Below are 113,385 nucleotides of genomic sequence, written 5' to 3'. Positions count from 1 at the left end.
CCGAACCACGTCAAACGGTGGATCGCCTACCGCATCGCCACGACCAGTCCGGGCAATGCGAACAACAATTACCGGGCACTGAGTGCGTGGTTCAATTGGCTCCTGGCCGAGGAAGAGATCGAGCACCACCCGATGGCTCGTATGAAACCACCGCACATTCCGGACCAGCCGATCCCCATCACTCCGGTGGAATTCATCAAGCAGGTGCTCCGGAACTGCCAAGGCCGCGACTTCCACAGCCGCAGGGACGAAGCGATCATCCGACTGATCTGGGACACCGGCGGCCGCCTCTCCGAAATCGCCAACATCGACATGGAACGCGACCTCGATCTGACCCCGTCGCGTCGTCAATGTCCTCGGCAAAGGCGGGAAATGGCGCGCACTCCCCTTTAGCGCCGCTACTGGCAAATCCCTCGGCCGTTACCTCCGCGTCCGTGCTCGCCACCCCTACGCCGACACGACCACCAGACTGTGGCTCAGCGACCACCGCCGCAGCACGCCCCTCTCGCCGAACGGCATCAAGATCATGCTCCGCCGCCGCGGCAACGACGCCGATGCGCGCAGCGTCCTCGGCCGCAATCTCCACACACACCCCCTCCGACACTTCCAGTCGCACACCTTCCTCAAATCCGGCGTCAGCGAAGGCGACCTGATGCTCCTCAACGGCTGAGCCACCCCGCAGATGGCCCGGAAGTACGGGGCCAGCGCTGCCACCGGACGAGCCCACGAGGCCGCCAGGAAAATTCGCGTTGGAGATGCACTGTGAATCAGTGGCTGTGACCGCGCACATCGCGCCGCTCTTTGCGATGCCGGGCCTGCCCGACGAGTTGACGGACTCGTTCTTCTCGATCACTCGTTCTGTGTTGTAGAACTTCGGGAGGGCAGTGCCGACCTCTTGGTCCTGCCGCTGCTTGTGCTCAGGCGGCCGAGCCATGTTCGCTGCCTGCCTTGATGTCTGTCAGCGCAGATTTGCCGGCTCGTGCTACGAGGGCGATGCGGACTTTGCCGACGCGTGGCCGACGATCCGCGGGGCGAGGTGGGCAGCGTCGTGGCCGACGTAGCCGATGAGCGCCGAGCCGGCGGTTCGTTGCCAGGGCTGCCCGAGGACGTACAAGCCGGGTGTGGGTGTGATGCCTTCGCGGTGGCGGAGTACTGATTCGTCGAGCGCGCCGGGGATGTCGACCCACGAGTGGTCCCGGCGGAATCCTGTCGCCCAGACGACCGCTTCGACGTCGGTGCGCGTTTCGTCGGCGAACACCGCAGTGCTGTCCAGGGCGTTCGTGAGTCTGGGTGCGAAGCTGATTCCGAGGCGGCGCAGGTCGCGGAGCGAGTGGCCGATCACGGTGCCTTCGCCGCGGCGCATCCAGCGACCTCGCCGGGAGTCCGCAGGTGCGGTGATCAGCCCGGCGCGGGTCTGCCACCAGAAGATGTCACGGCGCAGGATGCGTTGCGGGACATGGACATTGCGGGTTCCGGTCGAGAGCGTCACCGCGGCGACGTCCGGGTCGGCGGCGAGTTCGGCGGCGATCTGCACGCCGGAGTTGCCCGCGCCGACCACCAGGACCCGGCGGCCGCGGAACGGGTCCGGGTCCCGGTAAGCGCTGCTGTGCTGTTGCAGGATTTCGGGTGCGAATGCTTCCGAGAAGGCCGGGACGGCCGGTTGCTGGAACGGCCCGGTCGCGACGACCACCTGCCATGCCCACACCGGTCCGCGGCTCGTGGTGAGGTGGTAGCCGTCGTCGTGCCGTTCGAGTGCGGTGACGGCGGTCGACGTCTTGACAGGCAGGTCGAAGGTGCTGGCATAGGTCGCGAGGTAGTCGGCGACCTGGTCTTTCCCGGGGTAGGCATCAGGCGGGCCGGGGAACGTGAGGCCGGGCAGAGCGGCGTATCGCGCCGGTGTGAACAGGCGCAGGGAGGTCCAGCGGTTGCGCCAGACGTGGCCGACGTCCGGGCCCGCGTCGAGGACCACGAAATTCAGTCCTGTGTCGGCGAGTTCGTGTCCCAGAGCCAATCCGGGCTGGCCGCCGCCCACGATGGCGACGTCGTAGCCGGTCATGTCGCCGACGGGGCGACGGCACCCAGGATGAGGTCGGCGACGCGGACGAAAGCGGCCATGTCGTCAGGCGGCACGTCGCAGAGGACTGCCCGGGCACCGCTACGCCGGCTGTCGTTGATCCACTGTGCGGTGGCGGAGCCTTTGGGGGTCAAGGAAACCGCGACGGCGCGTCGGTCGTGAGGATGGGGCAGCCGCCGCACCAGGCCGGCGTCCTGCAACTGGTCGACGAGGCTGGTGACGTGGCGAGGCGTGCATCGCAACGCATCGGCGAGCGCGCGCTGCATCAGCTCGCCGTCGCGGGCCAGCACGTAGATCACCTCCGCGCGGCTGGGGGTGAGGCCTCGCTCAGCCAATGCCCCCTGCATCGTCTCGGCCAGCCGGGCGGCCAGCTCGAAAGCCTTGTCGAACGCCTCCTCCGGACTGCCGGTCATCTCACCCCTCCTCCTTTTAGTGTCCAAAGTACATAGTGACGTGAGTTCAGTAAATGTGCTGCCCGACTGTCGGCAGCGCTGGGCCCGACTCCTGTCGCAGCGGTCACAGTCGGCCTGTCGCCGCTGGTCACAGGCCACACGCGCGGGTGTCACGACGGAAGTTCGGACGCGCTTGCGGGCCGGAAGTGTGACACTATTGGCATAGATCCAGAAAGCTTTGGAGAAGCAGAACGGGACGGTGCCCCATGTCGGAGAACCCTGGGCCGCAAGAGGTGTTGTTCGAGCAGTTCGCCCGTGTCGGCAAGGCGCTCGGCAGCCCGAAGCGGCTGGAGCTGCTGGACGTGCTGGCTCAGGGGGAACGCAGCGTGGAGGTGCTGGCGCGACGCACCGGACTGAAGCTGACGACCGCGTCCGCGCATCTGCAGGCGCTCCGGCAGGGCGGGCTGGTGCGGACCCGCAAGGACGGCACCCGGGTGTTCTACCGGCTCGCCGGGGACGAGGTCGCCCGGCTGTGCCTGAGCCTGCACGAAGTCGCTAAGGCGCACCTGGCCGAGACCCGGCAGGCCGCCAACGAGCTTCTGGGAGAAGATGAGGTCGAGGAACTCGGCCGCGACGCCCTGATGGACCGGATCGAAGCCGGTGACGCGCTCGTGCTGGACGTGCGCCCGGAGAACGAGTTCGAGGCCGGGCACATCGCCGGTGCGGTGTCGGTGCCCTTGGACGAACTGGAAGACCGGCTCTCGGAGCTGCCCGCGGATCAGGAGGTCGTGGCCTACTGCCGGGGCGAGTTCTGCGTGCTGTCCTATAAGGCGGTGCGGTTGTTGCGGGCGCGCGGGCGCAAGGCCCGCCGGATGTCGGGCGGGATGCTCGAATGGCGTTCGGAAGGGCGGGCGATCGCCGCGTAGACGCCGGGCCGGCGGGCCTTGTACGGGCAGGGTTTCGATTACATGAAGTTGCGGGTGTGCAAAGAGGACAGGTCCGCGGCTTCGTCGGCGGGGAAGCCGAGATGGACCAGCCGCCGCTGCCGGCCGTCGTCCATTTCGGACTGCAGTTTCATGACCTTGTCGTAGCCGCGGGCGATCGCCTCCGGCGTCCACTGCCCGGCGGCCATGACGACGAGCGAGTCGAAAACGTCCTGGTTGAGCCCGGACGTGTCGACCAGTGCGTCGTAGCGGCGTTCGACCGCGGACCGCAGCCGCCCCCGCAGGGCCGGGTCGATCTGGGACTGGTGCTGCAGGTGGGCAACCCCGAAAGCGACGTGCCGGGCCTCGTCGCGGCGGGCGAGGCGGGTGACCTGCCGGGTCACCGGGTCCGGGGCGTGTTTGTCCAGGAACTCGAGCAGGTTCAGGAAGCTGCCCTCGCCGAGGACCGACAGCAGGAACGAGGCGAGGGAGAATTCGGCTTCGGTCAGCAGCGTGGCCAGTGATTCCCGGCCGCTGGCCGAGGACGTGCCCATCTCGCCGCCGCGCAGGAGCGCGCGGCGGGTGAAGACTTCCATGTGGCGGGCTTCGTCGGCCGCTTGCACGGCGAGCAGCTGGAGCACTTCCCGGAAGTGGGGGTGGATCCGGCCCAGCAGCCGCGCGGGGATGACCAAGGCTGCCTGCTCGTTCTCGATGAGGTAGGTCATCACCTGGACGACCGCTTGTTCCACCTCGGGCGCGAGCGTGAATTCCGCTTTCCAGTCCACTTCGGTGTCGGGGTTCCATTGGGCTGAGGCAGCGTGCGCGTAGAGCGAGGGCGCGATCTCGGCCCACACCAGGTCGCGGTGGGTGATGTCGAACGGCGGTGTCGGGCCGCCTTGCTCGATCAGCGCGCCGCGCGCGGCCAGGCCCCAGTCCGGAGCCGGGTCGCTGACGATCCCGCTGGGATGCGGCCCGCCGGCCCGCTGGGCGCCGGCCCACCGGTCGAGATCGGCGCGGCCCCGGATCACCCAGGCTCGGACGCCGAAGTCGGTGTCGAGGGCCGGGCGGACGCCGTGCCCGTTCTGGCGGCACCAGGTTTCCAGGTGCACGACCAGCGCGGGGTCGCCGCCGGTGACGCCCAGTTCGTCGCCGGGCCGCAGCCCGCGCAACGCCTGCTGCACGAGCAGGTGGGCGCCCCGCTCGAAGCTGAGCGTCTCCAGGTCGAGAATGCCGGGCGGCGCGGTCGTCATGGCCGGTACTCCCGGGCGGTGACCCGGCCTTCGGCATCGTAGAAGGCCTGTTCCTCCACGGCGGCGTCGAGCAGGGCGTACCCGCTGCTGCGGCCTTCGTGCCATGCGGTGAGCCCCTCCAGATCGAACAGGGGCCGGACCTCGGGGTCGGTGTACGACATCGACAGCAGCAGCTGGCCGAGCTTGCGGACCTCGTCTTGGGGCGCGTCGTCGACGACGCTGAGGTTGCAGTGGTCGTAGGCGGGGGTCTGGGCGAGCACGCGGGTGCTTCCGGCCGGGAGCGTGCCTTCCTTGCCGAAAAGCAGGTGGTTCATGTCGATGATCGCGGCCGCCTCGATCTCGCCGGCCAGCAGCGCTCGCGCGGCGTCGCGTTCGCCGCCGATGTGGTCGCCGTGCAGGCCGACGCCCACGTCGAACCGGCGGACCGTGAGGTTCTCGCCCGGGACGAGGCCCGCCTCCCTCAGGAACGAGCACGGGATCAGCGTGGCCTGCGGCGAGTCGACGGCACCGACCCCGACAGTGACGCCTTCCAGGTCGGCGACCTTCTCGTAGGGCGAATCGGCGCGGACGATGATGACCGACGTCAGGTTCCGGTCGGTGTCGCGCATGACCAGCGGCGTGAGCCGCCTTCCGTTGGCGCTGGCCAGGCGTTGCGCGCGCAGCCAGGCCAGCGGCGAGTTCCAGGCGGCGTGGATCTTCCCGGCCGCGAGGTCCTCGACCTGGCGTTCGTAATGGGAGTACAGCACAAAATCGAACGAGAGCCCGCGGTTTTGCAACCAGGACCGGAACCCGTTCCAGATCGTGACGACTTTCGGGTCGTAGGCGACTGCGCCCATCAGCAGAGTCATGACATCCCCTCCGTAGTCAGAACAGCGGCAGGCCGAGGCTGGCCCGGCCGACGAAATCGCGCAGTGCTTCCGTGGTCGGCGCCATCACCCTGGCCGCCAGCGAGTCGCGGAAGTGCCGTTCGACGCCCAGTTCCTTGCGGAACGCGGAGCCGCCGCACAGCCGCATCACGCCGTCGGCGACCTCCGAGGCGCCCTCCGCGGCGACGGCTTTCACCTGCAGCACCCGCAATGTCGCGTCGTCGCGTCCTTCGGCCAGCGCGGCGAGCGTGTCGCGCAGGAAGGCGCGGACCTCGTCGGTCCGGGTCAGCAACCGCGCGAACCGTTCGCGGTGCTGCGGCTGCTCGGCCAACGTCTGGTCGAGGTGGGCGAGGCGGGTTCCGGTCAGGTGAGCCGACGCCTTCGCGATCAGCGACTGCATCAGGCCCAGGGAGAAGGCCGCGTTCAAGACCAGGAAATGCGGAAGAGCCGACTGCAGCGCGAGGTCCAGGCCCGCGCCGTCGCTGCCGAGCATCGCCGAGGAAGGCACCTCCACCGCCTGGCCGGCGACGGGGTTGGAGGCGTTGCCGCGCAAGCCCAGCCCGTCGAACTTCCCCCGCACCGTCAGTCCCTTGGCGTCGCTGGAGACCAGCCACAGCGTCATCGGTCCCTCGGCCGCCACCGGGCGGCTCGACCACACGTAGCTGTCCGCCTCCCCGGCCGCGGTCACCCAGCTTTTCTGCGCGTCGAGAACGACCCGGTCGCCGTCGTTCGCGGTCGCCGACCCTTGCGGGGCCCAGAAATGGCTGCGGGAACCCGTTTCGGAGAACGCGAGAGTGCTCAGGTGGCGTCCTTCGCCGATGGCCCGGCGGGTGTCGCGGTCGCCGTGGGCTTCGATCAGCGCGGTGGCGGCGTAGTGCATCAAGGTGACCATCGCCGTCGACCCGCACGCGCCCGCCAGTTTCTCGATCACGTGCGCGGCGTCCGCGAGGGAACCTCCGGCTCCGCCGACGTCGCTCGCGCTGATCAGCCCGAGCAGTCCGGCCTTCCCGAGGGCGTTCACGCCGTCGCGGGGGAATTCGCCGGACCGGTCGACCCGGTCCGCTTGCGGGGCAACGGTTTGCTCGACCACGGAGGCAACAGCGGTCGCATGGTCAAAAGACATCAGGCTTCCTCCCCATCACGCCCTCGGACCGCAACGGCCTGCCGCGTGGCGCCCCCCGGAGAGCGTCCGACCCGCCCCAGCCCTCAACGCTTCAATACTCCATGGTTATTTGGACAAAGGCCACGGTAGCGAGTTCCGACCCAGCATGTCCAGAGCCAGTTGGACGGTAAGTAATCGATTTTGCGTGCAGTGTCACGGGGCGAGCGCGTCGGCACGCGGGCGGGGCGGCGCGACCCGGTCGAGTTCGATGCGCAGTCGCCGTTTGCCTGTGCCGCGGGACTGATTGGCGGTGACGCGCAGCGCGGCGACCTCGCGAGTGCTGGCGACATGAGTGCCGCCGTCGGCTTGCCGGTCCAGGCCAGCGATCTCCACGACACGGATTCTGTCGAGTCCGGCGGGGACACGGTTGGTTTTCGTGCGGATCAAGTCGGGTCGGCTGAGGAATTCCTCCGGTGGCAGAAAGGACACGCTCACCGGCCGGGCCGCGGCGATCTCGCGGCGCAGAGCCTCTTCGAGCCGGTCGCCGAAGGACTCGCCCGAGACGGTCTCGTCGGCGGCGGCCAGTTCGAAGTCGACTCGTCCGCACAGCGGCTGCATGCTGCGGCTGAGGATGACGCCGCCGTAGTCGCGTCCCACCACGCCCGCGAGCAGATGCAGGCTGGTGTGCGTGCGCATCAGCGCGTAGCGGCGGTCCCAGTCGAGAACGCAGCGCACCTGTTCGCCCTCGCCGGGCTGCGGGCCGTCGAGCAAGACGGCTATCCCGTCGTCGTCGCGCCGGAAGCCGGTCACCTCGGCGGTTCCGGCCTGTCCGGTCACCGCGCCGGTGTCGGCGGGCTGCCCCCCGGCGCCGGGGAAGAAGGCCATGCGGTCGAGGCGGACGCCGCCGTCGGTGCGCTCCAGCACGCGGGCGGTGAACTCCGCCAGATACGGCTCGGTCTGGTACAGCAGCGTCGTCACGAGGCGGCCCGCCGTCCCGCGCGCGACGCGGGTACCGACCAGCCGTCCGGCACCAGCAGCGGACCGTCCGGGAGCGGACGGCGGGCCATCGGCGCGGACCAGTCGCCGATAGCGGGACGGCCGCAAGCAGACCAGGCGGAGCACAGATCCGCCAGGTCGTCGGCCAGCGCGGCGGCGTTGGGGCCGGTCGCGTGCACCGCGCCGCCGCGTTGGACGACCGCCGCCCCGGCGGCGTCCTCGGCCAAGAGCGCAGCCGTTCCGTCGGCGGGATCGAGCCCGGCGAAATGTGCCTGTGTCATCCGGGTGCTGCGCGAGGCGAGGAAGAACCACAAGTCGCCGTAGTCGTCACCGGTCATCCGCGGCAGGACCTGCTTGCTCACGATCGGCTCGGGGAACGGGCCCTGGGCGAAGCGGGCCGGGTGCGCTCCGGGGAACGGCTGGTACAGCGCCCCGCCCGCGAGCATGAAGTCGGTCCAGGGCCCGACGCCCGTCGCGCGCAATCGTCCGCGTTCACGACGGAATCGCACGAGCGGGTGCGCGCCGCCGTGCGCGAAAGGAGCCAGGACGAACCCGCCTGGGGCGAGTTGCTCGCCCCAGGACGGAGGAACGCCGCGGATGCCGCAGCTGGCAAGGATGCGGTCGTAGGGGCCGCGCGCGGGATGCCCGTCGTAGCCGTCGCCCACTACTGTCACGACACCGTCGACGCCGCACCGCCGCAGCGCCTCCTCGGCATCGGCGATCACGTCCGGCTGCACGTCGAGCGAGACCACCTCGGCTCCGGTGACGGCCTGGATCAGGGCGGCGTTGTAGCCGATCCCGGCACCGATCTCCAGCACTCGCGTTCCCGGCGACAACTCCAGCGCGCCGAGGATCCGCGCCAGCAGGGACGGCCGCGTGGTCGCGCTGACCAGCTGCCCGCTGTCCTCGTTGATCTTGAACGCCAACGGGTTGTCTCCGTAGACCACGTCGAGGATTTCCTCCGGAACCGGGCCCTCGGACGGCATCTCGTGCCACTGCTGGTGCCGGAACCGGGCCAGGAAGAGGTGGCGGGGAACGGTTGCGAACGCGCGCTCGACTGCGTCGTCCCCGATCGCCCCGGCCCGGCGCAGCATCCGCGCGTAGTCCGCGAGCCGGTCGGCCGGTCCTCGCGCGAGTCGGTGCGGGGCCGCCGCGGCCGCAGCTGGTCGATCATCCATCCGTCCAGTCAAACCGACAATCCCGCAACAATCCAGAGATGTCTGGAATATTGCGAGAGAATCGGGGGCACGGGCCGAAGGCTGGCCGCAGGGAGCAGCGTGCGTGCCCGCCCGGGCCCTCCGGGGCTCGATCTGGGCGATGTTCACCAGGCTGTTGCCATGATTCATGGAATTATGGTTTATCTCGTGCGGGACCCGTCGCGGGCTTCCGCTCCTGCCGGAACCCGCCGAACCTCGAGGAGCCGTGGTGGTCACAGTGGTCGATGTCCGTGCCGTGCAGCGCCGGACCATCCGGGTCCTGATCGGGGCGCAGATGGTCTTCGCCGTCGTGATGGCGATGGCCTCGCCAGTCGCGGCGCTCCTCGCGCAGCAGATCACCGGGTCGGCCGGACTGGCCGGGCTCGCCCAGGCGGCCACCGTCGCCGGAGGCATGCTGGCCTCGGTCCCGCTCGCCGAGTTCACCGCCCGCAGGGGCCGGAGGCTCGGGGTGGCCGCGGGGTATCTCGTCGGCGCCGTCGGGGCCGCGGCCGTGGTGCTGGGCGGGGTCGCCGCCAGCTATCCGCTCCTGTTCGCCGGGTCGCTGCTGACGGGCACCGCGGTGGCGGCCGGGCTGCAGGCGAGGTTCGCCGCGACGGACCTGGTCGAGCCGGAACGGCGCGGGCGGGCGATCGGGACCGTGGTGTGGGCCTCCACGATCGGGGGCGTGGCGGGCCCGTCCCTGGCCGGGCCGTCGGACTCGGCTTCGGCGGTGCTGGGCCTCCCGCAGTTCACCGGCCCGTTCCTGGTGATCGGGGCGGGACTGGTGCTGACCGCGGCCGCGACGTTCGTGTGGCTGCGGCCCGATCCCCTGCTGCTGGCCCGTTCCCTGCGCGGGGAAACGCACGGCCCCCGGGGGCAGGGCGTCCTGCGGACCGCTCGCGCACTGGCGGGCAACCCCGCCGCCCGGCGGAGCCTGGTCGCGATCGCCGTCGTGCACGCGGTCATGGTGTCGGTGATGAACATGGCGTCGCTGCATCTGCACCACGGCGGCAGCACCCTGCGCGTCGTCGGGTTCGCGATCAGCGTCCACCTGGCGGGGATGTTCCTGCTGGCCCCGGTGTTCGGCTGGCTGTCCGACCGGTTCGGCGGCCGCCGGGTGCTCGCCCTCGGGCTGCTGCTCCTGCTCGCCTCCGCCGCGGTGCTGCAGAGCACGAGCGGGCACGACACCGGCCTGGTGATGGCCGGCCTGCTGCTGCTGGGCCTGGGCTGGTCGGCGGGCTTCGTCGCGGGTTCGAGCCTGCTGACCGCGTCGGTCGAAGAGGAACTGCGCCCCCGGGCGCAGGGCTTTTCCGACCTGCTCATGCAGGCGGCCGCGGCGGCCGGCGGCCTGCTCGCCGGCAGCGTCGTCGAATTCTGGGGCTATCCATGGCTGGCGCGCATCTCCGCCGTCCCGGTCGCCCTCGTCGCGATCTGGCACCTCCTCGCCGGGCGGCACGCCGCCCGGACCGCGTGACCCGGCCGGTCGTCTTCCCTTCGACCCGAACCCCTGCTACGTTCCCTATATCTAATCCTCCATAAAACTTTGGAGAATAGTATGGTGGCTGCGTCCGAACGCGTGAGACTGACCGAGCTGTCCACGGGGGCCGGGTGTGCGTGCAAACTGCCCCTGGAGAAGCTCGACGACCTGTTCTCGTCGTTCCGCGAGGGCCTGGCACCGGCATCGGACGATCTGCTCGTCGGGGCGCTCGACGGCGACGACGCGGCGGTCCTGCGGCTGGACGCGGAGCGGGCGCTGGTGCTGACCACCGACTTCTTCACGCCGATCGTGGACGACCCCTACGACTGGGGCCGCGTGGCGGCGGCCAACGCGCTGTCGGACGTCTACGCCATGGGCGGGCGCCCGCTGATCGCGGTCAACCTCACCGCGTGGCCCGGCGAGGTACTCCCGATGACGCTGTTGAACGACGTGCTCCGCGGCGGCGCCGATCTCGCCGCGACCGCGCAATGCCAAGTCGTCGGCGGGCATACCATCGACGACGCGGTGCCCAAGTACGGCATGGCAGTGCTGGGCATCGCCCACCCCGAACGGCTGCTGGCGATCGACCGCCTGCGCCCCGGCGACCATCTGGTGCTGACCAAGCCGCTCGGCACCGGGGTGATCACCACGGCGTTGAAGAACGCCGCAGCCGACGACGCGGTCGTGCGCGGGGCCGTGGACTCAATGACCACGCTCAACGCCGCGGCCAGCGACGTCGCCCTCGCGGCCGGGGTCCGCGCCGCCACCGACATCACCGGCTTCGGACTGGCCGGGCACCTGCACCGGATGTTGCGCGCGAGCGGCGCCGCCGCCGAACTCGACGCAGCGAGCGTGCCACTGCTGCCGGGCGCGCTCGAACTGGCCGCCCGGTTCGTTCCCGGCGGCACCCGGGCGAACATGGCCTACCTCGCCCCGACGGTCGACGTCGACAGCGACGTGCCCCACGACCTCGCGGTGCTGCTGCACGACGCGCAGACCTCCGGCGGCCTGCTGCTGGCCGTCCCCGACGACCCGGCCAAGCTGATCGCGGCGCTAGCCGCGCGCGGGATCGACGCTCCGGTGATCGGCAAAGTCGTCGAGGGACAGCCCGGCCGGGTGCGCATCCGCGGCGGTGCCGCGACACGATGACCGGCCTCCGTTCGTCCCGACTGCTCGGTTCCGCGCTGCTGGCCGCGGCCTTGCTGACGTCCTCCGGGTGCGGCACCGCCCGCGCTCCGGGTCCCGCAGGCGTGCCCGACCCGCTGCGGATCGGGCTGAGCCCCAGCATCCTGCCCGCGCTGCAGCGCGAGACCTACCAGCCGCTCGCCCAGTATCTGCATCAGCGGCTCGGCGTCGAGGTGGTCTTCTCCGCTCCCGTCGACGAACCCGCGGCGTTGCGGGCGCTGCGCGACGACGCGGTCGACGTGGCCCGCCTCGACGCGCTGACCTACGCCGGAACCGATCCTCAGGATTCGCTAGCGCCGCTGGTCACCGAAGTCGACGCCGAGACCGGAAACCCGCGGTACCTCTCCGCGCTCGTCGTCCGGCACGGCAGCGGTGTGCGCAGCGTCGCCGACGTCGTCCGCGCCGGAGCCCGGATCGCTCTGGGCGGCCCGCACTCGGCGGCCGGCGACCTGTACCCCCGCGCCATGCTCCGCGACGCCGGCGCGGCGTGCCCCGGTCCGCCGCCACAGCAGTGCGTCGCCGCGGCGGCAACGCTCGTGACTGGCACCGGCTACAACACCGCGCGCGCTGTGCTGGACGGCACGGCCGGCGCGGGCGGGCTGGCGTTGCGGACCCTGCACCGGCTCGAACGCGACCGCGCCGTCCCCGCCGGAGCATTCGACGTGCTCCGCACCCACCTCGTGCCGGGCAGTCCGTGGGTCGCTCGCCGCGGGCTCGGCGCCGCCGCTCAGAACGCGATCGCCGCCGCGTTCGAGTCGATCTCGGCCCCCAGCCTGCTGAACCTTCTGCAGGCGCACGGCTACGTCCCGGCTCACCCAGCGGACTACCGGGAGCTGCGCGCCGACGCCGAGCGCCTCGGAACCGGGGAGGCCACGCCATGACCGCACCCGACCCGCGCCGCGCACTGCCCAAAGTGGACACGCTGCTCACTCATCCGCTGCTGGCCCCGTATCGGGACGAGTGGGGCAGGGCACCGCTCGCGGGCGCCGCGCGGCACGTGCTCGACGCCTGCCGCACCGCGATCGGCCGCGGGGAACCGGCACCCAACGCCGATCTGCTGGCCCAGCGCGTCGTCGAGCACCTCGACCTCACCGGCGCGCGCCGGGTGCGTGCCGTCATCAACGCCACCGGCGTGGTGCTGCACACCAACCTCGGCCGGTCTCCGCTTTCCTCCGCGGCGCGCGAAGCCGTGCTCGCCGCCTCCGGATACTCCACTGTGGAATTCGATCTCGCGACCGGTGGGCGCGGCAAACGCGGCCAAGCCGCCCACGCGATGCTGCGCACGCTGACCGGCGCTCCCGGCGCGCTGATCGTCAACAACGCCGCGGCGGCGCTGCTGCTGAGCCTCGGCGCACTCGCCCGCGGGAAGGAAGTCGTCGTCTCCCGCGGGGAACTCATCGAGATCGGCGGGGAATTCCGGATACCGTCCATCATGGAGGCAGCCGGCGTCACCCTCGTCGAAGTCGGCACCACCAACCGCACTCATCTGCGCGACTACGCCGAGGCGATCACCGATCGCACCGCGCTGCTGCTGCTGGTGCATCCGTCCAATTACCGCATCGAGGGATTCACCGCCTCGCCTTCGCTGCCGGAACTGGCGGCACTCGCCCGCCAGCACCGGATCCCGCTACTGCACGACATCGGCTCCGGCCTGCTGCGCGGAACGCTGGGCGAGGAACCCACCGTCGACGACAGCCTCCGCGACGGCGCGGATCTCGTCGTCTTCTCCGGCGACAAGCTCTTCGGAGGCCCGCAGGCCGGCATGGTCGTCGGCGCCGAGGACCTCGTCGCCGGGCTCGCCCGCCATCCGATCGCCCGCGCCGTCCGCATCGACAAGCTCACCCTCGCCGCGCTCGAAGCCACCCTCCTTGCGCACCTGTCCGGCAGGCGGGACCAGGAACTTCCCGTCTGGCGCTCGCTGCGCATGGGCTGGGACGATCTCCACCCGCGAGCGCAGCGACTCGCCGCCCGCCTCGGACCAGGCGCCGAGGTTCGGGAGGGGGCCAGCACCCCGGGCGGCGGCAGCCTCCCCGGCCAGACGATCCGGAGCCCGCTCGTGCATTTGACTCCCCGAAGCGACAGCGAAGCGGCGACGATGGCCCGGCTGCGCCACGGTGATCCCCCGGTTATCGCGCGTACCGAAAAAGGCCGTCTCGTCATCGACCTGCGCACCGTCGACGAAGACGACGACGACACGCTCGCCGCCGCACTGCTGCGCGCGCTGCAGACTCCGCCCGCGCTCGGCAACGGCTCCGGACCGGCGACCACCGCATCGACAGAAAGCGAGGACCGAACCCAGCACGCGACCTCGTGAGATCGCACAGGGAGGTGAGGAGTCCTGGTGGACTCTCCGCGGCCACGCCGCGGAAGGCGCTCTGCGCCTGGCGGGTTCGATTCCCGGCCACCTCCGCCACTCTCCCGATGGCGCCGAATCCGGAGAATTCTCAGTCATGCGCTGCGGAAATAACCCCTCAGAACACCACGCGGAGATTCTTTTCCAGCAGTCGCGCACAGTGCGCTACTCCTTTGCGGGCAACCCTGTTCGGGCACTCTTCTCGCGCCTGCCCACCGCTGCTAACGTCCACTACTACCGAAATCCAGTTATTTATGGATAAATCGCAGGCGGCGGGGGCCGTCGCGCGAACCGTGGTGTCGCGAGGAGAAGTCCCATGAGCACACGGACCGACCCGACGTTCTACCGCACGGCGAGCCACGCCATGTCCGGCCCGCCTGAACGGCATGGCTACGTGGTCACGCTCGACCCCAGCGGAAACCGGCCGGACGCGTTGAGCGTGCTGGACCTCGACCCGGAGTCGGCGACCTACGGGCAGCTCACCGGACGGCTCGACATGCCGAACGTCGGGGACGAACTGCATCACTTCGGGTGGAACGCCTGCAGTGCGCACCTGTGCCCCGGTTCGCCGCACCATGACGTCGAGCGCCGATACCTGCTCGTGCCCGGCCTGCGCTCGTCGCGGATCCACGTGGTCGACACGAAGCCCGACCCGCATCGGCCGCGCCTGGCGAAAGTGATCGAACCGGACGCCGTCGCAGCGGGCTCTGGCTACAGCAGGCCGCACACCTTCCACTGCGGTCCCGACGGAATCTACGTCAGCGCCCTGGGTTCGCCCGACGGCTCCGGCCCCGGCGGCCTCTTCCGGCTCGACCACGAGACGTTCGACGTCCAGGGGCAATGGGAGACCGACCGGGGCCCGCAGTACCTCGCTTACGACTTCTGGTGGCACCTCGGGCACAACGTCCTGGTCAGCAGCGAATGGGGCACGCCGGAGATGGTCGAGAACGGTCTTGACCCACAACGGCTGCTCGCCCACGAATACGGCCACCGCATCCATCTGTGGGACCTGCGGACGGGACGGCACCTGCAGCAGCTCGACCTCGGAGCCGAGCACCAGATGGTGCTGGAGCTGCGCCCGGCGCACAATCCGTCGAAGACGTACGGATTCGTCAACGCTGTCGTGTCCACAAAGGACCTTTCGTCGTCGGTCTGGGCATGGCACCGCGACAACGGGAACTGGGCGATCCGCAAAGTGATCGAGATCCCCGCCGAACCGGCTGACGCGGACCGCCTGCCTCCGGCGCTGCAGCCGTTCGGCGCGGTCCCCCCTCTGGTCACGGACCTGGTGCTGAGCCTGGACGACCGCTATCTCTACGTCGCCTGCTGGGGCACCGGAGACCTGCGCCAGTACGACGTCGCCGATCCCTTCGCGCCGAAGCTGACCGGCACGATCAGACTCGGCGGCATCGTCTCGCGCGCCCCGCATCCCCGCGGCGGCGGCCCTCTCAACGGCGCGCCGCAGATGGTGGAACTCAGCCGGGACGGACGCCGCCTGTACTTCAGCAATTCGCTGTACTCGTCGTGGGACGACCAGTTCTATCCCGACGGCTTGCGCGGATGGATCGCCAAGGCCGACATCGCCGAGGACGGCCGCATGACCCTCGACGAGAACTTCTTCGTTCCCTTCGAAGGAGAACGCCCCCACCAGATCCGGCTGGAGGGCGGCGACTCGTCCTCCGATTCCTACTGCTACTCGTGAACGCGGCCCCGGCTCGTCCGCCTGCATCCTTTGTTCGCCGCAACGCAACGGAGCGTCTCGCATGGACACCATCATCATGGTCGGGATTTTCGGGTTATTCCTCGCCGCGACGAGAAAATGGTCACGGCCGAAACTGATCGGACTGTGGGCTGTCGCCGTCGTGGCCTGTCTGCTGCTGTTCTGGCATCACGCGACCTCGCCGCTCAACCTCAACTTCTGACCCGAGGGAGCCTCGCCATGACTGCGACAGCCACCGCGGCCGCGCCCACTCGCCCGGCAAACCGTCTCGGCTTCGTCCTGCTGCACATCTACGTCCTGGGCATCTGCGCGGTCCTGCTCGGCGGCTTCCTCGTCCAATTCGGACGCGGCGAATACCCGTGCCCGCTGTGCATCCTGCAACGGATGTTCATGATGCTGGCCGCACTCGGACCCGTGTTCGTCATCGCGCGCTCGCGCACCCAGGCCGTCACCACCCGCGAATTCGCCGCCGGGTACGGGATGAGCATCGTGGCCAGCGTGTGCGGAGCCGCGGTCTCGGCCCGCCACATCATGCTGCACATCAAGCCGCCGGACGCCGGATACGGCAGCACTGTCTGGGGCCTGCACCCCTACACCTGGGCCTTCATCACCTTCACCGTCGCGATCCTGGCCGCCGGCGGCAGTCTCGCGCTCGCGCGCGAACTCGAACCGTTGGACAGCCGCAGCACCGCCCTGTCCACGACCGTGCTGTGGATCTTCGGCGCGATCGTGCTCGCCAACCTGCTGGCGGTGTTCGCCCTCGAAGGACTGCACTGGTTCCTCCCCGGCGACCCCGTCCGCTACCAGCTGCTCTACGACCTCGGGATCGCCTCCTAGGCAAAAAGCGCGTCCGCGCAATCCGGGAACAGCCGCGTGGGAGCAACCGGGCAATTCGCCGCCCGGTTGCTCCCACATGCGGATTCGCCACCTGCGAATACCGCAGAAAATTTGATACGGCACAGCCTTACTGGAATCGCGACATGCCCCAAACGTAGGTACGGTCATTTATTTGCCGTGCGGGTTGCGGGGGCGGTGCACAGAGCGGCATACTGGCGAAAAACGAGCTGTCAGCTCACGTTTTGATCACTGGGGTCTTGGGGAACATCCCGCACTGGTCTCGCCCGGAATCGCGGGCGGTCGCATTGAGGGAATGGGGGGAGGTGAATCACGTGAAGGTCATCATCAAGCCGGTCGCCAAGCCGCAGCTGTCGAAGATCGCCGGTTCCACCCGTTGTGGCTGACCTCGCGGTCACTCGTGACCGGCCGCTGACGACCGGTCATCGCCGCTGCGGTGCGGGCATACCGCGCTCGCACCGCAGCCTTGCCGTCTCGCACTTTCCGGAGGCTCACCGTGACGTCCACACAGGACCTCGACTTCAAACCCAGGCTGCGGCACTGCACTTTCTTCCAGCCGGAGGAAGGCCCCGTCATCATGATCGTCGGGGAGCGGCACTTCGAGATCGAGCAGAAAGGCGCCGACTTCGACACCTTCCTCAACTTCAAGCGCTATCTCGACGGCCGCCACACGATCAAGGAAATCTCCGAAATCACCGGCATTTCGCCCGAGGATGCGATCGGGATTGTCAACGGATTCGCCGAGCAAGAGCTGATTCGTGTCGAAGACGAGTCGCTCGACAAGATTCCGGTTCCGGTCTTCCTCGACCAGATCGACCGCTCCACCGGGATGTGGAGCGAGCAGATCGGCTTCCACCGGTTCTGGTCGAGCCTGGAGAACCAGCGTTACCGCAAAGAGGTCTTCCTCGGGTTGATTCTGGAGACCTACCACTACATCAAATCCGCCAGCCGCCACATCTCCACCGCGATCGCGCACTGCACGGACCCGGCATGGGAACACCAGCTGTCGGAGTACCTGTCGGAGGAATACAACCACGCGTGGATGGCGCGCGACAGCCTGCTGCGCATGGGCCTGTCCCGGGACGAGGTCGAGAACGCCCATCCCGTCATCGGGACCTGGTCGCTGATCAACAACCTGTGCGAGATCGCCCGCGGCGACACCCTGGGCTACCTCGCCTGCACCAAACTGTTCGAAGCACGGGACTCCGAGACCCTGGACGGCGCGAACGACCTGCAACGGCTGGCCGTGGCCTACGGCTATCCCGAAGACTGCCTGGAACCGTTGGTGTCGCACGTAGCCGAGGACGTCAACGCCAACCACACCGGCTTGCTCGAGGAAGCCCTGGAAGGACGCGACTACGTTCCCGCCGCCCAGGCGCACCGCGCGGTGAACAACCTGCACGACCTGAAACACTCGTTCGACCAGTACTACTACGGCATCGCGCAGTACTACTCCGACATCTCCAACTACATCCCCCGCCTGAAGGTCGACTACTTCAGCCTGTGAACGATCGCCGCCGCCCGCGTCCCGGACCCCCGCTCCGGGACCCGGGGAAACCACCGCGCACCGGCATGGGCAGCAGCTTCTGGCGGCTGTTCGGCGCGTACGCGATCAACACCGTGGGCGACGAGTTCTACGCGCTCGCCCTGCCCTTGGTGCTGCTCGCATCCGGCTACCCAGGCGCGTCGGTCACGTTCCTGTTCGGCGTCCTGACCGCATCGACCGTCGCGGCCGGATTCGTGGTCGGCTACCTCGTCGACCGCTATCCGCCTCGCGGCATCCTGACCACCTCGTACCTCGCGTCCGCCGCGATCCTGTCCCTCGGCGTCGGCGCGGTGGCAGCGGGCGCAGACGGCTACGCGGTCGCGTTGGCCGGAGCAGCGGTCCTCGGAGTGTTCGCCGCGCTGTCGGCCGCCGCGGTCGACGCCGGCATCCCCCGCACCGTGGCGCGCGAAGGCCAGGCCGGCCGCGGCTACTCCCTGGTCGAATCCGCGCGCACGGCCGCTCTCATCTTCGGGCCCGCCTGCGCCGGGCTGGTCACCTTGATCTCCAACCTGCTCTGGGTGCTCAGCGCCAACGCGGGCTCGTTCCTGCTCGCCGCCGCGATCTCCCACACGCGCGACACCGCCGCGCGCCGCCGTCGCGCCCCCAGCGAGCCCGTGTTCGCGATGATCCGCGACGGCCTCCGCGCGGTGCTGCGCAACCGCGCCCTGGCCATCGGCATCGGACTCAGCTTGCTCGCCAACATCACTCTCGGAGCCGAGCAACCGCTGTTCCTGACCCGGTTCGTCCGCGACTTCGGAGTCTCCGGCGTGCTGACCTCCGCCGTGGTCATCGCCGCGGGCCTCAGCGCCATCGCCACCTCGCTCGCGCTGACCCACCTGGCACGACGGCTCACCGCCCGCACCGCGATGATCTGGTCGTGTGTCGCCAGCGCACTGGCCGCCGCGGGCATCGGACTGACCACCAACCCGCCGCTGGCCGCTGTCCTGTACTGCGTCCTGTGCGCCTCCACCATCAGCTACAACGTCTACTGGCGCACCTACCGGCAACAGGTCGTCCCTGCGGACCTGCTCGGCCGCGTCTCGGCCACCTGCCGAAGCCTGGCCTACAGCGGCATCGTCCTCGGCACCGCCCTCGTCGGCGCATTCCAGCAAGCCGGCGCCACCACCGGCCTCCTGTTCACCGTCGGCGGCCTCGCGTGCCTGACCGGCATGCTCATCGGAGCATTCCCGTCCCGGGCGCTGTTTTCCGCGAAACGACCCATCCGCGACAACCGCACCGAAAGTCCGCCGGCTCCAGGCGACCAGCGCCCAGAACAACCACGACACCACTGACCCGAGAGGCGATCCTCGACGAGCGCGCTGGCAGTTGCGATCCAGAGACCCCGCCGCTGGACCGTCGTACGCCGTCCCGGCGGCATGATCGACAGAAGTGGAGAGCCGTCATTGCGCGAGACCAGGCGTGCGGGGTGGGCATGCCGATCGTGACCGGTCTGCGGCTGTTGGCTCTGTTCGACTGTGCGCGCGACGCCGGCGAGCATCGCGACGGTGGCGATCCTGGTCACCGGTCCACCGGCTGCGCCGAGCCCGCCGTTTAGACGGGCCTCGGCGAAGCCGCGAGGGGCGCGGTAAGCGGCCGGGTTGCAGGCCGGCTCCGGGGACTCATGCCCAAGTGCTACGCCCGGCGTTCGTGGTCAACAGTGCGCCTGTGCCCCGAGATATGCGGCCACACGCCGGATCCGTGGCCCGTCGGCCTTCGCCACCGCCGCGAGGACTTCCGGGGCCAAGGCAACCGGGCTGCCCAGCCGGTCGACGGAGTCTTTGGCCTGTTGCCGAAACGCCGTCACCAGGAGTTCTGCGTCGATGAAGTACGGAAGCCGCATCCCGCGTTCGACAGCGACTACGCTCCGCATCTCCGCGAATCGTTCGGCGGCCTCGCCCACAGTCATGGTCTCGATCGGCTTCCGGCCAGGGGCGAAGAGTGCGTAAGGGCCGCTCTCGTCGGTGGTGCAGTCGGTCAGCAATCCGGCCAAATGCCGAGAAATTGCCGGTGAGCAGTGAAAGCCGTCCCGATAAGTCCCCGTTGCGAAGAACAGTCCCGGCATGGGCGATCGGCCAATGAGCGGAAACGTGTCTAGCGTGATGGGCCGTAACCCGTAGTGCCAGCGCTTTACGGTCGAGACTGCGAAGTCACGGCTGAACTGTGTGGTGAAGGCGGTCAGCAATGCCTGGACTGCACCGAGCCGTGGCCCGTTGGGCGGGTCGAAGTAGACGAGGTTGCTCGCACCGAGATACTCGACGTCGTTTCCCAGCGGCACCACATGAAACCCGCATCCGCCGACCAGAGCGGGAGTGCGGACGACGTGCGGCAGGGCCGCACGCCGACCGCGGCGGGCTTCCAAAGCGGCTCCCACCCCGTTCAGCATCGGTTGAACCATACCGACGGGCAATTGATCGATTATGCGTCCCGTTGCGGCGCCCGCGGCGAGCACCACGGCGCCGGCGGCGACGGTCCTCCCGGAGGACAGCCGAACGCCAGCGGCCGAGTTGCCGGCGATGGCCAGGGACGCGACATCTCCGGGTATGTGGAGGATGCCGAGTCCGGAGGCGGCGGCTTCGAGTGCCGCCAGCACCTGCCTGGCATCGACTGCTCCTTCGTCCTCCAGATAGAAGGCGTCCACCGGATCGTCACCGGGCGAGGCCTCCAGGAAGTGAATACCGTAGGGATCTACTTCCTCCAACGGCTCGCCGTATTCCGCGGCCGCAGCACGGATTGCCCGCATATTGCGGACCCCGTCCTGCGCAACACGCGCCCCGAGCACGACCAACGTCCCTCTCGTGCTGGTGACCGGAACTGCTGATCCTCCAGCTGCTTCCTTGAGTTGCTCCAGCCAACCCGACCAGAGAGGGGCCGCTTCGCGCGCCAGCGCAAACTTCGCCTGGAAAGCGGGTTTTTCGGACGTGTGCGCCGTGACCTCGGCAAAGCAGTTCAGCATCGCCCCCGCGGCTGCGGAAGCGGAACCAGGACGGGCTGTCGGCCCGACGACCGCGATCCGAAGCGCCGGGTCCCGCAGCGCTGTTGCCACGGCTATCGACAGTCCGAGCACGCCGTTGCCTGCGATGACCACATCGACTGTCACGACCACTCTCCTGTTCTCAGGCAGACATCAAGAAGCGCAAAGGCAGTCGGTCAGAGACCGTCGCTCGGGCAAAGGCAGGCCGCACGAGAGCCCGTTCGGCCTGCCGCTGCCCTCCAGAAGCCACAGTGGCAACGAGCGGTAATCCAACGTCGCCGCCGACCGGGCACCCCCTGTGCTCAGTCGTGCTGTCCGTCGGCTGGCCGCACAGGGACGGCTCGGCCAGCAGCATCGGGCGCGAAGATCACAGGCTGAAGTAGTCGACCTTGAGCCGCGGGATGTAATTAGCGATGTCCGAATAATACTGGATGACCTGATCATGGAACTGGTCGTAGGAATGCTTAAGGTCATGGAGATTATTGACCGCCTGGTGGGCCTTCTCGGCAGGCACGCTGCCCAGGACTTCGAGCGCCTCGTCCAGGAGCCCGGTATGTCCCGCCTCGATGTCGATACGCATGTGGGTGATGAGCGGCTCAGCGCATTCCGCGGGGAACCCCGCGGTGCGGGCGGCGCGGCGCAGGCTTTCGGCCCCTGCTTCGAAATCATCCGCGCGGGCTTCAAAGAGCGTGGTGCAGGCGATGTAGGAGAGAGTGTCCCGACGGGCGATCTCGCACAGGTTGTTGATTAGCGACCAAGTACCGATAACCGGGTGTGCGCCGATGACTTCTTCCTGCGGAATTCCCATCTTCGTCAAGGCTTGCACGAGAAGTCCGGCGTGGTTGTACTCCTCCGTGAAGTACTGGGAGAGAATCGGTATCAGGCGCTCGTCATCGCAGTGCGCGATGGCCGTCGCGATGTGCCGGGGAGCAGATTTCACATAGTGATAGGTCTCCAGAATTATTCCCAGGTAGACTTCGCTGCGCAGTTCTCCGGAGTCGAGACCGGAGAACAGATTGTGGTAGCCGATCTGACGGCCCCACATATCGCAGCTGCTTGCGATCTGCTTGCCAAAGACATCTCCCGGGATGGGGTCCAGCGGAGTGGACCGGTGCAGCAGCCCAAGTTCGTCGAAGGTGTGGACGATCGCCCGCACCGACTCCTCGTCCGCTTCGGCCTTCTCCGCTATCTGCTTGATCGAATGCCTGCCGTCGAGGTAGCGCTTGATGGTGAGAAACTGGTCTCGGGTACCGAATTCCTCGGTGACCTCAAAATACTCCCGGCCTACGATCATCAGCATCGGGGAGTCGCTCGAGGTCCACTTGAACGTGCAGTGTCGTAGCCTCGGATATTCCATCGCTGAACCCTTCTTTCACGTGAAGGCCGGGGGCGCGGCTCCGAGGGCCGCACCCCCGGTTTATTCAATATCAGCCACAGGTGAGGACGGTTGCAGTCTTCGGGCCCTGTTCAGGGGCCGGAACCTTTTTCACGGTGATCTTGACCATCTGAATTCCTCCTGAAACTCGTTGATTACTTTTAGCGGCGGATTACTGCCCGGCGAAGTAATCGCCTACAAAAGGCCGCAATATTTCAGGTGAGCTATGGCGCGAGTTCGTCCGTGCCGTGCCGGGACAAACCCCAACGATTCACTGGTTGCTGGCCGCCGTATTCCACGGTGCATCACGACTCCCTTCTCGCGCGGCGGTCGTTGATCGGCAGGCCGTGGTTTCGTCGAGGCTCCGCTCATTGGCGCCGCGTGCTCGACCGTAGCCAGCAGCGTGGGGACCGGTCCCCGGAACAGCCGCTAACCTTGTCCTCTCGCCCAGCGACCTGCTGCCACCTCACGAAGTTCGTCGCCGTGGCGTATCTCATCCGCTTCTCGGTCGTCCACCCAGACTCGGCCGCGGACGTCCGCGGCGTGCGAACATCGCAGCAGGGTCGGCAATCCAGTTCCGCACCAGCGACATCCCATCGACGCGCGGAGGAGGTGCCCGGTGCCGTGGGCGACGGCGACCGCGCCGAGCAGGAACTGGCGCAACCCGCCACGCAGCAGGGGCGCGACGATGCCGATCCCCTCGGCGGTGTTGCGCAGCCCGAGGCCGGTCGCCAGCAGCACCGCGAGGCTGAGTTCGCCAGTTACGGCGGAGTTGCCAATCGCGAGGCCTTCGGCGAAATTGCACAACCCGATGCCCCGACCGCGATCGTCGGCAGCAACCGCCCGGTCGGTCCGCACGCAGTATGCCCGAATGTTCTGTCGAGTTCCCGCCGGCCGTCATCCTCTTGTCAACGCACTCGCGCGATGAACGTGGAGGTCACGTGCGATCCATACTGCTGCTACGCCTTCGGTCCACCGGGCGATTGGCGCCGATGAGGCACGTTCGCCGCGGTCCGGTTTCGATCTCATCGGCTCGAGAGGGCCGATGCCACACCATCTCTGCCTCGAGGTGATCGCCGCCGTTCCAGCCGTTTCGATCCTCGTCAGTCCCGGAGAGCCGTTACCACCTGACTAGAACCAAGAGCTGCCGTTCGACTCGCTCGAGTCGTTGCGATCCTCATCCGACGCCACCGTGAGCCGCCCCGCAAGACCACGTACGTGTCCGTGTTTCGATTCTCACCGGATCCAGCGGGCCGATGCCACCTGGCCTTCCTGCACCACCTGCAGGAGTCCGCGCAGCTGTTTCGACCCTCTTGGTGAGCCTTCTGACGGCCTTCTCAAGAGCGACCAGCGAGAACACAATGAACCAGATACCGAGCATTCCGGTGAGACTGCAACCGCGTGCCGAGTCGAACGGCGCGCCGGACCCAGACCACATGCCACGACCGCTATTCAGTTCTCCGATCAGCCTACAGAATACTCTGTTCAGCATCCCGCCCCGACTTCGAGCGGAACGACCGCACCGCGCTCGACAGACAAGGAGGTGGTCAGTGAGGTTACGTCTCCGCCGAAGTCACATCATTGAGCTTCGCCAACCCGTCCCGCAGGCCCTTGGCTCTTCTTCGAAACATGTGGTGAACCGCCCGGTTCGGACGCAACTCGATCGCCGCACGTCCGACAGCCGTAACACCTGCGTGCATCAGTCCGATAAGACCTAGCACCAAGACGTAGCGCTGCTACTCCGGCGAGACCTTCTGCTCGCACAATCAGAACGGCAGAGACAGGCGGGAAGTAGCACGTGGGCAAGCAAACTCGGGCACGGAGACGACGCAACACCCAGGACAACGGTCCTGCCCAGCGTGGTACTGCCCCGTTCACAGCTGATTCCGTGCTTGCAGTCGTCGAAGCAGCGGCGGCGTCACCGACCGCGGCACATCGCGGCTTTTCCATTGCGACGATCTTCGACTCCGTCGTTCGCCATCGTCCACAGGGCGCGCGCCATGCAATGGCGGAAGACCTCCCGCCGATCCTCGACCAGCTTCCCGATATGCCCGGGCACGAAGACTTCGCTCCCTATGACGCGCGAGAGGAAGTGCTCGTCCGCTGGGGCGGTGAGTTGTTCCGAGTGCTGCCGGGTTCGCTCGAGCGCCCTACCGCCCGGTTGAACCAGCAGGCACTGCTCGCTGCTGCCATCGACCCGGTGCTGGTGCCCCGAATCGGATTCGGGCTCGCCGACGTCGGCGAGCTGATCCTTCGCCGCATTGACGACTGTGCAGGCACCCTCACGCAGAGCTGGCCAGCCAGACCGCCAGCCTCGGTCGGCGACCCGGCTTCGGTTTCCGAAGCCGAAGTTGAGGCCGCGAGGACGCTACCTTCGTTCACCGACCTCCCTGCACGGTGCGCGAGCCCCGATCGAGCTACCGCGGCAGCAACCCACTTTACGGTGAACGTTCGCGATCTTGCTCGCCCATCCGCATTCGCACAATCCACGTTCGGCACCGCGATCGCGACCCGTCACCGCGGCCGTGTGCATCCGATCCCCGCCGCTTACCTGGCAGAGGCCCTCCCAGTAATCGGCTCTGAACTCGCCGGTCAGGCCGCGGCAGCAGATACCGCCGCAGAGAGAGCATTCTTCCACCTGATTCAGACCCGAGTCGCACGACGGTTCAGGGGCTCAGGCCAGGTGATCACCGGTCCGCTACAAGCTGGCACCGACCGTCAACTGCACTCGCTGGTCATCCACAATGGACGTCTGGTCGTAGCGCTGAATGTTGTCGCATCGCTCACCCCGCAAGGGTTCGCAGCCCAGCTGAGCGCAGGAGACAAATCCCTGCGACGTGTGGTTCCTGGCCTCCGTTTCACAACCCCCACCGGGTCGCACAGCCTTCCGGCAAACGCACAGATCGTCCGCGCCAACGTGATCGCGTGGCCGCACCCCCAATACTTCCACGACATCAGCTCTCCTCTGCTGACATTGGAAGATTTGGAGTGGATCCTCTACACAGCACGACAATCGCCTGTGGACCTGTGGTACTTCTTACGCGACCTCGTTGAGCCCGCCGGGATCGAGAGCATGTTCGCCTGGGACATGATCGACCGCTGGGAAGTCTGGCGACACGAGAAAAGCTTCTACCGCGGTGGCAGGCCGCTCAGCCATCTGATGTTCGCACCGCACGAAGCAGCAGCTGAGTGGCAGGAAACCGCGAAAAACGCACGACTCGAGCGGGCACTCCTCCACCTCGGATTTCCACCGCTTCGTGATTGGCCCATTGTGGTTCCCGACCACCGCAACGGCGCGGAGGTGGGAGATCTCACGTCGGACGAGGTGTGGCAAGTGCTACCCCAGCCGATACCCGCAGCAGTTGCCAAAACCGATCTATCCGGACCACGCGAGCGACGTTCGGAGCTTTGGCGATTCGCGGTCTCCGTCGCATGGAAGCTAGACCACTGCGCCGACGCATTCCAGGCCGCTGCTGCCGCCTCCGAGATGGTCTCGCTGCAAATCGACTTTGCGTTTCAGGAGCGCACCGACGGCCCGCCGCTGACGGCCGGGCAAGCCGATCAAGGCGCGCTCACGCTCCGCTGGGACTCCCGGCTGCAGACTGCACTCACCGAGGACTCATTCGCAGTGGAACAGCTCGCGGGCGAACTCGTCGCCGAAGCGTTCTTCCCCGCGGCACGCAGCGCGTTCGTCCAAGCATGGCAAGCCGCCCCTCCGGGCATCCGCGTCGACGGTTTCCAGCTCAATCAGAAAGTACAGCGGCTTCCAGCCCCGATCACAGGCCACGAATCGATTCGGGCAGATGTCCTCCGCCGCCTCGGCGAATTTCTTGCCGCCGAACAATTCGCACCAGGCCTGCTGGCCGACGCCGCCGCCACCCGGTTCGAAAGCAGAACGGTGTTCCCGTGGCTGATGACCAGGTTCCACGAAGCGATCGCCGGCCTGTCTGCAGATGCTCTCCTCGGGTATGCCCTCGGTCAGCTGGAACGGGTTCACCACCAGCGGTTCATGCTCGACAAGCGGATTGGCTGGGAGCGGGGGTTTCCAACTGGCGACGAGATCGACCGATCCGATGAAATCGGTGAAGTGGTCCAGCAGATGCGCGTGATCTCGCTCATCGTCGAAGAAGTGCTCGCACACCCGCCGGCGGGTGATGAGCCGGTTGACGACGTGGCTTGGATCGAGGTGGTTTCCGTCGCGGAACTCTGCCTCGACTCCTGCGTCCGTAGCGCCGCGATCCACAACCAGTTGACCCGCACTGCAGCCAAAATCACCGACTACTACGAAGTCCAAACAGTAACTTCCGATGAGCCGACCGACCTCGACTTCGCGCGATACCAGCATCTGCGGACACAGCATCTCCTTCCGGCCCCCATCCCGATCGCGATCGGCCAGGCTAACGCGCACGCTGACAACGACGAGCCTCCGGCACCTATCGCAGATCGGGTTCCGGAACTCAAACCCATCGACGAGGCACTGCGCTCAGCTCTGGATTTCGGGATCGATGCGGTCCTCGGCGTCCTTGAGGTGGCGACACAATGGCACGCCAGCGTCGATGCCCCTGCGGCGCTGGTTGCCCCTGCCGAGGTGATCGACGAGTGCGTTCAGCTCATCACACAGGCAACGCGCCCTGAATTCACTGCAGCGCTAGAATGGCTGACGCTCCACGGACATGACCTCGCTGCCGATGTCATCCCGCACTGGGAAACGGAACGGCGCCCGAAGCGAGTCTTAACCAGCCCGTTCATCGCATCGGGTGACAAGGTCTGGGTCCTGCCCTGGACTGCGGGTGCGTCACGCAAAGTCGTCTTGAATTACTTGGAAGACGGGCGGCTCCCTCGACCGCACGCTGCGCTGCCAGACGCAGTCAACGACGTGTTGAACACCTTCCGGCAAGAGCAGAACCGTGGCGCGGAGAAGGAATGCAGGGCTGCGCTGGAAGCGACCGGCCTGATCGTCCGGTCAAGCGTGAAACCCGAGAAGAAGAACTTCTACGGCATCAGCAAGCTTACCGGCGAGATCGACACACTCTGCATTGATCCTGGCAAGTCCCGGATTTGGGTGGTCGAAGTCAAGGATTCCTACACGCCGTACTCCGCGCATCAGGTCCGCCAGCTCTTCGACCGCTTTGCCAAGCCTGGCAAGTACGTGGACCGGCTCCTTGCGAAGGTCGCCGATATCGAGTATTCCTGCGAAACCCTGGCAGCAGCGCTAGGCATCCACGATCCTAGGCGGGAGTGGACGGTCCTCGGGCTGATGGTCACCCGCCACCTCGAGCCAGCCGCTCTGGCCACCGACGCGAAGACCCCCTACTGTCTCCTCTCGGATGTAGCGACAGTGGTGACCCACTCCGACATTCCGAAGCCCGGCTTCTGCGGACCGTCCGCCGAGTTCGACATCGAATCCCCAGAAGCCGGAAATGCATGAGCATCTCGCCTGCTTGCCTGCGAGAATTTGGGGGGCACAGACCCCCCTTAACCGTTTTCGCGAAAATTGCCGACCGGTCGACAGCGGTATACGCATACATATTCTTGACAATTTCCACTGCTGCAATCAATAATCTATTCAATTGGAAGCGGAATAGTGTTTATTAAATAATCAATAATTTTCCTGACATCTTCCGCGGAAGCTCGTTTAAGCCCCCTGAACGCCCTTATTTCAACCTGCATGACGCGACGCCGCGCAAGACATGCAGTGGACCACTTTGCGTCACCATCGTTATTTGAATTAAACCTCGCCGGAACCACGTCGCAGATAACACCTCCGCCGGGGGCGTCTAATCGTGCACACAAGAAGGCAACCGATGCATCGGTCAGGTAATCCTCAAACAAAGCCGTAGAGGCACTCTCCGACCGCGCATCCCACACTTCCGCAAGCTTTAGCCTTGCATAAATATCTGGGTCGATGACTCGAATATCCAGGTTAATACCAGCCCTGCCGCTTATCACACCGATTTGATCAGCAAAGAATTTCTTCACCTTGAGTAAAGTTAAATTCGCAAAACTTCCGAAGTTGATAACCGCACCACTTCCGATCTTCATGCCAGAGCGCCAAGGGACCATCCGACCCCACCCCACTTGGGTCAGAAACCCCAAACAGGGATCTCCTCACTTAGATCGATACTGTCTGCCCGACCGTGCCTGATCAGTTCATCCAGTCGATTATTCCCTTGAATGACGACCAAGTTTCCCTCCTTATTCCTGTTCACCTTAATAAGTTCATCTTAATTTCTGGGGTTTCGCGATATTCTCAACAGCGCCTCATTGTCCACCAAAAGGAACAGCACTGCCGGGGCGCGGAAGCTCTTTTTCGCTAAATTCAAGTTACCGGTGTCAGCCAATTCACTCAATTCTCCCAGCGATTTGCTCTGCCCCCGAATACCCGCGCCGCAGATCCCGAGAGCGCCAATGAGCAGCCCAGCCTCCATTGCATCGTTGACGGCACCGTTAAGGTACACCTCCGTGTGACAATCGTCGACATGGTCCAAGCAATAAAATGCCGCGAGCTCTTTAGCTCCGTCGACATCGTCCGAATGTTCCTGAATATGAATCCATGCCATCCGGCATCCAGTGAGACCAAAGCATGCACGCTCGCCGTTGACCCCGGTTTCCGCCTTCCAGAAATAGTCGCCAGTATACATCGGCTGTGCATAGTCGGACCAGCGCCTCGTCAATGCGTCAGAGTCTCGGGTCCGAAGCGAGTGGTTGTCGATCCACGCTTTCGGTGCGCCTTTTCCGACGCCGGCCGCACCTTGACACACCTTTTTGCTCCAGTTCCTCACGTGTGTAGTGGCCATTGATGTCGTTCCCGCCCGGGGCCATCGGGTCGATGCCGCAGTCGCGGGGCGCCGATGCAGCGGCCGACGTCGTTGTATTCGTTCAGCCCGGTGGGGTCGCTCTTGAAGATCGGGCTGTTGCTGGAGTAGCTGTACCCGTTGATCTGCTGCCGGTTAGCCGGGTCGAATACCGGGTCCAGCGACAGGAAGCGACCGGCCGCAGAGTCGTACGCTCGAGCGCCGAGCTGGGTGAGCCCCGTCGAACTGTCTTCAGTACCGCCGACGAAGCCGCGTTCGCCGGGGAGATCAACAGCCTGGCCCCGCGGAGTCCCGAACGGGTCTTGCCGACGTTGAGTGACGCTCAGGTCCGTCGAATTGACCGCGATCTGGTTTGCCCCCTGATGATCGCTGGCCAGCCAGGTCAGTTTGCCGGCCGTCCGGACTGCGACGGTTCCCCCGCTGTGGCTGTAGTAGCGCGTGGTCGTCGCCGTCTGCCCAGCCGGGTCGGCGTGGATCTCCTGGCCGCCCAGGCAGAACGTGGTACCGGACGGGTCATGCCGAAGGAGCCTGCTGCCTCCGGCGTAGTAAACGAAGCTGGTTTTCGCCGAGCCTTGCCGCAATATGCTCGCGATACCGCGTCCGCTTGAGCCGCCGAACGGATCAAGCGTTGTGCCGGTTGGTCTAGACCGGATGATCAAGTTGTTCCCGACGCACCGCGGGGACTGGCCACACAGGACGATCCACCGGCCAACGCTGTCCGAACGACGCATCAGAATGACCGCAGGCCTCAGGAAGTACCGGCCCCGGAGGAACCACCGCCCATCGCCTTGACACTGAGCCGGGGCACAGGTCCGCTTCATCCCTCGCTGTCGCAGCGAGTTTCGCGCTCGGCGCGGCCAACCACGCCCGGAGAGGCCAAGCACTGTTCAAGCGGCGGTGGTTCCGCCTTCTCCCAGCTCATGTCCGGGTTGGCGAGCCGTTCCCGCGCGACCGTCGCCAGGGTCACCATCGGGGCCGAGATGGCCGATCACCCCAACCTGCCCTGCTTTGCCGCAAACAGCATCGAGGCTACCGACCTCGGCCCCATCGCGTCCCGCCTCCCGACATGCTTTGTCCCGTCCCGACGTCTAGCGACCCGGGATAAAGGTGAAAAAGCACAGTGACCACCGACAACAACTGCGCATTCCTCTGCCATCGTACAGAACAACCCTTCCATGCCGCATTACGGCGGCTCCGCCTGCTCTGCTTAGCCGAGTGCAATAGCCCGATTGTCAGCTCGCAGCTCAATAGTGCTCAGCAACTTTCACGCATGATTAATCGGGCCGCACTCCGTTCTTGACGCCCATCGCTCACCACCGGTAGAAAGGGGTTGCTCATTCACATATGAGAGGATCTGGGCAGATTAAATTCGCACTACGGTTGCGTTTTGCCGCCCGATCCTGGAGGGGTGTGATTTCTGTGCATGCAAACCGACGAAGACTCAGACGAACACTCATCGCGGTGAGCGCGCTCGCGGGAACCGTCGCGCTCGGCGCGAACCACGCGGCTGCTGCGCACGCAGCGCCGCCGACGGAATCGAAGCTCCGGGTGGAGATCGTCGGCCTCGACGGGAAACCGCTGGGACCTGGACCGGCGTATCCCGCGACAGCAGAAGGCGCTCTCGCCGCCGCGGCGGCGAAGGGCAACGAACCGTCGCCCGAGCAGGCCACGCCGGAGTTTCAGAAGGCCGTCTCCGAATTGGCAGACCGCCCGGCCGGCAAGCCGATGCTGGCCCAGGAACTTCCTGAGTATTTTCTGAACCTGTGCAAGAACGATCCTCGTGCGGAATCCGCTACCGGACACGTGTTTCACCGCCTATTCTGGTGTCAGCGTTTCGGGCTGAAAGCACGCGCGTATCGAGGCACCACGCTCAGCGGCGAAGTAACCTTGAAATGGATCGCAGCCGCGGTCGGAAACTACAAAATCCGCACGAACACCTTCTGGCTGCAGCCGACATTCGCCGGCGACAACTGGGGCGACTACGGCAACGCCCTCACCACGCAGCTGACGGTCGGCCCCGTCTGCGCTGCCACCGGCGATCCGGGCTGCAGCACCAACTACGGCCCGCTCACGCTTCCGTTGGAAGACTGGCAGCGCCACGTTCGCATCGGGCAGTGGACCAGCTGGAACATCGACTCGGACGAGACCAAGAGCTCCGCGCCCGACAAGGTTTCCAACCACAAGTGGCACATCACCACCGGCGTGCACACGCCGGAACCGGGCAACGAGTGGAGCGCCGACAGCCCCGACAACGGGATGCGATGCGACTCCGCGCTCTATTTCCGTGACGATCCCCGGGCATGCACCAGTTCTGACGTGATCCCGTGGCTCCCCGTGCTGTCCGGCTTCCTGACCGAGTACGCCGCGCACATCCGTCAGGCACTGGACGCGCCGGACACGACCTTCCCGCCGGAGCCGCACCCGAAGCTGATCCCGGGCAAGTACTTCTACGGCGACTCGACCAAACCCGGCCTGCACCGGATCCCCGAATCCGAGAGCGGGGCGAACCGGGCCGAGGCGAGGAAAGCCTGCGTCAAGATCCCCACGCACGGTCCGGACCAAGAGTGCGACGAGTACCCGTTCGCGTCGACGATGGAGGGCGCGGCAAGCATACCGTGGGACTTCTCCGTGAAGTACATCGACGGGTGGCAGAACCGGTGGGGAGGCAACGATCTGCAAGACTTCTACCGCTCCAGCAGGATCCTGTACAAACTGCAGGACACGTTCTATGTCAACATCATCGGCTGATTGAAGGGTCGGATGGCCACGCTGCTGCGCCGCTTCGCCGGCGAGTTCGAGCTGGACTACTCCACACTGTTCATCGAAGACGACGCGGTGGATCGCACTATCTGGCCGCCTAGCGCGGGCGGATGGTTGCGCGCCACCGAGCAGCAGGTGAGCCTGAGCAGTGTTTCCGGGATGTTCCTCATCCCGGAAACACTGCTCGAGTACTGGGACGGCGAACCGCCGCCCGCCGCCGGCTGGACCACCAGCAGTGAGGCGCTGACCTGGTTCTCAACGGGCAAGCTCTGCCTCTGGCGCACCATCCGGGAGCACCCGCTCGCCCGATTCGATCTCGGCGGGCCAGGACTTTACCGAGTCCGCGCCCACACCGGCGACCGCGACCGCATCCAGCAGGCCGTGGAAGCCGAGAGACATCGCATCGCGGCAGGCTCGGCGACGGGATCCCTGCGCGGTGTGGAGCGATTCCTCGTCCAGTTCTGGCCCGCACCGCCGTCCGACACCCGCGACCAGATCGACGCCCCCGAACGTCAATATCCGGAAAACGCCGAGTACCAGCAGTTCGCCGACGCCGTCCACGACCTCGCTGCCCGCGACCCTCGCGACGCCCTCGAACGCACCGAACGAACCATCCGCGACACCGAACAGAGCTGACCAAGAGGCACACCTGCCGGAGGGCCAAACCACTCGACTACAAGGGGGACCTCCGTCCACAGGTCGAACCAGACATCGCCCTCGCCGACTGGCCCAACCCACCTGAACCCGTTCAACAAGGCATCGAGACAGAAGCGAGCGAACAGGCGACTAGGGCTAGGCAAACTCCCAGGTCTACAGGATTGCCCACGCAAGCGGGGGTGGTCCCGAGGTACAGACGCATGACAGCGTCCAAATGCGCGATTTCGTCCGTGGCCAGCACATCGGTCTTTTCGACCAGGCAGCAATACCGAGCGGCCGAACTTCGCGTGCTCGGCGACCAGACAGGCGGGCACGACGCGGGCATCGCGGCTCGTTTCACCGCGGGGTCCCGGCACGTCGTGCGCAATGACGTGTCGCTCACCGCATGCCGCTGCCGTGGTTGGCCCACACTCGACTCAGAATTCCTCAATGGCAGCGGCCGCCTGTTCCTCGCTCACCCGAACGACTTTGCGATAGGCATCGCCCAGAGGTCCGCTAAATTCGTTGACCCACGCTGCACACTCCGACGTGACAAGGAAGATCAGCGCAGATAGTGCGTGCGTACGCCCGTATGCTTGGCCTCGTCACTCACCGAGCACCTCTGGCTCTCGCTCGTAGCCCAGTGGGCGACGGTAAGTGCCCTAAAACGGCATCAAAGGCCCCCGACCGTGCAACACTTCGCTGAGGTCAGTTAGCACCGCCCGGTGTCGGGACCCCAGTGGGCAACTGCGTCGCGATGTGCTCCACAGCCGATCGAACCAGTCGGCGGTCTTCCCGCCAGGCTCCTGCTTGACTTCGACGTTGTGCTCGAGATTCGACGCCCAGCGCTCGATTTGAGTCCGGACCAGCACCGCGGCACCGATAGGTTGCAGAGCTAGCAGGAACCGCGCGGTCCACGAAACACTGTCCGCACCCCACGCGAGATGATCAGCCCAACTAGGCCCTATGTGCGACGGTGCCCTTCCGGGAAACGCACCGGGCCCGCTCGGCCACAAGACCGAACCACAAACTGCTCAGCGTGCGGTCTTGGCCACCGCAATCGTGCTCCCCTCCCCCTCCCCCGGCACCGGTGCAGGCCCGAACCAATCCAGGCACACCACCATCGCGTCGTCCTCCGCTTGCGCGTTGTTTCGGCGGGTGGCAAGTTCTCTCAGCACCATTCCCGGCACGTGCGCCGCCGGCAGGTCTGCGGTTTTCACGACTGCCTCGGCCAGTTCGCGGTCTCCATAAAGTTCGCCGAGGAGACCAGCCGCGTTGTAGACGCCGTCGCTGACGAATACGAAACGGTCCCCGTCGAGGGCCTGGAAACCGTGGATGGCGTAGACGGTGTCCTCGAACATGCCCAGCGGCAACTGTTCCTCGAAATGGATCCGTTCGGCTTTGCCGTCGCGCAGCAGCCACAAGCGCGGCGATCCGGCGTCTACGACGTCGACCATGCCGGTGGCGAGGTCGAACTCCAGCAGCAGCGCGGCCACGTGCCCGTTGCCGCGGTAGTGGCCGTAGACCGCCTGGTCGGCCAGTTCGGCCTGGGCGTCCAGTTCGACACCGGCGCGGCGGGCGTTGCGCAGTGCGTTGACCGCGAGGTTGGTCAGCAGGGCCGCTTCGCTGCCTTCGCCCATGCCGTTGATCAGGGTGACCGCGAGTTTCTGCGCCGAGGCGGACCAGTCGAAGCAGTCGCCGTAGATCGCGTAGGCGGGTTCCAGCTGGCCGCCGAGGGCGAATTCCGCGCGGGTGCAGGCTCGGCCGGGCAGGAGCTGCCACTGCATTTCGGCCGCGAGCGTCAACCGGGACGAGCGGCGGGCCTGGATGTAGAGGTCGGTGTCGCGGTCGGCGACGAACAGTTCGTGGGCCAGCGCCTCGGCGAATCGTTCGAATTCGGCCCAGACCTGCGGTTCCGGTTCCTCGGGCAGGGTCACGGCCAGGATTCCCAGCCGGTCGCCGCGGACGCTCACCGGCAGGTACCCGGTCACGCCGGCGCTGTCGTGGTCGAACGTGGCGGCCTGTGCGACAAACGCCGTCCCGGCGGTGGTGCCCTCGACCGGAATCGGATCGGTCGTGTAGGGCAGGGTTTTCACCTGGCACAATTCGGTGAGCGCGTAGTCGGCCATCCAGATTTCGACTGCTTTCGCGCCGAAATGCTCGGCCAGCGCGGAGCGCAGCGCGGCGGGCAGGTCGTGGGGCGGCACGCCGCGCAGCAATCGCTCGACCGCCAGGGATCTGTCCAACGCCGCCTCCTGCTCACGCCGCCGGGCGCCGGAGGTGGCACGCGGTCAGTCTGCCCGAGTCTGCTCCGCTCCGGCGTGCCGGTCTATGGCGATTCGCGTGAGCTGTTCTGCCAGTTCAGCATATGGCTGCCACAGTGGAGACCGTGAATCGGTCCCGCGAACAGCCCGGCGACGGGACAGCTGGCGAGTCCGAACTCCCCGATCTGCTCGAAGCGGTCGTCGAGCGGATGCGGGAAGTGCCGCCGCGGCCGCTGTCGAACGCCCAGCTGCGCGCGGTCGTCGCCCTCGACCGCCACGACGGGCTGAATCTCCGGACGCTGGCCGAACTGCTCGGGTCGACGCCTCCGCTCACCAGCCGCTTGTGCGACCGGCTCGAGGCCGTCGGGTTCCTCGAACGGCTGCCGAGCGCCCGCGACCACCGCGAGCTGACCCTGCGGCTGAGCGAGCGCGGCCGCGGATATCTGCGGGAGCTGCGGGCCCGCCGCCGGGAGAGCGTGCGCTCGGTGCTGGCGGAGATGACGCCCGCCGGACGCGCCGCACTGGCGCGCGGGCTGCGGGAATACCAGGAAATCGCCACCGCCCGGGAACGAGGCGACGGGCCGCGGTGAGCCCGCGGTGTTGCACCGCTACCCTCAACTGTTGTTATATGACAACAATGGGTCGGCGTTTCGCAGCGCACTCCCTCGACGGCAGGAGGATACGGTGCCGGGCACGGACAAGGGCGACGTCCGGGGGCTGCTGACGCGGACTCTGGACGAGGACCACGCCGCCCTGGTGAACGACTGGGTCCGGCAGCAGCTGGAGGTCCCCGGCGCGCCGCACGGCGAAAGCGAGCTGCGCCGCGAAGCCGCGGAACTGCTCGAGACGCTGCGCACCGCACTGGGCACCGAGCTGCCGGCGAGCCTGATCGCGGAGCGCGACCCGGGCGTGCGCGACGCGCTGACGTCGCTGTCGCAGCGGCGGGCGCGGGCGGGCGCGGCGCCGTCGGCCACCGCGATGGCGATCCTGGCGCTGAAGCGGACGCTCCTGGACGCGATCGAGCGGCACAGCGGGGATCCGGCGGCGCTTTACCAGTCTGCCCTGCTGGTCAGCGAGCTGCTCGACAGCGCGAGCGTGCTGTCGTTCGCCGTTTACGTCTCCGGACGCGAGCAGATCATCCGCGACCAGCACAACCAGATGCTCGAGCTGTCGACCCCGGTCGTGCGGCTGTGGCGGCACATCCTCGCGGTCCCCCTGATCGGCACGCTGGACAGCGCTCGGACCCAGGTCGTGATGAACAGCCTCCTGGAGGCGATCCAAACGCACGAGGCCCGCGTCGCGATCATCGACATCACCGGAGTGCCCACAGTGGACACCGCGGTCGCGCAGCATCTGCTGCAGACCGTGTCCGCGGTGCGGCTCATGGGCGCCGACTGCGTCATCAGCGGGATCCGGCCCCCGATCGCGCGGACCATCACGCAGCTGGGCATCGACCTGTCGCACATCGTCACCCGCGGGTCGCTCGCCGACGCGCTGGCCAGCGCGATGCAGCTGCTGGGCGAGCGCCCCCGCGCCGGCGCGGTGCGCGGGTGAACCCGGGAGTGCCGATCCTGCGGCTGGGCGACGTCCTGCTCAGCGGGCTGCTCGACGACCTCGACGACGCCACCGCGCTGGCGTTCACCGACGAACTCGCCGACCGGATCGCCGACGAGGGGATCCGCGGCGTCGTCATCGACATCTCCCGGCTGGAGCTGATCGATTCCTTCGTGGCGCGGGTCCTGATGCAGCTGGCCGACACCGGGCGGCTGCTCGGCACGCGGATGGTCGTCGCGGGCATGCGCCCCGCCGTCGCGATCACCTTGTCCGAGCTGGGATTGCAGCTCACCGGCGTCCAGACCGCGCTCAACGCCGAGCAGGCGATGGAGCTGCTGGGCTGGCGCCGTCCCGCCGAGGCCGCCGAAGAGGCGCCTCATGCTCCCTGACGGACTCGCCGGCCCCGGCCACGACTCCCCGCCCGGCGAGCATCTCGTGCGGGCCGAGGAAGACCTGCTCGCCGCCCGGCACGCGGTGCGCGCCAGCGCGGTCGCGGCGGGCTTCTCGATCGTGGACCAGACCAAGATCGTCACCGCGGCCAGCGAACTGGTCCGCAACGCCTACATCCACGGCGGAGGCGGCACGCTGACGATCGAGGTCGTGCGCGGCGACACCGGCCGGATCGGGCTGCGCCTGCGGGTGCGCGACGAGGGACCGGGCATCGCCGACGTCGCGCGGGCGATGACCGACGGGTTCAGCACCGGCGCCGGGCTCGGCCACGGGCTGGGCGGCACCCGGCGGCTGGCCGACGAATTCCGTCTCGACACCGAGCCGGGCAAGGGCACCACGGTCACGATCGTGCGCTGGAAACCGTGAACGCCGTCGCGGCGCCCCCGCCCTCCCGGCACGTGCGCGTCGACCACGCCAGCGCGGTGTACGCCGCCACCCGCGCGACCCGCGAAACCGGCCGGGCCGCCGGGCTGCCCGACGTGCTCACCGAACGCGCGGCCGTGGTCACCTCGGAACTGGCCAGCAATCTCAACAAGCACGCGGTCAACGGGTCGGTCGTGGTGCAGCGGTCGGCGATCGGGCACGGCGTCGACGTACTGGCCGCCGACGACGGGCCCGGGATGGCCGACGTCGGGCACTGGCTGCTCGACGGGAACTCGACCACCGCCACCCTCGGCACCGGTCTCGGCGCGGTCAGCCGGATGGCCACCGTGTTCCGGATCCGCTCGGTGCCCGGCGGAGGGACCGTCGCCGGAGCCCGGCTCCTCGCGCCGGGCACGCCCGCCGGCCGGGCCGCCGCGATCGGGCACTTCTGCCTGCCCCGCGACGGGGAAGAGCAGTGCGGGGACGCGGTGGCGGTCGCGGAGGCGCACGAGGGCTGGACCGCCGTCGTCGTCGACGGGCTCGGCCACGGCCCGGACGCCGCCGAAGCCGCCGATCTCGCGATCCACGTCTTCGGCCAGAATCCGGACCGGCCGCTGCCGCAGCAGCTCGCGACCATGCACCGGGCGCTGCGGGCCACGCGCGGCGCCGCGGTCGCACTCGCCCGGATCACCCCGCGCCGGCTCGATTTCTGCGGAGTCGGCAACGTCAGCGGCACCACGATCAGCCACACCCGCGCACCCGGGCTGCTGCTGAGCGTCCCAGGCATCGTCGGGTTCAGCCTGCCTGCCATTCAGGTCCGCCAGACGCTGCTCTCCGACGGAGACCTCGTCCTGCTGCAGACCGACGGCGTCGGCCACGGCTGGCGCACCCCGCCGGACCACGCGCTTCCCTTGACCGCCAACGCGTTGCTGCTGGCGGCCGAACTCGCCCACCGCCACCGCAATCCGCGCGACGACGCCGCGATGATCGCCCTGCACCCCCATTGGCTCGCCTGATGCACCCCGACCTCGTCCAGTTCCGCCAGCTCCTGCGCGCCGCCTGTGCCGCCGCGGGCGTCCCCGCCGACGATCGCGCGCGCCTGGTCCTGTCCGCGACCCTGCTCGCCGAAGCGGCCCTGAGCTCCGGCGAACACGTCGGCATCGAGACCGCCTCGGCCGACCGCCGGCTCGCCGTCACCCTCCGCCTGCCGGGCCCGGTGGAACAGGCCCGGCGCAACACTCTCCCGCTGCTGCCCGACGCCGGCGACGACGCCGCCCCGACCTGGTATCTCGCGGCCGGGCAAGACCGCGCTCCCGCTCCGGCCGACGACGCCGCGGCGACCCGCGAGGAGATGCTCGCGCTGATCGCCCGCGCCGACGGACTCGCCCAGCAGCAACGGGAACTCAAGCACGAACTCGCGGAGACCAACAGCGGCGTGCTGGCGATGTACGTCGAACTCGAGGAGCGCGACGAACAACTGCGCAAGGCGCACGCGTTCATCTTCCGCGAACTCGAAGACGCGCTGCGGCCCCCGCCGCCGGACGCGCCCGGGCTCGAACTCGCCGTCCACTACTCGCCGACCGACCCGGACTCCCCCACCGGCGGAGACCTCTACGACTGGTTCGTCCTGCCCGACGGCTGCCTGCACGTGACGCTCGTCGACGCGGTGGGACACGGCGTCACCTCCACCCGGCACGCGCTCACCGTCACCCACGCCGTCCGGACCCTGGCCCTGCAGGGACATCCGTTCCGCGACCTCATCGCCCGTACGGCGGAAACGCTGGCGCGGATCGAACCGGGCCTGGCGGCCACCGTGCTGCTGGCCCGCATCGACCCCGCGACCGGCCGGACGACGCTGGCAAACGGCAGCCACCCGCCGCCGGTCCAGGTGACCCCGGCAGGCGCCGCGGAGCTGCTGCATCCCCCGGTCGTCGGCCGCGGCGTCGGATTCCCCGACCCCGGCAGTCCCGAACTCACCCACCGCACCCTCGCGCCCGGCGACACCCTGCTGCTGTATACCGACGGTCTCATCGAAAGCCGCCGCGACCTCGACGAAGGCTTCGACCGGCTGCTCGACCACGCGTCCGCGCACGCCCGCCAGCCGATCGACACGCTCCCCAGCGCCCTCGTGGCCCGCATGCACGACGTCGTCCTGCACACCGATGACACCGTCTTGCTCGCGGTGCGGCTGACTGAGCGCCTGGACGGTTGCCGCGCCGGCGAAAGCTGATTGACCTGCCGCCTCTGTGGCGCAGGGTAGTTCCGGACCTCTTCAGCCGTCAGACCTGTTTCGCCGCCGACGTTCCGTTTCCCCCGGGCAGTTCGGCGGCGGCGGCCGCGTCGAACGCACGCAACCCGGTCACGAGGGCGTCCCGCTCGTCCTCGCTCAATCCGGCGAGAACGGCGTGCAGACTCGCCCGGCGCCGGGCCCGCAGGTCCTGCAAGTAAGCCCGTCCGGCGTCGCTGAGCCGGAGCGTCAGTTCCCGCCGGTTGCGGGCATTCGGCAACCGCACCAGAAACCCGACAGCTTCCAGCCGGTCGCACAGGCGGCTCGCCAACGGCGGGGTCGAACCCAGCAGTTCGGCCAGAGTCCGCAGGTTCAGCCCGTCGTAGCGGTCCAGCGCGACCACCGCGCGCACCTGCGACAACGACAGCGGCCTCGGCGACGCGTCCCGCGCCCGCTCGAAGAAGATCTCAAGCAGTTCAGCAGCGTCCGCCACCGCAGCCGCGGCCTGTTTGGCAGCCCTGGTTCCGCTGGTCCGGTTCGCTGTGTTCACTGTGGCATCCCTGGTCTCGCCGTTGCCGCGGAGTTTACCGGCGGTCTCCGCGGCTGCGGCTCGCGCCGAGCCGTCATTGTCTCAGGACAAATGTTGTCGAAGGGCAACTATCTGTGCGCAACTGCTGGTTGATCCGGCCGCGCAGGTCCGCGTACTGCTGGTTGCCCAGCGGACGCGCCTCGTCCAGGATCGCCTCCGCGCGACGGCGTTGGCCCGGAGTCAGCGTGGACGCGTTGCCGACCTCTTTCCTCAGCGCCCCGAAGTCCGTGCCCAGCCGAGCCAGGCACTTTGGCGTTCGCGAGCTTTTCGTACTCGCCGAGCAGGCGCGGGCTCGACACGGCGAGTTCGCGCGCCTGCGGGAACTCAGTTCCCTGGCGGCGGTGAACCATTTGCCGAGCGTGTACGCGGTCGCGCCGATCGCCCGCGCGGCTCTCGCGGCCCGGCCGCTGGTGCGCACCCGAACCCGGCTGAAATCCCAGTGCAGTTCGGCTTCTGCGCGAGCCTGGATCGCCCGGTCCAGCGGACGTCCTGGTTCGTGCAACACCTCCGGCACGGTGCCGGGCACGGAAACCCGGGCCAGTTCGGGAGCGGGACGGGCGTGCTCCATGTCCCGCACGGCACCGCTCGGGCGTCACCTCGGTGTCACCGGACTACGCCAGCGCCAGTGTCGACGGGGAGGGTGTGGCCGGATACCCAGAGCGGAACACGGTCAGTGTTCGCCAACCCGCCGGTCCGTTTCGGGCAGCAGCTCACTCGCCCGCTTTTTTCCATGCTTCGAACATGGCGTCGCCTTCGACGTCAATCGCATGCCGCAGGAGCGTCATTCCATTGCATTCCGGAGAGCGGGGAGATCGCTCATCTCGACCCCCACATCATCCTATCTGCCGCGCAGCTGTCTACCGTCCGGCGAGTTCGGCCACGACCGGAGCCAGCGGGCCGGCCACCCCGGCTCCGAACACGAAGTACGAGAAGCCCATTTCCTCCCGCCGTCGCTGGATCTCCTCGGCCGCGGCCGCCGGATCGCTCGGGAGGTACGCCACCGAGTCCGCGGCCCGGACCGCGGCCGGGTCCGTGTCGGGGCCGGCCATGAACGCAGCGGCGGCGTCGCCGATCACGGGAACGTGCAACGCCAGTTCGACACCGCGCCGATTGTCGAACTGCTGTACCCGCTGCATCGTCTGAGCCCGGGACTCGATCTGCGGCATCACGAAGGTCACCGTGTCGGCGAGTTCCTCGGCGACGGCTTGCGCCTTCGGCCCGCCCGCGGCCACCACGACCGGAGTATGCGAGTCCGGGCCGTCGAGCTCCCGCAAGGCCGCGATCACCTCCCGCACCTGCTCCGACCGCTGGCCCGCGGGCGGGGTCGGCAGGCCGAGGTCGCGCAGCTGGCCGGCGATCCCCGGCCGGCCGGTCCCGATGCCCATCTCGAAGCGGCCCTCGGTGAGCACGGACAAGGAGTGCGCCTCCCACGCGGTGCTCCACGCCGGCCGGACGGGAGACGCGTACACCCAGGTGCCCACGCGCAGGTCAGTGACCGTCGCCGCGACAGCGAGCGCCGGGCCCGGCGCCGGCTGCCACTGCGGCACGTCGGGCATCAGGATCGTCGAATAGCCCGTGTCCGCCAGGCCGCGGAGCTGATCGCGCCAGGTCGGCAAGTCGGAGGTGAGCGGAGCAACCACTCCGAATCGCAGCGGCTTGGTTTCGCGGTCGGTCGTGCCAGCCATGGTGACGCCCTCTCCTCGTGGCCCGGCCCACCGCCGAACCCTCACCTCTTCCACGAACGGGCCACGGCGGTTTCGACACACCCCGGCAAACAAACTGGTCGCCCCTCGGCCGCCGAGGGTTACGGATCAGCGGTCCAGTTCCTGGAGCAGGGCACGTGCGTCCAGATCGCCCCATTCCGCGCCTCGCTCCAGCACGGCCCGGGCCTCCGCGACGCGGCCGAGTTCGGCCAGCAACTCGCCCAGCCCCAGACTCCAGCCGGGCTCGTCGGCTTCGAACGCGAGCCAGAACTGCCGTTCCGCCGCGACGACGTCCTTCTTGTCGTCCCAGAGGAACCACGCATACGCTTGATGCGCTTTCCTCGCGCCGGCCGCGATCCCCTGCCGGAACAAGTCGTCCGCCTTGTCGAGCTGACCGGCTCGTGCGTAGGCGACAGCCAGCGCTGGATAGACCGACGGCCGTTCGGGGTCCGCGTATCGCTCCCCGGTTTCGATCGCCGCAGGCAGGTCCGACAAGTCGTCGGCATACGCCGCGACAAGATTCCCCGGGGCCAGCACATCGCCGTGGTCGCACGCCCGCCGGAGAACCTCGACCGCCTCGCGATACCGCTCCTGGTCGCGAAGAAAGACACCGTAATCGTTGAGCGCGGAGAGGTCTCCCGCTTCGATCGCGGCCCGATACGCCCGGTCGGCGGTCTTTGCCTGGCCGAGGTCAGCCGCTAGCGAAGCCAACAGGCTCCAGAGGTCCGTCCTGCCTCGTTTGACCGCCTTTTTGACCAATCGGACCGCTGCCGCCGGATCCGGAGAGCCCAGCAACGCGTAAGCGAGTTCCCGGAGAGCTTCCGGCTCGTCAAGCTCGACAGCCTGCTTCAACAGGGCGATGGCTTCATCGCTTCGCCCTTCGTACCGAAGGTCGATCGCCCGTTCGGTGAGCGAATTCTGCTGCGAGCCCAACGTCTGCTCCTTCGTCGACAGCGCTCCCCACTCTACGGCGGGGTGTGCGGACTCGGCCGCCCGCACAACCCGTTTCGGAGGCGGCAATCAGCGCCGAGCGCATTTCCGCGCCATTCATTCCCGCCCGCCGAAGCGACGTTTTCGTTACCAATTTGTGCGCACCGACACAAATCGTCCTGGCGGCCGCTCGCGCCCGCGGACGTGTCTTACGCTCCTTTCCGCTGATCAAGAATCAAGGAGGACACGGGTGCGTTCCCGGATTAAGGCCGCATGCCGCGGAGGCGTCGTCGGTCTCGTCGTCGCGATTGTCGCGATGCTCGTGGCGATGCCCGGCCCCGCCCAGGCGGCCGGGCTCTGCGACCGGCATCCGGAGCTGGCGGTGTGCAAGGCCGCGGACCGGGCCAAAGCGGCGCTCGTGGTGGGCAAGGCGGTCGCCCGCACCCAGTTGGGCGCGTTGGTGCTCGGGCACCTGCGCCAGGGCATCGGCGAGGTCGCGGGCCGCGCGCTCGAGGAAGCCGCCCGGTCCCTGGACGAGGTCGGCAAGGCGATCGACGCCGGGGACGTGTCGCGGGCGAATCAAGCACTCGATCAGTTCCGCGAGGACGCGCTGCAGCCGTTGCGCGACACCGTCGTCGCCACGTCGGTCGTCGTGAAGTCGCTGCCCGAACTGGCCGCGATCGCCAAGACCGCTATCGCGCAGTTCAACGCGCTCCCGGATCTGGACATCCACATCGACGTCGCCGCGCTGGAAGCCAACAACCGCGGGCTCGCAGCCACCGCGGCCGGCATCGCCCAGGCCGCGGCCCAGCTGGACGCGAGCGCCGCCCAGATCCGCACCGCCATGGCACAGGCCGACCGCGATTTCGCCGGAGCACGGCGCGATCTGGCCGCGGCGAACGCGATCCTCGCCGAGGCGAACCGCACCCTGGACAAATTCACGGCCACGCCGTGGATGCCGGTGGGCGGGTTGTCGCTGAAGGGCATCACCTTCGATTTCGACGAGGCGTTCGGCCACCCGACCCGCTCGGGCTCGCTCAACCCGGACGTCAAGGCGGTCCTCTCGGCGGTGACGGACGTCCTTCCCGGGATCGGCAGCGTCAAGAGCGCGGTCGAGGCGATCGCCGGGAAGGACGCGTTCACCCAGCAGGAACTCGACGGTTTCGAACGCGCCCTCTACGGCATGGCCGCCATCCCGGTCGGCGGCGGCGCGCTCAAGAAACTCCTCGCCGTCGAGCGGGCGGCCAAGGTCTCCCGCGGGATCGAACTCGCGGCGAAGAACGGCTCCAAAGGCTGGCGCGAGTCCTTCGACGCACTGCCCCTCGGCAAGAACAGCGGCGTGAAAACCGTGTCGAGCGCCACTGAATTGCGGACCCTGTTCGACCATTGGACCGCGGGTGCGCAGAAGCTTCCGCCGCGGGGAGACAAGATTCCCGATGTGTTCGCGCTTCCAGACGGCACTACCATCCAATGGCGCCTGACCTCCAAATCGAGCGGCGAAACAATCGACATCGTCACGGCGGACGGCAAACGGCTGAAGGTGCATCTCGATGGATGAGCGGCAGGAAATCGAACGGGTCGCGGCCCCGACGCTCGACGAGGGGCTCGACGACTGGGTCCCGGTCGATTCGCTGATCTGGAACGCCTCCCAGGTCGTCCCCAAAGACAGCGACCGCTTCGCCGGGTTCTTCGCCGCCGTTCTCGGCTATCTGCTTCGCGAAGGGCTGATGGTCGTCGGAGAGATCGGTGACACGGGGTTCGAGCCGTGGGCCGCCTCGTCCGTGGAGGACACCGTCGAGCGCGTTGTCCGCGACTGCCAGGCGGTCGGCTGGTCTCCCAGGCTGGGGTTGTGCTGGCTGTCGAACACCGAGGAGGGAAACCGCCGGGCCCGGACCCCGGCGCGAGGCTGACCGCGGCGGAGCTGGGCCAGGGTGTGGCCTGCGCGGCGGCGTCCGGGTTTTCCTCGTCGGTGCCCAGCGTGGTGACGCTGGCGGCCACGGCGCGCATCGCGTCGAGGATGGAATCGAACACGTCAAAAGCGGCACCGGATTGTGCACCGCCGCGACGACTGCACCGTGCAGGGCGAGGTCGGCGACGGTGCGCCGGGTCGCGGCCAGACCGCCTGCCTCGGCTTCCAGTGCGACGCGGGACCTCGTACACGTCGATCACCTGGGCCATGCGCGGCTTGCGGTCCAAATCGGGTCGACCAGCGACGTTCGGCGTACCGCCCGGACTGTCATGGCGTGCCCTCTTCCCGTCGGACCTCCGGCGCGCGGCGCGGCCCGGGTGCCCCGCCGCTGCGGATCACCACCCCGAACACCACGAGCACCGCGCCGAGCGTGAACCGCAGGCCTTCGGTGTCGGCCAGACAGCCGGACAGCGGCGAACTCAGCCCGCGCGCTCCTGGCCGCGCGGCAAGGGCTCGTGTTCACGAGCCGGGCTGGACATCGCCACGCTCACCGTCACCGCACAGTCGCTCGCGGCTCAGCTCCTGCCGGACAGCTCCGGCCCGCCTCACGAGAACAGCGCGCTGGAAAACCTTTGCGCGGCAACGCGGACAACGCCGCCAGGAGCTGAGAAAATCCCCGGCCGACCTCAGGCGTGGCCGTTCTCGGAACCCCCGCCGAACTTGGCCCACACCTTGCTCGCCGTGTCCGCGACCGTCTCCCCGACGTCGGTGAAGACCTTCGTCAGCGGGTCGGCCGAGGCGGTCCAGGAGTCCTTGTACGACTTCGCCGCGGACTTGAGGTCGTCCTTCCAGTCCGTCGTCGGCGCGTCGTCGTCCCGGCGGGGGTAGTCGCCGGTCAGGATGGCCCGGTATTCCGCCGACGCGGCCCATTTCTGCAGCTGCGTCGCCCGGACCACGGCGAACGGATGGGTCTCGGTCTCGACGTATTTCAGTTTCAGCAGGCTGTCGCGGATGTCCTCGCCCGCCTCGTATTCCGCTCCCTGCTGGAGGAAGGACGGGATGTCGATGCGGGACGGGTCGACGCCGCCGGCGAGCTGGATCTGCGCGCGCAGCGCCGCGGTCGGGTCCTGGCCGCACAGCAGGCCCGCGCGGTCGCACGAGAGTTCGGCCTTGCGGTACCACTCGCTCAGCGCCGCGATGATCGCCCGGATGCCGAGCGCGCTGACCGGGGTCCAGGACATCGACATCTGGAGGTTGATCAGGCGCACCATGATCGTGCGGTAGACCGCGTGCCCGGACAGCACGTGCCCCATTTCGTGGCCGATGGCGAACCGCAGCGATTCGTGGCTCAGCTGGTCGACGAGCGCGGTGCTGATCCGGATGAACGGCTCGTCCATGCCCAGCGCGGACGCCTGCAGCCGCGGGTCCTGGTAGACGAACAGGTTCGGCACGGCGGGCAGGTCGAGCGTCTCGGCGCATTCGTGGCGCAGCCGGTCGAGTTCCGGGTACTGCCGCGGTCCCACGCGGATCGACGAGGCCAGCGCCATCAGCCGTTCGCCGCGTTCGTTGTAGAAGCCGGAGACCGCCTTGATCACCTGGGCGAAACCGGGCACCGCGCGCAGCGTGGCGAGCGCGCCGCGGTCGACCGGGTGCTCGTAGGCTCTCGGGCTGATGCCCGGGAAACGGACGGCGGCCCGGCGCGCGGGTTCGATTTCCTCAGTCATGGTTCCCCCCAATGAAGTCGTGGGCGCCAGCCTACTCAAAGCCGACGACCCGGTTGTTCAGACCACTGATCGGGCGCCTGGGCCGGACGGCGGCCCTGCGGGATCTCGCGGATTGGCTACGATCGGGGGCACGACTGCGGGGGAGGCGGCGTGGCGCAAGGACCTGAAGAGCCCATCCCGGGCGTGGACCTCGACCGGCCCAGCGTGGCGCGGGTTTACGACTGGTACCTCGGCGGCACGGCCAACTGGGCCATCGACCGCGAGTTCGGCAAGATGGTCCTTTCGGCGTTCCCCGCCGGGAGGTACTGCGCCCGGGCCAACCGCGCCTTCCTGCACCGTGCGGTGCGGCACCTCGTGCGCCTCGGCGTGCGCCAGTTCGTCGACATCGGCTCCGGCGTGCCCACGATGGGCAACGTGCACCAGATCGCCGACGAGGTCGCGGAGGATTCCCGCGTCGTGTACATCGACAGCGAACCCGTCGCGGTCGCGCATTCCCGGATCCTGCTGGAGCGCCACGGCGATCCGGAACGCCACGCGGTGATCCAGGGTGACCTGCGCGAACCGGACGCGCTGTGGCAATCCGTCGCGGACACCGGCGTCATCGACCTCGACCAGCCGCTGGCCCTGCTGGTCACCGCGGTCCTGCACATCCAGCAACCGGGGCCGGACGGGCGCGACCTCGGGCCCGACGCCATCGCACGGTACCGGGAAATGCTGCCTTCCGGGTCGTACCTGGTGCTGTCGCAGCTCACCCACGAGGGGCTGCCCGAGGACATCGCCCGGCAGCTGCACGCGGTGATCCAGCTGTACGACACGAACGTCAGCAAGCACGTGCTGCGCTCGAACGCGGAAATCCGCGCGCTGTTCGGCGATTTCGACCTGCTGGATCCCGGCGTCACGTGGACGGCCGCGTGGCATCCCGAAGAAGGCGGGCTGAACACCCCGGTGGTCGAGTTCGCGGATCCGAGCGAGGCCGCGATGCTGGCCGGGGTGGCGCGCAAGCCCTGAGCAGTGCGGAAGCTGGTGCGGGCAAAGGGAATTCGCCGCGCCGATCCGCTTCCCGAACGCAGCGGGGCGTCGCGGAAATCCCGTCCGGCGGGGTTTGCCTTCGCCGGGCGGAACGAGTGAGATGGCCTGATGCTCATCCCGTCCGAAACCACCCCGGTCCCCTGGCGCAACGGCGCGGGCACCACCCGGGAACTCGCCGCCGACACCGATCCCGCTGGCGAACCGCGGTGGCGGATCAGCGTCGCGGACCTTCTCGAAGACGCGCCGTTCTCGGCTTTCCCGGGCATCGACCGGCTTTTCACCGCCCTCGGGCCGCTCCGGTTGACCGTCAACGGCACCAGCACGGATCTCGGGCGCGGCGACCAGATCCGGTTCGCCGGAGAGGACACTGTGTCCGTCACGCTCGCTCAGCCGACCCGAGCCCTCAACGTGATGACCCGGCGCGGGCAGTACCGAGCCGAGGTCGTCCTCCGCTCCCCTTCCGGGAAGAGCCCGGCCACCGCGGCCGCGACGGTCGACCTGGGCGAGCAAATCGCCGATGTTTTCCTCACCGCACTGGCATGATGCAGCGATGACCAGCACTGCCCGGCGGATGTTCGAGCTTCTGGAGCCGATCTGCCTTGTCACCTTCTTAGCCGACGAATGCAACGACGAGCTGGCCGCACTCGGCCACCGCACCTACTGGGACGGCTACTTCGCCAGCCGGGCCGCTCCGTTGGGGCGGGTGCCGGCGGAGGTGGTCCACGCGGCTTTCTACAACTTCGCCGACGGTGAAGTCGCGCGGCACATCCCGAGCGCGTGGGAGACAGCCCCGCCCGAGGCGTCCGTCGCCGCGCGGGAACGCGGCAGCGCGGCCTCGGTGCGCCGGATTCTCGGCCCCGAACTGGCCGGCTCCCGCGAGCTGGTGCGCGCCGCCGACCTCACCGCCAAAGCCGCGACGAGCGCCCCGCTCGCCGGGCGGGTGATGTACGCCGGGATGCGCACCCTGCCGGTGCCCGCCGATCCGGTCGCGCGGCTGTGGCATTCCGCGACCATGCTGCGCGAGCACCGCGGGGACGGGCACATCGCCGCGCTGGTCAGCGCCCGGATCGGCGGCGGGGAGGCGCACCTGCTGTCCGCGCTGGAGATGGGCATCCATCCGCCGGAGTCGTTCGGGCGGGTCCAGCACCTGCCGAAGAAGCGGCTGGCCGCGCTCATGAACGGCTTGCGCGAACGCGGTCTCGTCGACGCCGAGAGCCGGTTCACCGACGCGGGCCGAGAACTCAAAGCCCGCATCGAAACCCTCACCGACGAACTCGCCGCCGCACCGTACGAAGCACTGAGCACCGCCGAACTGGAGGAACTGATCGCCGTGCTGGAACCTATCTCGGCCAAGCTGGTGGCCGCCGGATCGAGCTGACGTAACGTGCCCGCGCCTCGCCGCGACTTCGGAGAACCCGAGTCGCAGCGAGTCGTGTCAGGTCCATCGCCAAAACCTTCGCCACCGCCGAACCGACGAGCGGCAACCTCGGCGACGGCGGGCAGGAAGAACGTCAGCGATTTCGTCACCGTTCAATCACTGCTTCGCCGCCATGACCGGTGCTCCGCGCCGTGGGGCGGCTCTGGAATCCCTTGCCCGGCCAGTGGTTTCCCTGCGCATTGTTCGGTCTGGTCTCGCTTCGCGGCCGGGCGAGAAAGCGCTCGACGCCAGCGTCACGCCGGTGCCGAACCAGGCAGCGCAAGTCGTCTGCTGGCTTCAGCCGTCGTTTATCGCGCTGGTCAACGTTTTCGGGGCCGTCGCGGGAGCGGTCGCGGCGACGAACGCCGACGACCTCGCGCATGAACCGCCTCGGATGCGCGCCGCCCGACCAGGATTCCCGACGCCATCATCACCCGCCGCAGGTTCGCCCATTCCTCGCGGGCCCGGCCGACCGCGGTGTGCGGACTCGACGCGCTGGGGTCCGTGCCGCAGCCACGTCTTGGCCCGGCAGGAAAGCAGCGCCTTGACCCGTTCCATGCTTTAGCCTCGTCCGGTGGACCGGGGAGGCTGCGGAATGACGCTGGAGTTCCGGGTGCTGGGCGAGGTCGGCGCGGTCGCGGGCGGCGAGGCGCTGGCGGTCGGGCACGCCCGGCAGCGGCTGGTGCTCGCCGCGCTGGTGCTCGACGCCGGCCGCGTCGTCCCGGCCGGTCAGCTGGTGACCCGGGTGTGGGGCGAGCAGCCGCCGTCGCGGGTCGCGAACGCGTTGCAGACCTACATCGCCCGCCTGCGCCGGGTCCTGCAGCCGTACGGCGGGGCCATCGAACGCCGTTCCGGCGGGTACGTGCTCCCGCTGCCGGAGCCGGACGCGCTCGATCTGCACCAGTTCACCAACCTCGTCAGCCGAGCGCGCGCGACGGCCGACGACGGCGAGGCCGCGCAGCTGTACGAGCGCGCCTTGGCCCAGTGGCGCGGCGACGCCTTGCTCGGGCTCGATTCGGCGTGGGCCGACTCCGTCCGGCATTCCCTCACCCGCCAGCGCACCGCCGCCGAACTCGACTACGCCGACCGGCAACTGCGCCGCGGCCACCACGGCGCCGTCCTCGGCCTGCTGGCCCGGCGCGCGGACGAATACCCGCTGGACGAACGCATCGCCGCCGCCCTCATGCGCGCCCTGCACGACAGCGGCCGCACCGACGAAGCCCTCGCCCGCTACCAGCGCACCCGCACGATGCTGCTCGACGAACTCGGCGCCGACCCGTCTCCGCACCTGCGCGCAGTGCACGAGGACATCCTCGCCGCCCAGACCCCCGCTCCCGCGCCGCCGCGGGCGTGGGCCGCGCCGGTCCCCCAGCAGCTCCCGCCCCCGCCGCCGCGGTTCGCCGGCCGCGACGACGAACTCCGCCAGCTCGACACCCTCGCCGAAGACCACGCCACGGTCCCGATCACCGTCCTGCACGGCGGTGGCGGCATGGGCAAAACCGCCCTCGCGCTGCACTGGGCGCACCGGCAATCCGCCGCGTTTCCGGACGGCCGGCTCTACGTCGACCTGCGCGGCTTCAGCCCGGACGGAGACCCGACCGCGCCCGACGTCGCACTGCGGGGTTTTCTGCACGCGCTCGGCGTCACCGGCACCGCCATCCCCGCGGAACCCGACGCCCAGACCGCGCTCTACCGCACCCTTCTCGCCGGGAAACGCGTCCTCGTCGTCCTCGACAACGCCCGCGACACGAGCCAGGTCATGCCGCTCCTGCCGGGCGATCCGGGGTGCGCCGTCGTCGTCACCAGCCGCGATCGCCTGACCGGCCTGACGACCAAGCACGGCGCCACGCCGCTCGCGGTGCGGCCGTTGCCCGCGCCGCACGCCCGGAGCGTCCTGACCGCCCGGCTCGGCCCGGATTATCTCGACGCGGACCCCGACGCGGCCGAGCAACTCGTCACGCGCTGCGCGGGTTCTCCCCTGGCACTGGGAATTCTCGCCGCGCGCGCCGCTGAGCACCCCGGTTTCCCGTTGGCCGCGCTGGCCGCCGAGATCACCGACGCGAGCGCACTCGACGACGGCGACGCCAGTGTCGCCGCGGTCCTGTCGTGGTCCCTGCGCGCGCTCCCGCCGCAGCACGCCGAGGTGTTCGAATTGCTCGGCCTCGCACCGGGACCGGACATCAGTGTCCGCGCCGCGGCCAACCTCACCGGAGTGCCCCCGAACTCCATCGCGGCGATTCTCCGTGCGCTGGAACGGGTTTCGCTCGTGGAGCAGGACACGCCCGGCCGCTACCGGATGCACGACCTGGTCCGCCTTTTCGCGAAAACCCATGCCAGTCTCCCCGCCGGGGAACGCACCGCGGCGCTGCTGCGCGTGACCGGCTACTACACCGGCACCGCCTTGGCCGGAAACCGCGTCCTGCATCCGCACGGCGTCCTCCCGCCCGGCATCGACACCGGACACGACCATCCCTATCCGCATCCGCCAGCGAGCGCCGACGAAGCCCTCGACTGGTTCGACGCGGACCACGACTGTCTCCTGGACACCCAGCGAATCGCCTGCGCCCAAGCCTGGCACCAGCCCGGGTGGCAGATCGCCTGGGCCCTGACCGCCTACCACTACCGGCGCGGATTCCTGCACGAGGACCTCGCCGTCTGGCCGCTGGCGGTGCAGGCCGCCGACGCGCTGGGCACCCCGGAAACCCGCGTCCTCGCGCACCGCCGCTACGGCCTCGCCTGCGCCCGCGGAGCCCGGCACGACGACGCCCTCGCCCACCTCGCCGAGGCCCTGGACCTGGCCAGCCGCGGCGACGACCAGCGCGTCCAAGCCATCATCGAGCACGACCTCGCCCAGGCCTGGGAACTGCACGGCGACCACCGCGCCGCGCTCCGGCACGCACAGCGCTCGCTGGTGCTGTTCCGCCCGCTCGGCAACCCGGTCTGGGAGGCCCAGGCGCACAACGGCGTCGGCTGGTATCTCACGCTCCTCGGACAGCACGAACAGGCCCGGCCGCATTGCGAACGCGCGCTCCGGCTGTACCGCGAGGAGCGCCATCCGGCGGTGGCCGACGTCCTCGACAGCCTCGCGCACATCGCCCACCACACCGGCCGCCACGCCGACGCCGTCGAGCACTACCGCGAAGCGCTCGCGCTGTACCGGGAATCCGGCAACACCTATCTGGAAGCCGACACCCTCGAACACCTCGGCCACACCCACCGCGCGATGGGCGAGGCCGGCGAGGCCCGCACGGTCTGGCAGCTTGCGCTCGACCTGTTCCGCGCACAGGGCCGGTTCGCGGAGGTCAATGCGGTGGAAACCGCGCTGGCGCGGCTCGGTGCGGGGAAGACCCGGTCCGCGCCCTAGCCGCGCCAGCGCGCGCTCGGCGAGGTTCCGGCCCGCCGCCCGCCCGTCCCGGTGGCCGTCCCCCCGGGCGACCGCGCCTTCACCGGGAAGCCGGGATCCGGCAAGCTGGTCCCGTGCCCATGGAATCAGCGATCAACAGCTCCGCCAAGGACCAGTTCGAGTACTTCGTCGACGAGCACCGCGAGGCGCTCCAGCACTGCCTCGACGGGCTCACCGAGGAGCAGGCCCGCCGTTCGCTCGTGCCGTCGAAGACCACGCTGCTCGGCCTGGTCAAACACGTGACCGTCGTGGAGAAGGTCTGGTTCGACGAGGCCGTCACCGGCCGTTCGCGCGCCGAAATCGGGATCCCGGAGACGCCGGACGAAACGTTCGACCTCACCGACGACGACACCATCGAGTCCGTCCAGCGCGCGCACCGCGAAGCGTGCGACGCCGCCCGCCGGGCCACCGCGTCGCTCGAACTGACCGACCTGCTGCCCGGCAACCGGCGCGGCCCGCTGCCGCTGCGGTTCGTCTACCTGCACGTTCTGCGCGAACTCGCGCAGCACTGCGGGCACGCGGACATCCTCCGCGAGCAGATCCTCGCGGAGGACGGCGCGCCGGCTCGAACTACTTCTTGACCGGGTAGGCCTTGGGCGAACCGTCCTGGTCGACGCCGGCCGCGGCGTACTTGCTGACCCAGTCCGGCACGAAGCCGACGCTGGTGGACAGGTCCTTGCCGGTTTTCGCGTCGAGGACGATCGGCTGCTTCCCGTTGGTGTAGCCGTACAGCGCGCCGTGCCAGGCGACGGTCAGGCCGCCCGGCGGGACGCGGTTCGCGGCCGCGTCCGGCAGGCTCCAGAGTTTCGTCCCGGCCTTCGCGTCGTACGCGGTCAGCACGCCGGAGTCGGTGCAGGCAAGCACCGACTGCTCGTCGTACAGGCAGTCGCCGTACGAGTCGGGGCCAAGGTTGCGGGTGCCCTCCACGGAGAACTTCTCCGCGCCGGTCGCCGCGTCGAGGAACTTCAGGAAGGCGTGGCCGGTGCCGGCCTCGTTGAACTTCATCACGACCATCGCCGGGTCGGCCTGCAGCAGTTCCACCGAGGTCGCCTTGGCTCCGGCCCACTGCTGCTGGCCGGTCGCGGCGTCGAGGGCGATCGGCTGGACCTCGGCCGAGTCCGGGGTCACCTTCGAGGCCACGCCGACGACGAGGTCGCCGTTCGAGCTGCCCGCGTCGAAGTCCTTGCGCTCCCACAGCTGTTTCCCGGTCGCCGGGTCCAGTCCGACGGTGAGGTTGCCCTCCGACTGCGTGAAGCTGGCGACCACGGCCTTGTCGGTGACCGCGACGACGTGCGTGACCGAACGGTCGCCGCTGATCCCGTACTGGTCGTCGGCGATCTTGGTGTTCGTCTGCCAGAGCTTGGCCCCGGTCTCGGGGTTCACCGCGAGGACGGCAAGCGCGATGTACCCGGGCGTGGTGCCCTGCTCGGGCATCCGGAGCGGGACGGCCCCGACGGCGAGTTTGTCGGTGACCAGCGGCGGGCGCGGGCCGCTCTGCTCGACGAACGGACCCTTGTGCGCGTTCGGGTCGGCCGCCGGGCCCTCGATCTTGGTGTTCCACTTCTCGCCGCCGGTGAGCACGTCGACGGCGCTCAGCGATTCGGGGGCGATGATGTAGCCGGTGCGGTCGCGCAGCGTCATGAACTTCGACGTCACGGAGCCGCCCATGGTGGCCTGCAACGCCGTGCGGGGCAGCGAAACGCCCTTGCTGGTGTCGAACGCCAGCGGCGGATCGGCGGTGACGGCCTCCGGCTGAGCGGACGAAGCGGGCGGCTGCCCGGCCGGTCCGGCCTGGTCGGTGGCCAGGCCGGTCGGGACGGACCCGCCTCCGCACGCGGTGGTGGCGGCCAGCACTCCCAGGCAGGCCGCAGTGCTCACAAGTCGCCGCATCGGCGTCCCCATTCTCCCGAATCACCCGCTCCATTCGGAGTCGACCGGGAATTTAGCCGACAGAACGGCCGCGTGCGCACGAGATCGCACAAATACGGCGAAAAAGGTGTCCCGGACCCGCGCGGCTACCCGGACGGGTGACCAGCGTCCACCCATCCGCGGCCGGCGTGGCGCCGAATACCTGCCATGACCTCCCGTCTGCGGATCCTCCCGGCAGCTCTGTGCGGCGTGCTCGCCCTGGTCGCGGCGCTCGCCGCCGGGCACCTGGCGGCGTCGTTCGGCAACGTCAACGCTTCGCCGTACCTCGCGGTCGGCAACGGAGCCATCGACCTGACCCCGCTGCCGGTGAAGGACTTCGCGGTGCGAACCTTCGGCACCTACGACAAGGCCGTCCTCCTCGGCGGGATGGCGGCGGTGTTGCTGATCGTGTCCGCGGCTGCCGGGCTGATGTCTCGGCGAGCACCGTGGCCCGGCGTCGCGCTCATTGTCGCGTTTGGACTGATCGGCGGGGTGGCGGTGGCCGCGCGGCCGGACCTGCCCGCGGTCGCGGTGCTCGCTCCCCTGGCCAGCCTGCTCGTCGGAGTGGCGGTTTTCCTTCTGCTGCGCCGAATAGCGACGAGACAGCAGACAACGGATTCCTCCCGGCGGTCGTTCTTGCTCGGCAGCGTCGGGACCGTCGTCGGGGCCGGAGTTCTCGGCGGCGCCGGGCAGGCGATCAGCGGAACGCGGGACGCGACCGCTTCCCGGGAGGCGGTAGGGCCGCTCGTGCCCGCGGTTTCGGCTCCGCCGATTCCCGCGGACGCGGATTTCGCCAAGCTCGGGACTCCAGCTTTCCTCACGCCCAACCGGAACTTCTACCGCGTCGACACCGCCTTGTCGGTTCCGCAGGTGCGCACGGAGGACTGGAGCCTGCGGATCCACGGGATGGTCGAACGGGAAGTCCGGTACCGCTACCGCGATCTGCGCGACCGGCCGCTGGTCGAGCGCACGGTGACGATGACGTGCGTGTCCAATGAGGTCGGCGGCGATTACGTGTCCACTTCGAACTTCGTCGGCGTCGACCTCGCCGATCTGCTCGCGGAAGCCGGAGTGCGGCCGGGCGCGGAGCAGCTGTTCTGTTCCAGTGTGGACGGTTGGACGTCCGGTACCCCGGTCGCCGCCGCGCTGGACCGTTCGCGCGGCGCGATGCTCGCGCTCGGGATGAACCGCGAGCCGCTGCCGCTGGAGCACGGCTTTCCCGCCCGGCTGGTCACGCCCGGGCTCTACGGGTACGTCTCGGCGGTCAAATGGGTGGTGGACATCGAGGTCACCACGTGGAAGGCCCGCCAGGCGTACTGGCTCCGCCGCGGCTGGGGCGAGCAGGCACCGATCAAAACCGAATCGCGGATCGACACGCCCAAGGGCTTCGAGAACGTTGCCGCCGGGACGGTACGGATCGCGGGCGTCGCCTGGGCTCAGCACACCGGGATCGCGTCCGTCGAGATCAAAGTGGACGGCGGGTCCTGGCAGCCGACCACGCTGTCCGCCGAAGTGAATCCGAACACCTGGCGGATGTGGTGGACCCAGATCTCGGTGAAACCCGGCACACACCAGGTTTTCGTGCGCGCCACCGACAAATCCGGCTACACCCAGACGGAAGAACGCGCTGGCACCGTGCCCGACGGCGCGACCGGATGGCATTCCACGACTTTTCTCGCTTCCTGACCAATCCGGCGCCGTCCCGGCGCCGAATCCCTGGTGAACAGTCCACTGTGAACGGAGATTCCCGTGAAGACCCTTCGCCTCGCCGGTATCGGCGCCGCTGCCGCCCTCGCCCTCACCGCGTGCGGCAGCACCGGCGACAACGCCTCGAACGGCACCAGCCCGTCGGCGATGCCGTCCTCGGCTCCGATGTCCGCGCCGATGTCCAGCAGCAGCTCCGGCGTCACCACCAACGACCAGGTCTTCGGCCCCGCCTGTTCCCAGCTGCCGCAGGGCAGCGCGCCGGGTTCGCTCGACTCGATGGGCCCTCAGCCGGTCGCGTCCGCAGCCTCGACGAACCCGCTGCTCACGAAGCTGGTCGCGGCGGTCAAGGCCACCAACCTGGTCGACACGCTCAACAGCCAGCAGGCCATCACCGTCTTCGCCCCGGCCGACCCGGCGTTCAACGCCCTCGGCGAGGCGAAATTCAAGGAACTGGCGGCCAACCCGAACCAGCTGGCGCCGATCCTGCAATACCACGTCGTGGGCAAGCGCTACGACGCCAAGGGCCTCGAACAAGCCGGTACCGTCACGTCGCTCAACACCGCGGGCGGGCCGCTGAAGATCGAAGGTTCCGGCGAGAACCTGACGGTGAACGGCGCGAAGATTCTGTGCGGGAACATCCCGACCAAGAACGCGACCGTTTTCGTGATCGACAAGGTGCTCACCCCGGGCACTAACAAGAACTGAGCCAGAACGGGCCCGGCGCAGTGGATGCGCCGGGCCCGGGCTTCAGCTCAGCGAAGAAGCCACGTGCAGATCGACGTTCTTCGTCTCCGGAGCCATGAACACACTCACCACCGCACCCAGCGCGGCAATCCCGGCCGCGATGTACATCGTCGCCGACAACCCGAGATTCGTGAGCGACCACGGCGTCGCGAAGGTACCTACAGCCGCCCCGATTCGGCTGATTCCGGTGCACAGGCCCACCGCCGACGCGCGGACCTCGGTCGGGAACAGTTCGTTCGGGTAGATCCACTCCAAAATGGACGGTCCACCGTTGAACACCGCGTACACCGCGAAGGCGAGCGTGATCAGCCACAGCGCGGCTCCCGGTTGCAGGCCGAGGTAGAAGAGCCCGGCCGCGGAGATGGCGAAGCCCCAGATCAGCACCGGACGACGGCCGAGGCGGTCCACCAGCAGCAGGGCGGCGATATTGCCGACGAAGAAGAAGAAATTGATCAGCCCGTAGCCCAGGTGCGACAGGTTGCCGCCGCCGAGGTTGAACAGTTCGAGGATTTGCGGGCCGAACGCGTAGATCGCGAACAGCGGCACGACCGTGCACGTCCAGAAAATCGAGATGAACACGACCCGCTTGAGATAGCCGCCGCGCCACAACGCGGACATCGGGGTTTTCGTTTCGGCTTCGGGAAGATCGTCGAGCGTCGCGTGCTCGCCGATCGTCGCGCGCAGCACTTCCAAGGCTTCGGCGTCGCGGCCCTTGCTGTGCAGCCAGCGCGGCGACTCCGGGATGCTGGTGCGGGCGACGACGATCAGCAGCGCGGGCACCGCCGACGACAGCAGCATCCACTTCCAGCCCTGGTCCACGTTCAGCAGGAAGAACCCGACGAACGCGGCCACCGTCGCGCCGACGAACCACATCGCGTTCAGCCCTCCGACCAGCCGGGCCCGCCACGCCTTCGGCGCGAATTCGGTGACCAGCGCGGTCGCGATGGGATAGTCGGCGCCCACCGCGATGCCGATCAGCAGCCGCAGCACGAACAACTGCGCCGCGTCGGCTACGAAGAACTGCAGCACCGAGCACACGATGATGGCGATCAGGTCGATCGTGTACATCAGTTTCCGGCCGATGCGGTCGGTGAGCGGGCCGAACACCGCTCCCCCGATGAACACGCCGACCAGCGCGGACGCGCCGATCAGGCCGGACCACAGCGAGTCCATCCGCCACTGCGGGCCGATCTGCACCAGCGCGATGCCGATGATGCTGAGGATGTAGCCGTCCAGGAACGGCCCGCCGGACGAGTACAGCGCCAGTTTGCGGTGGAACCCGTTGAGGCGGGCCGAATCCAGGGTCGCCCGGACAGCGTTGTCCGGTGCGCGGTCAGTCTTCATGTCGGTTGGTCTCCTCGCTGCCGACCGCCGCCACGGCGTCGATCTCGATGCGTTTCGTCCCCCGGAATCCGGCGACCTGGACCGTGGTCCGCGGCGGCAGGTCGATGCCGGCGAATCGGTCGAGGTAAGCCTGGTGGTAGGCGTCGAACTCGCCGAGGTCGGCGAGGAACACCGTCAGTTTGAGCAGGGTGCGCAGGCTCCCTCCCGCGGCCCGCAGGGTGTCCTCGAGGTTGTCGAGGGCGACCCGTACCTGCTCGTCGATTTCTTCCGGGACGCTGCCGTCCCGCCGTGCCGGAACCTGCCCGCACGCCCAGATCACGCCGCCGTGCACCGCGGCGCCGGCGTAGGGGCGAGGTCCGTGCGGATGCGCCACCAGCTCGCGCTCGGTCATCGGCCCTCCCGGTGGTCCGGAATCAGGAACCCGCGCGCGATCGAGTACGCGAGAGTCCACAGTGGAGTCTCCACGGACACGCCGTGGGAGACCGCCTCGCGATACCGCTTCTTCCGTTCCGCCGCAGTGGAAATCACTGGTCCGTCCGGAACCTCGGACAACGGCTCGATGACCAAACCCGCGACCGGCGGGCGTGGTTCAGCCTCGGCCGGAAGCCGGAGCAAATCTCCGTCCGGTGTGACCACCGTCCGCTCTCCACCGTCCGAAAGGGACAGTATCCGGCCAGCCCGTTCGGCGATGTCCAACGCCGCCCAGTCCAGCACCGCAGCGCTGGCCATTCCGGGCACGACCAACGTGCCCACCACGGCTGCCGTTTCGCACGCCGGGACGAACGCCTGCAACGGACCGCGAGCAGCGGGATCGTGCGCCACGGCGTATCCACCGCAACGCTCCAGCCGGAGACCGACCCGTCCGGCCGGGATCCGCGCGGTCTCGACAGCCAAGGCGTCGAGCCCGATGCCCTCGTGGACCTCGGCGGACGCGATGATCTCGGCCAGGTACTCCGCTTCGCCGCTGCTGAGCCCCGAGGCGCGCAATGCCCGCAGCGAGACCTCGTGAATTTCCCGCACGGATACCCGGGTCCGCACCGTTTCAGCCGGCGAAACGCGCTCGGCCTTCGCCGCGGTCATTGCCCGGCTCCGGGAAACACCGTGTCGAACAACCGGAGCCAGTTGCCGCCCAGCACCTGCGCCACCACCGTTTCCTCCAGGCCCACTTCCAGCAACCCTTCGGTGAGAGCGGGGAAATCGGCCGGTCCGCCGAACCAGCTGGGCCACACCGGCCATTGCGGTTCCACCGGCACCGCGGACGCGGGCCGCCACCGGCCGTTGCGCAGCCACGCGACGTAGTCCTGCGACCAGTTGCGCGTGCAGTCGCTGCCGAGCGCGACGTGGTCCGGCCCGATCTTCTCGACCAGTCCCGCGACCATTTCGCAGAACTGCCGCCGGGTCGTCTTTTCGCCGCCGATCACGTTGGGGTACAAGCAACAGCCGAGAACTCCGCCGCGCGCGGCGAGGGCCTCGATCACGTCGTCCGGCTTGTTGCGCGGCGAATCCGCGAACGACGACGGGTTCGCGTGCGTGATCGCGACCGGCCCGGCCGAGGCGTCGATCGCGTCGCGGCTCGTGCGGTTGCCGACGTGCGACAGGTCGACCAGCATCCCGACGCGGTTCATTTCCGCGACGATGAACCGGCCGTACGCGGTGAGCCCGGAATCGTGTTCGTCGTAGCAGGCGCCGCCGACGAGGTTCTGGATGTTGTAGGTCAGCTGTGCGATCCGGACGCCGAGCCGGTGGAATACCTCGACCATCCGGTAGTCGTCGCCGAACGGCGAGGTGTTCTGGAAGCCGAGCAGCACGGCGAGCCTGCCGTCGCTCTTCGCTTTCCGGATGTCGTCGGCGTTTTCGGCGAGGACGGCCAGATCGGCGTTGTCCCGCGCGAGTTCGTACCAGTCCGCGACCGCGCGCAGCGTTTCCTGCGGGCCTTCCCACACCGCGCAGGTCGCGTTGACGCCGGTGACGCCGCCGGCTTTCAGTTCCTCCAGGACCTTGCGGTCCCAGTTGTTGATCTGCAGTCCGTCGACGACAGTGAGGTCGCCGTGCTCCAGGGGGTCCACTCAGGACTCCTTTCCGGGCTTGCGGGTGAACAGCCAGTCGTCGTCCACTCCGGACTCGACGTCGCGCGCCCGGGGAGCGCCGGAGAACAGCGTGACGCGCAACCAGTCGGTGGACTGCGGGCTGTAGTTCTCCATGCCGTAGAGGGCGAGCTGGAATCGCTGCAGGTGCAGCGGAAGGAAATCGTCGGCGAGCAGGTTCGCGCGGACCTCGCCGTAGCGGAGTCCGGCGACGGACTGCACGCGCGCGACAATTCCGCGGTGCCACGGGAATTCCAGCAGGAACTCCGCGACCGAACGGCCGGCGCCGGCAGCGGCCAGGTCGTGCCGGAGCGCGTGCACGGCGCGGGCGATGTCGATCGGGTGCTCCATCGATTCGCCGGGGTCCTGGCCGCGCCGGCCGCGCCGGGGCTCCTCGTTGTCCTCGGCGGAGAACCAGAACCTCGCTTGTTCCTTCGGATCGGCGAAGTCGAATTGCCGGGTCCAGTCGTACTGGCCGGCCAGCAGATCGCGCAGCTGTCCGCAGGTCTGGCCGATTTCGACTCGCCGCCGCTGGTCGCAGGTCAGCAGGTGTTCGATCTCCGCGTCGAGCGCGTCGTCCAGCTCGATCAGGACGGTGTGCAGCACAGCCCGGGCCTCGGCGCCGAACTCCGCGGCTCGGTCGTCGAGGTCCCGCCACTGGAAGCCGCCGGTGGGGAATTCGCTGAGCAGCGCAGCGATTCCGGCGAGCCGTTCGGCCAGTTCGGGACCGGTCAGGTACGGCGCGGTCACCAGGGTGTCGCGTTCGCGGAAGTACCGGCGGGCGCGGTCGAGGAGTTCGCTGGCGCGCTGGACCGAACTGGCGTCCGCCTCGGTGTCGAGGGCCCGGGCCAGCGGAAGTTCTCGCGCCGAGCACCACGCGTCGAGGATGTGCGGATGGTTCACCACGAACGGGACCATGCCGAGTCCGGTCGCGTTGCCGAGGCCGAGGTACCGCCGCCAGTCGCCGGAAAGCGTTGCCGCGGCGGGGTTTCGGCGGGCGGCGCAATGCTCGACCAGGTCGTAGCTGAACTCGCGCAGCAGCCACGCCGCCAGCATTTGCGCGCGGTACGGCACCCGCAGCGGCGGTATTTCGGCGAGCCGGTCGAAGTCGGCGAGCCCGAACTTTCCGTTGCTGTAGAAGGCGGTGCTGCGCAGGACGTAGCAGGCGTCGCCCATCGTGGCGATGTCCGGCTGAGCACCCTTCGCCAGTTGAGATACCACGTAAGCGAAGAACCGCTCGCTCCGGTTGGCTCGAGTCCACACCAGGGTCGCGGCGTTGGCCCGGCCAGCTTCCTGCCGTGGCACTTCACGACGCAGCTCTGCCATCCGAGTATCCGGAACTGGGCCTTCCACCAGGGCAGCCGTGACATCCCAGCGTTTCGCGATCACGCGGTCAGTGCGCTCGTTTTCCTGCAATACCGTGGAAAACACCGCGAAGTGCAGCAGCGTGCCGCCGGCGTCGATCCGGTAGACCGCTTCGCCGTGCCCGAGGTCGTCGAACTCCCACCGAGCCTTGGACACCGCCCAGCGTTCCCGAGCCGCCTGGCGGAGGAACGACCGCGCGAAGCTGTGCCGGGTGTAGCGGGCGGCGCCCAGTTCCGCCGGGGCGAGCGCCGTGTCCGCGGGCCGGGTCACGAGTGTTCCCGGGGCGCGGACGTCCGCAGGTACGCGGTTTTGGTCCAGGTGAAGAACTCCGCGGCGGATTCGCCGTTCTGCTCGCGCGGCGCCGGGAACGAGGAGTCCTTGAGACCGCCGAACGGCGCGTGCACCTCGGACCCAGTGTTCGGCGCGTTGACCTTCACGATGCCCGCGTCCAAGTCGCGCAGGCACCGCCGCACCGCGCGCTCGTCGTCGGTGAACACCGCCGCGGTGAGCCCGAACCGGGTGCCGTTCGCGAGCCGGATCGCCTCGTCCAGGTCGGCGGCGCGCAGCACGGTGGCGACCGGGCCGAAAACTTCCTCCTGGCTGATCGTCAGTTCGGGCGTTCCGGCCAGCAGCGTCGGCGCGACGAACGCGCCGCCCTCCGGGCAATCCGCGCGGGCCAGCACCGTCGCGCCCTCGTCGACCGCCTGCTGGATCGCGCCCTCGACCTCTTCCGCCGCCCGGGCGGACACCAACGGCCCGATCTCGACTCCCGGCGTCGTCCCCGGTCCGACGACCAGCCCCTTGACCCGCGCGGACAGCTCGGCGACCAGCCGGTCGTAGGCGTCCCCGACGGCGATGATCCGGCGCGCCGCGGTGCACTTCTGCCCGGTCCCGCTCATCGAAGCGGTGACCAGCGCCGCGGCCGCCTGGGCCGGGTCGGCGTCGGGAAGGACGATCGCCGCGCTGTGCCCGCCGAGTTCGAGCTGCACCTTCGCCCCGCGCGGCACGACCGCGGCCTGGATCGCCCGGCCGACCGGCACCGACCCGGTGAAGGTGACGCCGGACAGCTCCGGCCGTTCCACCAGCTCCGCGCCCAGCGAACCGGGCGCGAGCAGCAGGTTGAGCACACCGTCCGGAACCCCGGCCTCGATCAGGATCTCCGCGAACGCGACCGCCAGCGCCACCGTGTCGCTGGCCGGCTTCCACACCACCGAGTTGCCCCACAGCAACGCGGGCGCGAGCTTCCACGCCGGGATCTGCACCGGGAAGTTCCACGGCGTGATCACGCCGACGACCCCCAGCGGACGGCGCACGGTCCGCACCACCTCGTCCGGGTTGCCGGACGGGTAGAGCACGCCGTCGGCACTGCGTGCGCGGCCCGCGTGATAGTGCAGCGTCTCGACCGAAGCGGCCACCTCGCCCCGGGACTCCGGCAGCGTCTTGCCCTGCTCTCGGGTCATCAGGGCGGTCACCGATTCGGCGCGCTGGGCGAGCAGTTCCGCGGCCCGGCGCAGCACGAGACCGCGGGCGATGGTGCCCTGCCGATCCCACTCCGGCTGCGCCGCCACCGCCGCGCGCACCGCCTCGTCGAGCAGCTCCGGACCGGCCTGCCGGTACTCGGCCACGATCTGCGCGGGATCCGCCGGGTCGACACTCTGCGCGACCGGTCCATCGCCGGGAACCCACCGTCCCGCTACGAAGTGCTGCAACGACAATGCGTGATCCACGGGTGCTCCTCGACGTTCGCGACGGTGCTTGTCGTCTCTGACGCTAAGTCGCGCGGAACACAGAGTGAAGTATCTATTGCCTACGCACTGATAAGGATCCATTATCACCGGTGTGGAACTCCGCCAGCTTCGCTACTTCGTCGCGGTCGCCGAGGAACGCAGCTTCCGCCGCGCCGCCGAACGGCTGCACCTCGCCCAGCCCGCGCTCAGCCAGCAGATCGCGAAACTGGAGAAAGAGCTGTCCGTGCGGCTGCTCCTGCGGACGACCCGCAGCGTCGAGCTGACCGAACCGGGCCGCGTGCTGCTGGCCGAGGGCCGCCGCGTGCTCGCGGACACCCAGCACGCGCTGACCGCGGTCGCCCACGCCGCGCGCGGCGAACTCGGCTTGCTGCGGATCGGGTTCGTCAGCTCGGCCGCGCTCGAAATCGTGCCCGCCACGGTCCTCGAAATGCGCCGGCAATGGCCGGATGTCCGATTCGAACTGACCGAATCGACCACCGACGCGCAAATCGCCGCGCTCGGCGACGGCCAGCTCGACGTCGGCATCGCGCGCGAGGTCGGCGAAGCTCCCGGGCTGACCGTGCACCCGCTGGGCCGTGAACGGCTGATCGTTGCTGTGTCCGAGACGCATCCGTTGGCGGACAAGGAAACCGTCGAAATGCCGGAGCTGGCCGACGAGCCGTTCCTCGCCTTCCCGCGCACGCGCGTCTCCCGGCTGCACGACCACATCGAGACGCTGTGCCTGCGCGCCGGATTCCGGATGCGCGTGGTGCAGGAAGCCGTCCAATTCCCGACCATGCTCGGCCTCGTCGCGGCCGACACCGGCATCGCGATCGTGCCGAATGCCTTGCGCGCCTTGCACTTGCCCGGACTGCGCTACCTCGCCCTCACCGATCCCGGCGCGTTCTCGACCGTCTCGGCGATCTCGCGCACCGACCACGAAAACAACCCGGTCGTGGACCGTTTCCTCAGCGTCGCCCGTGCCGGAAGATGACCCCGTGGACTTCGAACCGCACCGCGGCGAACTGACCGCCTACTGCTACCGGATGGCCGGCTCCTGCCACGAGGCCGAGGACCTCGTGCAGGAAACGCTGCTGCGCGCGTGGAAAGCCCGCGACCGCTACGACCCGGCCCGCGCCTCGGTCCGGACCTGGCTGTACCGGATCGCCACCAACGTCTGCCTGACCGCTTTGGAAGGCCGCGCCCGCCGCCCGTTGCCGTCCGGGCTCGGCGCGCCCAGCGACGATCCGAACGCACCGCTGCAGCCGGCGACGGACATCCCTTGGCTGCAGCCGTTTCCCGACGCGCGCTGCGAGGCCGACACCCGCGCCGGACTGCGGCTGGCGTGGATCGCCGCGACCCAGGTCCTCCCGGCGCGGCAACGGGCGGTCGTGGTGCTCCGGTCGGTGCTCGAGTTCAGCGCGGCCGAGGTCGCCGCCCAGCTGGAGACGACCGTCCCGGCGGTCAACAGCGCGCTGCAACGAGCCCGCGCCGCGCTCGCCGACGCGGGCGGAATGGACGAGATCGCCGAACCGGCCGACGCGGAAACCCAGGCGGTGATCGACCGGTACGCACGCGCCTTCGAGGCCGCCGACGTCGACGCGCTCGTCCGTCTCCTCGCCGACGACGCGATCCTGGAAATGCCGCCGGTCCCGCTCTGGTTCCGCGGCCGCGAGGACTACGGCCGGTTCATGCACCGGGTGTTCGAGATGCGCGGGGCCGGCTGGACCGTCCGCCGCCTGACCGCCAACGGCCAGCCCGCACTGGCCGCGTATGCGCCCGACCGGCAGCTGCACACCCTGCAGGTCTTCACCGTGGCCGGCGGGCGGGTTTCGCACAACGTCGTGTTCGCCGATCCGCGCGTTTTCCACGCGTTCGACCTGCCGCCGAAGATTTCTTAGCCGGGACCGATGAGTTCAGCCGGGGCCTCCGGTAAGTACTGGCGACCACCGACTGAAGGGATTTCCGCCATGAGCGTCCTCGTCATCGCGTTCACCACTCTCGACGGCTTCGCGTCCGACCCGGGCAGCGCCCCCAGCGGCGGCTGGGCGTTCCGGCACGGCCCGGAGTCCGTCGCGGGCGACAAATTCCGCCTCGGCAGCACGCTGGACGACGGGGTCCTGCTGCTCGGCCGCAAGACCTGGCAGCTGTTCTCGGGACTGTGGCCGCACCGCGACGACCCGTTCTCGCACCGGATGAACGCCGTGCCCAAACTGGTCGCCACCAGCACCCTCGCCGACACCAGCGCGTGGCAGAACTCCTCGGTCCTCGACGGCGACCTAGTCGACGCGGTGAAACGGGAAGAACGCGACGTCGTCGTCACCGGAAGCCTGAGCGTCGTGCACACGCTGCTGGCGGCGGACCTGATCGACGAGTACCGGCTGCTGACCTTCCCCACCGTCCTGGGCACCGGCACCCGCCTGTTCCCGGACGGCACCCGTCCCGCGCACCTGGAATGCGTGTCGGTCGAACGCGTTGGCGCGGCGACGCTTTCGCGGTATGTGCGGGAGGCTTCGGGGCGGTAGGCCGGTTCCGGGCGCTTGCGGTCCGAGCGACCCGGGCTCAGTCGGCGTACCCGTGCTGATGCGCGTAACGCACTGCCTGCGCCCGGGTCCCGCAGCCGGTCTTCGCGAAGATCCGGTTCACATGCGTCTTCACCGTCGCCTCGCTGACCTGCAGTTCCCGCGCGATCTCGCGGTTCCCCCGGCCCGCCGCGACCAGCTTCAGCACGTCGATCTCCCGCGCTGTCAGCCCGTCCTCCGGCGGTGCGGCCGGACGCCTCGCCGCGGCCAGCAACGTCCGCTGCACCGCCAGGTCCATCACGGTCTGCCCGGCCGCCGCCGCGTGAATCGCGCGGCCGATCTCGTCGCCGTTCGCCGCCTTGGTCACGTAGCCGACCGCGCCCGCGTCCAGCGCGCGCACGATCGACGCGCTGTCCGCGTACGTGGTGAGCACGACGACCCGCGTGCCCGGCAGGTCCGCGACGATCCGCCGCGTCGCGGTCGCGCCGTCGCAGCGCGGCAGGTCCAGGTCCATCAGCACGACGTCGGGCTGCAGCCGCAGGGTTTCCTCGACCGCGGCGACGCCGTCGCCCGCCTGCCCGACGACCTCGATGTCCGGCAGCAACCCGACCAGCAGCACCAAACCTTCCCGCACCGCGGGCTGGTCCTCGGCCACGAGCACGCGCACGATAGTCATGCCGGGATCCTCACCGACAGCCGCCAGCCCGCGCCGTCCGGGCCCGCGGCCACCTCGCCGCCGACCAGTTCCGCGCGCTCGCGCAGGCCGGTCAACCCGTACCCGGCGCCGGGCAGCCCGCTGCCGGAACCGGTCCGGTTCACGACCGTCATCGTCACCTCATTGTCTAAATAGGACAGTTCGACCGACACCGGCGCACCCGCCCCATGCTTGCGGGCATTGGAAAGTCCTTCTTGGACAGTGCGGTACAGCAGCAGGGTGACGTCCGCGGGCAGCTCCCGGGGCTCGCCGGTCACCTGGACCGACGCGTTGTCCGGCAGCGAACCGAACAACTCCGGCAGCGCCATCGGATCGCCGCGCAAGGCGTGCACGGCCCGCCGCGTTTCGATCAGCCCCTCCTGCGCCAGCTGCCCAGCCTTCTGCACGCACGCGGCGAGTTTTTCGTCCGGCACCGGCAACTCGGCCACCATTCGCGCCGCGGCCTGCAGGTGCAGCGACAGCGCCGAGAGCGAATGCGCCTGGATGTCGTGCACCTCCCGGGCCAGCCGGGCGCGTTCCTCCAGGGTCGCGCCCCTGGCCACGGCTTCCTGGGTCAGCCGCGTCTGGTCCAGCAGCTCCCGGGCCTGCTGCGCCTGCACCCGGTACTGCCGCCGGTTGAGCCCGAGCAGCACCACGACGGCCACCGCGAGCACGTTCCCCGCCACGAGCCCGCCCGGCTGCCCGGCGAGGAACCCGCCGACGGCGGCTGCGACCCCCACGACCGCAGCCACCGTGATGATCTCCGCCGGCGGGATCGCTGCCAGCGAGGACAACACGAGCAAGGACAGACATATCAACGACGGTCCGGTGAGACTTTGGTCCGCCACCGTGACGACCGTGCCGAACAGCGCGGCGAGCGACAGCAGCACGCCCGCCGCCCGCGGCCAGCGCAGGTCCAGCACCCCGAACGCCAGGCCGCTCGCCGCGGACGCGGTCAGCGGCACCCACTCCCAGGCCGCCGGGGGCCGCGCGGTGACGAGAATCGCGACGAAGGCGACCGGCGTGAGCAGCCGCATCAGGACCAGCGGCAGCCGAGTCATCGCATTCCCTCCCCGTGGGCTTCTCCGCTGCTCAGCGTAGTCAGACCCGCACCGGCTGCCCGTCGCGCACAGCCTCCAGCCGCCGGGACCGCCACAGCACCCCGCCGGCCCGCACCGCGACCATGGCCAGCGCCATCAGCACGAAGAACAGCCCCACCCCGTCCTCGTCCAGGTGCGCGCTGACCAGGAATTCGCCGACCTTCACCGCGAACGAACGCACGTTCTCCACCGCCCACACGAAGATCAGCCGCCCGACCAGCACGGCGAGCCAGATCAGCAGGTACGGCCAGCCCGCCCAGGTCCGCACGCGCCCGGTGACCGGATCGCGCTCGACCCGGGTGGTGGCGATCAGCCCGGCCCCGGCGACCGCCCCGACCACAGCGCCGACCAGGCCGGCCGCCAGGTTCGGCCCGGTGAGCGAGATCCCGCCGGTGAAGTACAGGACGCCGATGACGGTGCACGAAACGAACGGCATGGTCCCCATGAGCAGGTTGTGCCGGCGGCGGCCCACCTGGGTGAAAAGAACGAGGGCGAGCAGGATCCCGCCCATGACGAGAGCGTCAGTCATCACGGCCTTCTTCCGGAGTCAGGCGGGCCGGAACACCCGCGTTCCCGACGCTAGGGCGGCCGGCCCGCGGAATCGTCCAACCACCGACCGATTCCGGGTGGACGTGACCTGCACCCGAAATCCCGGAGCCGCCGCGCCTGCGCCGGTACACTGTGGAGCGTCAGCGGCCGAAGACGGCTGGGCGCAATCGAAAGCCGTGGAGCCGGACGAACGATGATTCCCGCACTGCTGGTCCTCTCGACCGCGGTCCTGCTGCGCGCGCTCGCGGCCAAACAGCTCGACCGGTGGAACATCGCCGCGCCGGTGCTGATGGTGCTGTGCGGGGTCGCGACCGCGTTGTTCGCGAATCCGGAAAAACTGCTCGACCTCTTCGACACCGAACTCGCCCAGCACGTCGCCGAACTCATTCTCGCGATGCTGCTTTTCGTCGACGCCACCGAAGTCCGCGGCGGACGGCTGTGGGGACACGCGCCCAGCCTGGTCGCCCGAGTGCTGTTCCTCGCGCTGCCGCTGAGCCTCGGGCTGGCCATGCTGGTCGGCTGGGCGTTCTTCCCGGAATTGTCGTGGCCGCTGCTGCTGATCGTCGCGTGCATTGTCATCCCGAGCGATTTCGCCGCCGCCGAACGCGTGGTGCGGGACAAAACCCTGACGCCGCAAGTACGCAGCGTGCTGAACGTCGAAAGCGGCTACAACGACGGCTTGGTCTCGCCGCTCTTCCTCTTCGCGCTCATTCTGGCGCGCAGCGACAATACGGCGAACACCGCGGGAAAGGCCCTCGCGACCGCCTTGCCGTTCGCGAGCAAAGCCATCGTCGCCGGCGCGGTCGTCGGCTCGGTGATCGGTTTCCTGCTGTTCCTCGCCGTCCGCTCCGGCTGGACTTCCGGACAGGGGCGGCGCATTGCCGTCCTCACCACTCCCCTGCTGACCTACGCGGCCACCGTCGCCATCGACGGCAACGGATTCGTCGCCTGTTTCGTCTGCGGGATCGCGTTCCGCTACGTCTACCGCGCCTTCGCCGCGCGGCACCTCCGCACCGCGGACAGCTCCGCCCGCGAGCACTTCGCCCGGCCGTCCGAGGACCTGCGCCTGCTCGAAGAAGTCACCGGAATCCTGACGATGACGATGTGGTTCGTCGTCGGCGCCGCCGCGGTGGTCGTGGTGTCCTTCGGCGTGCCGTGGCAGCCCATCGTGTTCTCCCTGCTCGCGCTGACGGTCCTGCGGATCGTCCCGGTGCTGGTGTCGCTGACGCGGACCCGGATGCCGCTGCGGGACCGCTTCCTCGTCGGCGCGCTGGGCCCGCGAGGCACGACGTCGATCGTCTTCGGACTGCTGGCGATCAACGGCCTGACCGGCGAGGAGAACGACCTCGTGCTGACGCTGACGGTGATCTGCGTGCTCGGCAGCGTGGCCCTGCACGGACTGGGCTCGACACCGCTCATCTCCCGGCTGATGAGGCCATGACGAGCTGGAGTGCACTGTGGACGCAACGCCTGCGGCGGACGCCCGTGATGGCTCGGCACCTCAGCGATCGTCGTCGTGGAGCGGGTGGACGCGCTCCTGTCGCGGCCCCTGCCGAGAGTGCGCGAACCGACCGGTGGCCGCGCTACCCTGAGGTCCCCGAGCATCGGAGGCGCACATGCCGAGCGAGATCGACCTGCGCCCCGCGACGGCCGAGGACAGCGATTTCTGTTTCCAGGTGCACCGGGCCGCGTTAGGCGAGTATGTCGCCGCGGTCTGGGGCTGGGACGACGAAACCCAGCGCGGCTACCACGATCGCGTTTTTGCTCCCAGCCGCTGGCAGGTGATCACGGTCGACGGAGCGGACGCGGGCGTGCTCGTCGTCGAGCACCGGCCGGCGGAGGTCTTCCTCGGCCGGATCGAACTCGATCCGCGCTATCAGAGCCGAGGGATCGGCGGCCGGCTGCTCCGCTGGCTGAGCGGCGTCGCGGCGGAGCGGGGACAGCCGCTGACGCTCGAAGTCCTCGCCGTCAACCCCCGAGCGCACGCGTTTTACGTGCGGCACGGCTTCCGCGAAACCGGCCGGAACAGCCGGAAAATCCTCCTGGCCCGCACCCCGGACCAGGAGGATTGACCGGAAACCTCACCCCGCATCAGTCACCGTCCCCGTGACGTCCGCGTCCGGCCCGGATTCCCTCGGGTCCCCGGTCACGTGCAGCAGAACCTGCTTCGCCGGATCCGCCCCGGCATGCCGCACGGTCGGGATCGTCAGCTCGCCGCTCGTCTGCCCCGCCGGGATCTGCACTATCGCCGTCAATCCGGTCTCCGACAACGGCTGCGCCTTCGCCGGATCGACCCCGTGCTCGATCAGCCACTTCGGGTCGACGTCCGACGTCATCAGTTCCGGCCCGCTCTTCGGCGGCTTCGTCTCCCCGAGCACGCTGATCTCCGCATCGGCCACTGTGGACAGTCCGACCTTCCGGCGCCCGAGGGTTCAGGCCCGGTTCTCCGCCAGCGACCCGGTGCGCAGACCGGCCACCACGATCTCGCCGAACGCGTCGCCGATCTGCCGGGGAGTCATTTCGCCGCGCGGATCGAGCCAGGTGTGCGCCCACGCGGCCACGCCGATCACCGCGAACGCCAGCACCCGCGCGGTCGCGACCGGTTTGAACGCCCCGTTTTCGATTCCGCGCTCGACCACCTGCGTGACGAGGGCTTCGAACTCGTCGCGTTTGCGCTCGATCGAGGCGAACGTCGTGCTGGAAAGAAACCGGCGCTCCTGCTGGAAAACCGAGATCTCGGCCCGGTAGAGGCCGATCGGCTCGACCAGCACCTCGGTCATCACCCGCTCCGGCGCGCCGCCGTCGGCGAGCACCTCGCGGATGCGCCGCAGCTGGAAATCCATGAACTGGTCGTGGATTTCGCGCAGCACGTCCTCTTTGGTCTCGAAATGGTAGTAGAACGCGCCTTTGGTGAGCTTCGCGGTGTCCACGATTTTCTGCACCGAAGTAGCGTGGAAACCGTCCTTTTCGAACAGCTTGAGCGCGGCGGCCACGAGCGCCTGCCGGGTGGCGTCCGGGTCGCGCGGCGCCCGCGCCCGGCCGTCGCGTTTCCCCGTGGACGGCTGGGCAGCGGGCATCGAAGTGCTCCTTACTGGCCGGTGCGGCCGCGGATACCGGGCCCAGAAGGTAACAAACAACCGCGCTCCGGAGGGACGAAACCGGCAAGTCCGGCAGGGGAAAACTGCCGTCGGCACCAACCGGCTGCCACGAACGGAGCAACGCGCTCAGTCCCGCAGGGCCGTCTCCGCCCACTCCTCGAAACTCGTCAGCGGAATCCCGAATTCCCGGGTGAACTCCGGCCGCGCCGGCTGTCCGATCGCGTTCAGCATCTTGTGCGAAAGCCCCATCGGCGGCATTCCCGCGGCGAAGGCCTCGTCCACGGTCAGGTCCGGCACTGCCAGCGGCACGCCCAGCACGTGGGACAGGATCGGCGCGATCTCCGCCATCGACCGGTAATCGCTCGCGAGCTCCAGTTCGACCCGGTCGAACCGCTCCGGCTCGGCGATCGCCGCCGCGGCCGCCCGGCCGATGTCCCGCACCGCGACCAGCGACAACCGGGTGTCCGGACGCAGGATCGTCACCAGCCCGCCCTCGATGCCGCGCGGGAACACGTACCGCGCGGACGGCAGGAAGTTCTCCATGAAGAACCCCGGCTTGAGCAGCGTCCACCGCGGGAATTCCGCCGCCCGGAGCCGGTCCTGGATCGCCGCCTTCGCCTCCGCCCCGGGCTTCAGGAACGCCCAGCGCTCGTCGATCCGTTCCGGCAATCCCGCACCGCTCACCGACGTGTGCACGAACTGCGGCACCTCCGCGTTTTTCGCCGCCTCGATGAGATTCACCCCCTGGGTCACCTCGCCGGCGAAGTCCGGTTCCGGCCCGCTCAGGTCCGGCATCTGCACGCTGAACACCGCCCGCGCGCCCTTCGCCGCGCGCGTCAACCCGTCCCGGTCGCGCAAATCCCCGACGACGAGTTCGGCGCCCAGCGCTTCAACCGCCTTCGCCCGCTCCGAGACCGGATCCCGGACCAGCGCCCGGACGGGAACGCCCGCCGCCAGCAGCTCGCGCGCGGTCGCGCCGCCCTGCTGTCCCGTCGCGCCGACGACCAGAACCGGTGCTTGCTCAGCCATGATTCTCCCTGGGAACACTAAGTGGCGGGGCCCGCCATTTCGTGTCCGCTACGATACGGCGGGGCCCGCCACTTAGCAAACCCGGAGGTCACGCCATGCCCGGCCAGCAACGCGCGGACGCGCGGCGCAACTACGCGCGGATCCTCGAAGTGGCCGAGGCGGAGGTCGCCGCGCACGGGGCGAACGCGTCGCTGGAACAGATCGCGCGCACCGCAGGGGTCGGCTCCGCGACGGTGCGGCGGCACTTCCCCACGCGGCACGCGTTGCTGGAAGCCGTCTCGCGGGAACGGATCGCGCTGCTGGCCGCGCGCGCCCAGGAACTGGCCGGCGAACCCGACAGCCGCCGCGCGCTTCTGGACTGGCTGGACGACGTGGTCAACTACTGCGTGACCGCCCGCGGCCTGGCCGCCGCCCTGGCGTACGACGTGCCCGATCCGGTGCACGGAAACTCCTGCGCGGCGACCCTGGAAGAGTCCGCCGCCCCGCTGCTGGCGCACGCCGCCCGCGACGGAGCTGTCTCGCCGGACGTGACGGTCGGCGACCTGATCGCTTTGATCGTCGGCATCACCCTGACCACGGAAAACCACCCCGACCCGGCCACCGAGTCGAGCCGCCTGTTCCGGATCGCGGTGGAAGGAATCAGCCCGCGGCCGTGAATCGCCGCTTCAGGCGGCGAGGCGATCGGCTCCCGGCCGAGGAGTTCGGCCAGGAAGGTGCGTGACGGCGTCCGGAGCGGCGAGCGTGACGGGCCCGTCGAAAGGAGCGAGCACCAGCGAGGAGCACCGCACTCGCCGCGGCTCATGGAGATCTGCCGGGCCGGCAGCGAAGCCAACGACGAACTCGTCGCGGCGGCGAGGTGCAGCCGGAGTTCACCGCGGACGACCTCTACGCGCTCGTCCTCGACAACGCCCTCGCCCTCAAACACGGCGAACGGCCCGCCCGGGACGCCTGCGACCGACGCACCGCTTACCTGCTGGACGGAATCCGCGGAGGCCGTCCGGCGAGGGCGGCCGCTCCGCCTCCCGGCGAGAAGCGCGGTAAACCCCGGCCGCCGAAGGTCTAAGGCCGCTTCACCAACGCATCCACCCCGGCGAGCAGCAGCTCCAGCCCGAACGCGAACCGCTCGTCGAAATCGAGCATCGGCTCCACCGGTCCCGCCTCCAGGTGCACGTACTTCCGCGCCCCCAGCACGCGCTTAAGCACCTCGACCTCGCCGCCGGTCGCGCCCTGTTCCTCGAGCGCCTCGCCGAGCACGTAACAGAACACCGCGCTCGTCGCCCAGATCGCCCGCCGCCGCGGCAGCCCGGAGGCCAGCAGGCCGCCGAGCAGACTGTCCACAAAGGTCAGATTGCTGCGCTTGGCCGCGTAGTTCCCGCCGACGATCCGCGCCCCGTCCCGATGCGCGAGCAGCGCCGCGCGCAATCCGGCCGCCATGGCCCGCACGCGGTCCTTCCAGTCTCCGCCCTCGGCGGGCAGCTTCGCCACCGCGCCGGCGAGGATCGCCTCGGCCATTTCGTCGATCAGCGCGTCCTTGCCGTCGAACAGGCGGTAGATCGCGGGCAGGTGCAGGCCCATCCGGTCGGCCAGCTGGCGCATGGTGAGCGCCTCCAGCCCGCCCGCGTCGACCAGGTCCAGCGCCTCGGCCACCGCCCGCTCGGCCCGGGTCGCCGCGATTCCCGCCCGTTTCGCCTCGGTTGACATGGTAACGATGATACCAATACTCTCGGCGAGGCGGCGAGTAACAACGTTAACAAAAGGAGGGAAGCCGATGACCTCGAATGCCGGAACCGCCGGGCGGCTGGACGTCTTCGTCCGGCAGTTGCGCTGGGAAGCCGACGGCGTCGTCTCGCTGGACCTGGCGGCCGCGTCCGGGGAACCGCTGCCGAGCTGGGAACCGGGCGCACACATCGACCTCGTGCTGCCGAACGGCGTCGAGCGGCAGTACTCGCTCTGCGGCACGCCCGGCGAACGCTCGCACTACCGGATCGGCGTCCGCCGGGAACGCGCGAGCCGCGGCGGTTCGGAATACGTGCACGCCTTTCTCCGGCCCAGCCAGCGCATCGCGATCAAAGGGCCGCGTGACAATTTCGGTTTCCGCCCCGCGAAGTCGTATGTCTTCGTAGCGGGCGGCATCGGCATCACGCCGATCCTGCCGATGGTCCGTGCCGCGGAAGCCCAAGGCGCCGACTGGCGGCTGTACTTCGGCGGCCGCACCAGCGCGTCGATGCCGTTCCTCGGCGAACTCCGCGGCTACGGCGAGCGCGTCCGCTGTCATCCTTCGGACACCGTCGGCCGGATTCCATTGACTGAACTGGAAAAGCCCGTCGAAGCGGGCGCGAAGGTCTACGCGTGCGGCCCGGCTTCCCTGCTGTCCGATTTGGCCACCGCAGCGGAGAACTGGCCCGCCGAAGCGCTGCGCCTGGAACGGTTCAAAGCCCCGCAGGCCGCACCCGCGGAAAACAAGCCGTTCGAGGTGGAATGCGCGGCCTCGAAGAAAACCGTTTCGGTCGGCGCCGGCGAAACCATTGTCAGCGCACTCGAAAAGGCCGGCATCCGGCCGGTCACCTCGTGCCGGTCCGGCATCTGCGGATCCTGCGAGACCAAGGTGCTCGACGGCGTCCCCGACCACCGCGACGGCATCCTCTCCTCGAGCGAACAAGCGGCAGGCGACCGGATGTTCGTCTGCGTGTCCCGGGCCCGCACCCCACGCCTCGTCCTCGACCTGTGACGGGAGAACTCATGACCACCGCGGCCGACGCCTACTCCCCGATCGGCATGGCGCGCATCCGGGAGATCATCGGTTTCCCGGACCAGTTCATCGCCGAGAAAAAAGAACCGCGGCTCGGCGAATTCGCCATGCGGTTCATCGCGCACAGCCCCTTCTTCTGCGCCGCCACGTTCGGCGCGGACGGCCTGATGGACGTCAGCCCGAAAGGAGATCCGCCCGGTTCGGTGCGGATCCTCGACCCGTGGACGCTCGCGATCCCGGACCGTCCCGGCAACAAGCTCGCCGACACCTTCGAAAACGTCACCGCGAATTCGTCGATCGGTCTCGTTTTCTTCGTGCCCGGCCTGCGCGAGGTGATCCGGGTCAACGGCGACGCGTTCGTCACCGACGACCCGGAACTGCTGAGCATGCTCAGCGCGGACGGCAAACCCGCGGTGCTCGCGACGGTCGTCCGGGTGCGCGAGGTGTTCGGGCAGTGCGGAAAAGCCGTCATCCGGGCGAAACTGTGGGAGGGCGACACCCGCGGCCTCGCCGAAGCCGCCACCCTCGGCGGCGATTTCTACACGCTTTCCATCGCCGAACAGGCACAGAAAATCAACAACAGCCTCGGCGATCTCGTCAACGGCGGCATTTACGACGTGGTCGACGAAAACTACCGGACTGAGCTGTTCTAAAAACTCCGTTGCTCCCACCACGAAGCCCTGCCTAGTATCCCATTCGTGCGATCTCGACCGTCTTTCGTCACCGACGCCGCCATCACCCGAGCACTCGCCGAACACTGGAAGCCCGTCGCCGAGATCGCTTACCTGCCTTGGGGTTTCGGCGCGCACCACTGGCGCGCCGATGACCTGTTCGTCACGCTGGACCAGCTGGCACCCCGGCACACCGCGGAATCGCTGGAAAGCACCTACGCCAGCGCCGCCGAACTGGCCGCCGCCGGGCTTTCCTTCGTGTGCGCACCGGTGCCGACGCGGTCCGGCCGGTTCACTGTGGACATCGGAGCCGGCGCACTCAGCGTCACCCCGATGCTGAACGGCCGCAGCCCCGCGGAAGACGAGGTCGACAAACCGGCAATTCTCGCCGCGCTCGACGCCCTGCACCGCACCCCGCCGCCGGCCGGCCTGCGCCACTGGGCACCGCGGGTCGGCCCGGACTTCGCCGACGAACTCCGCGCCCGCACCGCCGAACCCTGGACATCCGGGCCACTGGCCGAAGCAGCCCGCACCGCGCTGGCCGATCGAGCCGACGCGATCAAGCGCTGGAACGACCGTTACCTCGACCTGGCCGCGTCAGCCGCCGCCCGGCGCGATTCCTGGGTCCCGACCCACGGCGAACCCCACAACGACAACCAGGTCGCCACCCCCGACGGCCTGCGCCTGGTCGACTGGGAAACCCTCGCCGTCGCCCCGCGCGAACGCGACTACGCCGACCTGCCCGCCGCCGCGGGACTGGACCCGGAAATGGTCGAACTGTTCGCCCTCGACTGGCGGCTTTCCGAATTGCGCGAGTATTCGGACTGGTTTTCCGCGCCGCACACCGGAACCGAGGACGACGTCATCGCGTTGGAAGGGTTACGCGAGGAACTGGCGAGTTAAGCGACCCGCGAAGCCGCGCGGTCGGCCCCGTCCGGGGCGCGCGTGGTCGCGAGCAGATCGTCGAGCAGCGACCGCGTGTGCAGAAGCCGGTCGATGTCGCCGGTGATCCGGCGGCGCTCCGCTTCGAGCCGTTCGCGGCAGTCGTCCAGCAGCAGGGATTCGCCGGAAAGGCAGGCCAGGATCTCGCCGATGACCTCCATGCCGAGACCCGCGGCGAGGAGGGTCTGAATGTGCGCGACCTTGCGGACGTCCGAATCGGCGAAGATCCGGTACCCACTGGGGGTCCGCTCCGGCCGCAGAACGCCCTTTTCCTCGTAGTAGCGCAGCGCTCGCACGCTGACTCCGGTCCGGTGCGCCAGTTCTCCGATCTTCACCTGGGTCCCCCGCTTTCCGGCTTGACTCTCACGTCGACGTGAGAGTTTAGCGTGCGGGCATGCTTCGTCCAGCCATCCTCATGTTCTGCGTTTTCAGCATCACCACCGGCGAATTCGTGGTGGCCGGAATCCTGCCCGACGTCGCCGCCGACCTGCACGTCACCGTCGGCGCCGCGGGACTTCTGGTCACCGCGTACGCGGTCGGCATGATCATCGGCGGCCCGCTGCTCACCGCGGCGACCGCCGGGATCGACCGGAAGCGGCTGATGCTCGCCTTGCTGGCGGTCGCGGTGCTTGGGAACGCGGTCTCCGCGCTCGCTCCCGGATACGCGCTGCTGCTCGCGGCCCGGGTGGTCACCGCGCTGGTGACCTCGACTTTCTTCGCCCAGGCCATCGTGGTCGCGGTGCGCTCCGCCCCGCCGGAGCGAGCCGGGACCATGGTCGCCCGGCTGGCGTTCGGGATGAACCTGGCCATGCTCCTCGGAGCGCCGATCGGCACCCAGATCGGCAGCCAGTGGGGCTGGCGCGCGACGTTCGCCGCGATCGCCGCGGCCTGCCTGATCGGGCTGGGCCTGGTGTTCTGGCAGCTCGCCTCGCCGCACGAGGAGCACCGGACCTCGGCGGTCGCGGAACTGCGGATGCTGCGCCGCGGCCCCGTGCTGATGTCGCTGGCCATCACCGCGGTCGGCAACGCCGGGGTGCTCATGGTGTTCAGCTACCTCGCCCCGCTGCTCACCGGTTTGGCCGGACATCCGGCCGCCCGCCTGCCGGTGCTGCTCCTCGCCTACGGCGTCGGCGCGACGATCGGAAACCTCGTCGGCGGCCCGCTCTACGACCGCAACCCGCGCCTCTTCCAGCCGCTTCTTCTCGCCCTGCTGACCGCGATCCTGGCGGGCAGCTGGTTCGTGGCGACCTCCCCGGTGTTCACTGTGGCAGCAGTGGTGGCGATCGGCCTCCTCGGCTTCGCGATCATCCCCGGCATGCAAGCCCGCGTGATGGCGACCGCCGCCGAAGCCCCGACGCTGGCGATGGCCGTCAACGCCTCCGGATACCAGGCGGCAGCCGCGGCGGCCGGCCTGCTCGGCGGCCTCCTCGCCGACTCGGCCGCCGGACCCCGGCCCATCTACCTGGTCGCCGCGGGCTTGACCGCGTGCGGTTTGCTGATGACGGTCCTGGTCACGCGGGCGCTCGCGAAGTGATCCGGAATCACCGGACGCGAGTGACGACATCCGGTTGCCTGTACCCGCGGCGGTCCGCCCAGCGCTCGCCGTCGAGATGACCGGTCGCCACCAGACGGGCCAGCTGGACTGGCGAACAGAAGCTCCGGTTGTCCAGGCCGCCCACCAGTTCCCCGGTGTCCGCGAACAGGTAGAGGTTACGCGTGAGCGTCCATACGCAGGACACGATCGGGCGGCGCAAGATCGCCTCGAACCAGTCCGCCGCGCGGGCGGCCAGTTCCTCCGGTTCGCCGGTCGCGGTGAACGCGAGGCTGGTCGGTTCGTCCGGCAGCGTGAACAACTGGTTGTGCACCTCGTCGCCGCGCAGAATCCGGCCGTCCAGATGCACCCCGACCGTCAAGATCACACAGTGCGCGGCCGGATCGGTCAGGTCCAGGGAAGCGACCAGCGGAAGCCCCGCGCCCGGCGGATCCAGCCGGCTGTCGAGCGGGTTCGCGCGCCAAGCCGCCGCGCGAACCCGCAGAACCTCGGCGAAGCGGTGTTCGGTCTCGCCGAGGTCGCCGTCGTATTCGAACCATCCGTCGGGCACGAAAATCTCCTCCGCCCTCGACCGCCTCTGCCGCACCGATCTCCGCGACCAGCCGCCGGTTTCGTCGTCCAGCTCGCTGAACCACGGAATCATCCCAAACGCGTCGAGGTCACCGACTCCGGCGGGGCGGCAGCCTGCTGAATACGTTGCTGCGTTTGGACAACGCCGGACCACGCCGGACTGGCCGCCCGCCATCCGCTCCTCCGGCCGGATCGCGGGCGTCATCGGACTGGAACCGGCCGGTTTCGCGAAGATCAGCGTCCCGAAATTCATCCTGTGGAGCGGCCAGGAAAGCACCCGCCCGGCTCGTCCTCGGGGAACGGAGCGCGTCTCGGCACTGAATCCCCGGATCAGCACGGAAATCGTACCGAGAACCACGCACGCGCTGACGCTGCAGCAACCCGGCCGCGTGCTCGACTTCGTCGAAACGACCTCGGCCTGACCTCAGACCTGCCGCGCGGTCGCCATCGCCCGCTCGGTCTCCCAGAACGCCCGCATCGAAACGACCAGGCCCTCCTCGTCGACCCGGTACACGAACACCCCGTCGGTGTCGACGCGATAGCCGCCCGGCAGATACGTCGTGATGGTGCCGACGTTCGCGACCTCCGAACCCGCCGCGTGCGAATCGCGGATCACGAACTCGAACTTCTCGACGGTGCCGATCGTCTTGTCCCAGAAGGCGGAAAGCCCCTCGCGGCCGTGGTGGCCCTTGCCCTCCTCGTCGAACATCGACGGGCCGACCGGGTCCTCGACGACCGCGTCCGGGGCGAACAGCGCGAGCCAGCCGTCCTTGTCCCCGGCGGTCGCCGCCGTCATCGACTTGAACGCCGCCTCCCGCGCGGGCGGCTGCTTCGCCGCGGGGTCCCAGCAGACCTCGACTCCCATGTCACTCCTCGATTTTCGCGATGATCTCGTCGCCGAACTTGCGGATCGCGTCGACCTTCGGGCCCAGCTCCGCGTCGAATCCGTGCCCTTCGAAGACCCACGGCATGGTGATCGCGTCGGTGACGCCCGCCTCGGCCTGTTCGCGGAACCCGTCGAGCCCGAACCGGTCGACGCACACCGCCTGGAACTCGAACGGGTCGCCGGCGCGCCCGCGTTCGGCGAGCAGGCCCTTGAGCTTGCCGATGGTCTCGCGCAGCTGGTCGAGCGTCATCATCGCGGACGACCAGCCGTCCGCGACGCGCGCGGCCCGGCGCAGCGCGACGTCGGTGTGCCCGCCGATGTAGAACGGGATCCGCGAGGGCGGCGGCGGGCTCATCTTGAGCTTGCCGAAGTCGAAGAACTCGCCGTGGAACTCGACCATGTCGCCGCTGAGGATCAGCCGCAGCACCTCGATCGCCTCGTCGAACCGCTTGCCGCGGCGCGCGTACGGCGCGCCGCACCATTCGAATTCCTCCGGCGACCAGCCGATCCCCAGCCCGAGCCCGAAGCGCCCGCCGGTCAGCGCGGCGACCGAGTTGACCTGCCGGGCGAGCAGCACCGGATTGCGCGAGCCGAGCTTCAGCACCGACGTGTAGAACCGGATCCGCTCGGTCGCCGCGCCCATCGAGGCGGTCGCGACCAGCGGATCCGCCCAGGGCGTGTTCTCGTCCCAGAACCGGCTGCCGTCCGGGGTGTAGGGATAGTCGGCGGACACCTTCTCGGAGTAGAAGAGCGAATCGGGCAGCACGATCGAGGAGAACCCGGCCTCCTCGGCGGCGCGGGCCAGCCCGCCCAGCTGGTCGAGCGGGCTCATCGCGATCGACAAGGAGAACTTCATGCCGCGGACTATAACGTGTTCTAGTTTTGCTGTCACCGCTCGAACGGAGGCGCCGCCGGGAACTCTCCGCGCACGGTCCGCGTTGTCCGTTTCAGGGACGGCTGCCCGGCCGTCGCGTCAGATCGAGACACGGAGTGACCCATGGGCACCGCGATCCTCCTGATCGTGCTGGTCGTCGTCATCGTCGGAGGCGGGTTGTACCTGTTCAGGAAGCAAGCCGCGGCCAGACAGAGCCAGCTCGACGACGCGAAGGCCGACGCGCGCCGCCTCGTCGAGCGCCTCGGCGGCCAGGTCCTCAACCTCACCGGCACGGACACCGCCTCCCAGCAGGCGATGGCCGACGCGAGCGAGCGCTACAACGCCGCCGGTTCGCAGCTGGAGCAGGCCAAGACGGTCGAGCAGGCCCGGCTGGTGAAGGAAACCGCCGTCGAAGGCCTGTACTACGTGCGCGCCGCGCGCGTGGCGATGGGCATGGACCCCGGCCCGGCGCTGCCGGACGAGGCCGAACGCGAACGCGCGGGCAAGGTCACCGAACGCCGCGAGGTGGACGTCGAGGGCCAGCACTACGCCGCCTCGCCCGAACCCGGCCAGGACACGCCGTACTACTACCCCGGCGGCCGCGTCGCGGGCCGCCCGGTGCCGCAGGGCTGGTACAGCGAACCGTGGTGGAAGCCCGCGCTCGTGGCGGGCGCGTGGGGCCTCGGCTCGATGTTCCTGTTCAGCGCCATGTTCTCCGGCATGAGCGGCATCGCCAGCGCGTCGGCCTGGGAATCCGGCTACGACGCGGGCCAGGCGGACGCCCTGGACGCGGGCGGCGCGGACGGCGGCTTCGACGGCGGAGGCTTTGACGGCGGCGGATTCGACGGAAGCCAGGACTTCGGCGGAGGTTTCGACGGAGGCGGCTTCGACGGCGGAGGGTTCGACGGCGGCGGATTCGACTTCTGACCGACGACCAGCGAGGGCCCCGGGGCAGGTGTGCCGCGGGGCCCTCGCGTCGTTCCCCCAGGAGGAAAATGGCCGGATGCCAAGCAGCGAACGGAAGAATCAGGCGGGCCTGCATCGTGCGGCGGTTGACGCCGTGGCGGCCTGCCTCGCCGATGAGGACGCGGATATCCACAACCTCACCGACGCCGCCGTCCGGCAGGACGCGCTTCTAGCGGCGCTGAACTTGGTCGCACTGGCCGCGGCGGCAGTCACCGCCCTCGCCGAGGCCACGGGCCGCACACCGCACGAAGCCCTGCGCTCGATCGACCGCGCGGGGCGTTGACGAACAATCAGCGGGCGGCGACACGGCAGCCGATCTCGACCACCCCGCCGCGCTCAAGCAGGCTGGCAGGTGGGGCACCAATAAAGATTCCGCGCCGCCAATTCCTTCTGCGCCACCGGCGTCCCGCACACCAGGCACGGCATTCCGGCCCGCCGGTACACGTAGACCTCGCCCCCGTGCCGGTCCTCCCGGGGAGCCCGGCCCATCGCCGCGGGCAGGTGCTCCGGCGCGACCGTGTCGATCCGCCCGGCCCGGACTCCGGCGCGCATCAGCGTCACCAGGTCCGCCCACAGGGCGTCCCACAGTGCGCGATCCAGCGAACGGCCCGGAACCATCGGCGAAATCCCGTGCCGGAACAGCACTTCCGCGCGGTAAACGTTCCCGACCCCGGCCAGCACCGCCTGATCCATCAGCAACGCGGCGATCGTCGTGCGAGACCGCGAAATCCGGTCCCACGCGCGGTCCGGCTTCGCGTCGCGGCGCAGCGGGTCCGGGCCCAGCCGGGCCTTGATCGCGTCGACCTGCGCCGGGTCCAGCAGTTCGCAGCGGGTCGGGCCGCGCAGGTCGGTCCAGTGGGTGCGGCCGACGAGCCGCATCCGCACCTGGCCGACCGGTTCGGTTTCGGGCAGCGGCGCTTCGCCAAAAGTCCCGTACAGACCTAAGTGGACATGCACTGTCCCGAAAGGACCGTAGTCGTGAAACAGGTGTTTCCCGTACGCCTCAGCGGAAACGAGCACCTGCCCGTCGAGTTTTGCCGCCTCCGCGGCGAACCGGCCCTGCGGACTGCTGAGGCCGACCGGTCCGCCGGCGTAGCGGCGTCGGTGGAGGCGGGCCAGCCGATGGAGCGTGTGCCCCTCGGGCATCAGGCCTCCGGCAGGGCGGGCGGGGTGCCGGTGCGCTCGTAGTCGAGCAGCTGCTGGACGCGCCGCGCGTGGCGCTCGTCCGGGTCGACCGGCGTGGCGAGGAACGCCTCGACGATCTCGGTCGCCTGCTCCCGCGTGTGCATCCGGGCGCCGACGCCGAGCACCTGAGCGTGGTTGTGCTGGCGGGTCAGCTGCGCGGTTTCGACGCTCCAGCCGAGCCCGGCGCGGATGCCCGGCACCTTGTTCGCGGCGATCTGCTCGCCGTTGCCGGACCCGCCGATGACGATGCCGAGGCTGCCCTCGTCGGCGGCCACGCGGCGCGCGGTTTCGACGCAGAACGCCGGGTAGTCGTCGGCCGCGTCGTAGACGAACGGACCGATGTCGGTCACCTCGTGCCCCTGTTCGCCGAGGTGGCGGACAAGGTGGTTCTTCAGCTCGAAACCGGCATGGTCGGATCCCAAGTAGACACGCACAGCGGGAGTGTGCCATCTCGCCGCCGACCCGGCATGCTCCGGGGTGGCCGTCGCGGCGCGGCGCGGAACGGACGTCCGGCTCGAACGGGGCACCGGGATCCTCGGCCGGGAACGCGCCGCGCTGATCACCGTGGACGTGCTTTCCTCCGTCCCCGCAACGAATCTCGGCGCCAGTCGCGGCGGCCGGCGGCCGGGAAGAGCGCGCGCTCGCGGAGCCGCGCGGTCGTCGCGGGCGAAGAGGAATGGCCGCTCCGGCTGTCTTCTGTGACGGAGATCCCCTCCGCGGCGTGCGTCGAGAACCTGCTGGACGCGGGCGCGCCGACCGGCTCGCGATAGCGTGGCGAGGGCACAGCGCGAACTCCTGGAGGGGCAATGACCTGGACCGAAGTCGCCGACCGGGTTTTCGCCCGCCGGTACGCCGAGCTGGACCTCACGACCGGCTTGGTGCTCGGCCGGGAGCGGTGCCTGGTGATCGACACCCGCGGCGACGTCGACCAGGGCGCCGAATTCGCCGCCGCGGTCCGCGAGCTGACCGAACTGCCGTGGTCGGTCGTCTACACGCACGCGCACTTCGACCACGCCTTCGGCACCACGCCGTTCCTGCCGTGCGACGTCTGGGCCCACCCGGGCTGCCTGCAGGCCCTGCTGAAGAACGGCGAAGCCGACAAGCGAACCTGGGCCAAGCACTACCGCGAAGAGGGCAAGCCGGAAATCGCCGACGCCATCGAACGCACCGGCCTCATGCCGCCGGACCGCCTCGTAGCCGACCGCGCCGAACTCGACCTCGGCGGCCGCACCGTGACCCTCGTACACCCCGGCCCGGCGCACACCGACCACGACCTGCTGGTGCACGTGCCGGACGTCGACGTGGTCTTCGCCGGAGACGTCGTGGAACACGGCCCGCACGGATTCACCGCGTACTCGTTCAGCCCGGACGACCAGCTCGACGCATGGGCCGCCGCGATGGACGCACTGCTCGCGCTGGAACCGCGCATCGTCGTCCCGGGACACGGCGACCCGGTGGACGCTGCGTTCGTCCGGACGCATCGCGACGGCCTGCTGCGCCTGCACGAGCTGAAGACGCGCGGCGCGGCGCGGGAAGAAGCCCTGGCAAGCTCGCCGTACCCCGAGGACGTCACCAAGGCGGCGCTCGGGTTCTCGTGAGTGTTCATCCCGGTTAGAACCGGGATGAACACTCACGAGGGAGCGTCAGTCGAAGTTCAGCTCGCCGGTCCGGGTGCGCTTCAGCTCGAAGAAGTCCGGGTAGCTGGCCAGCGCGACCGCGCCGTCGAACACCTTCAGCGCGTCCTCGCCCCGCGGGATCGACGACAGCACCGGGCCGAAGAACGCGGTCCCGTTGACGTGGATGGTCGGCGTGCCGACGTCCATGCCGACCGGGTCCATGCCCTCGTGGTGGCTCTTGCGCAGCGCCTCGTCGTATTCGGTCGATTCGCCCGCCTCGGCGAGTTCGGCCGGGGCGCCGATCGCGGCCAGCGCCTCCTTGATCACGAGCTTGCGGTCCTCGATGTGCTGGTTGTGGTAGCGGGTGCCGAACTCGGTGTAGAAGTTCCGCACGGCCTCCTGGCCCTGGGTCTGCGCCAGCGCGGTCGCGACGCGGACCGGGGCCCAGCCCTCGCTCAGCAGCGCCTTGTACCGCTCGGGCAGGTCTTCGCGGCCTTCGTTCAGCACCGAAAGGCTCATCACGCGGAAGGTCAGGTCCAGCTCGCGGTGCTTCTCGACTTCCAGGATCCACCGCGACGAAATCCACGCGAACGGGCAGATCGGGTCGAAGTAGAAGTCCACCTTGGCGGGCTGGGACGAGTCAGTCATGTTTCACGGGCTCCTCGGCGAGGCTGCTCCCCGGCGCTCGCCGAGGGGCGGGGCGAACCCCCGCACTGCGGGGCAACGCGGCGGCCCCTCCGCATTGTTCCCTGGTCGCCGCTTCCGGGCCCGTCATGATTGGATGCTGAACGTCGTGCCCACCGGAACCGAAGACCAGAGGTGCCCGTGCCCGCCCCCAACCTGACGCGTGACGAAGCCAAGCAGCGCTCCGGCCTGCTGGACGTGTCGTCCTACGACATCGAGCTGGACCTCACCGACGGCAGCGGCCGTCCCGGGGAGAAGACGTTCCGCTCCACCACCACGGTGCGGTTCTCCAGCAGCCGTCCCGGCGAAGCGTCGTGGATCGACCTCGTCGCCGAAGGCGTCCGCTCCGCCGTGCTGAACGGCACTGAGCTGGACGTCAGCGGCTACGCCGAGGAAAAGGGCATCGCGCTGCCCGGCCTTGCCGCGGAGAACGAACTCGTCGTCACCGCGGACTGCCGCTACATGAACACCGGCGAGGGCCTGCACCGGTTCGTCGACCCGGTCGACGACGGCGTGTACCTCTACACCCAGTTCGAGACCGCCGACGCGAAGCGCATGTTCGCCTGCTTCGACCAGCCGGACCTCAAGTCCGTCTACCGGCTCGCGGTGCACGCCCCGCGCGACTGGAAGGTCGTTTCCAACGCGCTCGTCGAAAGCGCCGAGGACACCGAGGACGGCGCGCGGCGCACGCGGTTCGCCGAATCCGAGCGGATTTCCACCTATCTGGTGGCGCTCGTCGCCGGCCCGTACGCGGAATGGACCGACGAGTTCCGCGACGAGCACCGCACCATCCCGCTCGGCATCTACTGCCGCGCGTCGCTCGCCGAGCACATGGACGCCGAGCGGCTGTTCGCCGAAACCAAACAGGGTTTCGCCTTCTACCACGAGAAATTCGGCACCCCGTACCCGTTCTCCAAGTACGACCAGCTGTTCGTGCCGGAGTTCAACGCGGGCGCGATGGAGAACGCCGGCGCGGTCACCTTCCTCGAGGACTACGTCTTCCGCAGCCGCGTCACCCGCTACGCCTACGAGCGGCGCGCCGAGACGCTGCTGCACGAGATGGCGCACATGTGGTTCGGCGACCTGGTCACCATGCGCTGGTGGGACGACCTGTGGCTGAACGAGTCGTTCGCGACCTTCGCGAGCGTGTTCGCCCAGGCCGAGGCGACCGAGTACAAGAACGCCTGGACCAGCTTCGCGAACATCGAGAAGTCCTGGGCCTACCGGCAGGACCAGCTGCCCTCGACGCACCCGATCGCGGCCGACATCGTCGACCTGCACGCGGTCGAGGTCAACTTCGACGGCATCACCTACGCCAAGGGCGCGAGCGTGCTGAAGCAGCTGGTGTCCTACGTGGGCATCGAGCACTTCCTCGACGGCCTCAAGGTGTACTTCGGCAAGCACGCGTGGGGCAACGCCACGCTGGCGGACCTGCTGGCGGCGCTGGAAGAGGCGTCCGGCCGCGACCTGTCGTGGTGGAGCGCGGAATGGCTGGAGACCACCGGCCTCAACTCGCTCAGCCCGCGCTACGAGGTCGCTCCGGACGGGACGTTCTCGTCGTTCGCCGTCGTGCAGACCGGCGCGAAGCCGGGCGCGGGCGAACTGCGCACGCACCGCGTCGCGGTCGGCGTGTACGACGAGGACGGCGACGGCAAGATCGTCCGCACCCGCCGCGTCGAACTGGACGTGACCGGCGAGCGCACCGAGGTGCCGGACCTGGTCGGCCAGGCCGCGGGCAAGCTCGTGCTGGTCAACGACGACGACCTGACCTACTGCCGGATGCGGCTGGACCCGGCGTCGCTGACCACGCTGATCGACCGGATCGGCGACATCACCGAATCGCTGCCGCGCACGCTGTGCTGGTCGGCCGCGTGGGAGATGACGCGCGAGGCCGAGCTGAAGGCTCGCGATTTCGTGACGCTGGTGGCGCGCGGGATTCACGCCGAGAGCGAGGTCGGCGTGGTGCAGCGGTTGCTGCTGCAGGCACAGACGGCGTTGAACTCTTACGCGGACCAGAAGTGGGCTGCTGCCGAGGGATGGCCTGCGTTCAGCGGGCGGTTGCTCGAGCTGGCCCGCACCGCGGAGGCTGGATCGGATCACCAGCTGGCGTTTGTGAATTCGCTGGCCGGAGGGGTTCTCGGGGACGAGATTCTGGCGGAGATCGCCGGGTGGCTGGACGGGTCCGCGCCGTTGCCCGGGTTGACCGTGGACACCGATTTGCGGTGGCGGTTGCTGCAGGCGTTGGTGGCGCACGGGAAGGCTGGGTCCGCGGAGATCGATGCCGAGCAGCGGCGGGACGACACTGCTGCCGGGCGGCGGCATGCGGAGCGGTCTCGGGCGTTGCAGCCGACCGCCGAGGCCAAGGCGGATACCTGGCAGCGGGCTATTTACGACGACGAGATTCCCAATGCGGTCAGCGATGCGTTGATTTCCGGGTTCTCGCATCCCGGGCAGAAGCATTTGCTCGGGGAGTATGTCGGGCGGTATTTCGAGGTTATCGACGATGTCTGGGCTCGGCGGTCCAGCGAGCGGGCGCAGCCTACGGCGATCGGGTTGTATCCGTCTTGGGCTGTTGAGGCGGAGACGGTGAACGCTTCGGACGAGTGGCTCGCCGGGGAGCATCCGGCTGCGTTGCGGCGGCTGGTTTCCGAGGGGCGGGCTGGGATTGTCCGGGCTTTGGCTGCTCGGGATTTCGATAGTCAGGGGTGAGGGGGCTCGTCGCCTGGCGGCGACATTGCTGTTGATGGGTGGCGTGGGGCCCCCGAAGCTTGATTGTGCTGACGGTTCGGGGGTGCTTGTCAAGGCGGGAAAGATGCCTTGACAAGCACCCCCGAACCGCAGGGAGGCTTCGTATCGGGGGCGGGGGGGAGGTGTGGGTGCCTCGCTGTTTGGGTGCAGCGGTGCGGTTTTGGTGCGCGGCTTGGGTGCGTGGTGGCGGGGGCTCGCGGCGTGCGGTTCGCGGTTGGTCGTGGCCTTCACGGGAAGCCTGGGGCGGAACGTAAAAGAGCCGATACGCCAGGGGCGGCGTATCGGCTCTTGTGCTTGTGTGGTGTCAGTGCTTCGGGGCGGGGCCTGCTTGGTCGCTCAGCATGCGCAGGGCGTTGACCAGGCCGCCGGTCAGGTCGCCTTCCTTGAAGGAGGCCACCATGCTCGCCACGGCCAGGTTCGCGCCTCGGTCGGGCAGGCGGGCGTGCGAGCGTTCGCCGGTGACGATCTCGATCGCGCGCTGGGCGGGGGAAACGGCCAGCAGCACCGCGTTCGAGGGGTTCTCGGTGGCGGCGTGCAGCGATTCCGCGCCGGCGCGGGTGTCTTCGCCCAGGTCGCCCAGGTAGATGCTGAAGTCGAGGCCGGTCTCGCGCGTCGCGAAGGTCAGGGCCTCGTCCAGGCGGGCCAGCTGCTGCACCGTGAACGGGCTCGTCGGCGCGGCGGGCTCGTACATTTTCGCCGCCGACAGCCTGCCGCTGTTGGTGATGACCTCGCCGAAGGCCAGGTCCTTCTCCGCGACCGCGGTCCGGGTCAGTTCACCACTTGCCACGAGCGCCTCCTGCGGCCGTCGAAGCGCCCGCGGGCGCCGCATTCACGTCAACCGCCGGGCCGTGGCCGGCTCCTACGCCGTCCGGGTTGGCGGTCCACCACATCGCGGGGTACTCCCACGGCTGCCCCGGCCGGTACCGCGGCGTCCCCGAGAACTTCTTCCGCAAGGTCGCGGCGCCGACCACGAAGTAAATGGCCCCGGGGATGACCGCGTAGACCAGGATCGTCTCGACAACGTTCACGCCGGTGAGCGTATCGGATGCCTCCGGCGGCCACCGCGCGACACCGGCGACCGGGGGCGACCGTTCGCCGCCGCTCAGGCGCCGTCCGCCGCTTGGCCCGCGCCCGCTGGAACGTTGGGGCGAAGGGCTGCGGGCCGAAAGATGGCAACTCGCCGTACAGGCGGCCGTACCGGGCGATCCCGGCTTGTCCGAACCCTGAAATCCTCGTAGCTTTTTCACCTGTACGGGCCTTGCGCCCGCCTCCCCAGCCCCAGCCCGTCACGCACCGGTCCCAGGAGGACACCTCATGCAGAGCGTCCAGCCCCCCGCTCAGGCGATCACCGAGACCATTTCGTCACCCAGCGAGACCGGATTCGTGCCCGGAACGCGGGTCACGTCCGGCACCAGGGTTACGCGCGGCACTCGGGTCACCCGCGGCACCCGGGTCACCGCGGGCACTCGCGTGACAATGGGTACCCGGGTCACCATGGGAACTCGAGTCACCAGGGGAACCCGCGTTACCCGCGGGACCCGCGTCACGGCCGGAACTCGCGTCACGATGGGCACGCGCGTCACGCGCGGCACCCGCGTCACCCGGGGAACTCGCGTCACGGCAGGCACCCGCGTCACCTGCGGCACGCGCGTCACGATGGGCACCCGCGTCACCCGCGGCACGCGCGTCACGCGCGGAACCCGGGTCACGATGGGCACGCGCGTCACCTGCCAGGCGGACTACCGCCTCGCCGCCTGAGCCGCGACCCGGCCCCGGTTCGGAGAAACGTCGAGCACGCTCCATCGGCTCGCCCCGGCCGCCGCACTGGCAGCCGGGGCGCCGGCGTGTCCGGGGAACGGCTAGGCCGCCGACCCGAGATACGGCCGCCACAGCGGGTCGGCCTCTTTGGAATGCGCCAGCAGCCGCCAGTGCGGGCCGTGCGGGGCGCGCGGCACCACGCGCAGCCGCCAGCCCAGCTCCGACAGGAGCCGGTCGGCCTTGCGGTGGTTGCACTTCGCGCAGCAGGCGACGCAGTTGGTCCAGCTGTGCGGACCCCCCTTGCTGCGCGGGACGACGTGGTCGATAGTCTCCGCGCGCCCGCCGCAGTAGGCGCAGCGGTGCCGGTCCCGGTGCATCAGCCCGGCCCGGGTGAGCGGCACCTGCGCCCGGTAGGGCACCCGCACGTACGTGCTGAGCCGGATCACCGAGGGCACGGGCAGCGACACCGTCGCGGCGTGCAGTTCGACGCCGCCCGGATCGCCGTGGACGACCTCCGCCTTCCCGCACATGACGAGCACCACCGCGCGCCGCATGGGCACCGCGGTGAGCGGTTCGAAAGTGGCGTTGAGCAGGAGGACCCGGCGCCGCCCCCACGCCGGGGCGACCGGATCGCGGGCTCTACGCTGTCCGGGCGGACGGGATGCTCCCCCTGGACGGGTCCCCGGCCCGGACGGGACGGAGCCGCCGGATGCGGACCCTCCCGGGCAGGCACGCAGGATCGCCTCCGGCGGTTGCCCGGCCATGGCTTGGCCGGCTCCGCCGAGGGGGACGGGTTGTCGGTCTGGCACTCGACCACCTCCACCGGTGCAGGCATAGTCGACCACACATCAGGGCCCCGGCGCACGCGTGTTCTGTGACGTGTCACATACCCGCGACCCGGCGGCCACCCGCCGGCCGCTTGCGCGCCGCCGGGGCAACGAAGCGAGAAGGGACTTTCTCCGCCAGTGAATGCCGTGCTCAGCGCTCCGCCCAGCTGCATCTCCGAGGCCGGGTCGTGGTGCGCCCAGGTCTACTCGGTCACGCACAACGAGTGGCTCGCCGCGTCGGCGGGCTGGCTCCTCACGAAGCCGCTGAAGATCATCATGATCCTCGTCATCGCGTTCGTGGTGCGTTATCTCACCAAGCGGGTGATCGAGCGGGTCACGACGCTCCCGGCCTCGGGCGGAAACGGCAAGATCCCCTCGCTGTTGCGGCCGCTTCGCGAGCGCGCCCCGGAGATGCTCGGCACCGCCGTCGTGGAGCGCCGCCGGCAGCGTGCCAAGACGATCGGCTCGGTGCTGAAGTCGCTGGCGACGTTCCTGATCTACGGCCTCGCGTTCATCCTCGTGCTCGGCGAACTGGGCATCGACCTGGCCCCGATCATCGCCTCGGCCGGGATCGTCGGCGTCGCGCTCGGTTTCGGCGCGCAGAACCTGGTCAAGGACTTCCTTTCCGGGATGTTCATGATGATCGAGGACCAGTACGGCGTCGGCGACGTGGTGGACATCGGCGAGGCCACCGGCACCGTCGAGGCGGTCGGCCTGCGCATCACCACGCTGCGCGACCTGAAGGGCACCGTCTGGTACGTCCGCAACGGCGAGGTGCTGCGCGTCGGCAACTCCAGCCAGGGCTTCGCCTACGCCGTGGTGGACGTCCCGCTGAGCTACTCCGCGGACGTCGACAAGGCCACCGAGGTGCTCAGCGACGCGGCCACGAAGGCGGTCGAATCGGACGCGCTCGCGGCGAACGTGCTGGAGCCGCCGGAGATGCTCGGCGTCGAACAGGTCACGCCGGAGGGCATCGTGGTACGCCTGACGGTCAAGGTGCGGCCGGGCAAGCAGTGGGCGGTGCAGCGGAAGCTGCGCGGGCAGCTGCTCGGCGCGCTGGAGGAGGCCGGTTTCGAACCGCCGCTCGGCCGGCTGCTGTCGTCCATGCAGGACAAGCAGTCGGGCGCGCCGCGGAGCTGAGACAGGGCAAGATGGAGGGGTGTCGACTGTGAGCGAGCCGGAACCGGCGAACCTGTACGAGGCGGTGGGCGGCGAACCGACCTTCCGCCGGATCATCAAGCGGTTCTACGAGGAAGTGGCCCGCGACGAGGTGCTGCGCCCGCTCTACCCGGAGGAGGACCTCGGCCCGGCGGAGGAACGGTTCCGGCTGTTCCTCATCCAGTACTGGGGCGGTCCGCACACCTACTCCGACCAGCGCGGCCACCCCCGGCTGCGGATGCGGCACGCGCCGTTCAAGATCGGCCCGATCGAACGCGACGCGTGGCTGCGCTGCATCCGGATCGCGATCGACGAGGAGAACCTGCCCGAGCCGTACCTCAGCCAGCTGTGGGCGTACCTGGAAATGGCCGCGCACAGCATGATGAACAGTTTCGTCTGATGAGACGCAGGGTCGCGGGGCGGCGGCCGGAGCGCCTTCCGCGGCCGTCGTGGTGGTCGGACGCGGTGTTCTACGAGATCTACGTGCGGTCGTTCGCCGATTCGGGCGAGGACGGCATCGGCGATCTCGAGGGCATCCGCAGCAAGCTCGGCTACCTGGAACTGCTCGGCGTCGACGCGCTGTGGCTCACGCCGTTCTACCCCTCGCCGATGGCCGACCACGGCTACGACGTCGCGGATCCGCGCGGCGTCGACCCGATGTTCGGCACTCTCGGCGACTTCGACGTGCTGCTCACCGAGGCGCACCGGCGCGGCATCCGGGTCACTGTGGACGTCGTGCCCAATCACACGAGCAACCAGCACGCGTGGTTCAAGTCCGCGCTGGCCGCCGGGCCGGGCAGCCCGGAGCGGGAGCGCTACCACTTCCGCGACGGCCGCGGTCCCGGCGGGGCCGAGCCGCCGAACAACTGGGTCAGCGTGTTCGGCGGGCCGGCGTGGACGCGGGTGCCGGACGGGCAGTGGTACCTGCACCTGTTCGCGCCGCAGCAGCCTGACCTGAACTGGGCCCATCCCGACGTCCGCGCCGATCTGGAGCGGACCCTGCGGTTCTGGCTCGACCGGGGCGTGGACGGGTTCCGGATCGACGTCGCGCACGGCATGGCCAAGCCCGCCGGACTGCCCGACATGGACCCGGACACGCCCTCGCACGGCGGCGGCGCGCCCGGCGACCCGCGCTTCGACGACGACGGCGTGCACGAGGTGCACCGGCTGATCCGCAAGGTGCTCGACGAGTACCCGGACGCGATGGCCGTCGGCGAGATCTGGGTGCAGGACGAACAGCGGCTGGCGCGCTACCTGCGTCCGGACGAACTGCATCTGGCGTTCAACTTCCGCCTGGTGCTCACCCATTTCGACGCGGACGCGATGCGCACGTCGATCGAGCGTTCGCTCGCGGTGCCGCGCACGGCGGGCGCTCCGGCCACCTGGACGCTGTCGAACCACGACGTCTGGCGCGCGGCGAGCCGGTACGGCGGCGGCGCCACCGGGCTCCGCCGGGCGCGCGCGATGGCGCTGGTGGAACTGGCCCTGCCCGGCGCGGTCTACCTGTACCAGGGCGAGGAGCTGGGCCTGCCGAACGCCGACCTGCCGCCGGAAGCGATGACCGACCCGCGCGCCCGCTCGCAGGGCCCGGAGTTCAGCCGCGACGGCGAGCGGGTGCCGCTGCCCTGGGAGGGCACGCTTCCGCCGTACGGGTTTTCGCGCACCGCGCAGACGTGGTTGCCGATGCCCGCTGACTGGGCGCCGCTCACCGTGGAACGGCAGCTCGAGGACCCGGAATCGACGTTGTCGCTGTACCGGCGCGCGGTGGAGCTGCGGAAACACCATCCGGCATTCCGCGGCGGCGACGAGCTGCAGTGGTTCGGCGCGCCCGCGGGCTGTTTCGCGTTCCGCCGCGGCCGGGGCGGCCTGATCTGCGCGCTGAACACCTCGGCCAGCTCGATCGTGCTGCCGCCAGGCGAGGTGCTGCTCACCAGCAGCCCGCTGGTCGACGGAAGGCTCGCGCCCGATTCGGCCGCCTGGCTGGCGTAGCCCGGGCCTCTCCGCTGCCCGGGAGGGGCGGCTCAGGCCTCGAAAACCCGGCCGTCGCCCGGTCCGCCTCTCGGCGGCCGGGCCGGGCCGGGATCAGACGCGGGCACCCGCCTCCAGGCCGAGCATCGCGAGCAATCCCCGCAGGTCGTCGACATCGTGCGCGTGTCCCGCGACCGTGCGGGCGGCGTGGCACTGCTGGACGCGCAGGTCCTGTTCGGCGGACACCCGGGCACGGGCGAATTCACTGGTTTCGGCGGACAGCGGACGTCGTTCCGAGCGCATGTCGCTCCTCGTCGAGGTGGAAGGGGCCACCGGCGGCGCCGCGGGAAGCGGACCCGCCGGGGACGACGCCGGCTCGAGCGCCGGCGCACGGTGGGACTTCTCGACCCCGTCGACGCTACTCCCCCGCCCCGGCCCGCCCGCGAGCCGTCCCCCGCCGCGCGCGCCGGGACGTCCACAATGGACCGTTCGGGCGGCGGCACTGGTGGGTCCGGCCCGGGCGTGCTTTACTGAAGACGGTCGTGTTTTGTGTTCGCGCGGTGGGTACGTCCCGCAGCCCGCTCGCAAGATGTAGCGGGCGTGGTGTTTCTCTTTCGGAAGGCACACCGTCGGTTGCCAGACCCGGATGCCGAGGTGGCATCTGTTGTGAGTCCGATGGAGATCGTTTTTATGACGCAAGGCACCGTGAAGTGGTTCAACGCCGAAAAGGGCTTCGGGTTCATCAGCCCGGACGACGGCAGCGCCGACGTCTTCGTGCACTACTCCGAGATCCAGGGCAACGGGTTCCGCAGCCTTGAGGAGAACGCGCGCGTGGAGTTCGAGGTCGGCCAGGGCCAGAAGGGCCCGCAGGCCACCGGCGTTCGCGCCGTCTGAGTTTCCCCGGTGTTTCCCCTGGTGCGGAAGGTTTTCCGCACCAGGGGACCCGCGCCGAAGCGGACGTTCCCGTCCCCGGCGGCCGAAATCGTTCGGCACCCCGGTGCGGCCCGGTGACTTCCCCCGGCCGCACAAGGTCTTCCGCGTTCCGGGAACCCGGACGCGAGATCACCCGTTGACCAGGACAGGTCGCGACTGGCCGCACGGCCCTCCCCTGCCCGGTCAGTTCGCAGCGCACGGCGCGTCCCCCGAGGCGGTCCCCCGGCCGCCGCGGTGCGCGCCGCGGCATCGGCCTCGGCCCCGCAGAGCGCGGCGGCCGGACCAGCTCGAGTAGGAGCGTTTACCCATCGAAACCCAGAGCACCGTCCAGCGTCCCCCGAAAACGCCGCAGCCCATCCTCGCCGGCCGCAAGACCGGCACCGAGGCCTTCCTGGTGAAGCTCTTCGCCGTCGTCCCGCTCCTCGCGGTCGCCGCCGCGGTGCCGCTGGCCTGGGGCTGGGGGCTGAGCTGGCTGGACGTCGGCCTCGCCGTCGCGTTCTACTGCGTCAGCGGCCTCGGCATCACCGTCGGCTTCCACCGGTACTTCACCCACGGCGCGTTCCGCGCCCGCCGCGGGCTGCGGATCGCGCTCGCCGTCGCGGGCAGCATGGCCATGCAGGGACCGGTGATCGACTGGGTCGCCGACCACCGCCGCCACCACGCCTACTCCGACCGAGACGGCGACCCGCATTCGCCGTGGCGCTTCGGCACGTCGCCGGCCGCGCTCGCGAAGGGCTTCTGGCACGCGCACATGGGCTGGCTGTTCGGCCGCGACCGGACCAACCCGCGCCGGTTCGCCCCGGACCTGCTCGACGACTCCGACCTCAAGCGGATCGACCGGCTCTTCCCGGTGCTGACCGCCGCGACGCTGCTGCTGCCCGCGCTGCTCGGCGGGCTGATCACGATGACCTGGTGGGGCGCGCTGACCGCGTTCTTCTGGGCCGGGCTGGTCCGGGTCGCCGCGCTGCACCACGTGACCTGGTCGGTCAACTCGCTGTGCCACCTGATCGGCGAGCGCCCGTTCGAGGCGCGCGACCGTTCGGCGAACTTCTGGCCGCTGGCGATCGCGTCCTTCGGCGAGTCCTGGCACAACTCCCACCACGCCGACCCGACCGGGGCCCGGCACGGCGTCGGCCGCGGCCAGCTCGACATCTCGGCGCGGCTGATCTGGATGTTCGAGAAGTTCCGCTGGGCCTCGCACGTGCGCTGGCCCCGGCCCGAACGCCTCGCCCGCAAGCTCAAGGCCGCCTGAGCGGCTTCAGGACCTGCGGACCCGCTCCTCGAGCCGGGTCCGCAGGTCGCCGCCGCCCAGCGCGGCGAGCGCCGGCCCCGGGTTCCCGGCCGCCTCGGCCGAGCGCAAAACCTCGGTGACGAACTGCCGCACCCGCTCCGGCGCGGGCGTCACGTCCCCGCCCAGATGGGCCACCACCTGCGGGGCCTCCGACGGCGTCGTCTCCACCGCGACGGTCCAGCCCTGCCGCACGCTCCACACCAGCATCAGATCCCGCCCGGGAAACCGCGGCGACCGCCCGCTCAGCGCGACATACGCGGTGACCGTGTCGGCGACCTCGCAGGACGTGCATTCCGCCGACACCCCGACCGCGGCGGCGACCTCGCGCACGTAGTCGGCAAGGACGCGCCGCAGCGCCTGCGGATCGTCCGCGGCGGGCAGGGACATCGGGCGTTCCGGACCGGACAGGAGCATGGGTCTCCTCTTCCGCCGCCGCATCCGCTTCGCGCGGGAACCGGGGTCGTCGAATCGCGCGAAGGGCGGCGGTCGCGATGATCGGGGTCGCACCGGATCCCGCATCCGGCAGCTGGACCGCACCCCGACTCTACCCGCTGGGACAAGCCCGCAGCCCAGATCAACCCGTCTGGCCGCCGCCGCGGGCGAAATCCGCGCCTGCGCGCGGAGGTCCGCCGGGCACGAAGTCCATCGTGGACAGTCGAGGCGGCCGGCTCCGGCTAGCCGCCGCCATCGCCTGTCTGGCCGCCGCCGTCGGCCGAGTCCGCGATCGACGTGGCCATCCACGCGGCGAACAGGCCCGCCTGCACGTACGGCGCGGCCTCGCCCACCGCGCGCACCACCGACCGGGCGCGGCCGGGTCCCGGTCCCGGTCCGGCTTCCGGCGCGGGATCGGCGTCCGCGGGCCGGTCGGTGCGCCACGGCGTCTCCTCGGCCCGGACTTCGGCGAGGAAGTCCGCGGTCGGGTCGCCGTCGGGGTCCGTCATCCGTTCACGATGACATCGCCGGACGGCTCCCGCCAGCGGATCGGCTCAGAAAACCAGCGGCAGCAACGCTTGGCGCCGCTTCAGCACCGCGCCGTAGCGGGCGTCGAGGCGCAGCCACGAATCGGTGGCGGTCACCCGGACCACGTCGCCGTCGATCGACGAATCGAACAAGCCCATCCCGGACAGCGCGAACAGGCACCGCATCTGGACCTTGACCTCGAGGTCTCCCCCGGTGACGGTGAGCACCGCCTGGTCCATCAGCGAGGCCGGCGGCGTGCCGTGCGGACCGGCGTTGTCGCGGGCTAGCGCGACGCCGCGGTCCGCGAGGTCCGACACCACGCCGACCGGCAGCTCGTCGACCTTCCGCCACCGGTCGGACACCGGCAGCTCGGCGTGCCACAGCAGGTCGCGCGCCGGACCCGGGTCCATCACCTCGCCGCCCGCGACGGCGAGCGCCGCGAGCAGTTCGTTGCCCGAGACCGTGACGTCCGCCGGGGTCACCGTCCCGGCCACCGCGCGGGTCGCGAGGACGTCGAACGGGGTGGCCGTCCACGCCTCGACGACGTCGTCGCCCCGGCGGCGCAGCCGGACGGCGGTCGTGCCGTCCAGCCGCACCGCGCGGGCGACGAACGCGCTGAGCGTCTCCCGGTCGTCCGGATCGGGAATCCGCAGCTCAGGCATCGGCCAGCACCCGCTTGAGGAATTCGGATTCCTCGTCGGTGAGCCGGCGCGGCCGGAGGTTGACCGTGTCGTACGGGGCCAGCACGGTCTCCGCGGTGACCGCGACCGGATCGCTCGCCTCCGGGCCGGTCCGCACGACGTACCCGAGCGTCACCGTCGAGGCCTTCAACTCGGTGAGCGTGAGCTCCACGCGCACCGAACGGCCGGGCGCCGCGACGATCGGCGCGCGGTAATGCACCGCGAGCTTCACGACCACGACGCCCTTCGGCAGTTCGGTGAGCCCCGCGCGCTCGGCTTCGCCGAACAGCACGGGCACCCGGGCCTCTTCGAGCAGCGTCACCACGTTCGCGTGGTTGACATGCCCGTACACGTCCATGTCCGACCATCGCGGCTGGACGTGGGAAACGAATGTCACCGCACCGTGCTCCGGATCTGGCGCGCGGCCACGGACAGCGTCGCGAGGTCGAGCCGCCCGGAACGGGTGATCTCGTCCAGCGCCACGCGCGCCCGCGAAAGCCGCGACGCGTTGGCCTTCTCCCATTGCTCGATCTGCTCGTCGACGGACAGGTCCTGGTCGCTGTGCCGCAGTGCGTCGAGCGCGATCGCGCGCAGGGAACCGTACACGTCGTCGCGCAGCGAGAGCCGGGCGAGGGCGTGCCAGCGGTTGCCGCGTTCCAGCGCGCTGATCTCGGTGAGCATCTTGTCGATGTCCAGGTGGTCCGACAGCGCGTAGTACAGCTCGGCGGTGTCCGCCGGGGTGTGCGTCGCGTCGAGCCCGACCTGCTGCTCGGCCAGCTCCGCCACCTCGACCACGTCGAGCAGGCCGTAGCTGTGCAGCAGCAGCGCCACCCGGCGGGCCAGATCGGCGGGCACGCCCTTCTCGACCAGCGCGGCCGCGTCCTGCTCCACCGACTCCAGCTCGCGCCCGCGCAGCAGCTCGCCCAGCTTCGGGCCGAGTTCCGCGAGCACCGGGCCGAACCGGTTGATCTCGGCCAGCGGCGCGAGCGGCTGCGGGCGGTTGGTCAGGAACCAGCGCGCGGCCCGGTCGAGCAGCCGCCGCGTCTCCAGCACCATCCCGTCCGCGACCTCGGTCGGCACCACGTTGTCCAGCGCGTCGATCTCGGCCCACAGCTTCGGCAGGTCGTAGACGTGCGTGACCACCGCGTACGCGCGCACCGCGTCGGTGGCGGTCGCGTTCATCTCCTCCATCAGGCGGTAGACGAACGAGATGCCGGCGCCGTCGACCAGCTCGTTGGTGATCAGCGTGGTGATGATCTGCCGGCGCAGCGGGTGCTGCGCGATCGCCGCGGCGAAGCGCTCCCGCAGCGGGGCCGGGAAGTACTCCGGCAGCCTGCGGGTGAACACCTCGGACTCGGGCAGGTCGGAGGCGAGCAGCTCGTCCTTGAGGTCGAGCTTGACGTGCGCGAGCAGCGTCGCCAGCTCCGGCGAGGTCAGGCCCTCGCCCGCCTTCTCCAGCGCGCGGAACTGCGACGGGGTCGGCAGCGCCTCCAGCTTGCGGTCGAACGCGCCCTTGGCGACCAGCGCGGACACCTGCCGCGCGTGCACCGACACCATCGGCCCGGCGTGCGCCCGGCTGACGCCGAGCACCGCGTTCTGCCGGTAGTTGTCGGCCAGCACGAGCGAGCCGACCTCGTCGGTCATCTCGCCGAGCAGTTCGTTGCGCCGCGCGTGCTCCAGTTCGCCGGTCGCCACCAGGTGGTCCAGCAGGATCTTGATGTTGACCTCGTGGTCGGAGCAGTCGACGCCGGCCGAGTTGTCGAGCGCGTCGGTGTTGATCTTGCCGCCGTTGCGAGCGAATTCGATCCGGCCGAGCTGGGTGAGGCCCAGGTTGCCGCCCTCCCCGACGACCTTCACGCGCAGCTGGTTGCCGTTGACGCGGATCGCGTCGTTGGCCTTGTCGCCCGCCGCGGCCTGGCTTTCGCTCTCGGCCTTGACGTAGGTCCCGATGCCGCCGTTCCACAGCAGTTCGACCGGGGCCAGCAGGATCGCCTGGATCAGGTCCATCGGCGCGAGCTTGGTGACGCCCTCGTCGAGGCCGAGCGCTTCGCGGACCTGCGGGGTGATCGGGATGGTCTTGGCCGAGCGCGGGTAGATCCCGCCGCCCTCGCTGATCAGCGAGCGGTCGTAGTCGTCCCACGAACTGCGCGGCAGCTCGAACAGCCGCTTGCGCTCCTCGTAGGACGACGCGGCGTCCGGGTTCGGGTCGAGGAAGACGTGCATGTGGTTGAACGCCGCGACCAGCCGGATGTGCTTGGACAGCAGCATCCCGTTGCCGAAGACGTCGCCCATCATGTCGCCGATGCCGACGACCGTGAAGTCCTCGGTCTGGGTGTCCTTGCCCAGCTCGCGGAAGTGCCGCTTCACGCTCTCCCACGCGCCCTTGGCGGTGATGCCCATGGCCTTGTGGTCGTAGCCGACCGAACCGCCGGAGGCGAACGCGTCGCCGAGCCAGAAGCCGTACTGCGCCGAGACCTCGTTGGCGATGTCGGAGAACTTCGCGGTGCCCTTGTCCGCCGCGACGACGAGGTAGCTGTCGTCGGCGTCGTGGCGCACCACGTTCGGCGCGGGCACGGTCTCGCCCTCGACGCGGTTGTCGGTGAGGTCCAGCAGGCCGGAGATGAACATCCGGTAGCAGGCGATGCCCTCGGCGAGCTGCGCGTCGCGGTCGACCCCGGCGTCGCCGGTCGGGGCCGGCGGGCGCTTCACCACGAAGCCGCCCTTCGCGCCGACCGGCACGATCACCGCGTTCTTCACCGCCTGCGCCTTGACCAGGCCCAGGATTTCGGTGCGGAAGTCCTCCTGCCGGTCCGACCAGCGCAGGCCGCCGCGGGCGACCTCGCCGAAGCGCAGGTGCACGCCCTCCACCCGCGGCGAGTACACGAAGATCTCGTACTTCGGGTGCGGCTCGGGCAGTTCCGGCACGCCGCTCGGGTCGAGCTTGAGCGCCAGGTACGGCCGCGGGTTCCCGTCGGCGTCGCGCACGTGGTAGTTCGTGCGCAGGGTTGCGTTGACGACCGCGAGCAGCCGGCGCAGGATCCGGTCCTCGTCGAGGCTGGTGACCTCGTCGATCATCGAGGAGATCTCGGCGGTCAGCGATTCCGCGTGCGTTTTCCGGTCCACATCGGACAGTTGCGGATCGCAGCGGGTTTCGAAGAGCCGCAACAGTTTCTTCGCGACCTCGGTGTGCTTGACGACCGTGTTCTGGATGTAGGACTGGGAGAACGGGCTGCGCGCCTGCTGCAGGTAGCGCGAGTAGGCCCGCAGCACCGCGGCCTGGCGCCAGGTGAGCCCGGCGCGCAGGACGAGCCCGTTGAGCCCGTCGACCTCGGCGTCGCCGCGCCACGCCGCGTGGAACGCGTCCTGGAACCGCTCGCGCACCTCGACCGCGGCGGCCTCGTCGGCCTCTTCGAGGCCCTTCTTGTCGACGCGCAGGCCGAAGTCGTAGATCCAGCTGGCCCCGCCGTCCTCGCGGAACAGCTCGTACGGCCGCTCGTCCACCACCTCGACGCCCATCGCCTGCAGCACCGGCAGCACCTTGGACAGGGTGACGCCCTCGCCGCGCAGGTAGAGCTTGAACCGCCGCTCGCCGGGTTCGGCGTCCGCGGGCAGGTAGAACGACAGCGCGAGGTCGCCCTCGTCCGAGAGGGTGTCGAGCTTGGCCAGGTCGGCCAGCGCGTCCTCGGCGGTGAAATCCTCCTTGTACGCCTCGGGGAACACCGCGCCGAAGCGCTGCCCCCGGTCGACCGCGGACTCCTCGCCCGTCATCCCGGTCGGGCTGCCGTCGCCGACGCGCTCGCGGCGTTCGGCGATGATCGCCTCGACCAGCCGGTCGTCCCAGCTGCGCACGACGGTGTTCAGCCGTTCCTGGATCCGCAGCGTGTCCGGTTCGAGCACGTTCGACGGATCGGTGTGCACCATGAAGTGCACCTGCGCCAGCAGCGTTTCGCCGACGCGCGCGCTGTACTCCAGCTGCGTGCCTTCGAGTTCTTCCAGCAGCACTTCCTGCATCGCCAGCCGCGAACGCGTGGTGTAGCGGTCGCGCGGCAGGTAGACCAGGCAGGAGTAGAAGCGGCCGTACGGGTCGCGGCGCAGGAACAGCCGCAGCCGGCGGCGGTCCGACAGCGTGATCGCGCCGGTGGTGGTGGAGTACAGCGATTCGGTGTCCGCGGAGAACAGGTCCGCGCGCGGCCAGTTCTGCAGCACCTCCAGCATCCGCTGGCCGGAGAACGACTCCATCGGGAACCCGGCGCGGTGGATCACCTCGCGCACGCGCTGGCCGACCACCGGGATGTCGAGCACGTTCTCGTGCAGCGCGGTGGTGGTGAACATGCCGAGGAAGCGGTGCTCGCCGGTGACCTTGCCGTGCTCGTCGAACGTCTTCACGCCGACGTAATACGGATAAACCGGACGGTGCACCGTGCTCGGCGCGCTGGCCTGGGTGAGCACGAGCAGCGACGGCGCGAGCGCGTCGACCGAGCTGTCCGGCCCCGCGGTGAGGCTGCGCGCGGCGAGGCTGTCCTGGCGCAGCACGCCCAGCCCGGACGCGAGAACCGCGCGCAGGGCGGGCTCGTCGCTGTCCGGCTGCGGGCTGTCGACCAGCTCGTACCTGCGGTAGCCGAGGAAGGTGAAGTGGCCGTCGGCGAGCCAGCGCAGCAGCCGCGCGCCCTCGGTGACCTCGTCGTCGCTGGGCAGCTTCGGCGGGTGCTGCTCCAGCGTTTCCGCGAGCGAGCAGGCCGTCTGCGCCATCTTCTCGGCGTCCTCGACGACCTCGCGCACGTCGCCGAGCACCGACGTCAGCCGGTTGTCCAGCTCGCGTGCCCGCTGCGGGTCGGTGACGAGGTCGATTTCCACCAGCATCCACGATTCCGCGGACGCGCCGGCAGGCGGATCGGCCGGGTCGGCGTCGAGGTGCAGGCCCTCCAGCTCGCCGGTCAGGCCGCGGCTCACCACCACGATCGGGTGCACGATGCGCTGCACCTGCACTCCGTCGCGGGCGAACTCCGCGGTGACGCTGTCCACGAGGTAGGGCATGTCGTCGGTGACCACCTGCACGACGGTCGCGTCGCGCGTCCAGCCGTCCTCGGAGGTGGTCGGGTTCAGCAGCCGGACCGCCGGGCGCCCGGGCATGCGGTGCTTCGCCAGCTGCAGGTGCGAACGCACCGCGCCGACGAGCGCGACCGGCTCGTCGCCGACGATCTCGTCGGCCGGGATGTGCCGGTAGTACAAGCGGATCAGGTCCGCGATCTCCGGCGCCTGCGCCGCGGCGGTGTCGATCAGCTCGTCCCGGATTTGCTCCGGGCTGGCCGTCGTGCGGCGGGCGGCGCCGGCTTCGGTGCCGACATCGGGCGGGGACGAAACTCCCGTCGAGCTCATTGAGCAACTCTCCAGTGTGCGAGACCGAGATGCGTCCGTCACCACGACGTGCCGGACTTCCCTCACCCTAATCCGCCTTCGAACGCCCCTGTGCGCGGCAAGGAAAGACTTAAGGTTCGCTTCCGGGGTCCCCGGCGGCGCCCCCGCGCGGGATCGGTTCAGCTACCGACGAGTTCGCCGGCGGCGGTTCCCGGCAAAAGGCTTGGCACGAGGCCGGAGCGCGGGTTCCGATGCTCCGGGAGCCGCTTCGGGATCGGTTCAGCTCCCGTAACGCCCGCGGCGAGAACGGAAAAGGTTGCGTCCCTCTCCTGCGAGAATTCCCACCCGTACGGGCTAATTCTTCCGTTGCGGCGGACGGGAGCCGGATGCTTCGCCGATCGGCGGGCTTCGGGTGGCTTGTGCTGCATAATCCCGGCGCGTCCGCCCAGTGACTGGGAAAAGCGCTTGGTGCAGGGGGAAACGCGGCGACCGACCTTCTCCCGCTTCGGCTCCGCGGAAGTCCGGGAGCGGACGCCTGGGGAATCAGATTCCGTGCGGGTTTCCCTCACGGACCCCCGGGCCGAAGCCGCAGAAATCTCCGCGCCGACGAAGTTTTCCCGACGGGGCGGGCCGCACTCGCCCGCAGAAGACCGTGCAGGGAACCCTGGGGGAATCAGATCCCGTGAAGGTTCCCCTCACGGGCCGCAGCCGCGGGAAATCTTCGCGCCGACGAAGTTTCCGACGGCACGGACCGCGCTCGCCCGCAGAAGTCCGGGGCCCAAGCCGCGTCCGCGTCGATGCGCGATCCCCTGCCCCGCCGCGGAAACTGCCCTGCCGAGCCAGCACTTCCCCTGCGGCGCAAGAACTTTCAGTCGCCGTTGGTGCGGTGCCGGTCCGCGGTCGCGCGGCCGTTGATCGGCTTCGGTTCGTCGTTCGGGCCGAGGCGTTTCATCAGCGCGGCCGCGCTCGCGGTGCCCGCCTGGTGTTCGGCGAGGGCGCGGGCGAGCAGTTCGGCGAGACCGGCGTCCGGCGGCGGTTCGTCCTCCGCGATGGCTCGCGCGTAGCTCTCCGGGAACGGCTGCTCCGACGGCGTCCACGCATCGATGTCCGACAGCGGGTCCAGCGCCGGAGGCATCCGCAGGCGCGGCAGCCAGGGCTCCTCGACCGGCTCGGGTTCCTCCGGGCGCGGTGCGGGGGCCAGCTCCGCCTTGTCCGGCGACGCGGTTTCCGGTTCCGCCGCGGCGGGTTCGGGACGGTCGGCCTCGTCGGCGCGGCGCCGTCCGCCGCCCCCGCCGGTCGCGGTGATGCCCAGCCGGTCCAGCACGGACTTCGCGGCGACCGAGCCGTGTTCGGCGTCGTGCCGGGTCTTGCGGCCGCGGGAATCGCGGCGGGCCGCTTCCTCCTGCGCCCACTCGGCGCTTTCCCACAACGGCGCGGCGGGCTCGTCCGCGGGAGCCGGGGCGAGCGGCAGCTCCGGCAGAATGTCCGACAGATCCGGCATCCGCAGCGAGAACCGCGGCGCCTCCTCGGCCGGTGTTTCGTCAGCCGCCCGCACCGACGGTTTCTCGGACCGCGTTTCGTCAGCCGCCCGCACCGGCGGCTCCTCGGACCGCGTTTCGTCAGCCACCCGCACCGGCGGCTCCTCGGACCGCGGCTTCTCTTCCCGGCGAGCGGGCGCTTCGTCCCCCCGCGGCTTCTCCGGCCACCGGACCTGCGTGTCCTCAGCAGGCTGCGCCTTCTCCGCCCGACGCCACCCCGGCGCAGGCTCCGCGACCGGGTTTTTCGCCCCCTGCGCGGCTTCCGGCTGCCTCTCCGCGACCTGGGAAGCCCTCGCCTCGGCCGCGCTGGCAGCCTGAGCCGCTTCCGCCCGCCGACCGGCCGCGCCCTCCGCGACGGGCTCCGCCTTCGGGTCCTCCGCAGCCGCCCGTTTCCGCGGCGCGGGCGCGTCGGCGTTCTTCCGCCCGAACGGCCGCGCCCACCCCGGCAGCACCGGCGATTTGCGGTCCTCGGTCCGCCGCCGTCCGCCGGTTCGGGGAGCCTCCTCGGCCGTCTCCCGGATCGCCGGGAGCACCGAAGTCTGCTCGGCCTCCGTCTCCGCGGCGGCCCGGCGGAACGACCACGCCGGCTTCTTCTCCGCCGCCTCGACCCAGGCCGCCGCCGAAACCGGCTCCGCGGGCACCTCGACCTGCGCCGGAACGACCGGCAACGGAGCCGCGACCGGGTCCGGCCGCTCGGCCGGGACGTCCCGGATCGCCGGCAGCACCGAGGTCTCCTCGGCGGCGACCCGCGGTTCGACCTCCATCGACACCGGGCGCCCGTCGCGCGGAGCGGACGCGGCGAGAACGTCGTCGAGGTCCATCGACGCGACCGAGTCCCCGCCCAGCTCGCCCGCGATCAGCCCGCACGCCTGGCGCCGGGCGCGCGCGTGCACGTGTTCGGCGGCCCGGGCCCGGTGCAGGCAGCCGATGGCCTCTTCCGCGCTGCCGAACCGTTCCTCGATCTGCGCCAGCTCCAGCCACAGCCGCGCGGTGACCGCCGCGAGCCCGTGCCGATCGGTGGCCGCGACGGCCTCCCCCACCAGCTCGGCGGCGGCGTCCCCGGCTCCGGAGGGCAGGTGGATGCGCGTCGCGACCGCCAGCCGCAGCCACGCCGCGGGCGCGACCCCGGCGGCGCGGACCGGTTCCCGCAGCATCGGCTCGGCGATGTCGTAAGCCATGTCCGCGTCGCCGCGGTCCAGCAGCGTGCTCACCAGCTGCAGCACGAGCCGGATCCGGACGAGACCGCCGTCGTCGCCGGGACGGTCCATCTTCTCGAGGAAGCCGAGCCCGGTCCGCGCGGCGTCCGCGGCCGCGGTGAGGTCCCCGTGCCGGCGCCGGTGCGCCGCGGTCCCGTTGCGCAGCAACGCCCGCATGAGCAGCCGGTCGTCGGCGTCGAGCGAATCGTCGGCCACCAGCAGCCGGTCCGCCTCGACGAGCACCCGGTCCAGCTCCGCCTTCCGGCCGAACGGGGCGAGGCACCCGACGAGGTGGCACAGCGCTTCCGCGCGCAGCGACGGCGGCACGTCCTCGGACAGCACCGGCCGCAGCGCGGCCAGCCCCATCAGCGGGACGCCGAGGCTGCGCGCGCAGATCGCGAGGTCGACGCGCAGCCGCGCCGCCGTCGTGACGTAGCCGGCGTGTTCGGCCGCGCGCAACGCCGCGACCGCGCGGCCGACCGTGGACGTCCGCGCCCCAGTCCGCACGCGAGCGGACACCACGAGCGCTTCCGCCCGGATCCAGTGCCCGTCCGCGCCCGCCGCCTCCGCGAGCGCGGCCGAGCGTTCGCCGAGCACCAGCGACAGCTCGGGCGCCCGCAACCGCAGCGATTCCGCCCGGTCGATGAGCCGGCCGAGGTCGGCGAGGGTCCCGCCACCGGCAACGGCGGGCCGCCCGTCCGCGGTCGCGGACGGGCTGGGCCGGTTGTGCCTGCTGGTTTCCACTCGGGACCCCCCGCGCCGGTCAGTCGCGCTTCAGCTTGCGGTGGGTGACCCGGTGCGGACGCGCCGCTTCGGCGCCGAGGCGCTCGACCTTGTTCTTCTCGTAGCCCTCGAAGTTGCCCTCGAACCAGAACCACTTCGCCGGGTCCTCGTCGGTGCCTTCCCAGGCGAGGATGTGCGTCGCGACCCGGTCGAGGAACCACCGGTCGTGGGAGATCACGACGGCGCAGCCGGGGAACTGCTCGAGCGCGTTCTCCAGCGAGCCCAGCGTCTCGACGTCCAGGTCGTTCGTCGGCTCGTCCAGCAGGATCAGGTTCCCGCCCTCTTTGAGCGTCAGCGCGAGGTTGAGCCGGTTGCGCTCGCCGCCGGACAGCACGCCGGCCGGCTTCTGCTGGTCCGGGCCCTTGAAGCCGAACGCGCTCACGTACGCGCGCGAGGGCATTTCGGTCTGCCCGACGTGGATGTAGTCGAGCTTGTCGGACACGACCTCCCACACGGTCTTCTTCGGGTCGATCCCGCCGCGCGTCTGGTCCACATAGGACAGTTTGACCGTCTCGCCGATCTTGACCGAGCCGCCGTCCGGCTCCTCGAGCCCGACGATGGTCTTGAACAGCGTGGTCTTGCCGACGCCGTTCGGGCCGATCACGCCGACGATGCCGTTGCGCGGCAGGTTGAACGAGAGCCCGTCGATGAGCACCCGGTCGTCGAAGCCCTTGCGCAGCTTCTCGACCTCGACCACGACGCTGCCCAGGCGCGGGCCCGGCGGGATCTGGATCTCCTCGAAGTCGAGCTTGCGGTGCTTGTCCGCCTCCGCGGCCATCTCCTCGTACCGGTCGAGCCGCGAACGGGACTTGGTCTGGCGCGCCTTGGCGTTGGACCGCACCCATTCCAGCTCGCTCTTGAGCCGCTTGGCCAGCTTGGCGTCCTTCTTGCCCTGCACCTCGAGCCGCTCGCGCTTCTTCTCCAGGTAGGTGGAGTAGTTGCCCTCGTAGCCGACGACGCGGCCGCGGTCGAGCTCCATGATCCACTCGGCGACGTTGTCCAGGAAGTACCGGTCGTGGGTGACCGCGAGGACGGCGCCCTTGTAGTTGGAGAGGAACTGCTCCAGCCACAGCACGCTTTCGGCGTCCAGGTGGTTCGTGGGCTCGTCGAGCAGCAGCAGGTCGGGCGCGGACAGCAGGAGCTTGCACAGCGCGACGCGGCGGCGCTCGCCTCCGGAGAGGTGGGTGACCGGCTCGTCCGGCGGCGGGCAGCGCAGCGCGTCCATGGCCTGCTCGACGGTCGAGTCGAGCTCCCAGGCGTCGGCGTGGTCCAGCTCCTCCTGGAGCTGGCCCATCTCCTCCATCAGCTCGTCGCTGTAGTCGGTCGCCATCTGCTCGGCGATCTCGTTGTAGCGGTCGAGCTTCTTCTTGGTGTCGCCGAGGCCCTCCTCGACGTTCTGCCGGACCGTCTTGGTCTCGTCCAGCTCCGGCTCCTGCATGAGGATGCCGACGCTCGCGCCCGGCTGAAGGAAAGCCTCGCCGTTGCTGGCCTGCTCGATCCCCGCCATGATCTTGAGAACGGTCGACTTGCCGGCGCCGTTCGGGCCCACGACGCCGATCTTGGCTCCGGGGTAGAACGCGGTGCTCACGTCGTCGAGGATGACCTTGTCCCCGACGGTCTTGCGCACCTTCTTCATGGTGTAGATGAACTCGGCCATGCCGTCGATCGTAGAGTGGCTCCTCCAGCGGCCTGACGGCGGTCACCACCGCGCTACCGAGGGTCAGGTCGTCCTCACTCCGGCGATATCACTTCCGGGGAGTCATTCCGCCCGTTTGCCCTCGGCGAGGTTCTTCAGCATCGCGTTGTAGGCGGCGAGTTCCTCGCCCCCGGTGGTCTCCTCGCGCCGGTCGCGCCGTTTCGCCTCGCGCTCGTCCTGCCGCGCCCACTGCACCAGCAGCGCGATCAGCACGAGCAGCACCGGCACCTCGCCCGAGGCCCACGCGATGCCGCCGCCGAGCCGCTGGTCGGTGAGCAGGTCGCCGACCCACGGCAGCTTCAGCGACGTGTAGAACTCGCGGCCGATCACGGTCTGCATGTTCATCAGGATCACGCCGAAGAACGCGTGGAACGGCATGGCCCCGAACATCATCCCGAGCTTGCCGACCGGCGGCAGCCGCCGCGGCGCGGGGTCGACGCCGATCACCGGCCAGTAGAAGACGTAGCCGACGAGCAGGAAGTGCGCGTTCATCGCCAGGTGCGCCCAGTGGTAGTTGAGCGCGTTGTCGAAGAGGCCGGAGAAGTACAGCGCGTAGAAGGACCCGACGAACAGCAGCAGCGCGACGATCGGGTTCGTCAGGAACCGCGACACCGGCGAGTGCACGGCCGCCAGCAGCCATTCGCGCGGCCCGGGAGGGGCTTCGCGGCCGGCCGGCGGGAGCGCGCGCAGGGCGAGCGTGACCGGGCCGCCGAGCACCAGCAGGACCGGCGCGACCATCGACATCAGCATGTGGGTGCCCATGTGCACGCTGAACATCGCGGGCGCGTACCGGCCGATGCCCGACGACGTGGCCAGCAGGATCACCAGGCAGCCGGCGACCCACGACACGGTCCGGCCGACCGGCCACGCGTCGCCGCGCTTGCGCAGCCGCCGCACGCCGGCCAGGTAGAGACCGGCGAGAACGATCGCGAGGGTGCCGTAGATCAGGTCGAAGCGCCAGTCGGTGAGCAGCCGCCAGAACGTCGGCGGGCCCTGGAGGTCGTAGCCGATGAGGAGTTCGACGGTGCCCGGCTGGGTGACCGCGTCCGGCGGCGGCGGTGTGCGGGCGAGGCCGGACGCGATGCCGATGGTGACGAACATGATCAGCACTTCGACGGCGGCGAGCCGAAGCAGTTGACTGCCGCCCTTGCCGTCGACGAGGTTCGCGACGCCGCGGCTGCGCTGCTGCTGGCCGAAGACGCCGAGCAGCAGCAACGCGACGATCTTGGCGACGACGAGCAGGCCGTAGTCGGTGGTGAAGAGGTCGCCGAGGTTGATCCGGACGAGCGCGTTGACGATGCCGGACACCGCCATCACGACCCAGCAGACCAGCGCGAGCTTGGAGAATCGCTGCGCGGCGAGGCTGAGGTTCTTGCCGCGGCGCCAGCCGAGCGCGAGCACGGCCAGCAGGCCGCCGACCCACAGCGCGGCCGCGACGAGGTGGAACAGCAGGCTGTTGGTGGCCAGGTCGTGCGAACCGCCGCTGGCCGAATGCCCGGTGACCGCGACCGGGACGAGCCCGGCGACGGACAGGAAGAACAGCACCGACGTCCAGCCCCAGCTGAGCACCAGGCGGCAGCCGAGGGCGAGCAGGAGCGCGATCAGCGCCGTCCACAGCCACGCCTTCGGCTGTTCGATCGCGCCGACGAGGCTGAGCAGGGTGTCCGGGGAAAGGACCTCGCCGAACGGCTTGCCCGCGCTGTCCGCGGCGGTGAAGGCGACCGACAGGATCGAGGCGGCGAACCACACCCACGCGGCGATTCCCGCGGTGCGGACCGCGGCGTACCCCTCGGCGGCGAGCGTGCCGGATTTCTGCGGCGGCACGAGGAAAGCGGCCAGCAGCAACGCCCCGACGCACACGACCGACGCCGCTTCGGCGAGCACGCGGACCACGGTGACGCCGTAGCGCGTGACGAGCCCGGGGTCCGGCAGCCCGGCTATGACGTAGCCCGCGCCGCCGGTGAGCGCGACGAGCCCGACCGCGACGACCGCGCCGAGCACGACTCCGACCGACAGCAGCGGGAGCACGCTCGTCTTGCGGCCGCGGTTCGGTTTCGTCACAGGTTCCGAGGTCACGGTACGAGACTAGGCCGGTCTCGCGCGCGGGGGCACAGGGGGCGGGGCGCGCGCCGGTTTCGCCCGCTTGCGGTGTTTGCGCTGGTCGAGCCGGTACGCCGGGCGGAATCCGGTGCGCGGCAAGGCTTTCCTCTATGCTCCGCCGATGACCAGCAGCCGTCGCCGCCGCCCGACGCTGGACGACGTCGCGGAGGCGGTCGGGGTGTCGCGCGCCACTGTGTCGAACGCCTACAACCGGCCTGACCAGCTGTCGGCGCAATTACGGGAACAGATTCTGCGCGTGGCGGGTGAACTCGGTTACCCCGGCCCGAACCCGACCGCCCGCAGCCTCGCCACGAGCCGCACCGGCGCGATCGCCTTCCTGCTCGATTCGTCGCTGTCGGCGGCCTTCTCCGACCCCGCGCTGTCGATCACCCTGGACGCGCTCGCGAAAACCGTGGAACCCACCGGCAACGCCCTGTTGCTGCTGCCCGGTCGCGAGGCGGAGGAAGGCCCGCCCGCGGCGCGAGTACTGGCCGCACAAGCGGATATCGCCGTCGCGTACTCCCTCGCCGACGGCACGCCCGCGCTGGAAGCCGTTCGAGCACGGGGTTTGCCGCTGGTGGTCATCGACCAGCCACCGCTCCCGGATACGGCCCGAGTCGGCTGCGACGACCGCGGCGGCGCGTCATTGGCCGCCCGCCATTTAGTGGAACTAGGCCATCGGCGCTTCGGCATCCTGGCCGCGCCCCGCCTTTCCGGCACCGAGTTTTCCAGCGCCTTCCACGGCACCCGCGAACGCCTCGCCGGATACGTCGACACGCTGTCCGCGGCCGGGATCAGCGACCTCACCATCACCGAAGCCCCGTGGCTCTCCGCCTCGACCGCCCGCGCCGCCGCGACGGACCTGCTCACCGCTCCGGCGCGTCCGACGGCCCTGTTGTGCATGTCCGACCAGCTGGCCTTCGCCGCGATCGCCGCCGCCCACCGGCTGGGCCTGCGCGTGCCCGCCGACGTCTCGATCGTCGGCTTCGACGACACCCCGCAGGCCGCGTGGTCTGAACCACCCCTCACGACGGTGCGCCAGGACCTGGCGGGCAAGGGACGCGCGGCCGGAGAGCTGGTGCTGAGCCTCCTGGCCGGGGAACCGGCGCCGCCGCCGGTCGAACTCCCGGTGTCCCTGGCGGTCCGGGAAAGCACGGCGGCGATTTAGCAAGACCGCTCGGCGATCTGTGGACAACTGGGTCTCTTCCGAGTGAAGGAAAACTACTTGTCCACAGACGTAGGAATGCGGGCAGACAAATCACGCGGAACCCGCCAAGGTGGAGACACGCCCCGGTTTCCCGGGATGCCCGCCGGTCCTTTCGCCCGGCACCGCTTCGATCGAGGGGGAGTTCCCATGATGTTCCGCCGCCTGCTGCCGTCCCTGCCCTTCGCCGGCCGCCACTCGCGGCCGTCCCGCCTGCCCGCCGTATTGGTGCTGGTCGCCGCAGGCCTCCTGACCACTTCGGGCCTGGCCCAGGCCGCACCTCCCGCCCCCGCCTGCGGTGCGGGCGAGTTCTGCCTGTGGAACACCGAAACCTATTCCGGTCACGCACAGAGCTATGACCTGCGCACGGCGAATCCGGGTGATTGCATCCCCCTGCCCGAGGGATTCCAAGGCCATTCCTTCGTCAACCGGATGACCCGAGACGTCACCGTCTACCAAGGAGCAGACTGTTCCACGGAGGGCGATTTCATCACCTATCCGGGCGGTGGCACGTACGTTCCGCGGTCCCCGTTCGCGGTGCGTGCCCTGAAAGTGTGGGAATAGCCCTCCCCCTAGAGCCGGGCCAGGCGAACGAGGCAGCTCCAGGCCGAGTCGACTCGCAGCCCCAGTTCCGCCGGCCCGGGGGCCGCACCCCCGAGCGGCCCAGGCCCGTGGGCGCGCAGCCCGGAAATCCGCGCCCACGGGCCCCCTGGCCCTCGCTTCCCGCTCCCGGCCCCCGACCTGGGAGCGGGAGGTGAGGCCCTTCTGCGGTGTCGCAGGGTTGCCCCTGCCTGGCGCTTGAGCCGAGGCCCGGCCGGACCGCGGGTGGCCGTGGTCCGGGAGACATGCCTCCTGAGGTCAGCTTGCGCCCCGCCCTCCAACTACCCAGACCACACCCGGCCGCCGTCCGGACGACATCCCACCTGACGCCAACCTGCGACCCGCCCTCCAACTACCCAGACCACACCCGGCCACGGTCCGCGCGACATCCCACCTGACGCCAGCCTGCGCCACGCCCTCCAACTGCGCAGACCACACCCCGGCCACGGTCGAGGAACCATCCCACCTGGCACCAGCTTCACCCCCGGCCCACCCGTCCGACTGCCCAAGCCACGCCCGCCCGCGGTCCGGGAGACATCCCTCCCGGCACCAGCTTCAATCCCGCCCTAACCACGCCCGCCTGTGGTCCAGCACCACCGACCCGACGCCTCGACACCCCATTCCCGCGTCGCAACCGCCGAACCGCCCAATCGTCCTCCCCCAGGTCAGACGTCCTACATCACAAGATCGCCACATTCCGCCCCGGCCGCGAAGCCCCCGACCCCCGTCCCGCCGACCGCCCCGCCAGGAGATCCAGGTGCTCAAGCTGCACAAACCCCCGTCCGCCCGCCGCACCGGCCCGCGCGCCCGCGCAGTGCGTACCGAAACCGTCGCGCGCTGTGGCATTCCTCCCCCGCGCACCCCCAAATCCGACGAACAGAGGCTGAAACGATTCGACGGTGTCGAACGATCGAGAGATTGGCGATGACTAAGCTGCCCCTGCTGGAGGTCAGCAGCTGTCAGCCACCCGGGCCCTCGTAGCTCAGCTGGATAGAGCAAGAGCCTTCTAATCTCTAGGTCGCAGGTTCGAGTCCTGCCGGGGGCACAAACGGCCTGGTCAGGGGAATCCCTGACCAGGCAAAGCCCGTAACGGGTGGCCGAACCGCCGGAAAACCGTCCGGATTGGCGAGCACACCACTCGTCTCGTCGGCCCGTTTCGACGTCTCCGCCCACCGGCCCCGCCGCAGGGCGTCACTCCCCCGTCACGACGGCTCAACCAGGCCGACACGCATTCGTGATCTTGCCCTCAACCAGCCAGCCGACGCCAGGAACGCCCATGCCCGACCACCCCCACCCCAGCCGACGAGCCCGAAACGGAGCGTCCCGAGCCCTCTTCGAAGAAGCCCGCCGCGCCGGACTCGTCCAGCGACACCTCCGCAAACTCCACCACCTCGCCCGGCACCCACCCTCACCGGCAGCAAGCGCCGCGCGACCAACCGCTACCGAGACTCCGACGCACCACAACCAGCCGACCCGCGCCCGCCAGCTACCACAGCAACTCACCCTCGACATCGAGCTCGCCCACAGGCGCACACCGCACCACCGACAGTCCACAAAGACCACCGCATCAGACGAAGCCGCCTAGCCGACAGCCAACTGCCTTATCACTCGCGCCCCGAAGCACTGGCCGACGACCTCGTCTTCCGCGTCAACTGCCTCGGTGGCGAAATGCCCACCTTCGCGCTGAACTGTTCCCGCGCCGGAGCCCAAGTCGTGGCCCAGTACTACTATTTCCTCCGCCTGGGCCGCGACGGTTACCGCCGCATCCAGCAATACTGCCGCGACGTCGCCACCGACCTCGCCGAACTCGGCCCGTTCCGTCTCCTCACCGACGGCGGCCAGCTGCCGGTATTCGCCTTCATGCTCAAGGAAATCGAGACCGGCTACTCGGCATTCAACGTCTCAGCCGCATTGCGCGAGCAAGGCTGGCACATTCCCGCTTTACAGTTTTCCGCGCATCGCGAGGACCT

107 protein-coding genes, 2 tRNA genes and 1 pseudogene (2 of these 110 running past the window's edge) are annotated in these 113,385 nt (G+C 69.5%); 56 read left to right on the top strand and 54 right to left on the bottom strand.

Translation table 11 applies throughout. The annotated features are described in order from the left end of the window. Both F9C12_RS36405 and F9C12_RS36400 read left to right on the top strand, forming a co-directional pair. On the top strand, positions 1-393 hold the 3' portion of the coding sequence (locus F9C12_RS36405; RefSeq protein ID WP_409463482.1) for a tyrosine-type recombinase/integrase. It extends 111 nt beyond the left edge of the window; only the last 393 of its 504 coding nucleotides appear in the window; its start codon lies beyond the left edge, outside the window; the stop codon is at positions 391-393. Between the two features lie 7 nt (positions 394-400). Then, positions 401-670: pseudogene (locus tag F9C12_RS36400) on the top strand (integrase); the annotation flags it as partial. Positions 671-982: 312 nt separating this feature from the next. Here the strand turns inward: F9C12_RS36400 and F9C12_RS36395 are convergent. After that, positions 983-2,056: a flavin-containing monooxygenase gene (locus tag F9C12_RS36395; protein WP_409463481.1), complete on the bottom strand. Its 1,074-nt coding sequence runs from the start codon at positions 2,054-2,056 to the stop codon at positions 983-985. After that, the gene (locus F9C12_RS36390; RefSeq protein WP_409186267.1) at positions 2,053-2,487 is read right to left on the bottom strand and encodes a MarR family winged helix-turn-helix transcriptional regulator; all 435 of its coding nucleotides are present in this window, start codon (positions 2,485-2,487) and stop codon (positions 2,053-2,055) included. The genes F9C12_RS36395 and F9C12_RS36390 overlap by 4 nt, the downstream gene beginning before the upstream one ends. Positions 2,488-2,732: 245 nt before the next feature. Between F9C12_RS36390 and F9C12_RS36385 the strand changes: the two genes are divergently transcribed. Beyond that, complete coding sequence (locus F9C12_RS36385; protein ID WP_409463480.1) at positions 2,733-3,392, top strand: ArsR/SmtB family transcription factor; 660 nt, start codon at positions 2,733-2,735, stop codon at positions 3,390-3,392. 38 nt (positions 3,393-3,430) lie between these two features. On the opposite strand, the gene F9C12_RS36380 is transcribed toward F9C12_RS36385, so the two are convergent. From F9C12_RS36380 to F9C12_RS36360, 5 genes are all read right to left on the bottom strand, one after another. Then, positions 3,431-4,639, bottom strand: a complete 1,209-nt coding sequence (locus F9C12_RS36380; RefSeq protein WP_409463479.1) for a ferritin-like domain-containing protein — start codon at positions 4,637-4,639, stop codon at positions 3,431-3,433. Next, positions 4,636-5,487, bottom strand: a complete 852-nt coding sequence (locus F9C12_RS36375) for a phosphate/phosphite/phosphonate ABC transporter substrate-binding protein (RefSeq protein ID WP_409463478.1) — start codon at positions 5,485-5,487, stop codon at positions 4,636-4,638. Before F9C12_RS36375 ends, F9C12_RS36380 begins: the two co-directional genes overlap by 4 nt. 16 nt (positions 5,488-5,503) lie before the next feature. Then, positions 5,504-6,628, bottom strand: a complete 1,125-nt coding sequence (locus F9C12_RS36370) for an acyl-CoA dehydrogenase family protein (RefSeq protein WP_409463477.1) — start codon at positions 6,626-6,628, stop codon at positions 5,504-5,506. Between the two features lie 192 nt (positions 6,629-6,820). Continuing rightward, on the bottom strand, positions 6,821-7,585 hold the full coding sequence (locus F9C12_RS36365) for an alanyl-tRNA editing protein (protein WP_409463476.1): 765 nt from the start codon (positions 7,583-7,585) through the stop codon (positions 6,821-6,823). Then, complete coding sequence (locus F9C12_RS36360; RefSeq protein ID WP_409463475.1) at positions 7,582-8,781, bottom strand: methyltransferase domain-containing protein; 1,200 nt, start codon at positions 8,779-8,781, stop codon at positions 7,582-7,584. Before F9C12_RS36360 ends, F9C12_RS36365 begins: the two co-directional genes overlap by 4 nt. 247 nt (positions 8,782-9,028) lie before the next feature. Between F9C12_RS36360 and F9C12_RS36355 the strand changes: the two genes are divergently transcribed. The 10 genes from F9C12_RS36355 to F9C12_RS36310 all read left to right on the top strand — a co-directional run bounded on the left by F9C12_RS36355 (position 9,029) and on the right by F9C12_RS36310 (position 19,227). Continuing rightward, positions 9,029-10,273 (top strand): MFS transporter, encoded by a 1,245-nt coding sequence (locus tag F9C12_RS36355; protein WP_409463474.1) that lies wholly within the window; start codon positions 9,029-9,031, stop codon positions 10,271-10,273. Positions 10,274-10,354: 81 nt separating this feature from the next. Next, positions 10,355-11,425, top strand: a complete 1,071-nt coding sequence (gene selD / locus F9C12_RS36350; protein ID WP_409463473.1) for a selenide, water dikinase SelD — start codon at positions 10,355-10,357, stop codon at positions 11,423-11,425. Further along, on the top strand, positions 11,422-12,342 hold the full coding sequence (locus F9C12_RS36345) for a phosphate/phosphite/phosphonate ABC transporter substrate-binding protein (RefSeq protein ID WP_409463472.1): 921 nt from the start codon (positions 11,422-11,424) through the stop codon (positions 12,340-12,342). Before selD ends, F9C12_RS36345 begins: the two co-directional genes overlap by 4 nt. Next, a complete protein-coding gene (selA, locus tag F9C12_RS36340; protein ID WP_409463471.1) occupies positions 12,339-13,775 on the top strand; it encodes an L-seryl-tRNA(Sec) selenium transferase in 1,437 nt (478 codons plus the stop codon). Before F9C12_RS36345 ends, selA begins: the two co-directional genes overlap by 4 nt. A 10-nt stretch (positions 13,776-13,785) precedes the next feature. After that, positions 13,786-13,874: transfer RNA gene (locus F9C12_RS36335), tRNA-Val, on the top strand. Positions 13,875-14,130: 256 nt separating this feature from the next. Then, on the top strand, positions 14,131-15,516 hold the full coding sequence (locus F9C12_RS36330; protein WP_409463470.1) for a selenium-binding protein SBP56-related protein: 1,386 nt from the start codon (positions 14,131-14,133) through the stop codon (positions 15,514-15,516). A 61-nt stretch (positions 15,517-15,577) separates the two neighbouring features. Next, positions 15,578-15,736: a DUF5993 family protein gene (locus tag F9C12_RS36325; protein WP_409186255.1), complete on the top strand. Its 159-nt coding sequence runs from the start codon at positions 15,578-15,580 to the stop codon at positions 15,734-15,736. A gap of 17 nt (positions 15,737-15,753) precedes the next feature. Then, positions 15,754-16,371, top strand: coding sequence for a disulfide bond formation protein B (locus F9C12_RS36320; RefSeq protein ID WP_409463469.1), 618 nt, complete (start codon positions 15,754-15,756; stop codon positions 16,369-16,371). Positions 16,372-16,885: 514 nt separating this feature from the next. Then, on the top strand, positions 16,886-17,896 hold the full coding sequence (locus F9C12_RS36315; protein WP_409463468.1) for an iron-containing redox enzyme family protein: 1,011 nt from the start codon (positions 16,886-16,888) through the stop codon (positions 17,894-17,896). Positions 17,897-17,961: 65 nt separating this feature from the next. Continuing rightward, positions 17,962-19,227 (top strand): MFS transporter, encoded by a 1,266-nt coding sequence (locus F9C12_RS36310; RefSeq protein ID WP_409463467.1) that lies wholly within the window; start codon positions 17,962-17,964, stop codon positions 19,225-19,227. A gap of 359 nt (positions 19,228-19,586) precedes the next feature. Here the strand turns inward: F9C12_RS36310 and F9C12_RS36305 are convergent, their stop codons facing one another. The 3 genes from F9C12_RS36305 to F9C12_RS36295 form a co-directional block, all read right to left on the bottom strand. Then, the gene (locus F9C12_RS36305) at positions 19,587-21,032 is read right to left on the bottom strand and encodes an NAD(P)/FAD-dependent oxidoreductase (RefSeq protein ID WP_409463466.1); all 1,446 of its coding nucleotides are present in this window, start codon (positions 21,030-21,032) and stop codon (positions 19,587-19,589) included. 241 nt (positions 21,033-21,273) lie between these two features. Next, complete coding sequence (locus F9C12_RS36300) at positions 21,274-22,206, bottom strand: iron-containing redox enzyme family protein (RefSeq protein ID WP_409463465.1); 933 nt, start codon at positions 22,204-22,206, stop codon at positions 21,274-21,276. Positions 22,207-22,710: 504 nt separating this feature from the next. After that, the gene (locus F9C12_RS36295; RefSeq protein WP_409463464.1) at positions 22,711-23,139 is read right to left on the bottom strand and encodes a hypothetical protein; all 429 of its coding nucleotides are present in this window, start codon (positions 23,137-23,139) and stop codon (positions 22,711-22,713) included. A gap of 1,030 nt (positions 23,140-24,169) precedes the next feature. Here F9C12_RS36295 and F9C12_RS36290 point away from each other — a divergent pair. Next, positions 24,170-27,709, top strand: coding sequence for a hypothetical protein (locus F9C12_RS36290; RefSeq protein ID WP_409463463.1), 3,540 nt, complete (start codon positions 24,170-24,172; stop codon positions 27,707-27,709). Between the two features lie 134 nt (positions 27,710-27,843). Here the strand turns inward: F9C12_RS36290 and F9C12_RS36285 are convergent, their stop codons facing one another. The 3 genes from F9C12_RS36285 to F9C12_RS36275 form a co-directional block, all read right to left on the bottom strand. Then, positions 27,844-28,323 (bottom strand): hypothetical protein, encoded by a 480-nt coding sequence (locus F9C12_RS36285; RefSeq protein ID WP_409463462.1) that lies wholly within the window; start codon positions 28,321-28,323, stop codon positions 27,844-27,846. Positions 28,324-28,505: 182 nt separating this feature from the next. Next, positions 28,506-28,922: a hypothetical protein gene (locus F9C12_RS36280; RefSeq protein WP_409463461.1), complete on the bottom strand. Its 417-nt coding sequence runs from the start codon at positions 28,920-28,922 to the stop codon at positions 28,506-28,508. A 137-nt stretch (positions 28,923-29,059) separates the two neighbouring features. Continuing rightward, positions 29,060-29,755 carry an RHS repeat-associated core domain-containing protein gene (locus tag F9C12_RS36275; protein ID WP_409463460.1) on the bottom strand — a complete coding sequence of 232 codons (696 nt, stop codon included), beginning with the start codon at positions 29,753-29,755 and terminating at the stop codon, positions 29,060-29,062. 802 nt (positions 29,756-30,557) lie between these two features. On the opposite strand from F9C12_RS36275, the gene F9C12_RS36270 reads away from it, so the two are divergent. Then, positions 30,558-31,844: a hypothetical protein gene (locus F9C12_RS36270; RefSeq protein WP_409463459.1), complete on the top strand. Its 1,287-nt coding sequence runs from the start codon at positions 30,558-30,560 to the stop codon at positions 31,842-31,844. Between the two features lie 12 nt (positions 31,845-31,856). Continuing rightward, positions 31,857-32,492: a hypothetical protein gene (locus tag F9C12_RS36265; protein ID WP_409463458.1), complete on the top strand. Its 636-nt coding sequence runs from the start codon at positions 31,857-31,859 to the stop codon at positions 32,490-32,492. A 1,034-nt stretch (positions 32,493-33,526) separates the two neighbouring features. Here the strand turns inward: F9C12_RS36265 and F9C12_RS36260 are convergent. Beyond that, a complete protein-coding gene (locus F9C12_RS36260; RefSeq protein WP_409463457.1) occupies positions 33,527-34,738 on the bottom strand; it encodes a PP2C family protein-serine/threonine phosphatase in 1,212 nt (403 codons plus the stop codon). A 134-nt stretch (positions 34,739-34,872) separates the two neighbouring features. Between F9C12_RS36260 and F9C12_RS36255 the strand changes: the two genes are divergently transcribed. From F9C12_RS36255 to F9C12_RS36230, 6 genes are all read left to right on the top strand, one after another. Then, on the top strand, positions 34,873-35,346 hold the full coding sequence (locus F9C12_RS36255) for a MarR family winged helix-turn-helix transcriptional regulator (protein ID WP_409463456.1): 474 nt from the start codon (positions 34,873-34,875) through the stop codon (positions 35,344-35,346). Between the two features lie 94 nt (positions 35,347-35,440). Further along, positions 35,441-36,310 (top strand): STAS domain-containing protein, encoded by an 870-nt coding sequence (locus F9C12_RS36250; RefSeq protein ID WP_409463455.1) that lies wholly within the window; start codon positions 35,441-35,443, stop codon positions 36,308-36,310. Further along, positions 36,307-36,699, top strand: coding sequence for an STAS domain-containing protein (locus F9C12_RS36245; RefSeq protein ID WP_409463454.1), 393 nt, complete (start codon positions 36,307-36,309; stop codon positions 36,697-36,699). Before F9C12_RS36250 ends, F9C12_RS36245 begins: the two co-directional genes overlap by 4 nt. Then, positions 36,689-37,126 carry an anti-sigma regulatory factor gene (locus tag F9C12_RS36240; protein WP_409463453.1) on the top strand — a complete coding sequence of 146 codons (438 nt, stop codon included), beginning with the start codon at positions 36,689-36,691 and terminating at the stop codon, positions 37,124-37,126. Before F9C12_RS36245 ends, F9C12_RS36240 begins: the two co-directional genes overlap by 11 nt. Then, positions 37,123-38,139, top strand: a complete 1,017-nt coding sequence (locus F9C12_RS36235) for an ATP-binding protein (protein WP_409463452.1) — start codon at positions 37,123-37,125, stop codon at positions 38,137-38,139. Before F9C12_RS36240 ends, F9C12_RS36235 begins: the two co-directional genes overlap by 4 nt. Further along, complete coding sequence (locus tag F9C12_RS36230) at positions 38,139-39,353, top strand: PP2C family protein-serine/threonine phosphatase (RefSeq protein ID WP_409463451.1); 1,215 nt, start codon at positions 38,139-38,141, stop codon at positions 39,351-39,353. Before F9C12_RS36235 ends, F9C12_RS36230 begins: the two co-directional genes overlap by 1 nt. Before the next feature lie 49 nt (positions 39,354-39,402). Here the strand turns inward: F9C12_RS36230 and F9C12_RS36225 are convergent, their stop codons facing one another. The 4 genes from F9C12_RS36225 to F9C12_RS36210 form a co-directional block, all read right to left on the bottom strand. Next, complete coding sequence (locus F9C12_RS36225; protein WP_409463450.1) at positions 39,403-39,900, bottom strand: MarR family transcriptional regulator; 498 nt, start codon at positions 39,898-39,900, stop codon at positions 39,403-39,405. A gap of 73 nt (positions 39,901-39,973) precedes the next feature. Continuing rightward, complete coding sequence (locus F9C12_RS36220) at positions 39,974-40,507, bottom strand: DUF4157 domain-containing protein (protein WP_409463449.1); 534 nt, start codon at positions 40,505-40,507, stop codon at positions 39,974-39,976. A gap of 289 nt (positions 40,508-40,796) precedes the next feature. Further along, positions 40,797-41,624, bottom strand: a complete 828-nt coding sequence (locus F9C12_RS36215; RefSeq protein ID WP_409463448.1) for an LLM class flavin-dependent oxidoreductase — start codon at positions 41,622-41,624, stop codon at positions 40,797-40,799. A 126-nt stretch (positions 41,625-41,750) separates the two neighbouring features. Beyond that, complete coding sequence (locus tag F9C12_RS36210) at positions 41,751-42,575, bottom strand: tetratricopeptide repeat protein (protein ID WP_409463447.1); 825 nt, start codon at positions 42,573-42,575, stop codon at positions 41,751-41,753. A 247-nt stretch (positions 42,576-42,822) separates the two neighbouring features. Here F9C12_RS36210 and F9C12_RS36205 point away from each other — a divergent pair, with 247 nt between their 5' ends. After that, complete coding sequence (locus F9C12_RS36205; protein WP_409463446.1) at positions 42,823-44,130, top strand: pre-toxin TG domain-containing protein; 1,308 nt, start codon at positions 42,823-42,825, stop codon at positions 44,128-44,130. Continuing rightward, positions 44,123-44,482: a hypothetical protein gene (locus F9C12_RS36200; RefSeq protein WP_409463445.1), complete on the top strand. Its 360-nt coding sequence runs from the start codon at positions 44,123-44,125 to the stop codon at positions 44,480-44,482. Before F9C12_RS36205 ends, F9C12_RS36200 begins: the two co-directional genes overlap by 8 nt. A 685-nt stretch (positions 44,483-45,167) precedes the next feature. Here F9C12_RS36200 and F9C12_RS36195 read toward each other — a convergent pair. After that, positions 45,168-46,205 carry a M48 family metallopeptidase gene (locus tag F9C12_RS36195; protein ID WP_409463444.1) on the bottom strand — a complete coding sequence of 346 codons (1,038 nt, stop codon included), beginning with the start codon at positions 46,203-46,205 and terminating at the stop codon, positions 45,168-45,170. A 150-nt stretch (positions 46,206-46,355) separates the two neighbouring features. Here F9C12_RS36195 and F9C12_RS36190 point away from each other — a divergent pair, with 150 nt between their 5' ends. The 3 genes from F9C12_RS36190 to F9C12_RS36180 all read left to right on the top strand — a co-directional run bounded on the left by F9C12_RS36190 (position 46,356) and on the right by F9C12_RS36180 (position 48,612). Beyond that, positions 46,356-47,213, top strand: a complete 858-nt coding sequence (locus F9C12_RS36190) for an SAM-dependent methyltransferase (protein ID WP_409186229.1) — start codon at positions 46,356-46,358, stop codon at positions 47,211-47,213. A gap of 129 nt (positions 47,214-47,342) precedes the next feature. Beyond that, positions 47,343-47,777, top strand: coding sequence for a HutD family protein (locus F9C12_RS36185; protein ID WP_409463443.1), 435 nt, complete (start codon positions 47,343-47,345; stop codon positions 47,775-47,777). A gap of 7 nt (positions 47,778-47,784) precedes the next feature. Further along, on the top strand, positions 47,785-48,612 hold the full coding sequence (locus F9C12_RS36180) for an SCO6745 family protein (RefSeq protein WP_409186227.1): 828 nt from the start codon (positions 47,785-47,787) through the stop codon (positions 48,610-48,612). Between the two features lie 145 nt (positions 48,613-48,757). Here F9C12_RS36180 and F9C12_RS36175 read toward each other — a convergent pair whose 3' ends face one another. Beyond that, positions 48,758-49,033, bottom strand: a complete 276-nt coding sequence (locus F9C12_RS36175) for a hypothetical protein (protein WP_409463442.1) — start codon at positions 49,031-49,033, stop codon at positions 48,758-48,760. A gap of 213 nt (positions 49,034-49,246) precedes the next feature. Between F9C12_RS36175 and F9C12_RS36170 the strand changes: the two genes are divergently transcribed. Together F9C12_RS36170 and F9C12_RS36165 are read left to right on the top strand one after the other, a co-directional pair. Continuing rightward, the gene (locus F9C12_RS36170) at positions 49,247-52,015 is read left to right on the top strand and encodes a BTAD domain-containing putative transcriptional regulator (protein ID WP_409463441.1); all 2,769 of its coding nucleotides are present in this window, start codon (positions 49,247-49,249) and stop codon (positions 52,013-52,015) included. A gap of 119 nt (positions 52,016-52,134) precedes the next feature. Then, complete coding sequence (locus tag F9C12_RS36165) at positions 52,135-52,635, top strand: DinB family protein (RefSeq protein ID WP_409467133.1); 501 nt, start codon at positions 52,135-52,137, stop codon at positions 52,633-52,635. Here the strand turns inward: F9C12_RS36165 and F9C12_RS36160 are convergent. Beyond that, positions 52,625-53,944 carry a PQQ-binding-like beta-propeller repeat protein gene (locus F9C12_RS36160; RefSeq protein ID WP_409463440.1) on the bottom strand — a complete coding sequence of 440 codons (1,320 nt, stop codon included), beginning with the start codon at positions 53,942-53,944 and terminating at the stop codon, positions 52,625-52,627. The two genes, F9C12_RS36165 and F9C12_RS36160, sit on opposite strands and share 11 nt — an antisense overlap. 186 nt (positions 53,945-54,130) lie before the next feature. On the opposite strand from F9C12_RS36160, the gene F9C12_RS36155 reads away from it, so the two are divergent. After that, entirely contained in the window at positions 54,131-55,648 is a 1,518-nt protein-coding gene (locus tag F9C12_RS36155) for a molybdopterin-dependent oxidoreductase (RefSeq protein ID WP_409463439.1), read from the top strand. A gap of 63 nt (positions 55,649-55,711) precedes the next feature. Continuing rightward, on the top strand, positions 55,712-56,374 hold the full coding sequence (locus F9C12_RS36150; protein WP_409463438.1) for a fasciclin domain-containing protein: 663 nt from the start codon (positions 55,712-55,714) through the stop codon (positions 56,372-56,374). A gap of 42 nt (positions 56,375-56,416) precedes the next feature. On the opposite strand, the gene F9C12_RS36145 is transcribed toward F9C12_RS36150, so the two are convergent. Genes F9C12_RS36145 through F9C12_RS36120 form a run of 6 tightly spaced genes read right to left on the bottom strand, consistent with a single transcriptional unit; the run spans position 56,417 to position 62,933 of the window. Further along, positions 56,417-57,757, bottom strand: a complete 1,341-nt coding sequence (locus F9C12_RS36145) for an MFS transporter (protein ID WP_409186222.1) — start codon at positions 57,755-57,757, stop codon at positions 56,417-56,419. After that, the gene (locus F9C12_RS36140) at positions 57,747-58,148 is read right to left on the bottom strand and encodes a RidA family protein (protein ID WP_409186221.1); all 402 of its coding nucleotides are present in this window, start codon (positions 58,146-58,148) and stop codon (positions 57,747-57,749) included. Before F9C12_RS36140 ends, F9C12_RS36145 begins: the two co-directional genes overlap by 11 nt. Continuing rightward, a complete protein-coding gene (locus F9C12_RS36135) occupies positions 58,145-58,837 on the bottom strand; it encodes a hypothetical protein (protein WP_409463437.1) in 693 nt (230 codons plus the stop codon). Before F9C12_RS36135 ends, F9C12_RS36140 begins: the two co-directional genes overlap by 4 nt. Then, complete coding sequence (locus F9C12_RS36130; protein ID WP_409186219.1) at positions 58,834-59,823, bottom strand: membrane dipeptidase; 990 nt, start codon at positions 59,821-59,823, stop codon at positions 58,834-58,836. The genes F9C12_RS36135 and F9C12_RS36130 overlap by 4 nt, the downstream gene beginning before the upstream one ends. Beyond that, positions 59,824-61,476 carry a hypothetical protein gene (locus F9C12_RS36125; RefSeq protein ID WP_409463436.1) on the bottom strand — a complete coding sequence of 551 codons (1,653 nt, stop codon included), beginning with the start codon at positions 61,474-61,476 and terminating at the stop codon, positions 59,824-59,826. Further along, positions 61,473-62,933 (bottom strand): aldehyde dehydrogenase family protein, encoded by a 1,461-nt coding sequence (locus F9C12_RS36120; protein WP_409463435.1) that lies wholly within the window; start codon positions 62,931-62,933, stop codon positions 61,473-61,475. The genes F9C12_RS36125 and F9C12_RS36120 overlap by 4 nt, the downstream gene beginning before the upstream one ends. Positions 62,934-63,045: 112 nt before the next feature. Here F9C12_RS36120 and F9C12_RS36115 point away from each other — a divergent pair, with 112 nt between their 5' ends. From F9C12_RS36115 to F9C12_RS36105, 3 genes are all read left to right on the top strand, one after another. Then, positions 63,046-63,927, top strand: a complete 882-nt coding sequence (locus F9C12_RS36115; protein WP_409463434.1) for a LysR family transcriptional regulator — start codon at positions 63,046-63,048, stop codon at positions 63,925-63,927. A 4-nt stretch (positions 63,928-63,931) separates the two neighbouring features. Then, positions 63,932-64,834: an RNA polymerase subunit sigma-70 gene (locus F9C12_RS36110; protein ID WP_409463433.1), complete on the top strand. Its 903-nt coding sequence runs from the start codon at positions 63,932-63,934 to the stop codon at positions 64,832-64,834. Between the two features lie 69 nt (positions 64,835-64,903). Then, positions 64,904-65,458: a dihydrofolate reductase family protein gene (locus F9C12_RS36105; RefSeq protein WP_409463432.1), complete on the top strand. Its 555-nt coding sequence runs from the start codon at positions 64,904-64,906 to the stop codon at positions 65,456-65,458. 37 nt (positions 65,459-65,495) lie between these two features. On the opposite strand, the gene F9C12_RS36100 is transcribed toward F9C12_RS36105, so the two are convergent. Genes F9C12_RS36100 through F9C12_RS36090 form a run of 3 tightly spaced genes read right to left on the bottom strand, consistent with a single transcriptional unit; the run spans position 65,496 to position 67,778 of the window. Continuing rightward, on the bottom strand, positions 65,496-66,131 hold the full coding sequence (locus F9C12_RS36100) for a response regulator (protein ID WP_409186214.1): 636 nt from the start codon (positions 66,129-66,131) through the stop codon (positions 65,496-65,498). After that, on the bottom strand, positions 66,128-67,210 hold the full coding sequence (locus F9C12_RS36095; protein WP_409463431.1) for a sensor histidine kinase: 1,083 nt from the start codon (positions 67,208-67,210) through the stop codon (positions 66,128-66,130). The genes F9C12_RS36100 and F9C12_RS36095 overlap by 4 nt, the downstream gene beginning before the upstream one ends. A gap of 40 nt (positions 67,211-67,250) precedes the next feature. After that, the gene (locus F9C12_RS36090) at positions 67,251-67,778 is read right to left on the bottom strand and encodes a DUF1453 domain-containing protein (RefSeq protein ID WP_409463430.1); all 528 of its coding nucleotides are present in this window, start codon (positions 67,776-67,778) and stop codon (positions 67,251-67,253) included. A gap of 213 nt (positions 67,779-67,991) precedes the next feature. Between F9C12_RS36090 and F9C12_RS36085 the strand changes: the two genes are divergently transcribed. Both F9C12_RS36085 and F9C12_RS36080 read left to right on the top strand, forming a co-directional pair. Further along, complete coding sequence (locus F9C12_RS36085; RefSeq protein ID WP_409463429.1) at positions 67,992-69,239, top strand: cation:proton antiporter; 1,248 nt, start codon at positions 67,992-67,994, stop codon at positions 69,237-69,239. A gap of 175 nt (positions 69,240-69,414) precedes the next feature. Then, positions 69,415-69,870, top strand: a complete 456-nt coding sequence (locus tag F9C12_RS36080) for a GNAT family N-acetyltransferase (protein WP_409463428.1) — start codon at positions 69,415-69,417, stop codon at positions 69,868-69,870. A gap of 9 nt (positions 69,871-69,879) precedes the next feature. Here the strand turns inward: F9C12_RS36080 and F9C12_RS36075 are convergent, their stop codons facing one another. The 3 genes from F9C12_RS36075 to F9C12_RS36065 form a co-directional block, all read right to left on the bottom strand. Next, positions 69,880-70,197: a hypothetical protein gene (locus F9C12_RS36075; RefSeq protein ID WP_409463427.1), complete on the bottom strand. Its 318-nt coding sequence runs from the start codon at positions 70,195-70,197 to the stop codon at positions 69,880-69,882. Positions 70,198-70,230: 33 nt separating this feature from the next. Beyond that, positions 70,231-70,875, bottom strand: a complete 645-nt coding sequence (locus F9C12_RS36070; protein ID WP_409463426.1) for a TetR/AcrR family transcriptional regulator — start codon at positions 70,873-70,875, stop codon at positions 70,231-70,233. A 147-nt stretch (positions 70,876-71,022) separates the two neighbouring features. Beyond that, on the bottom strand, positions 71,023-71,925 hold the full coding sequence (locus F9C12_RS36065) for an NmrA/HSCARG family protein (protein ID WP_409463425.1): 903 nt from the start codon (positions 71,923-71,925) through the stop codon (positions 71,023-71,025). 95 nt (positions 71,926-72,020) lie between these two features. Between F9C12_RS36065 and F9C12_RS36060 the strand changes: the two genes are divergently transcribed. Further along, positions 72,021-72,581: a TetR/AcrR family transcriptional regulator gene (locus tag F9C12_RS36060; RefSeq protein ID WP_409463424.1), complete on the top strand. Its 561-nt coding sequence runs from the start codon at positions 72,021-72,023 to the stop codon at positions 72,579-72,581. A gap of 200 nt (positions 72,582-72,781) precedes the next feature. Continuing rightward, positions 72,782-72,988, top strand: coding sequence for a hypothetical protein (locus F9C12_RS36055; protein WP_409463423.1), 207 nt, complete (start codon positions 72,782-72,784; stop codon positions 72,986-72,988). Here F9C12_RS36055 and F9C12_RS36050 read toward each other — a convergent pair. Next, positions 72,985-73,626, bottom strand: a complete 642-nt coding sequence (locus tag F9C12_RS36050) for a TetR/AcrR family transcriptional regulator C-terminal domain-containing protein (protein ID WP_409463422.1) — start codon at positions 73,624-73,626, stop codon at positions 72,985-72,987. The genes F9C12_RS36055 and F9C12_RS36050 overlap by 4 nt on opposite strands. Before the next feature lie 67 nt (positions 73,627-73,693). Here F9C12_RS36050 and F9C12_RS36045 point away from each other — a divergent pair, with 67 nt between their 5' ends. From F9C12_RS36045 to F9C12_RS36035, 3 genes are read left to right on the top strand one after another with little or no spacing between them, the layout of a single operon-like run. Further along, positions 73,694-74,653 (top strand): PDR/VanB family oxidoreductase, encoded by a 960-nt coding sequence (locus F9C12_RS36045; RefSeq protein WP_409463421.1) that lies wholly within the window; start codon positions 73,694-73,696, stop codon positions 74,651-74,653. A gap of 11 nt (positions 74,654-74,664) precedes the next feature. Next, positions 74,665-75,327 carry an MSMEG_1061 family FMN-dependent PPOX-type flavoprotein gene (locus F9C12_RS36040; RefSeq protein ID WP_409186203.1) on the top strand — a complete coding sequence of 221 codons (663 nt, stop codon included), beginning with the start codon at positions 74,665-74,667 and terminating at the stop codon, positions 75,325-75,327. A gap of 45 nt (positions 75,328-75,372) precedes the next feature. Continuing rightward, positions 75,373-76,248 (top strand): phosphotransferase family protein, encoded by an 876-nt coding sequence (locus F9C12_RS36035; RefSeq protein ID WP_409463420.1) that lies wholly within the window; start codon positions 75,373-75,375, stop codon positions 76,246-76,248. On the opposite strand, the gene F9C12_RS36030 is transcribed toward F9C12_RS36035, so the two are convergent. Then, positions 76,245-76,622 (bottom strand): MerR family transcriptional regulator, encoded by a 378-nt coding sequence (locus tag F9C12_RS36030; protein ID WP_409463419.1) that lies wholly within the window; start codon positions 76,620-76,622, stop codon positions 76,245-76,247. The two genes, F9C12_RS36035 and F9C12_RS36030, sit on opposite strands and share 4 nt — an antisense overlap. A 59-nt stretch (positions 76,623-76,681) precedes the next feature. On the opposite strand from F9C12_RS36030, the gene F9C12_RS36025 reads away from it, so the two are divergent. Next, positions 76,682-77,821, top strand: a complete 1,140-nt coding sequence (locus tag F9C12_RS36025; RefSeq protein ID WP_409463418.1) for an MFS transporter — start codon at positions 76,682-76,684, stop codon at positions 77,819-77,821. Positions 77,822-77,828: 7 nt separating this feature from the next. On the opposite strand, the gene F9C12_RS36020 is transcribed toward F9C12_RS36025, so the two are convergent. From F9C12_RS36020 to F9C12_RS36010, 3 genes are all read right to left on the bottom strand, one after another. Beyond that, complete coding sequence (locus tag F9C12_RS36020; protein WP_409463417.1) at positions 77,829-78,389, bottom strand: hypothetical protein; 561 nt, start codon at positions 78,387-78,389, stop codon at positions 77,829-77,831. A 444-nt stretch (positions 78,390-78,833) separates the two neighbouring features. Then, positions 78,834-79,274: a nuclear transport factor 2 family protein gene (locus tag F9C12_RS36015; protein ID WP_409463416.1), complete on the bottom strand. Its 441-nt coding sequence runs from the start codon at positions 79,272-79,274 to the stop codon at positions 78,834-78,836. 1 nt (position 79,275) lies between these two features. After that, complete coding sequence (locus F9C12_RS36010) at positions 79,276-80,151, bottom strand: TIGR03619 family F420-dependent LLM class oxidoreductase (protein WP_409186197.1); 876 nt, start codon at positions 80,149-80,151, stop codon at positions 79,276-79,278. A 141-nt stretch (positions 80,152-80,292) separates the two neighbouring features. On the opposite strand from F9C12_RS36010, the gene F9C12_RS36005 reads away from it, so the two are divergent. Further along, positions 80,293-81,096 (top strand): hypothetical protein, encoded by an 804-nt coding sequence (locus F9C12_RS36005; protein WP_409463415.1) that lies wholly within the window; start codon positions 80,293-80,295, stop codon positions 81,094-81,096. 76 nt (positions 81,097-81,172) lie between these two features. Further along, positions 81,173-81,418, top strand: a complete 246-nt coding sequence (locus F9C12_RS36000; protein WP_409463414.1) for a hypothetical protein — start codon at positions 81,173-81,175, stop codon at positions 81,416-81,418. Between the two features lie 53 nt (positions 81,419-81,471). On the opposite strand, the gene F9C12_RS35995 is transcribed toward F9C12_RS36000, so the two are convergent. Continuing rightward, entirely contained in the window at positions 81,472-82,281 is an 810-nt protein-coding gene (locus F9C12_RS35995) for an Fpg/Nei family DNA glycosylase (protein ID WP_409463413.1), read from the bottom strand. Next, complete coding sequence (locus F9C12_RS35990; RefSeq protein WP_409186193.1) at positions 82,281-82,754, bottom strand: ribose-5-phosphate isomerase; 474 nt, start codon at positions 82,752-82,754, stop codon at positions 82,281-82,283. Before F9C12_RS35990 ends, F9C12_RS35995 begins: the two co-directional genes overlap by 1 nt. Positions 82,755-83,126: 372 nt before the next feature. On the opposite strand from F9C12_RS35990, the gene F9C12_RS35985 reads away from it, so the two are divergent. After that, entirely contained in the window at positions 83,127-83,918 is a 792-nt protein-coding gene (locus tag F9C12_RS35985; protein WP_409463412.1) for an MBL fold metallo-hydrolase, read from the top strand. A 45-nt stretch (positions 83,919-83,963) separates the two neighbouring features. Here the strand turns inward: F9C12_RS35985 and F9C12_RS35980 are convergent, their stop codons facing one another. Then, entirely contained in the window at positions 83,964-84,584 is a 621-nt protein-coding gene (locus tag F9C12_RS35980; RefSeq protein ID WP_409463411.1) for a DsbA family protein, read from the bottom strand. A gap of 177 nt (positions 84,585-84,761) precedes the next feature. Here F9C12_RS35980 and pepN point away from each other — a divergent pair, with 177 nt between their 5' ends. Then, positions 84,762-87,329, top strand: coding sequence for an aminopeptidase N (gene pepN / locus F9C12_RS35975; RefSeq protein ID WP_409186190.1), 2,568 nt, complete (start codon positions 84,762-84,764; stop codon positions 87,327-87,329). A gap of 343 nt (positions 87,330-87,672) precedes the next feature. On the opposite strand, the gene F9C12_RS35970 is transcribed toward pepN, so the two are convergent. The 3 genes from F9C12_RS35970 to F9C12_RS35960 form a co-directional block, all read right to left on the bottom strand. Next, complete coding sequence (locus F9C12_RS35970; protein ID WP_409186189.1) at positions 87,673-88,155, bottom strand: DUF5130 family protein; 483 nt, start codon at positions 88,153-88,155, stop codon at positions 87,673-87,675. Beyond that, a complete protein-coding gene (locus F9C12_RS35965) occupies positions 88,142-88,396 on the bottom strand; it encodes a hypothetical protein (protein ID WP_037814055.1) in 255 nt (84 codons plus the stop codon). Before F9C12_RS35965 ends, F9C12_RS35970 begins: the two co-directional genes overlap by 14 nt. A 309-nt stretch (positions 88,397-88,705) precedes the next feature. Beyond that, positions 88,706-88,834: a hypothetical protein gene (locus F9C12_RS35960; RefSeq protein ID WP_409186188.1), complete on the bottom strand. Its 129-nt coding sequence runs from the start codon at positions 88,832-88,834 to the stop codon at positions 88,706-88,708. Between the two features lie 28 nt (positions 88,835-88,862). Here F9C12_RS35960 and F9C12_RS35955 point away from each other — a divergent pair, with 28 nt between their 5' ends. Continuing rightward, positions 88,863-89,126: a hypothetical protein gene (locus F9C12_RS35955; RefSeq protein ID WP_409186187.1), complete on the top strand. Its 264-nt coding sequence runs from the start codon at positions 88,863-88,865 to the stop codon at positions 89,124-89,126. Between the two features lie 101 nt (positions 89,127-89,227). Here the strand turns inward: F9C12_RS35955 and F9C12_RS35950 are convergent, their stop codons facing one another. Then, positions 89,228-89,680: an HNH endonuclease gene (locus F9C12_RS35950; protein WP_409186186.1), complete on the bottom strand. Its 453-nt coding sequence runs from the start codon at positions 89,678-89,680 to the stop codon at positions 89,228-89,230. Positions 89,681-90,091: 411 nt separating this feature from the next. Between F9C12_RS35950 and F9C12_RS35945 the strand changes: the two genes are divergently transcribed. The 3 genes from F9C12_RS35945 to F9C12_RS35935 are packed head-to-tail and all read left to right on the top strand — an operon-like array spanning position 90,092 to position 93,100. Then, positions 90,092-91,093: a mechanosensitive ion channel family protein gene (locus tag F9C12_RS35945; protein ID WP_409463410.1), complete on the top strand. Its 1,002-nt coding sequence runs from the start codon at positions 90,092-90,094 to the stop codon at positions 91,091-91,093. A 28-nt stretch (positions 91,094-91,121) separates the two neighbouring features. Next, positions 91,122-91,511: a globin gene (locus F9C12_RS35940; protein ID WP_369806064.1), complete on the top strand. Its 390-nt coding sequence runs from the start codon at positions 91,122-91,124 to the stop codon at positions 91,509-91,511. Continuing rightward, positions 91,511-93,100, top strand: a complete 1,590-nt coding sequence (locus F9C12_RS35935) for a glycoside hydrolase family 13 protein (protein WP_409186184.1) — start codon at positions 91,511-91,513, stop codon at positions 93,098-93,100. The genes F9C12_RS35940 and F9C12_RS35935 overlap by 1 nt, the downstream gene beginning before the upstream one ends. A gap of 93 nt (positions 93,101-93,193) precedes the next feature. Here F9C12_RS35935 and F9C12_RS35930 read toward each other — a convergent pair whose 3' ends face one another. Further along, positions 93,194-93,382 carry a hypothetical protein gene (locus F9C12_RS35930; protein ID WP_409186183.1) on the bottom strand — a complete coding sequence of 63 codons (189 nt, stop codon included), beginning with the start codon at positions 93,380-93,382 and terminating at the stop codon, positions 93,194-93,196. Between the two features lie 387 nt (positions 93,383-93,769). Here F9C12_RS35930 and F9C12_RS35925 point away from each other — a divergent pair, with 387 nt between their 5' ends. Both F9C12_RS35925 and F9C12_RS35920 read left to right on the top strand, forming a co-directional pair. Beyond that, positions 93,770-93,973, top strand: a complete 204-nt coding sequence (locus F9C12_RS35925) for a cold-shock protein (RefSeq protein WP_101434095.1) — start codon at positions 93,770-93,772, stop codon at positions 93,971-93,973. 394 nt (positions 93,974-94,367) lie between these two features. After that, positions 94,368-95,264: an acyl-CoA desaturase gene (locus F9C12_RS35920; RefSeq protein ID WP_409186937.1), complete on the top strand. Its 897-nt coding sequence runs from the start codon at positions 94,368-94,370 to the stop codon at positions 95,262-95,264. Between the two features lie 6 nt (positions 95,265-95,270). On the opposite strand, the gene F9C12_RS35915 is transcribed toward F9C12_RS35920, so the two are convergent. From F9C12_RS35915 to F9C12_RS35880, 8 genes are all read right to left on the bottom strand, one after another. Continuing rightward, positions 95,271-95,717 (bottom strand): DUF6292 family protein, encoded by a 447-nt coding sequence (locus F9C12_RS35915; RefSeq protein ID WP_409463409.1) that lies wholly within the window; start codon positions 95,715-95,717, stop codon positions 95,271-95,273. Positions 95,718-95,977: 260 nt separating this feature from the next. Then, positions 95,978-96,244: a hypothetical protein gene (locus F9C12_RS35910; protein ID WP_409186181.1), complete on the bottom strand. Its 267-nt coding sequence runs from the start codon at positions 96,242-96,244 to the stop codon at positions 95,978-95,980. 45 nt (positions 96,245-96,289) lie between these two features. Further along, positions 96,290-96,925 carry a hypothetical protein gene (locus F9C12_RS35905; protein ID WP_409186180.1) on the bottom strand — a complete coding sequence of 212 codons (636 nt, stop codon included), beginning with the start codon at positions 96,923-96,925 and terminating at the stop codon, positions 96,290-96,292. Then, positions 96,918-97,340, bottom strand: a complete 423-nt coding sequence (locus tag F9C12_RS35900; RefSeq protein WP_409186179.1) for an acyl-CoA thioesterase — start codon at positions 97,338-97,340, stop codon at positions 96,918-96,920. The genes F9C12_RS35905 and F9C12_RS35900 overlap by 8 nt, the downstream gene beginning before the upstream one ends. After that, positions 97,337-102,319: an NAD-glutamate dehydrogenase gene (locus F9C12_RS35895; RefSeq protein ID WP_409463408.1), complete on the bottom strand. Its 4,983-nt coding sequence runs from the start codon at positions 102,317-102,319 to the stop codon at positions 97,337-97,339. The genes F9C12_RS35900 and F9C12_RS35895 overlap by 4 nt, the downstream gene beginning before the upstream one ends. An 847-nt stretch (positions 102,320-103,166) precedes the next feature. Further along, positions 103,167-105,776, bottom strand: coding sequence for a hypothetical protein (locus F9C12_RS35890; protein ID WP_409463407.1), 2,610 nt, complete (start codon positions 105,774-105,776; stop codon positions 103,167-103,169). 19 nt (positions 105,777-105,795) lie between these two features. Beyond that, a complete protein-coding gene (gene ettA, locus F9C12_RS35885) occupies positions 105,796-107,472 on the bottom strand; it encodes an energy-dependent translational throttle protein EttA (protein ID WP_409186176.1) in 1,677 nt (558 codons plus the stop codon). A 102-nt stretch (positions 107,473-107,574) separates the two neighbouring features. Then, the gene (locus F9C12_RS35880; RefSeq protein WP_409463406.1) at positions 107,575-109,587 is read right to left on the bottom strand and encodes a cytochrome c oxidase assembly protein; all 2,013 of its coding nucleotides are present in this window, start codon (positions 109,585-109,587) and stop codon (positions 107,575-107,577) included. Between the two features lie 145 nt (positions 109,588-109,732). On the opposite strand from F9C12_RS35880, the gene F9C12_RS35875 reads away from it, so the two are divergent. From F9C12_RS35875 to F9C12_RS35860, 4 genes are all read left to right on the top strand, one after another. Further along, entirely contained in the window at positions 109,733-110,779 is a 1,047-nt protein-coding gene (locus F9C12_RS35875; RefSeq protein WP_409463405.1) for a LacI family DNA-binding transcriptional regulator, read from the top strand. A gap of 189 nt (positions 110,780-110,968) precedes the next feature. After that, entirely contained in the window at positions 110,969-111,379 is a 411-nt protein-coding gene (locus F9C12_RS35870) for a peptidase inhibitor family I36 protein (RefSeq protein WP_409467132.1), read from the top strand. 1,007 nt (positions 111,380-112,386) lie between these two features. Next, a tRNA-Arg gene (locus F9C12_RS35865) sits at positions 112,387-112,460 on the top strand. 623 nt (positions 112,461-113,083) lie between these two features. Further along, positions 113,084-113,385, top strand: the 5' portion of a protein-coding gene (locus F9C12_RS35860) for a hypothetical protein (protein WP_409463404.1). The gene runs 172 nt beyond the window's last position; the window shows 302 of its 474 coding nt (coding positions 1-302); the start codon lies at positions 113,084-113,086; its stop codon lies beyond the right edge, outside the window.

It is taken from the genome of Amycolatopsis sp. GA6-003, from assembly GCF_046267895.1.
Classification (GTDB): Bacteria; Actinomycetota; Actinomycetes; order Mycobacteriales; family Pseudonocardiaceae; genus Amycolatopsis.
This window is presented reverse-complemented; position numbering and strand designations above follow the sequence as displayed.

Excerpts from the sequence above, each read along its gene's own strand:
- F9C12_RS36330 (WP_409463470.1), top strand. The coding sequence starts at position 14,131 with ATGAGCACACGGACCGACCCGACGTTCTACCGCACGGCGAGCCACGCC.
- F9C12_RS36370 (WP_409463477.1), bottom strand. The coding sequence starts at position 6,628 with ATGTCTTTTGACCATGCGACCGCTGTTGCCTCCGTGGTCGAGCAAACC.
- F9C12_RS36005 (WP_409463415.1), top strand. The coding sequence starts at position 80,293 with ATGGGCACCGCGATCCTCCTGATCGTGCTGGTCGTCGTCATCGTCGGA.
- F9C12_RS35985 (WP_409463412.1), top strand. The coding sequence starts at position 83,127 with ATGACCTGGACCGAAGTCGCCGACCGGGTTTTCGCCCGCCGGTACGCC.
- F9C12_RS36320 (WP_409463469.1), top strand. The coding sequence starts at position 15,754 with ATGACTGCGACAGCCACCGCGGCCGCGCCCACTCGCCCGGCAAACCGT.
- F9C12_RS35950 (WP_409186186.1), bottom strand. The coding sequence starts at position 89,680 with ATGCGGCGCGCGGTGGTGCTCGTCATGTGCGGGAAGGCGGAGGTCGTC.
- F9C12_RS36170 (WP_409463441.1), top strand. The coding sequence starts at position 49,247 with ATGACGCTGGAGTTCCGGGTGCTGGGCGAGGTCGGCGCGGTCGCGGGC.
- F9C12_RS36395 (WP_409463481.1), bottom strand. The coding sequence starts at position 2,056 with ATGACCGGCTACGACGTCGCCATCGTGGGCGGCGGCCAGCCCGGATTG.
- F9C12_RS36185 (WP_409463443.1), top strand. The coding sequence starts at position 47,343 with ATGCTCATCCCGTCCGAAACCACCCCGGTCCCCTGGCGCAACGGCGCG.
- F9C12_RS35935 (WP_409186184.1), top strand. The coding sequence starts at position 91,511 with ATGAGACGCAGGGTCGCGGGGCGGCGGCCGGAGCGCCTTCCGCGGCCG.
- F9C12_RS36325 (WP_409186255.1), top strand. The coding sequence starts at position 15,578 with ATGGACACCATCATCATGGTCGGGATTTTCGGGTTATTCCTCGCCGCG.
- F9C12_RS36220 (WP_409463449.1), bottom strand. The coding sequence starts at position 40,507 with ATGGAGCACGCCCGTCCCGCTCCCGAACTGGCCCGGGTTTCCGTGCCC.
- F9C12_RS35955 (WP_409186187.1), top strand. The coding sequence starts at position 88,863 with ATGGGAACTCGAGTCACCAGGGGAACCCGCGTTACCCGCGGGACCCGC.
- F9C12_RS36025 (WP_409463418.1), top strand. The coding sequence starts at position 76,682 with ATGCTTCGTCCAGCCATCCTCATGTTCTGCGTTTTCAGCATCACCACC.
- F9C12_RS36160 (WP_409463440.1), bottom strand. The coding sequence starts at position 53,944 with ATGCGGCGACTTGTGAGCACTGCGGCCTGCCTGGGAGTGCTGGCCGCC.
- F9C12_RS36360 (WP_409463475.1), bottom strand. The coding sequence starts at position 8,781 with ATGGATGATCGACCAGCTGCGGCCGCGGCGGCCCCGCACCGACTCGCG.
- F9C12_RS35870 (WP_409467132.1), top strand. The coding sequence starts at position 110,969 with ATGTTCCGCCGCCTGCTGCCGTCCCTGCCCTTCGCCGGCCGCCACTCG.
- F9C12_RS35905 (WP_409186180.1), bottom strand. The coding sequence starts at position 96,925 with ATGCCTGAGCTGCGGATTCCCGATCCGGACGACCGGGAGACGCTCAGC.
- F9C12_RS36230 (WP_409463451.1), top strand. The coding sequence starts at position 38,139 with ATGCACCCCGACCTCGTCCAGTTCCGCCAGCTCCTGCGCGCCGCCTGT.
- F9C12_RS36065 (WP_409463425.1), bottom strand. The coding sequence starts at position 71,925 with ATGGCTGAGCAAGCACCGGTTCTGGTCGTCGGCGCGACGGGACAGCAG.
- F9C12_RS36180 (WP_409186227.1), top strand. The coding sequence starts at position 47,785 with ATGACCAGCACTGCCCGGCGGATGTTCGAGCTTCTGGAGCCGATCTGC.
- F9C12_RS36070 (WP_409463426.1), bottom strand. The coding sequence starts at position 70,875 with ATGCCCGCTGCCCAGCCGTCCACGGGGAAACGCGACGGCCGGGCGCGG.
- F9C12_RS36200 (WP_409463445.1), top strand. The coding sequence starts at position 44,123 with ATGGATGAGCGGCAGGAAATCGAACGGGTCGCGGCCCCGACGCTCGAC.
- F9C12_RS36155 (WP_409463439.1), top strand. The coding sequence starts at position 54,131 with ATGACCTCCCGTCTGCGGATCCTCCCGGCAGCTCTGTGCGGCGTGCTC.
- F9C12_RS36265 (WP_409463458.1), top strand. The coding sequence starts at position 31,857 with ATGGCCACGCTGCTGCGCCGCTTCGCCGGCGAGTTCGAGCTGGACTAC.
- F9C12_RS36105 (WP_409463432.1), top strand. The coding sequence starts at position 64,904 with ATGAGCGTCCTCGTCATCGCGTTCACCACTCTCGACGGCTTCGCGTCC.
- F9C12_RS36385 (WP_409463480.1), top strand. The coding sequence starts at position 2,733 with ATGTCGGAGAACCCTGGGCCGCAAGAGGTGTTGTTCGAGCAGTTCGCC.
- F9C12_RS35915 (WP_409463409.1), bottom strand. The coding sequence starts at position 95,717 with ATGCTCCTGTCCGGTCCGGAACGCCCGATGTCCCTGCCCGCCGCGGAC.
- F9C12_RS36000 (WP_409463414.1), top strand. The coding sequence starts at position 81,173 with ATGCCAAGCAGCGAACGGAAGAATCAGGCGGGCCTGCATCGTGCGGCG.
- F9C12_RS36040 (WP_409186203.1), top strand. The coding sequence starts at position 74,665 with ATGACCACCGCGGCCGACGCCTACTCCCCGATCGGCATGGCGCGCATC.
- F9C12_RS36085 (WP_409463429.1), top strand. The coding sequence starts at position 67,992 with ATGATTCCCGCACTGCTGGTCCTCTCGACCGCGGTCCTGCTGCGCGCG.
- F9C12_RS35925 (WP_101434095.1), top strand. The coding sequence starts at position 93,770 with ATGACGCAAGGCACCGTGAAGTGGTTCAACGCCGAAAAGGGCTTCGGG.
- F9C12_RS36310 (WP_409463467.1), top strand. The coding sequence starts at position 17,962 with ATGGGCAGCAGCTTCTGGCGGCTGTTCGGCGCGTACGCGATCAACACC.
- F9C12_RS36215 (WP_409463448.1), bottom strand. The coding sequence starts at position 41,624 with ATGGCTGGCACGACCGACCGCGAAACCAAGCCGCTGCGATTCGGAGTG.
- F9C12_RS36060 (WP_409463424.1), top strand. The coding sequence starts at position 72,021 with ATGCCCGGCCAGCAACGCGCGGACGCGCGGCGCAACTACGCGCGGATC.
- F9C12_RS36300 (WP_409463465.1), bottom strand. The coding sequence starts at position 22,206 with ATGCTGATGATCGTAGGCCGGGAGTATTTTGAGGTCACCGAGGAATTC.
- F9C12_RS36095 (WP_409463431.1), bottom strand. The coding sequence starts at position 67,210 with ATGACTCGGCTGCCGCTGGTCCTGATGCGGCTGCTCACGCCGGTCGCC.
- F9C12_RS36080 (WP_409463428.1), top strand. The coding sequence starts at position 69,415 with ATGCCGAGCGAGATCGACCTGCGCCCCGCGACGGCCGAGGACAGCGAT.
- ettA (WP_409186176.1), bottom strand. The coding sequence starts at position 107,472 with ATGGCCGAGTTCATCTACACCATGAAGAAGGTGCGCAAGACCGTCGGG.
- F9C12_RS36140 (WP_409186221.1), bottom strand. The coding sequence starts at position 58,148 with ATGACCGAGCGCGAGCTGGTGGCGCATCCGCACGGACCTCGCCCCTAC.
- F9C12_RS35875 (WP_409463405.1), top strand. The coding sequence starts at position 109,733 with ATGACCAGCAGCCGTCGCCGCCGCCCGACGCTGGACGACGTCGCGGAG.
- F9C12_RS36045 (WP_409463421.1), top strand. The coding sequence starts at position 73,694 with ATGACCTCGAATGCCGGAACCGCCGGGCGGCTGGACGTCTTCGTCCGG.
- F9C12_RS35980 (WP_409463411.1), bottom strand. The coding sequence starts at position 84,584 with ATGACTGACTCGTCCCAGCCCGCCAAGGTGGACTTCTACTTCGACCCG.
- F9C12_RS36195 (WP_409463444.1), bottom strand. The coding sequence starts at position 46,205 with ATGACTGAGGAAATCGAACCCGCGCGCCGGGCCGCCGTCCGTTTCCCG.
- F9C12_RS36165 (WP_409467133.1), top strand. The coding sequence starts at position 52,135 with ATGGAATCAGCGATCAACAGCTCCGCCAAGGACCAGTTCGAGTACTTC.
- F9C12_RS36240 (WP_409463453.1), top strand. The coding sequence starts at position 36,689 with ATGCTCCCTGACGGACTCGCCGGCCCCGGCCACGACTCCCCGCCCGGC.
- F9C12_RS36015 (WP_409463416.1), bottom strand. The coding sequence starts at position 79,274 with ATGGGAGTCGAGGTCTGCTGGGACCCCGCGGCGAAGCAGCCGCCCGCG.
- F9C12_RS36145 (WP_409186222.1), bottom strand. The coding sequence starts at position 57,757 with ATGAAGACTGACCGCGCACCGGACAACGCTGTCCGGGCGACCCTGGAT.
- F9C12_RS36175 (WP_409463442.1), bottom strand. The coding sequence starts at position 49,033 with ATGCGCGAGGTCGTCGGCGTTCGTCGCCGCGACCGCTCCCGCGACGGC.
- selA (WP_409463471.1), top strand. The coding sequence starts at position 12,339 with ATGACCGCACCCGACCCGCGCCGCGCACTGCCCAAAGTGGACACGCTG.
- F9C12_RS35930 (WP_409186183.1), bottom strand. The coding sequence starts at position 93,382 with ATGCGCTCGGAACGACGTCCGCTGTCCGCCGAAACCAGTGAATTCGCC.
- F9C12_RS35895 (WP_409463408.1), bottom strand. The coding sequence starts at position 102,319 with ATGAGCTCGACGGGAGTTTCGTCCCCGCCCGATGTCGGCACCGAAGCC.
- selD (WP_409463473.1), top strand. The coding sequence starts at position 10,355 with ATGGTGGCTGCGTCCGAACGCGTGAGACTGACCGAGCTGTCCACGGGG.
- F9C12_RS36135 (WP_409463437.1), bottom strand. The coding sequence starts at position 58,837 with ATGACCGCGGCGAAGGCCGAGCGCGTTTCGCCGGCTGAAACGGTGCGG.
- F9C12_RS36345 (WP_409463472.1), top strand. The coding sequence starts at position 11,422 with ATGACCGGCCTCCGTTCGTCCCGACTGCTCGGTTCCGCGCTGCTGGCC.
- F9C12_RS36100 (WP_409186214.1), bottom strand. The coding sequence starts at position 66,131 with ATGACTATCGTGCGCGTGCTCGTGGCCGAGGACCAGCCCGCGGTGCGG.
- F9C12_RS36390 (WP_409186267.1), bottom strand. The coding sequence starts at position 2,487 with ATGACCGGCAGTCCGGAGGAGGCGTTCGACAAGGCTTTCGAGCTGGCC.
- F9C12_RS35910 (WP_409186181.1), bottom strand. The coding sequence starts at position 96,244 with ATGACGGACCCCGACGGCGACCCGACCGCGGACTTCCTCGCCGAAGTC.
- F9C12_RS36285 (WP_409463462.1), bottom strand. The coding sequence starts at position 28,323 with ATGAAGATCGGAAGTGGTGCGGTTATCAACTTCGGAAGTTTTGCGAAT.
- F9C12_RS36050 (WP_409463422.1), bottom strand. The coding sequence starts at position 73,626 with ATGTCAACCGAGGCGAAACGGGCGGGAATCGCGGCGACCCGGGCCGAG.
- F9C12_RS36375 (WP_409463478.1), bottom strand. The coding sequence starts at position 5,487 with ATGACTCTGCTGATGGGCGCAGTCGCCTACGACCCGAAAGTCGTCACG.
- F9C12_RS36280 (WP_409463461.1), bottom strand. The coding sequence starts at position 28,922 with ATGTATACTGGCGACTATTTCTGGAAGGCGGAAACCGGGGTCAACGGC.
- F9C12_RS36090 (WP_409463430.1), bottom strand. The coding sequence starts at position 67,778 with ATGACTGACGCTCTCGTCATGGGCGGGATCCTGCTCGCCCTCGTTCTT.
- F9C12_RS35995 (WP_409463413.1), bottom strand. The coding sequence starts at position 82,281 with ATGCCCGAGGGGCACACGCTCCATCGGCTGGCCCGCCTCCACCGACGC.
- F9C12_RS36380 (WP_409463479.1), bottom strand. The coding sequence starts at position 4,639 with ATGACGACCGCGCCGCCCGGCATTCTCGACCTGGAGACGCTCAGCTTC.
- F9C12_RS36010 (WP_409186197.1), bottom strand. The coding sequence starts at position 80,151 with ATGAAGTTCTCCTTGTCGATCGCGATGAGCCCGCTCGACCAGCTGGGC.